Raw genomic sequence first — 110,995 nt, 5'->3', positions numbered from 1 at the left:
CTGGCGCGGCCCGGTGATCGACATCACCGCGGCCTTGGCACGGTCGGCGAACGACTTCGGCTTTGCCTCGGGCGCCGGCACGATCTCGGCCGGGTCCGCCGAGGCGAGTTGCATCTGGCCATCGGGCGCAGCACGCTTGGCCTTGTCCGCAGTCTTGTCGGTAGTCTTGTCAGTGTTCTTGGCTGCCGGCTTCAGCGCTTCCGCGACCTTCGCGATCACGCTCTGCTTCGGGGCCTCTTTGGCTGCCGCAACCTGGGGCGCGGGCACGGCGCTCGCCGCATTCGACGGCACGCCCTGCGTCGCGGCGGCGGCAAAGCGCTCGTTGAACATCTCGCGCGAGATCGGGGCTGCGACCTGGAGCCGGTCGGGCAGCAGGGCAAAGGCCTCGTTGATGGCCTCGCTGGCCTCGCGCAGCACCACCCTGGGCGCACGCTTGGTCACGGGCTCGTCGTAGCCAATGCTGCCGACGGTCGGGTAGACGCTCGCGCCGAAGACGTTGCTGTAGATGGTCCAGCCGGCGCCCATCACGACGCAGCCGATCGCCGCGGCGCCAAGCCAATTGGTCGTGGTCATTTTCCGGGAAGGCTTCCGAAGAGAATTCTTGCCAGGATTTTTGGACTTCCGTGCCGCGTTACTCTGCGCAGCGATACTCGTACTCATTCGCCTTGCGTCCAGGACGGTGTCACTCAGTCCCCCTTCGAAGCGCCGCTGGTCACGATCCGGGAACAGCATCTCGCAGAGGGTCGGAGCGTCATTAAGGCGACTTTTAGTTAAATGCGGATTAAGTTCGGGCAGATGTGGGGCAGCTCGTTAACGCTGTCTCATTCTGAGAAAAAAGCCCGCAGAACTACGGACTTAGTCGCGTTTGTTAACCATAATTCTCGTCTGGATCGGGCGATCAGCGAACGTCTTACGGCCGCCTCTCTAAACGCACCAACCAAGTCATTTTCGTGGTCCTCAATATCCGGACGATAGCGGGGAAGGATTGCGCGAGGCTGGTGCGCGCCATCTCCCATTCGCGCCTCTCCCCCGCTTGCGATGAGAGGGCGAGGCTTGGCGCTCACGCGGCACGGCGCCCTGACTGAAAGTTGATCGCGCCAGAACTGGAAAATGCCGCAGCGAGAAAATAGCTGCGAGAAGCGGCACTATTCAGCAGCCTCTGCGTGTGATACGGTACCGTATCAGCATCGCCTTGAACTGTGCCGAGCACGCAAACGGAGGCTGGCATGAAAAGGATCGCACGCGCCGGAGTCATTGCTCTGGCGTGGTCGTTGTTGTTGATGGAATACGCGGCCGCGCAGCCGGCCCACGCGGGTTGCACGCCCTCGCCATCCGCGGCCGGAACGCAACTCTGGCGCTGCGACAACGGGATCACGATTGTCGCGGAGAATGGCGCCAGATTTGAACTAAAGGACGCCAACCGCGACGGACATATTGACTCCGTGGAGTTGAGCAGCAAAGCGCTGCTGGTCGATGTGCCCAAAAAGCCCGGCGGCAATCCCTTCAAGGTGCTGACGCCACGGGCCATCGCCGCCGTGCGCGGCACCAAATGGGCCGTCGATGTCGCAGAGGCCAAGACCGCGGTCTTCGTCGCCAACGGCCGCGTCGGCGTCTCCCGCAGGAGCGGCGGACGCGGCGTCGTGCTCGGACCGGGCGAAGGCGTCGATGTCGAGGCGACCGGTCCATTGACCGTCAAGACATGGGGCCAGCCGCGCGTCGACGCGCTGATGGCAAGACTAGGCCAATAAGACTGGGTCAATAAGGCTCCGAGAATTGAGGCCCGCGCAGCAAGGCCCGGGCGACAAAGAGATTGCATGACGTAATGACGAGACGCGTTCAGATTCTGGTGGCCCTCGTCCTCACCGCGCTGTGGGGTGCCGGCATCTATGCAGCTCACGCCAACGGTCATCTTCGCTTTCTCGATCGCCTCGAGGCGACGCTGACGGATTGGCGGACGCAGGTCCGCGGCGTGCAGGCCCCGCCCGATCTCGTCACCATCGTCGCGATCGACGACACCGTGGTGAAACGCGGCGGCAGCTATCCGCTGCCGCGCGCCGATCTCGCCCGCGTCGTCGACACCATCGTGCAGTTCAAGCCCAAGGTCGTTGCCATTGACCTCTTGCTGGTCGACCGCAGCGCCGCGATCGGAGATGCCACGCTCGCCAGTACGCTCGCCACCGGTCCGATGGTGCTCGCCGCCGCGGCGATCTTCCCGTCCGCGAGCGAGACCGTGGCGCCCGGCAGCCAGGGGCCCCTCGCCGTCCTGCCGCAAGCCGAGCGCTTCCTGCTGCCGCTGCCGGCATTTGCCGACCATGCCGAGGTCGGCGTCGTCAACGTCGCCACGGGGCAATCCGGCTCGCCGCTTTCGGTGCCGATGCTGTTCCGGACCCATGACAAGGTCGAGCTCTCATTCCCCTTGCGCGTCGCGACCCGCGCGCTCGACAAGCCGCTGACGATCGCGCCGGACCATCTCATGCTGGGCGATCGCGCCGTGGCGACCGACAGCGACTTTGCGCTGCCGATCACTTATTACGGCCCACGCCGCACCATCCGCACCGTCAGCGCGCAGAGCATCTTCGACGGCACGCTCAATCGCGCGGCGATCGAGAACCGGATCGTGGTGATCGGGGCCTCGGTCGCCGGCGGCGGCGACTTCTATCCGACGCCGTTCGATTCCCTCATGCCCGGCGTCGAAGTGATCTCCACCGCGATCACCCATCTCGTCGCCGGCGACGGCATCATGCGCGACCGCAAGGTTCATATCGCCGATGCGCTCATCGCGATCCTGTTGCCGGTGCTGCTGGTCGGCCTGCTCGCCTGGCGGCGCAGCGCGCTCGGGCTTGTCGCCGCCGCCGTGGTGATGATCGCCTGGGCCGGGCTCAACCTGTTCGCCTTCACGCACGGCGTCTGGCTGAACGCCGCGACCACGCTCGCAGCGACGGTCCCGCCGGTTGCGGTCTTTGCCGGCGTGCAGCTGTGGGCGGGAAGCCGCAAGGCCCAATATCTCACCGCCAAGAGCAGGTCGCTGGCGCAGTTCCAGGCGCCGGCGGTGCAGGAATGGCTGGCGCGCGATCCCGATTTCCTGGCGAAGCCGGTCCGGCAGAATGCGGCCGTCGTCTTCATCGATCTCTCGGGCTTCACCGCGCTCAGCGAACGGACCGATCCCGATGCGTTGCGGGATATCCTGAATGCGTTTCACGCGCGGATCGACCAGGCGGCGACGGCGTGCGGCGGCATCGTCACCGGCTTCCTCGGCGATGGCGCCATGATCCTGTTCGGCCTGCCCGGCGCGATGCCCGATGATGCGGCGCGCGCGCTCAAATGCGCCATCGAGCTGCATCGCAGCGTCGATCGCTGGATCGCTTCACTGCCGCCCGCAATCGGGGATCAGCTCGGCTTCAAGATCGGCGCGCATTGCGGCCCGATCGTCGCCTCGCGCCTTGGCGGCAGCCACCAGCACATCACCGCGACGGGCGACACCGTCAATGTCGCGAACCGGCTGATGGAGGTCGCGGCCCAGAACGGCGCGCAGCTCGCGCTCAGCGATACGCTGCTGGATGCGGCCGACTTCCTCGGCGACCCCGACAGCTCGTTGAGAGGCCCGCTGCGCACGCAGGTCCGCGGCCGCTCCGGCACGGTTGCGGTCTGGTTCTGGCGCGACGAGAGCAAGCCGGGCGCGGCGGCGACCGGGGCAGAGATGATTGACTGAATAGCCACTCTGCTCGCCAAATACTCCGCCGTCGTCCCGGCCTGGTGCGCAATTGCGCACGAGGGGCCGGGACGACAACGAAGGTCTACCGCGCTTCCGGCGGCGGCGAGCGGTCGAGCACGTCGCCCTTGGCGCCTTCCAGGAGATCGATGCCGTAGGTCTCGACCACGAGCGGGCCGCGCTTGCGCTGCAATTGCGCGATTTGCGTCACCTGCGCAAAGAGGTCGTGGACAGCAGGATGGCCGCCTGCGCGCAGCTCGTCGACATAGAGCAGCTTGCCGGCGAGCAGCTTGGGATCGGGCTCGGGCATGTTGACCCAGCGGATGCGCTGGTTCTGCTGCACCACGCAGCTGCCGCGCGGCAGGTAGAAGGCGAGCCAGCCCGTGGTGCCGTAATCCGGCGCAAGCACGCAGGTCGCGCCAACGCGCGCGCGCTCGGCTTCGATTTGCGCGGCGAGCTCGCGCCAGCCGACACCGACGCTGCGCACGGTCGCGTCGCGGCGATAGCCCGACAGCCAGCCGGTGTTGGCCTGCACGATCAGCGCTGCGAACATCACGATGCCCACGGGCGCGGCCCAGCGCAGGCAGAAATCCGCCAGGCGGCGCGCTCGCGGCTTCCACTGCACGAGGTTGGCGGCGGCCGCGGCCGCGATCACGAAGGGCGGATAGACCGGCGCGAACCAGTTGGCCTCGACGCGGGCATGCAGCGAATGCCAGACGAAATAGGCGACGATGGTCCAGAACATCGCCTCGATCAGCACGCGCGAGGCCTGCGCGCCGGCCCGATACCAGGTCAGCGCGTGCAGCCCCATCGCACCGAGGATGAAGACCAGCGGGGTCGCGAACGCGATCTGGGTCGGGATCAGCTCGGCGATGAAGACCGGACGGAAGTCCTCGATCTTGGCGCGCCCGAGCTGCTTTGCGAACGAGACCCATTGATGATCGGCGTTCCAGAGGATCACCGGCGAGAACAGCGCCAGCGCAACGAGGCCGCCGAGATAGGGCCAGGGCGAGAGAAACCACCGCCTGAGCTTCGGCACGGAAACGAGCCAGATCAGGATGGCCGCGCCAAAGAACATCGCGGTGTATTTCGACAGCAGCGCCGCGCCGACCGCGGCGCCGACCGCGAGCCACCAGATGCCGCGGCCGGTCTCCAGCACCTTGGCGAGGAAGAACAGCACGAAGCTGGAGGCGACCAGCAGCGGCGCATCGGGCGTCACGATCAGCGTGCCGACCGAGGCCAGCAGCGTCACGTTGAGCAGGATGGCGCTGGTCGCAGCGACACGGGCGCCGCCGAACAGGATCGCGGCGGAGCGGTAGATCGCATAGCTCATCGGCAGCGCGAGCAGGATCGAGACCAGGCGGACGCCGAGCTCGGTGTCGCCGGCGATCATGGTGCCGGCGCGGATGACGTGGGCGACCATCGGCGGGTGGTCGTAGTAGCCACCGGCCAGGTTCTTCGACCACATCCAGTAATAGGCTTCGTCGAAGGTGATCGGCGTGAACGCGGCCGCGACCAGCCGCAGGGCCACCAGCGCGAGAATCACCAGCGCGGTGTTGCGGACGATCCGCGCGTCAGCTCCGCCCATTGCGAGCTATTTCTTGCGCCAGACGAACAGTCCGGACATCGCGTAGTTCCACACCACGCCCATCAGCGCGCCGGCCATGCCGGCCAGCCACCAGATCGGCTCCTGGTCGTAGACCGAGAAAGCGACGCCGACATTGGCGAGCAGGCCGACGCTGCACACGATGTAAAAGGCGATCAGGCCGCGCAGCAGCGCAAAGCCCTTCAGCCGCTGGTCGCGATAGGTGAGGAAGTTGTTGAGGATGAAATTGCTGGTCATGGCGACGATGGCGCCGGCAGCCTGCGCCTCCGCGAACGGCGCCTTGAACAGCTGGAGGGCGATGAACAGCGTGGTGAGATGCACCACGAGGCCGATGCCGCCGACCATCGCGAACAGGATGAAGCGCAGCGAGACGATGTCGTTGGTCAGCTTGGCCAGCACCAGGCCGAGGAAATCGAGCGCGACCATGGAATCGAGCTTGCTCTCGCCGTGCTGGCGGGCGCCGAAGGTGTAGGGAATCTCGACGGCGCGCAAGCCGCCATGGGCGGTTGCGACGACGTCGAGCAGGATCTTGAAGCCGTGCACCGACAGCTTTGGCGCGAGCTGCTCGAAACGGTCGCGGCGGATCATGAAGAAGCCGCTCATGGGATCGGCGATCTCGACCCGCAGCATCTTCCTGGCGACCTCGGTCGCCAGCGCGCTGGCGCCGGCGCGCTGCTTGTTGAAGCCTTCGCTCTTGTAGCCCTCGATATAGCGGCTGCCGACCACGAGCTCGGCCTGGTCGCTCGCGAGCAGCAGCAGCATCTTCGGCAGTTGCGTCTCGTCGTGCTGGAGGTCGGCGTCGATCACGGCCACATAGGGCGCGCTGGAGGCCAGGATGCCCTCGATGCAGGCGCCCGACAGGCCGCGGCGGCCGATGCGGCGGACGCAGCGCACGCGGCTGTCGCGCTGCGCCAGCGCGCGCACGACGTCCCAGGTGCCGTCGGGCGAATTGTCGTCGACGAACACGACTTCCCAGGCGACGTTGACGAGCGTCGCCTCCAGGCGCCGGTACAGCACCGTGACATTGTCGCGCTCGTTGAAGGTCGGGACGATGACCGACAGTTCCGGCCCCTCTTGAGCCTGCGGCGGATGGTCGGAGCCCGGTCTGATCGCTTCATTCATGACGGCAGCGTATATCCGCCGCGTCCTGCGCTGCCAAGCCGGGGTTTTAAGGGGGGACGGGCCAAAAGGGGCCCTAAAATGCCAACGACCCCGGAACGGCGGACCGCGCGTACATCCGGCGCAGGCCCAAGCTATTCCAAGGTCGTCCCAGCGCCGGAGTTTTTCGCTCAACGTCGCCGTTTGAAGCTAGATGGGGACGGCAAAACCGCTTTTCAAGGGGACAAAGGCCCCCTTTCGGGATTAGTTCGGGACTTCCTTGATCACCGGGCCTCGCGGCGCGGGCGCGGCAGGGGCTGCGGGTGCCGCCGCAGGGGCCGGCTCGACCTTGGCCGGCTTTGGCGGCTTGCCGTACTGGCCGATCGGCCCGAAGACGACGGCGACCGCAAGCACGACCGCCGCGACGATCGCGCCCAGAATGCCCCCCACCGACTCAGACGACATGGAAACCCATCCCTGTTCCAGATGCGGCGAGTGATACCACGGATGAACGCGCAGCCGGAAGGGCCCCAAGGACCAGACAATCAATGGAGCTATTTCTGCGGCGGCCTGTGCTTGACGAAGGCCGTCACGATATCCTTCTGCGCCGACTCGACCGCCCTGTTCGCGGTCGCGAGATGGGCGCCGGCATCGATGTTCGGATATTGCGTGGTGAGATAGTCCAGCAAGGCCACCCGGTAATATTGCCGCTCGGACGGACAGGCGCCCGCGACCGAGCGGCCGAAATCCTGCTCCGACAGGCCCTGATTGGAATCGCGCGAATATTCCCGCGCCAGGCAATGCCAGTAATCGTCGCGGCCCTGCATCGCGAGCTTCTGCGCGTTCTTGTCGTCGTCATCGTCCGCCCTAACAGCAGACATCATGGCAGCAGATGTCATCATGATGAGCGCCGCTCCCAGCATCAGCATCCGCATCTTGTTCTCCTTTTCGCAGATGATCTTCGCGACCTTAGACGGGACGCGGCAACTGGCCAATCACAACTGGTTTGATTAGGATGCCTCCCTCCCCTCCACGTCGATGCGAGATCCTTCCGTGGCCAAAGCAAAAACCGTGTCCAAAAAATCCGGCAACATCTTCATCGGCATCGGCGGCTGGACCTTCGAGCCCTGGCGCGGCGTGTTCTATCCTGAGAAGCTGACGCAGGCGAAGGAGCTGTCCTATGCGGCCTCGAAGCTGACCTCGATCGAGATCAACGGCACCTATTACGGCTCGCAGAAGCCGGAGAGCTTTCGCAAATGGGCGAGCGAGGTGCCCCAAGGCTTCGTGTTCTCGGTCAAGGGACCGCGCTTTGCCACCAACCGCCGCGTGCTGGCCGAGGCCGGTGATTCCATCAAACGGTTCTATGATTCCGGCGTGCTGGAACTCGGCGACCATCTCGGTCCGGTGCTGTGGCAGTTCGCGCCGACCAAGAAGTTCGACGGCGCCGATTTCGGCAAGTTTCTGGAGCTGCTCCCGCGCAAGCTCGACGGGCGCGCGCTGCGCCACGTGGTCGAGGTCCGCCACGACAGCTTCTGCACGCCGGACTTCGTTGCGCTGATCCGCGAATTCGAGACGCCCGTGGTGTTCGCCGAGCACGGCAAGTATCCCGCCATCGCCGACGTCGCCGGCGATTTCGTCTATGCCCGGCTGCAGAAGGGCAATGACGAAATCAAGACCTGCTATCCGCCGAAGCAGCTCGATGCCTGGGCCGAGCGCTTCAAGGACTGGGCTTCGGGCGGTGAACCGGACGACCTGCCGAAGGTTGACAAGGCAAAGCCGAAGAAGGAGCCGCGCGACGTGTTCGCCTATGTCATCCACGAGGGCAAGGTCCGCGCACCGCACGGCGCCATGGAGCTGATCGCGCGGGTGAGCTGAGGATGATTCATGGCAAAGGCGAAGAAGCTGTTCACCATCGGCTATGAGCAGACGCCGCCCAAGGCGGTGCTCGACGAGCTGGAAGAAGCCGGCGTCAAGCTCGTCGTCGACGTGCGCGCAGTGACGTCGTCGCGCCGGCCGGGCTTTTCCAAGAAGCAGCTGTCCGCAGGTCTCGACGAGCGCGGCATCGCCTATGTCCATCTCGCCGCGCTCGGCACGCCGAAGGAGGGCCGCCTCGCCGCCCGCAGCGGGCAATATGACGTGCTGGAGAAGATCTATTCAAAGCACCTGAAGACGCCGCAGGCCAAAGAAGAGATGGACGAGCTCTCGGCGCTGGTGAAGAAGGCCGGCCCGGTGTGCCTGCTCTGCTACGAGCGCGACCACACCCATTGCCACCGCCAGATGATCGCGGAGATCATCGAGGAGCGCGATGGCGTGACGGTGAAGAATTTGGCGGGACGACAGGTGTAGGTCTCGTCATTCCGGGGCGCGACGAAGTCGCGAGCTACGGTGCGCAATTGCGCACCTGAGAATCCATCAGGCGGCAGTACGCGTGGCGAGATGGATTCCGGGCTCGCGCTACGCGCGCCCCGGAATGACGGCTTACCCCTCCCCCGCGAGCCGGAACGTCCCCTCCATCATCTGCACGCAGCTGCCGCCGACATGGGCGGAGACGATCTTGCCGTCCTGCTTGCGCACGCGCGTCAGCAGCAGGCTCGGCCGCCCCATGTCAAAGCCTTGGCCGACCGTGAGCTTCAGCTCGCCGTCGCGCGTGGGATCGAGATCGGCGAACAGCGCGGCGGCGGCAACTGTGGCGCTGCCGGTGGCTGGGTCCTCGGCGAAGCCACCGGCGCCGCGCATGAACATCCGCGCCTGGATATCGCAAGGCGCCTCCGCCGCGGCCACGTCGCGCGTATAGAACCACACCGAGAAGGCACCGTCGCGCGGAAGCACCCTGCCGAAGGCGGCGGCATCGGGCCTCGCCCGCTTTAGCGCCTCGCGCGAATGCAGCTCCGCCACCACGAACGGCGTCCCGACGCCGACGACCTGTGGCGCATGGTGATCGGTCCTTATGTCATCAGCCGTCAGGGAGATGCAGGCCGCAACGTCAGCGGCGGAAACTTCCGCCAGTCGCGACAGCGGCTGCGGCGCGGTCAGCTCGGTGCTGATGACCCTTCCCTGCTCGCGAAAAATGTCGACCGGCACGAGACCCGCCTTCTCCTCGAACAGAAGGCGCGGCTTCGGCTCCTTCGCAAGACTCGCCAGCACGAAGGAGGTGCCGACATTGGGGTGACCGGCGAACGGCATCTCCCTCACCGGCGTGAAGATGCGCACCTCGGCATCATTGGCCTTGTCGCGCGGCGGCAGCACGAAGGTGGTCTCGGAATAGTTGAACTCGGTGGCGATCGCCTGCATCTGCTGCGTCGTGAGCCCGCCGGCGTCGAGCACCACGGCGAGCTGGTTGCCGCCGAAGGCGCGGTCGGTGAACACGTCGACGGTGATGTAGCGGCGCTGCATCTGCACTTCCCCATGCAAGTCGCGGCCACGAGCGGCCGCATCGCGCAGCACTCTACAAGCCGAAAACATCGCTCGTCATGCCCCAAAATTGAGTGCAATCGGAGCAATCGCATTGACGTGTTGGAAGCTAACGGGCCGCAGCAATTCGCGAAGCCGGGCTAGCGCATTTCGCCAGCCCGACATCGTCGGTCGTGATCGTTAGTAGGCGTACGAGTAGCCCGTGTTCGGCAGGCAGGGGGGCTGCGTGTAGGGCGCAGAGGCATACGAACCCTCTGCCGGAGCCCTGACGCAGGAGTCGGTCGCCGCCTGAGTCACAGCGGCGTGCGGCGGGGCAGCGTGGCGCACCGATGCGGCCTGAGCCTGGGTGGCGGCGGCGGCGATCAGGACGGCAGCAACAAGGGTCAATCGGGTCATTGGCTTTCTCCGGGTGACAAGTGAAAGCCGAGAAGTTTCGACTTCCACAGTGCAGGACCCGAAAGCTAGCAGGGAAATTTCATCACGCGGTTTCAACCCAGCGCGACCGCGCTTCAACGACGCGCGACTCACATGTGAAGGCGCGCTAACCCAGCTGAAACACCGCGACCTTCTGCTCGTAGCCGCGCACCTCGACCTCGCCGAGCGGGACGGCATCGCTGGCGTCTTCGCCGAGCGCTTCACGAACGGACTCGGAGATCAGGAGCTGCGAGCCGAACTCCTTGTTCAGCGCCTCCAGGCGCGAGGCGAAGTTCACGGTGTCGCCGATCACCGTGTACTCCTTGCGCCGGGGCGAGCCGATATTGCCGGCGACGACCTCGCCGAAATGGATGCCGATGCCGATCCGCAGCGGCCAGCTCGTCTCCGCGTTGATATGGTCCATCGCGCTCAGCATCTCGCGACCCGCGGCGACCGCACGGTGCGCGGCGTCGGATGCCTCCAGCGGCGCACCGAACAGCGCGAGAAAGCCGTCGCCCAGAAACTTGTTCACGATGCCGCCCTGGCGGTCGAGGATGTCGACCAGCACCGCGAAGGCGCCGTCGAGCCGATCCACCACCTCCTGCGGGGTGCGCGACTGCGCCCCGGCGGTGAAGCCGCGAAAATCGACGAACATCACCGCGACGCGGCGGACGTCGCCGCTTGCGCTGGTTCCTGTCGCCATCAGCCGCTCCACCACTTGCGGGGACACATGCTGGCCGAACAGGTTCGTCACGCGGTCGCGCGCGGTGGCGGCTGCGATGCTCGCGGCAAACTGGCGGCGGAGCTGCGCACCGACGGCGCCCGCAAGCACGCCGCAGATCAGGATGACAGTGCTACGCACGGCGTGGAAGTAGGCCAGGGGTTCGCCTGCGTCGTTCACCGAATTGTAATACAGCGCGACGGCGAGGAGTTGGGCCGCAGCCACGAATCCCGTGAAGGTGGACAGCCAGAAATCGAGCCGCAGCGTCGAAAGAATGACGAAAATGAAATAGACCAGCGGCAGCACGAAACCAAGCGCGGGCCCAGCGCCCATGCTGCGGATCTGCAGGATCAGGATGATCGTCGGCAGCGACGTTTCGATAAAGGCGCCGATATAGCGCCTGATCACCGGCAGGTCGCGATCGAGCTTGAGGTTTCGCCTGATCTGGCTGTGGACCCAGGCCTCGAACAGGATGAAGCCCCCCAACAGGATGTATTCGCGGACGAGGCCTTCCGTCCCGCGCCAGACCCGGTTGACGAGAGCAGGGTCGATCAGGAAGGTCGAGGTGAGGAACAGGATCATGACGCAGCCGGTGATGATCAGCGCCCGCACCCGCAACAGCTCGGTGCGCAACACCTCCCGCGTCAGCTCGCGCTCGACGTCCTCCGACAGAACGGCATGCTGCCGCGTCTTCCTGCTCGCAAACCTGGCCATCATCCCCCCTCGATTCAGGGGCCAGTTTGCCTCAATCCAGCGTGCGGCGGAAGCGCGTCACGGCGATGGTCATGGCGATCAGCATCAGGGCCGCCAGCGCCAACGCGTCGAAGCGCAGGTTCTGCATGGTCGCCCCCTTCAGCATGATGGCGCGGACGATGCGCAGGTAGTGGGTCAGCGGCAGGGCTTCGCCGACATATTGCGCCCAGGCCGGCATCCCCGCGAACGGGAACATGAAGCCGGAGAGCAGGATGCTCGGCAGGAAGAACATCATCGACATCTGCATGGCCTGGAGCTGGTTCTGCACCAATGTCGAGATGGTGTAGCCGATCGACAGATTGGTGGTGATGAACAGCGTCGAGAGCAGCGCCAGCAGGAACAGATTGCCGAGCACGGGCACGCCGAACAGGCCGACGCCGATGCCGATGATCAGGAAGGCCTGCACGAAGCCGACCAGCACGTAAGGGATGATCTTGCCGAACATCACCTCGACCGGCTTGATCGGCATCGACAACAGGCTCTCCATGGTGCCGCGCTCGACCTCGCGCGTGACCGAGAGCGCGGTGAAGATCAGCATGGTCATGGTGAGGATGGTGCCGACGAGGCCCGGCACGATGTTGAGGCTCGAAGCCGCGGCCGGATTGTAGCGGGCATGCGCGCGGATCTCGAACGGCATCTCCGGGGGATCGCCGATATAGAGATCGTGCTTGAGTGCGGTCTGCACGACCATGCCGAGCGAGCCGATCGCCGAGCTCGCCGCAACCGGATCGGTGGCGTCGGCCGCGACCAGCAGCGCCGGCTTGTCGCCGCGCCGGACCGCCCGCTCGAAGCCGCGCGGGATCTCGACGCCGAACAGCACCTTGCCGGATTTCAAGAGATTGTCGAAATCGTCGACGTCGTGCACCTCGTAGAGGAAACGGAAATAGGCGGTATTCTCCAACGCCTTCAGGATCGAGCGGGCGAGGTCGGAATCCTCCTGCAGCAGCACCGCGCTCGGCAGACGGTGCGGCGTGGTGTTGATGGCGTAGCCGAACAGCAGGAGCTGCATCACCGGCAGCATCACGATCATCGCAAACGAGACGCGGTCGCGCCTCAGCTGGATGAACTCCTTGATCAGCATCGCGTAGGAGCGCTTCCAGAAGCCGAAGCGTTCGCGGATCTCGTGCGTTGGGGCGGTTTGATCGGCTGCGCTCATTGGAAATTGTCCCTGGAGCGGCTCATCAGCTCGATGAAGACGTCCTCGAGCGACGGCGACGATTTATGCCAGTGCAGGCCGCTCTTGTCGCGCCACGGCGCGATGCTGGCCTCTAACGCGGCAACGTCGCGCCCGGAGACGTGCAGCGAGGTCCCGAACGGGGCCACCATGTCCACGCCCGGCTTGCCGGTGAGCGCGGCCGTGAGCCCGTTCAGGTCCTCGCCCGTGACGGTGTAGGTCGTGAGCGCCGACTTCGCGATCACCTCCTCCACCGTGCCGTGCGCCAGCAGATGGCCGTAGGCGATATACGCGATCTCGTGACATCGCTCGGCTTCGTCCATGTAGTGGGTCGAGACCAGCACGGTGAGGCCGTCGGCCGCGAGCGCATGGATCTCGTTCCAGAAATCGCGCCGCGCCTTGGGATCGACGCCCGCCGTCGGCTCGTCCAGCAGCAGCAGCTTTGGGCTCGGCAGCGTGCAGGCCCCGAGCGCCAGCCGCTGCTTCCAGCCGCCGGAGAGCTCACCCGCAAGCTGCTCCTCGCGCCCCGACAGCCCGAGCCGCTTGATCATGTCGCGTGCGGCGCCGCGGGCGTCGGTGAGGCCGTAGAGCCGTGCGACGAATTCGAGATTCTCGCGCACCGACAGGTCCTGGTACAGGCTGAAGCGCTGGGTCATGTAGCCGACCTGGCGCTTGATCTTCTCGGCATCGCGCCGGATGTCGTAGCCGAGGCAGGTGCCCTCGCCGCTGTCGGGCGTGAGCAGGCCGCAGAGGATACGGATGGTGGTGGTCTTGCCCGAGCCGTTCGGCCCGAGGAAGCCGTAGATCGAGCCGCGCTTCACCTGCATCGACAGATCGTGCACGACCTCGCGGCCGCCGAACGACTTGGACAGGCCCTTGACGTCGATCGCGATGCCGTTGCCGCCGTTCATCGCTTGTCCGCCATGGGTGTCTTGGGATTGAGGTAGACGTCGATCGGCTGCCCGACGCGAAGAGCGTCGGGACGCGAGGGCCGCGCCTGGATGAGATAGACGAGCTTGTTGCGCTCCTCGAGGCTGTAGATGACAGGCGGGGTGTATTCTGCCGAGGTCGCGATGAAGTAGATCTTCGCGGTGAGATCGGCCGCGCAATTGTCGCAGGCGATCCGCACCGTGTCGCCGATGGCAAGCTTCGGCAGCTCGGTCTCCGGCACGAAGAAGCGCAGCTTCATGTTGCCGGGCGGCATGATCGAGAGCACCGGCCGCTGCGCCGCCACCATCTCGCCCTCGCGGAAATAGATTTGCTGGATGGTGCCGGCCACCGGCGCAAAGCCCTTGCGCCGGGCCATCCGCGTCTCCGAGGTCGCCACTCGCGCTTCGGCCACGCGCAGGGCGGAGACGGCCGAGTCGAGATTGGCCTGGGTGCCGGAGCCGGTCTTGTTCAGCGAGGCCGCACGATCATAGGTCTGCTGCGCATTCGCCAGCGTGGCCTTGTTCTGGTTGAGATCGGCGAGCTGGAGATCATCGTCGACGGAATAGAGCTGATCGCCGACCTTGACCTCGTCGCCCTCGCGCACGCCAAGCTTCGTCACCCGGCCCGCTTCATCGGGGCTGACATAGATCATGTCGGCCTCGACCCAGCCCTGGAAACCGGGATCGCGCTTCTCCTTGCATCCGGCAAGGCCGGTTGCGAGCACGAGCGCCAATGCAAATGCAGAAAATACCCGCGACGACATCATGTCGTCCTCCGTTCGCCAAAAATCAAATCAAGATGAACGCGCAGCATGTCCTGCGCATCGAGCGGCGCATGCCGCGCAAACAGGCTCTGCCAGATCACCGCGATCATCGCGGGCGCGACCAGGATCTGCGGATAGCGCGCGAGATCCTTTTCGCGGATCTCGCCGCGGGCAATGCCGAGCTCGATCAGCGCGCGCATGGCGGCGATCCCGCGCGAGACCACCTCGCGGTAGTAGAAGTCGGCGACCGAGGGAAAACGCGGCCCCTCCGCCACGATCAGGCGCACGAGATCGCCGCGCTTCGTGCCGATCACCTCCTTCAGGAAGTTGCCGGCGAAGGCCTCGATCAGGTCGCGCACCGAGCCCGCCGGAGGCGGCAGTGTGGTCAGCCGCGCCACGACAGGCACGATGACGATGCGCACCAGCTCCTCGAACATCGATTCCTTGTCCTTGAAGTGCAGGTAGATCGTGCCTTTCGCCACGCCCGCACGCTTGGCGATGTCATCGAGCCTGGTCGCGGCAAAGCCGCGCGCGATGAATTCCTCCATCGCCGCCTCCACGATCGCCGCACGCCGCTCCGCCGCGCGCGTGGCGCGGTTCGAGGCGGGCGCCTCCACGCTGCCAGCAGGGCCCTTCGCGCTGGCGCGGGTTGCGGTCGGCAAGGCAGCTTGGGTCGGCTTCTTGGTCATTTGTAATATATGACTGACTGGTCAGTCATAGTCAAGACAGCGAAGCAGTCCTATTCGAGCCAAATGAATTAGCGTTGACTAATGCATTAGCCAATGCTAATTGAATTGCATGATTGAAGCCGCGCCAAACCCCGTCACCACCGTCATGCGCGCCCTCGCCGATCCGACCCGGCGTGCCGTGTTCGAGCGTGTGTTCGAGAGCAAGGAGATCAGCGTCGCCGAGCTGACGCGCGGCAGCGGCGTCACGCAAGGAGCCGTCTCGCAGCACCTGAAGTCGCTGAAGCAGGCCGGCCTCGTCGCCGAGCGTGCCGAAGGCCGCAACGTCTACTACCGCGCCGCACCGCAGGGACTCGAACCTCTGGTGACCTGGATGGATCATTACGGCGTCTTCTGGCGCGAGCGCTTCCAGAACCTACGTGACCTCTTGAAGGAGATCGACCCGTGAGTGCAGCCGCGTTGCAAGCCGAAACAAAAGACATCGTCATCGACGAGGTCTTCCCTCACACGGCCGAGACGATCTGGAAGGCGCTGACCAGCGCGCAGCTGATCGCGCGCTGGCTGATGCAGCCGACCGGCTTTGAAGCCGTCGAAGGCAACGCCTTCACGTTCCAGACCAAACCGGGCGGCAACTGGGACGGCGTCATTCATTGCCGGGTTCTCGAGGTCGTGGCTTTCAGGCGCCTCGTCTACGCCTGGAAGGGCGGCGATGCGCGCAACACCGGCTACGGCGCGCCGCTCGACACCGTGGTGACCTGGTCCCTCACCCCGGTCGAAGCCGGCACGCGGATCCGCCTGGTTCATGCGGGTTTCGTCCTGCCCAGGAACGAGTCGGCCTACACGGTGATGAGCGGCGGCTGGAAGAAGGTCGTCCGTCAGCTCGACGAGATCAGCGGCGAAGAGTGAGGAGATATCGCGATGGACAAGCCCTATACCGGCGGCTGCGCCTGCGGCGCGATCCGCTATTCGATTGTCGGTGAGCCGCTGTTCAGCAATCACTGCCAATGCCGGGACTGCCAGCGGGAAAGCGGCAGCGGCCACGGCTCTTACGCGACCTTCGCGCGCGCCGGCGTCACGCTGAGCGGCGAGGCGAAGCATTGGGACATGGTCGGCGACAGCGGCAACGTGAAGACGCGCGGCTTCTGTCCGCAGTGCGGCCTGCCGGTCTACATGACCTTCGCCGCCATGCCCGACATCTTCACCATCCGCGCCGCGAGCCTCGACGAGCCCGCGCGCTACAAGCCGCAGGCGGTGACCTACGGAGCGCGCGGGCATGGCTGGGATCAGCTCGATCCCAGCTTGCCGAAGTTCGAAGGCATGCCGCCGGCGTAAGGTCCCGGCGCTAGCCAAAATCCAGCACCATGCGGCCGTCGATCTTGCCGGCCTTCATCCGCTCGAAGACGTTGTTGATCTCGGTGAGCGGCACCTTCGTCACCTCGGCCTTGACCTTGCCGTCGGCGGCGAAGCCAATGGCTTCGTCGAGGTCGCGGCGGGTGCCGACGATGGATCCGCGCACAGTGATGCGCTTGAGCACGACGTCGAAGATCGGCGTCGGGAATTCGCCCGGCGGCAGGCCGACGAGGCTGACGGTGCCCTTCCGCCGGACCATCTTCAGCGCCTGCGCAAAAGCTGCGGTCGAGACCGCCGTTACCAGCACGCCATGCGCCCCTCCTCCGGTTGCTGCCAGCACCTTGTCCACCGCATCGGCCGCAAGCGCGTTGACCGCGAGATCGGCGCCGGTCTCGCGGGCGAGCGCGAGTTTGTCCTCGGCGATGTCGACCGCGGCGACTTTGAGTCCCATCGCCTTGGCGTACTGCACCGCGACATGGCCAAGCCCGCCGACGCCCGAGATCACGACCCACTCGCCGGGCTTCGCTTCGGTCTCCTTCAAGCCCTTGTAGGTGGTGACGCCCGCGCAGAGGATCGGCGCGACGCCGGCGAAATCGATCGTCGCCGGCAGCTTGGCGGCAAAGGCGGCGGAGGCGATGACATATTCGGCGAAGCCGCCGTTCACGCTGTAGCCGGTGTTGTGCTGGTGCTCGCACAGAGTCTCCCAGCCGGTCTCGCAATATTCGCACGACATGCAGGCATCGTGCAGCCAGGCGACGCCGACGGCATCGCCGACCTTCAGATTCTTCACACCGGGTCCGAGCGCCGCGACGACGCCGGCCGCTTCGTGGCCGGGGATGAAGGGCGGAACCGGCTTCACCGGCCAGTCGCCGGACGCCGCGTGCAGATCGGTGTGGCAGACACCACAAGCCTTCACCTTGACCAGGACCTCGCCGGGTCCGGGCTGCGGCACCGGTACGTCCTCGATCACCAGCGGCTTGCCGAATTGTCTGACGACTGCGGCTTTCATGGTCGGCATGGGTCTGCTCCGTTGCAACGTTTGGAGCAGACTAGCGATACCGCGCGGCGCGCCCTTGATTGGAGTCAAACGGCGCAAATTTATGCGCCACGGATATCATGATGACAGTGTCGTGACGGATAGCTGGACGCCGCGTCAGCTATGGAACTTCAAGCCATCGACGATCTTGTCGATCACCTTGCGCTCGGCGCGCATCGCGATGCCGACGAGATTGAGATCGGCACGCGCAACCGCCCTCACCGCCTCGCGGTTGGCGGCATCATGCGTGGTCCTGAACATGTCCTCGGTGTAGACGGCAGGCTTCACGTTGCGCGTCAGCGCGCGGTCGAGTGCGCGCGACAAGGCCGGGCCATCGGCGCCGTAGATCAGGATCGGCTGACCGATCAGCGCGTGATATGCCGTGCCCGAGGCGTCCTCATAGGGCTCGCCGATGCATTCGGGAAACGCAGCCGCAATGCCGCTGGTGAGAAAAGCCGCAACGTTGAGCTTCTGCCATGCCTGAAGATCGGTGCGGATCACGACGGCGATCTTGGTGTCGAACTGCATGTGTTTCCTCGATTGTCATTCCGGGGCGAGGCGCAGCATCGAACTAAGATGCGCAATTGCGCACCTGAGAATCTCGAGATTCCGGGTTCGCGCTTCCGCGCGCCCCGGAATGACAATACAAGAATCAGCCCTTGGCGTCGCAGGCCCAGGCGCGGATCACACATTCCTTGCCGCCATATTTGTAGCATTCGCGCGTGGCGGCGTTGAGCGAGGCGGAGATCTTCGGCTTGACGGCATAGCCATAGGCGCCGCATGGGTTTGTCATATCGACCGACATCGCAGCACAGGCGCGCTTCATCGTCACGGTGGTGCAATCGCCCTTGCACTGCTTTTGCGCGGCGGCGCGGGCTTCGTGCTCGGCGCCGTAGTCAAAGGCCTGGCCATAGGCACCGCATTTGCCGACTGCAATGGCGCCGGCGGCATGCGCATGCGTGATGTGGCGGGCGCCGGCAACACAGACCGAGAGCGCAAAGAAAAACATCGCGCAACGGCGCGCGACGACGTTCGAAGCCATGGAAAAACCCCTCACCCCCAAGGCAGGTGGCGGCAACTCTAAGCGGCGGTCGTTTCCAGATGGTGAACGGGTGGTTGAAATCGGCGGGTTTGGAAGGTGCCGTAGGGTGGATTAGCGAAGCGTAATCCACCAACTTGGCTGAGCAAGGGGAAGCATGGTGGGTTACGCCTTCGGCTAACCCACCCTACGCACCTTCATCCCCCTCGTGCCGCTTCCAGCGCCTGCGGCGTGTCGATGTCGAGGAAGGCGCTCTCGCCGTCGACCGGCACTTCGGCGACGGCCTCGGTGTGCTTGGCGATCAAGTGCCGCGCGCCGACGTCGCCGTCGAGCGTCATCAACTCCTTGAAGAAGCGGCGCGACCACAGCACGGGGTTGCCGCGGCGGCCTTCGCTGACGGGCACGACGATGAGATTGCCGCGGTCCGGAGCAAAACTGTCGATCAGGCGGTCGATCAGGCCGGCGTCGATCAGCGGCATGTCGCCGAGGCAAACCAGGGCGCCGTCGCAGGTCTCCGGTACGGCCGCGATCCCGGCCTTGACCGAGCTGGCAATGCCGCCGGCGAAATCCGGATTCCTGACGAACTTCACCTTCAGGCCTTGCAGCGCCTGCTCGACCAGCTCGGTCTGATGGCCGGTGACGACGATCACCTCGGATGCTTTCGAGGCGAGCGCCTGCTCGGCCGCGATCCGCACCAGCTTCTTGCCGTCGAGTTCGGCGAGCAGCTTGTTCGGCCCGCCCATGCGCGTGGAACGGCCGGCCGCGAGCACGATGGCTGCGACCTGGCTGTTGCCCTCGGTCTCCGGCTGGGCGCGCGGCTGCGGACGCGTCACGATCTCCATCAAGAGGCCACCGACGCCCATGCCCATCAGCTCGGACCGCGTCACCTTGATGCCGGCGAGGAGCCGCATCAGGACCCAGTCGAACCCGTTCTCGACCGGCGAGCGCGCGCAGCCCGGTGCGCCCAGCACCGGCACATTGCCGGCCCGGGCGATCAGCAGGAGATTGCCGGGATCGACCGGCATGCCGAAATGCTCGATCTCGCCGCCGATCCCGGTGACGGCCGCCGGGATCACGTCGCGGCGGTCGGCGATCGCGGACGCCCCGAACACGATGACGAGCTCGGCGCCGAGCGCGAGCAATTCCTTGATCGCGGCCGACAGTGCGCGCTCGTCGTGCTGGACCCGCCGCTCGGCGATGATGCTTGCGCCGGCTGGCGCAAGGCGCTCGGCGGTGACGCGCAGGGTCTTGTCGACCACCTTGGACGACAGGCCCGGCAGCAGCGTCGAGACCACGCCGACGCGTTTGATCACGTAAGGCGCGATCTTAAGGACGTCCTTGCCCGCGGCCTTCACCGCGGCATCGCGCAAGCTCCCCTCGACACCGAACGGGATGATCTTGACGGTGCCGACCATCTCGCCCTCGACCACCGGCTTGTAGGCGGTGAGCGTCGCAAAGGTAATGGCCTCGCCGATGTTGTTGATGCGGTCGACCGCGGCGCGATCGATCACCAGCACGCCGGGCTGTGCGGCGAACAGATTGGCGCGGCCGGTGAAGGCGCGCTCGACATGGATGCCCTCACCGCCGACGGCAAGCGCAATGCTGGCGGCCGCGACGTCCTCGGAGACGTCGCCCGCCTCCATGCGGACCACGACGATATCCTTGATGCCGGCGCGCTCGAGCGCCTCGACCTCGGCAGGTCCGATCGTCGTGCCCTTCTTCAGCACCAGCGGTCCCTGGCGCAGGGTGTGGACGGTCACCCCGCCGATCGCATCCTTGGGGCTCGCCGGGCCGAACTTCATGCCGCTTCTTCTTTTTCTTTGGGAGGCAGGCGGAGCACCGCCGTGATCTCGGCCATGATCGACACCGCGATCTCGGACGGCGAGACCGCGCCGATTGCAAGGCCGATCGGCGCGTGGATGCGCGCGATGTCGCTTTCCTTGGCGCCCTGCGCCCGCAGCCGGTCGCCGCGCTTGGCGTGCGTCTTCCGCGAGCCGAGCGCACCGATATAGAAGCAGTTGCGCTCGAAGGCGTGCAGCAGCGCGGGATCGTCGATCTTGGGATCGTGCGTCACCGCGACGAACGCCGTATAGGCGTCGACATTGAGCGGCGGCAGCGCCGTATCCGGCCATTCGGCAACAAGCGGAATGTCGGGGAAGCGCTCGGGGCTCGCAAACGCCGTGCGGGGATCGACGACGGTGACGTCATAGCCGAGCGAGCGCGCCAGCGGCGCCAGAGCCTGGCTGATATGGACCGCGCCGATGATGACGAGCTTTGCCGTCGGTGCGTAGACGTTGAGGAACAGCTTCTTGCCGCCGGCCTCGACATTGGCGCTCTTGCCCATGCGAAGCTGCTTTTCCAGCTCGGCCCGCAGCGGGTCCTTGGCGAAGTCCGCCGCCTTCACCAGGCGCTGCTCGCCGGTCTCGGTGTCGGTCACCAGGATCACGGGCCGGCGCGCGGCGCGCTCGGCGTTGAGTTCGTGCAGGATCGCGAGCTTCACGGCTAGCCGACCTTCTCGACGAAGACGCGGATGGTGCCGCCGCAGGACAGCCCGACATTCCAGGCGGTCTCGTCGGCGACGCCGAATTCCAGCATCTTGGGCTTGCCGCTCTCGATCACGTCCATGGCCTCGGTGACCACGGCGCCCTCGACGCAGCCGCCGGAGACGGAGCCCAGGAACGTCCCCTCGTCATTGATGACGAGGCTCGAGCCCGCCGGGCGCGGGGCCGAGCCCCAGGTCTCGACCACGGTGGCGAGCGCGACGCCACGGCCGGCCTTCTGCCAGTCCTCCGCCGCCTTCAGAATGTCCTCGTCGCGATCGAGCATGGCTGGCCTCTCAAGCTGCGGAGCGGATCAGGCTGCGGTGATGCGGCGGCAGCGGCTGGGAGAGCGTGGTGATCAGCTCCTGGATCGAACTCAAATTATGTACCGGGCGGAATTCGTCAACGTGCGGGAGCATCATTTTGATGCCCTGGGCCTTGGCCTCGAAGCCGCCGAACCGCAGCAGCGGGTTGAGCCAGATCAGCCGCCGGCAGGAGCGGTGCAGCCGGTCCATCTCGAAAGCGAGCCTGGAATCGGCCTCCCGCTCCAGCCCGTCGGAGATCAGGAGCACGATGGCGCCCTGGCTCAGCACCCGCCGCGCCCACAATTTGTTGAAGTTGTGCAGCGAGGCCGAGATCCGCGTGCCGCCGGCCCAGTCCTCGACCGAGGCCGAGCAGCTCGCCAGCGCCTCGTCGGGATCGCGCTGGCGGAGCGCGCGGGTAACGTTGGTGAGGCGCGTGCCGAACAGGAATACCGAGACGCGCTTGCGCGCATCCGTGATCGCATGCAGGAAATGCAGGAACAGGCGGGTGTACTCGCTCATCGAGCCCGAGATGTCGAGCAGCGCGACGATCGGCGCCGGCTTCTCGATCCGCCCGAGGCGATGGATGTCGATGATGTCGCCGCCTGTGCGCAAGGATGCGCGCAGCGTGCGGCGGAGGTCGAGGCGCAGGCCCCGCGGATCGGGCCGGTGCCGGCGCGTCAGGAGTTCGGCCTGCGGCAGATGCATCCGCTCGACGGCGCGGAGCGCCTCGCTGATCTCCGCCGCGCTCATCTGCGCAAAATCCTTCTTCTGAAGGATTTCCTTGTCGGACACCGACAGGCGCAGATCCTGCTCCTGATGCTGCGGCGTCTCGGTCATGCGCGGCTGCGACATCGCCTCCTGGACGCGGCGGGCGCCGGCCTGCGGCTTCTTCTTGGCCTGCTCCGGCAGCGGCACCGAATCCAGCATGTGCTTCCATTCCTCCGAGGCGCGGAAGAACAGATTGAAGGCCTGCTTGAAGATCAGCGCATGCTCATGGCGCTTGACGAAGATCGCCTCCAGCGTGGTGAAGACGTCGGAGCGGTTGCCGATGTCGATCACCTGCAGCGCGCTCATGGCATCGATGACGGCCCCTGGTCCCACCGGCATGCCGGCGGAGCGCAGCGCGCGGGCGAAGCCGACGATGTTGTCGGCGAACTGCTCGGTCTGCTCGGGGGCAAGGTGGTTGATGGCCATGGTCTATCCTCGCTCCGTCATTCCGGGGCGTCGCGAAGCGACGAACCCGGAATCCAGAGATTGTGGCGCGAGATTCTCAGGTGCGCAATTGCGCACCAGAGTTCGCGCTGACGCGCGCCCCGGAATGACAAGCTCAACTGACGCGCGTCAATTCTCGCTCGTCGCTTCCTTCAGCACCTTCTGCAAGGCATCGCCCTGCATGCGGGTGATGTCGTCCTGGTACTTGAGCAGCGCGCCCAGCGTGTCGCCGACCACTTGCGGCGTCAGCGAGCGGGCATCTAACTCCGACAGCGCGGTGGCCCAGTCGATGGTCTCGGCGACACCAGGCGACTTGTAGAAGTCCTGGTTGCGCAGCGCCTGCACGAAACGCACGACCTGCTGCGACAGCTTCGCGGAGATGCCGGGCACGCGCGTCTTGACGATGGCAAGCTCGCGCTCGGCGGCGGGATAATCGACCCAGTGATAGAGACAGCGCCGCTTCAGCGCGTCGTGGATCTCGCGGGTGCGGTTGGAGGTGATGATGACGATCGGCGGATGCGGCGCCTTCACGGTGCCGAATTCGGGGATGGTCACCTGGAAGTCACTGAGGATCTCGAGCAGGTAGGCCTCGAACGCCTCGTCGGCGCGGTCGAGCTCGTCGATCAGGAGCACCGGCGGGCCGGCAACGTCGGGCTCCAGCGCCTGCAGCAGCGGCCGCTTGATCATGTAGCGGTCGGCGAAGATGTCGCTCGAGAGTTGATCGCGATCGGTGTCGCCGGCGGCTTCCGCCATCCGGATCGCGATCATCTGCGCCGCGCTGTTCCACTCGTAGACCGCGGAGGAGACGTCGAGGCCCTCGTAGCACTGCAGGCGGATCAGCTTCCGCCCCAGCGCTGCCGACAGCACCTTCGCGATTTCGGTCTTGCCGACGCCGGCCTCGCCCTCCAGGAACAGCGGCCGGCCCATCCGCAGCGACAGATAGGTCACCGTCGCCAGCGACCGCTCGGCCAGGTAGCCGCGCGAGGTCAAGAGTTCGAGCATCGCATCGACCGATGCCGGCAATACAGCTGAAGTATTGGCACCGGAAGTATTGGCCGCTGAAGTCATGAAAGGCCAGTCTCGTTTCTGCCCTCACACGGGGCAAGTCTTGTGCCGGGGAGTGAGGTCACCTCACTCCTTGGCGTTGGCGGCATCGAGGGCACGGCGCGTCAGCACCCCGATCAGATGGGCGCGGTATTCGGCGCTGCCGTGGATGTCGCTGTTGAGGCCTTCCGCCGGCACCTCGATGCCCTCGATCGCCTTCGACGCGAAGCGCTTCTTCAGTGCCTCCTCGAACGCGGTGACACGGAACACGCCTTCGGACCCGGCGCCGGTGACGGCGACCCGCACGTCCGACGGACGGCGCGCCACGAACACGCCGACCAGCGCGTAGCGCGAGGCTTGGTTGCGAAACTTGATATAGGCGGCCTTCTTCGGCAGCGGGAACATCACCTTGGTGATGATCTCGTCGGCTTCCAGCGCGGTCGTGAACAGGCCCTGGAAATACTCCTCGGCCTTGAGGCGGCGCTTGTTGGTGACGATGGTGGCGCCCAGCGCGAGCACCGCAGCCGGATAGTCCGCGGTCGGATCGTTGTTGGCGAGCGAGCCGCCGATCGTGCCCCGGTGGCGCACGGCGGGATCGCCGATCCCGCCGGCAAGGCTTGCCAGCGCCGGGATCGCCTCACCGACGACCGCGGAGGTCGCGACCTCCGCGTGCTTGGCGGTGGCGCCGATCACCAGCGAACGGCCCTTCATGTCGATCGTGTTGAGCCCCTCGATGTGGGAGAGGTCGACCAGATGCGGCGGGCTTGCGAGGCGCTGCTTCATGACGGGAATCAGCGTGTGGCCGCCGGCGATCACCTTGGCGTCCTCGTTCTTCACCAGGAGGTTGGCCGCCTGGCGCACGGTGCCCGGGCGATGATATTTGAATTCGTACATCTGAATGTCCTGATCGCGGGATGCGCGTTACGCGAGATCGGATTTCGCCATCGCCTTGGCGCCGGCGGAGATCGAGGCGACGATGTTCTGGTAGCCGGTGCAGCGGCAGAGATTGCCTTCCAGCTCCTCGCGGATGGTGTGATCGTCGAGCTCGTTGCCCTTGCGGTGCACGATGTCGATCGCGGTCATGATCATGCCCGGCGTGCAGAAGCCGCACTGCAGGCCATGGTGCTCGCGGAAGGCTTCCTGCATCGGATGCAGCGGTGCGCCGTCGGCGGCCAGTCCCTCGATCGTCTTGACCTCGTGACCGTCGGCCATCACGGCAAGCGTGGTGCAGGACTTCACGGCCTTGCCGTCGAGATGCACGACGCAGGCGCCGCACTGCGAGGTGTCGCAGCCGACATGGGTGCCGGTCAGGCGCAGATTCTCGCGCAGGAACTGCACCAGAAGCGTGCGGGGATCGACGTTGGCCGTGACAGGATTGCCGTTCACGATGAGGGAGATTTTTGCCATAAGCACTCTCTATCAGCGCCCCGACGGGTCCCGTCGAAGCGGTTCTTATAATTATTCCAACCCATCATATGGGCCATTGTCCCCTGGGGCAACATCACCCCGGACGCAAGGCGCCATGCCGAAAGGCGATAGGTTTCAGCCCTGTACCGCTAGCCCTGTACAGCTTTGGCGAAGTTCGCGAAAAACTCGTCGGCCAGCTTCTTCGCGGTGCCGTTGATCAGGCGCTGTCCGAGCTGCGCCAACTTGCCGCCGATCTGCGCCTCGACATCGTAGGAGAGCAGCGTGCCGCCGTCCTTCTCCGCGAGCCTGACCGCCGCCCCGCCCTTGGCGAAGCCGGCCACCCCGCCCTCGCCTTCACCTGAGATCTTGTAGCCGTTCGGCGGGTCGAGATCCGAGAGCATCACCTTGCCCTTGAAGCGTGCCGACACCGGCCCGACCTTCATTTTTGCCGTCGCACGGAAGCCGCCGTCCTCGGTCTTCTCCAGCTCCTCGCAGCCGGGGATGCAGGCCTTCAGCACCTCGGGATCGTTGAGCTTGGCCCACACGGCCTCGCGCGGCGCTGCGAGCTGGACTTCGCCGTTCATCGTCATGGCCATGGGGTGCCTCCCGAGATCGCGTCAGAACAATATTGCTCAAGTAACGCACGGACGCCGCAAAGGAAAGAGCGGCTCCGGTCACGTGCAATGCATATTCGCAACTGCAAAAAGCTTGCGTGAGAGGATTTGGATTGGCAGAGCCGGCCCATGATGGTTAGGTCCCGCACGATATGAGCACATCCCTCTCCCCCCTGCTCGCGCCGATGCTGTCCAGCTCGGCCATGCGCGCCGTCTGCGACGACCAGTCGACCCTGCAGAACATGCTCGATTTCGAGGCAGCGCTGGCACGGGCCGAGGCCGCCACGGGTGTGATTCCACAGGCGGCGGTCGGCCCGATCGAAGCTGCCTGCAAGGCCTCCTCCTTCGACATCGCGGCCCTCGCCGACGCCGCGACGCGATCCGGCAATCTCGCGATTCCCCTGGTCAAGGTGCTGACCGCCAATGTCGCGAAAGCCGATGCGGAGGCCGCGCGCTACGTGCATTGGGGCGCGACCAGCCAGGACGTCATCGACACCGCGACCATGCTCACCCTTCGCGCCGGCATCGATGCACTCGATGCCGACCTCAGCCGCGCCATCAAGGGTTTTGCGGCGCTCGCCCGCGCCCATCGCAACACCGCCATGGTGGCGCGGACCTGGCTCCAGCACGCGCTGCCGATGCCGTTCGGGCTCAAGGCGGCGGAGTACGCGTCAAGCCTTGCCCGCGCCCGCTGTCGCCTCAGGCGGCTCCGTCGCGAGGGCCTGGCACTGCAATTCGGCGGCGCCGCCGGCACGCTCGCCGCCCTCGGTGACAACGGGCTCGTCGTTGCGGAACGATTGGCGCGGGAATTAAATCTGCCGCTGCCGGAAGCGCCCTGGCACACCCATCGCGACCGCATCGCGGAAGCTGCATCGGCTTTTGCGATTCTCGCTGGCAGCTGCGGCAAGATCGCGCGCGACGTCTCGCTGCTGATGCAGACCGATGTCGGCGAAGCCTTCGAGCCCGCCGGCGAAGGTCGCGGCGGCTCCTCGACCATGCCGCACAAGCGCAACCCGGTCGCCGCCGCAAGCGCGCTCGGCGCAGCCACCATGGCGCCGCAGCTCACTGCCACGATTTTGGCCGCGCAGGTGCAGGACCATGAGCGCAGCGCCGGACCCTGGCATGCGGAATGGCCGACGCTGCCGCAATTGATGCTGGTCGCCTCCGGCGCGCTCGCGGCGATCGTCGACATCGCCGAGGGCCTCGACGTCGATGCCGCGCGGATGCGCAGCAATCTCGATGCGACGCACGGGCTGATCATGGCCGAGGCCGTCACCTTCGCGTTGGCAGACAAGATCGGCAAGAGCGACGCGCACCACCTGATCGAGGCCGCGAGCAAGCGCGCGGTCGCAGAGAAGAAGCATCTGCGCGAGGTACTGTCAGCCGATTCGCAGGTCACCGCGCATCTCGCTCCGGAAAAAATTGCGGCATTGTTCGAGCCGATGGCCTATCAAGGGGCGTCGCAAGCTCTGATCGACCGGCTGCTCGACAGCCTCGATCGCGAATAAAACGGAGACGCCCGCATGCCCATGATCGATGCCGACGGTTGCCTGCTCAACGTCTCCGTCGAGGGCCGCGACGGCGGGCCGACCCTGATGCTCTCCAACTCGCTCGGCTGCACGCTGCAGATGTGGGAGCCGCAGATGAAGGCGCTGACGCAGGTGTTCCGCGTCATCCGCTATGACCGCCGCGGCCACGGCAAGTCCAATGTTCCGCCCGGCCCCTACACGATGGAGCGGTTCGGCCGCGACGTGCTCGCGATCCTCGACGACCTCAACATCGAGAAGGTGCATTGGTGCGGCCTGTCGATGGGCGGCATGGTCGGGCAATGGCTGGGCGCGAATGCGCCTGAAAGATTCGGCAAGCTCATCCTCGCCAACACCTCCTGCTATTACGCCGAGCCGACCAAATGGCTGGAGCGCATCGACGCGGTGAAGAAGGGCGGCATCGCAGCGGTCGCCGATGCCGTGCTCGCGGGATGGCTCACCCAGGATTTCCGCGAGCGCGAGCCCGAGATCACCGCGCGGATGAAATCGATGCTGGTTGCCTCCCCCGTCGAAGGCTATCTGGCCTGCTGCGAGGCGCTGTCGACGCTCGACCAGCGCGCGCTGCTGCCGAAGATCAAGAGCCCGACACTGGTGATCGCCGGCCGCCACGACATGGCAACGCCGATCTCGGCGGCCGAGCTCATCCGCGCGAACATTCCCGGCGCCAGCATGACCATCATCGACGCCGCGCACATTTCCAACGTCGAGCAGCCGCACGCGTTCACGGATGCGGTGGTGGGATTCTTGACGCAGCGTTGATTGCGCCTGTCGTCATTCCGGGGCGATGCGAAGCATCGAACCCGGAATCTCGATCGGCATTCGCAACCTCGAGATTCCGGGTTCGCCTCTTCGAGGCGCCCCGGAATGACTGATCCGGAGAAACACCATGGACGACCAGAAGCGCCGCGATGCCGGCATGAACGTCCGGCGAAAAGTGCTGGGCAATGCCTGGGTCGACAAGTCGATCACGAACCGCAACGCCTTCAACACCGATTTCCAGGACCTGATCACGCGCTACGCCTGGGGCGAGATCTGGACGCGGCCACATTTCGACGAGCGCACGCGGCGGGTGCTCGTCATCGGTACCATGGTCGCCCTCGGGCAATGGGACGAATTCCGCCTGCACGTGCGCGCGGCGCTCGCCGAGGGCGGCTTCACGCCCGATGACATCAAGGAAATCCTGCTCCAGCAGGCGATCTATTGCGGCGTGCCGGCGGCGAACCACGCCGTCAAGGAAGCCTCAGCGATTGTGCAGGAGCTCGGCCTGCTCAAGTCGTAGCGGCTCAAGACTTGGCGGCGCGGCAGCCTCGACGGCCTTGGGCGCCGCCTCCGGCCGCTCGATCACCAGCACGATCGCAGCCCCCAAGAGCAGCAGAAGCTCGGTGGCATGCAGGCGGAGGGCGGCCATCTCGCCGACCTTCGAGGCCATGACCATGCTCGCAAACGAGATCAGGCTGCCGATCACGAGCGCAATGGCGAGCGCCTCGTCACTGCCGCCGTTCTTGCGGGTCCGGGGAATGCAGAGCAGCGCGAGGTAGATCGCAAAGAACGCCACGACCGTCAGCCGTCCCAGCGCCAGCAGCCAGGCCGCGCGCACCGTATCCATCCCCGCCATCTGGAGATGATCGCTGAGGAACAGCGCCACCGCGACGCTCGGCCGCTCGTAGAGGCCGTGCACCGGTGCAACAAAGATGTTGAAGGTGACCAGCGCCCAGGCCGGAATGAAATAGGCCGCCAGCAGCGCGCCGTTGACCGAGCCGATCCGCCAATTCCTGAACATGCCGCTACCCGCTTCGCCTGCCATCCGCCTCCGAGGGGAAGGCTTTGCGGGGAGCTAACTCGCATCAGACTGCGGCGGCAATTTAAACCCTTCGTTTACCTTAACTGGCCCCCGCGCCTTCGTCATTCCGGGGCAATGCGCAGCATTGAACTATGGTGCGCAATTGCGCACCTGAGAATCTCGAGATTCCGGGTCTGGTTCTTCGGACCATCCCGGAATGACGGAGGAATACGCAAAGAAAAAGGCCCCGCCTTTCGGCGGGGCCCTCCTACTCCCGGGCTTCCAAACTATTCGTCCTGATTACGCTGGCCACCCTGCTGGCCGGGCCGATCGCCCTGGCGCATCGGGTCGTTCTGCTGCTGCTGTCCGGGTTTCTGACCGCCGCCCTGCTGCTGCCCTGGCTGACCTGGGCGCTGCTGGCCGGGGGTCTGACTCTGCTGGCCCGGATTCTGGTTCTGCTGCTTCGTCATTCGGGGAAACTCCCTTGTTGGACGTCAGAGGGGTCATAACGGCCGGCCTCCATTTTGGTTGCCCTGCGGAACCCGGTTCCTCGCACCTCGGAACCGCCGGGATGACATCCGTAACCGAAATGACCTCTGTACAAGACCTTCTGCCGAGGCGTGAGCTGTTGCGGCCGCCAGTTCCCTCCTGTTACAAAACCGGCAGAACGCTCAAGGGCTGCCGGGGCCCAAGAACTCTTCTCGAAGAGCTCCCTTTGAGCCGCGTCAGGTTTGGTAACGGCAGTCTTGGGTAACGGCAGTCCATGGATTATTTCGCCCAGCAGCTCATCAACGGCCTCGTCCTGGGCTCCATCTACGGCCTGATCGCGATCGGCTACACGATGGTCTACGGCGTCGTCGGCATGATCAATTTCGCCCATGGCGACGTCTTCATGATCGGCGGCTTCATCGCCCTGATCACCTTCCTGATCCTGGTTTCGCTCGGCCTCACTGCGATCCCCGTGATCCTGCTCGTGGTGCTGCTGGTGTCGATGGCGATCACCGCGCTCTACGGCTGGACCATCGAGCGCATCGCCTACCGCCCGCTGCGCCATTCCTTCCGCCTCGCCCCGATGCTGTCGGCGATCGGCATGTCCTTCGTGCTGACCAATTATTCGCAGGTGGCGCAAGGCGCCCGGGTCAAGCCGATCCCGCCCTTCATCACCGGCGGCTACACCTTGCATGAGAGCACGGACGGCTTCGTCATCCAGCTCTCCAACATCCAGATCATGGTGGTCGTCACCACCATCGTGCTGCTGGCGATCTTCACCTGGCTGGTGTCGCGCACGCGGCTCGGACGCGACATGCGCGCCTGCGAGCAGGACCAGACCATGGCGGCGCTTCTCGGCGTCGATGTCGACCGCACCATCTCCATGACGTTCGTGATCGGCGCGGCGCTCGCCGCGGTCGCCGGCCTGATGTACCTGCTCTATTACGGCCTGGTCGACTTCTTCATGGGCTTCGTCGCCGGCATCAAGGCGTTCACCGCGGCTGTGCTCGGCGGCATCGGCTCGCTGCCGGGTGCCATGCTCGGGGGTCTTGCGATCGGCCTGATCGAGACGTTCTGGTCGGCCTATTTCTCGGTCGAATACAAGGACGTCGCGGCGTTCTCGATCCTGATCGTCGTGCTGATCTTCATGCCGACCGGCCTGCTCGGCCGTCCCGAAGTCGAAAAAGTCTGACGGGCGCGCGCGTGACGGCTCCCTCGCTCAATACCGCCAAACCTGCAACGGGCATCCTTGCTCTCCTCAAGACCGCCTTCATCAACGCCCTCGTCGCGCTGGTGTTGTTCTCGCTGATGGTCGGCATCCGTACCGAGGCAGGCTCCGACGGCCAGCTCACCTATATGACGCGTTTCGGCGAGCTCGCCTCTCTCGTCGGCATCGTGTTCGGCGGCTCGATCGTGATCGAGCTATTGCGGCAATGGATCGGCCCGACCGGCACCGAGAAGCTGGTGCCGCCGGCGATACAAAGCGGAATGTCGTTCGTCGGCCGCTACCTCGCGCCGGCGCTTCTGATCTTCACGCTGCTGGTACCCGTCATTTTCTATAACCAGCGCTACATCCTCGATCTCGCGATCCTCGTACTCACCTATGTGATGCTGGGCTGGGGATTGAACGTGGTGGTCGGGCTCGCCGGCCTGCTCGATCTCGGCTATGTCGCATTCTATGCGGTGGGCGCCTATTCCTACGCGCTGCTCGCCACCAATTTCGGCTGGTCGTTCTGGGTCTGCCTGCCGCTCGCCGGCATCCTCGCCGCGTTCTGGGGCGTGCTGCTCGGCTTCCCCGTGCTGCGCCTGCGCGGCGACTACCTCGCCATCGTGACGCTGGCCTTCGGCGAGATCATCCGCCTCGTCATCATCAACTGGCAGAGTTTGACCGGTGGTCCCAACGGCGTCTCCGGCATTCCCCGTCCCACCTTCTTCGGCATTCCGCTCGACAACAGCGATGACGGGTTAGCAGCGAAACTCGGCATCGAGTACTCCTCGACCCACCGCATCGTCTTCCTGTTCTACCTGATCCTGGCGCTGGCGCTGCTCACCAACTGGGTGACGATCCGCCTGCGCCGCCTGCCGATCGGCCGCGCCTGGGAGGCCTTGCGCGAGGACGAGGTCGCCTGCCGCGCGCTCGGCATCAACACCACGACGACGAAGCTCACGGCATTTGCGACCGGCGCCATGTTCGGCGGCTTCGCCGGCGCGTTCTTCGCCACCCGGCAGGGCTTTATCAGCCCGGAATCCTTCACCTTCCAGGAATCGGCGCTGGTGCTGGCCATCGTCGTGCTCGGCGGCATGGGCTCGCAGCTCGGCGTTGCGCTCGCCGCGCTCGCCATGATCGGCGGCTTTGAGCTGTTCCGCGGCCTCGAGACCTACCGCATGCTGGTGTTCGGCATGGCCATGGTGCTGATCATGATCTGGCGGCCGCGCGGCCTGATCGGCCATCGTGCCCCGACCGTGTATCTGACCAAGGCGCAGGCGATCTCCTCCGACCTCGTCAAGGAAGGGCACGGATGAGCGGCGACGAGATGAGCGACAAGATTGGCGACAAGATTCTTGGCGTCGACCGGCTGACCATGCGCTTCGGCGGCATCGTCGCGGTGCAGGACCTCTCCTTCGCCGCCGAGCGGAAGAAGATCACCGCGCTGATCGGACCGAACGGCGCCGGCAAGACCACCGTCTTCAACTGTATCACCGGCTTCTACAAGCCGACCGGCGGCACCATCCGCCTCGCCCATGACGACGGCCGGGTCGTCGCGCTGGAACGGCTGAACGATTTCCGCATCGCCAAGCAGGCCAAGGTCGCGCGCACCTTCCAGAACATCCGCCTGTTTCCCGGCATGACCGCGCTGGAAAACCTGATGGTGGCGCAGCACAACGCCCTGATGCGCGCCTCCGGCTTCACCCTGCTCGGCCTCGTCGGCGCCCCCGTGTACCGGGACGCCGAGAAGCACGCGATCGATCTCGCCACCGACTGGCTGAGGCGCGTCAACCTGCTCGACCGCGCCGACGACGCCGCGGGCAACCTCGCCTATGGCGACCAGCGCCGGCTCGAGATCGCGCGCGCGATGTGCACCGAGCCCGCGCTTTTGTGCCTGGACGAGCCCGCCGCCGGCCTCAATGCGCGCGAGAGCGCCGCTCTCAGCGAGCTTTTACTCTCGATCCGCAACGATGGCACCTCGATCCTGCTGATCGAGCACGACATGTCGGTGGTGATGGAGATCTCCGACCACATCGTGGTGATGGATCACGGGGTGAAGATCGCACAAGGCACGCCGCGCGAGGTCCGCGACGATCCCAAGGTGATCGCCGCCTATCTCGGCACCGACGAGGAAGAGGCGGCGGCCGTGATGGAGGGCGGGACGTGACGGCGGCACCCACTCCCCTGCTCGCGATCCGGTCCCTGCGCGCCGCCTACGGCAAGATCGAGGCGCTGAAGGGCGTCGACGTCGAGATCAATGCCGGCGAGATCGTCGCCCTGATCGGCGCCAACGGCGCCGGCAAGTCGACGCTGATGATGACGATCTTCGGCAAGCCGCGGGCCCACGCCGGCCAGATCCTGTACGAAGGCCGCGACATCACCGACGTGCCGACCCATGAGATCGCGCATTTGCGCATCGCGCAATCGCCGGAGGGCCGCCGCATCTTCCCGCGCATGAGCGTGGCGGAAAACCTCCAGATGGGGGCCGATGCCACCGGGTGCACCGATGCGGAGCGCGAGGCGACGCTCCAGCGCGTCTTCACGCTGTTTCCCCGGCTGAAGGAACGCTACGCCCAGCGCGGCGGAACCCTGTCCGGCGGCGAGCAGCAGATGCTGGCGATCGGCCGCGCCTTGATGAGCCGACCCCGCCTGCTCCTGCTCGACGAGCCCTCGCTCGGGCTCGCGCCACTGATCGCCCGCCAGATTTTCGACGCGATCCGCACCCTAAACCGGCAGGACGGCCTGACCGTCCTGATCGTCGAGCAGAACGCCAACCATGCGCTCAAGCTCGCCCACCGTGGCTATGTCATGGTCAACGGCCTGATCACGCTGGCCGGGACCGGCGCCGAGTTGCTGCAGCGCCCTGAGATTCGCGCCGCCTATCTGGAAGGCGGCCGGCACGGCTGAGTGCGGCCATCTGCAGCGCAATGTGGCGAGATATCTCCGCCAATGCCCGTATTTTGCCGGTGACTTCTCCTCGAATTCATTCAAGAATGGCGCCGGTTTGGACCGGGCATGCCCGGCGACTTCCACAGGCGACCACCCGCGAGGTATCTCATGAAATCACTGAAGCTCATCGGTCTGGCATTCGGCGCGTCGATCGCGCTGTCGAGCGCGGCATTCGCGCAGGATGTCACCATCGCAGTCGCAGGCCCGATGACCGGCGGCGAGTCGGCCTTCGGCCGCCAGATGAAGAACGGCGCCGAAATGGCGGTGGCGGATATCAACGCCGCCGGCGGCGTCAACGGCAAGAAGCTTGCGCTCTCGGTCGAGGACGATGCCTGCGACCCGAAGCAGGCACGCTCGATCGCCGAGAAGATCGCCGGCGCCAAGATCCCCTTCGTCGCCGGGCACTATTGCTCGTCGTCGTCGATTCCCGCCTCCGAGGCCTATGCGGACGGCAACGTCCTTCAGATCACCCCGGCCTCGACCAACCCGCTCTTCACCGAGCGCAAGCTCTGGAACGTGGCGCGCGTCTGCGGCCGCGACGATCAGCAGGGCCTGATCGCGGCGCAGTACATCGCCAAGAACTTCAAGGGCAAGAACATCGCGATCCTCAACGACAAGACCACCTACGGCAAGGGTCTTGCGGACGAGACCAAGAAGGCGCTCAACAAGGCCGGCATCACCGAGAAGATGTACGAGTCCTATAACAAGGGCGACAAGGACTTCAACGCGATCGTCTCGCGCCTGAAGCGCGACAACATCGACCTCGTCTATGTCGGCGGCTACCATCAGGAGAGCGGCCTGATCCTGCGCCAGATGCGTGACCAGGGCCTCAAGACGGTGCTGATGGCCGGCGACGCGCTCGCCGACAAGGAGTACGCCTCCATCACCGGCCCCGCCGGCGAAGGCACCCTGTTCACCTTCGGCCCCGATCCGCGCAACAAGCCGACGGCCAAGAAGATCGTCGACGCCTTCAAGGCCAAGAACATCGACCCCGAAGGCTATACGCTCTACACCTACGCGGCGATGCAGGTGTGGTCGCAGGCGGCCAAGAAGGCCGGCACCACCGACGCCAAGAAGGTCATGGAGGCGATGAAGGCCGGCAAGTGGGACACCGTGATCGGCCCGATCGAGTATGACGCCAAGGGCGACATCAAGCAGATCGATTACGTCGTCTACAAATGGGACGCCAAGGGCGGCTACACCGAGATCAAGGGCAGCGGCACCTAACGCGCTTGCCGGGCCTCAGGCTGCCATCCAACCCTCACAACGCCCCGGCTTGCCCGGGGCGTTTCTTCTTGCGCCAAAGTCAGACGGCTGCGGGCAGCTCTCCGCCCGCCGCGGCCTGGGCCTTCCGCAGTGCCTGCAGGAGGTCGTTCGGCCGAAACGGCTTTTGCAGGCAGACCACATTGGCGAGGTGAGGCGCTTGGTCCAGGAAATCCAGCGTCGTCATCCCGGACACCGCAATGATGGGGAGTCCCGGCGCACGCTCGCGCAGGCTCGCGATGACGTCGACGCCGCTGGTGTCACCAAGGAAGATATCGACGATTACCGCGTCACACGGGCTTTCCGCGAAGGCTTTCAGCCCGGCCGCACCGCTTTCGGCCTCCACGACCTCGAAGCGATTGACCCGTAGAACGATCGCGACCATCGCGCGGACGTCCTTCTGGTCGTCGATGATGAGAACGCGGGGCATAGGGAACAACTCCCGGATATTGAGATCAAATCGAATGATTCAAACCTGGAACCCATCACGGCGGAAGGGCATTATGGCACCGTCCAGTAAAGCGCATCTTACCCGTCCCCTATACCGCGTCCCCACCAAAATTAAGTAAACTGTAACCTTCGGTTGAGTCGCCGCCGCAACGGTACAGGATACGAGCCTATAACCCGCTACCATAGAGCCGGCCCACGGCAACCCGAATGACGTCGACGATGATGGCGAAGACCGGTCTGCGAGAGGTGGACGTGCCCGCAACGATCGACCGAAGCACATTCCTTTCGACCCTGCCGGCCGCCTCGACCGACCGCACCGCCGCATTGGCGATCGTCGGCGTGTCCGCGATCCTGTTCGCGCTGGCCGTCCCCTTCGCAGGTATCCCGCTCCTGCCCGTTCCCGCCTTTGTCGCGAGTTATCAGTCCGCCCTTGCCGTCAGCGACACCGTCACCGCGGTGCTGCTGCTGTCGCAGTTTTCGGTTTTGCGGACCCGCGCGTTGCTGTGGCTCGCGACCGGCTATCTGTTCACCGCCGCCGCCGCCGTGGTCCATGCCCTCACCTTCCCCGGCCTGTTCACGCCAACCGGGCTTCTTGGCGCCGGCCGGCAGACCACGGTCTGGCTCTACATGATCTGGCACGCCGGCTTTCCGATCTGCGTGCTGGGCTATGCCTGGTTGAAGGAGGCCGATGGCGGCGCCAGGATTCGCGGCACGACGACCGGCGCGATCTGCGGCATCGTGTTCGGCGTCATCGCCGCCATGGCCGTCTTCGCCTGGATCGTCACGGCCCAGCACGAGTTGCTCCCGGTCCTGCTGCGCGACGGCCGCTACACGCCGACCATGATCGGCGTCGTGTCCTTCGTGTGGTCGCTGAGCTTTGCCGCGCTCGTCTCGCTGTGGTTTCGCAAGCCGCATTCGGTGATCGACATCTGGCTCATGGTCGTGATGTGCGCCTGGCTGTTCGACATCGCGCTCTCGGCGATCGTGAACGTCGCGCGCTTCGATCTCGGCTTCTACGCCGGCCGCCTCTATGGCCTCTGCTCGGCGACCTTCGTGCTCGCGGTGCTCCTGGTCGAGAACGTCCGCCTCCAGGCCCAGACCGCGGGCATGGTCGGCGCATTGAAACGCCGATCGGACGCCGAGCGCGACTATCACGCCGAGCGCGAGCGGCTTTTCACCGCGGTCGTCGAATCCTCCAACGACGCCATCATCACCAAGTCGCTCGACGGCACGATCACGACCTGGAACCACGCGGCCGAGCGCGTCTTCGGCTACTCCGCCAGCGAGGCGGTCGGCCGCTCCATCGACATCATCATGCCGGACGACCAGCTTGAAGACATCGCCGAGAACCTGGCGCGCACGCGCAATGGCGAGGTCATCGACCAGCAGGAGGCGGTGCGGCTGCACAAGAACGGTCAACCGATCGACGTGGTGCTGAGCCAGGTGCCGCTGCGATCAACCGACGGCAAGATCATCGGCGCCTCCAAGGTGGCCCGCGACGTGACGGAGCGGAAGCGAGCCGAGATGGCTCTCAATCGGGAGATCGAGGAGCGCCAGCGCATCTTCGAGACCTCTCAGGACCTGATCCTGGTCACCGATGGTTTTGGCAATTTCATCCAGGTCAGCCCCAGCGTGAAGACCATCCTCGGCTTCAGCCCGGAGGACATGGTCGGGCACAGTGCAATCGAGTTCATCCACCCCGACGACCTCGAGAAGACGCGCGGTGAGATGCGCGCGGCGCGGCGCGGGGCGGTCAAGCGCAGCTTCGAGGCGCGCTACTACCATCACGACGGTCACGAGGTCACGCTGAACTGGATGGGCACCTGGTCCGCGCCCGTGAAACGCCATTTCTTCATCGGCCGTGACCTCACCGAGAAACAGGCTGCCGAGGCCCAACTCAGGCAGGTCCAGAAGATGGACTCCATCGGCCAGCTCACCGGCGGCGTCGCCCACGACTTCAACAACGTGCTGACCGTCATCACCGGCACGATCGGCATCCTGGCGGATGCCGTCGCCGACCGGCCGGAGCTTGCCGCCATCACCAAGCTGATCGACGATGCCGCCGAGCGCGGCGCGCAACTGACCAAGCATCTGCTTGCCTTCGCCCGCAAGCAGCCGCTCCAGCCGCGCGAGATCGACGTCAATGCGCTGGCGCTCGAGGCCGCCAAGCTCCTGCATCCGACGCTGGGCGAGCAGATCACCATCATGCCGCAGCTCACCGAGGATGCCTGGCCGACGCTGGTCGATCCCGGCCAGCTCTCCACCGCGATCCTCAATCTGGCGCTGAACGCGCGCGATGCCATGCCCGACGGCGGCACCCTGGTGCTGGAGACCCGCAACGTCTTCCTCGACGACGGCTATGCCAGCATGAACCCCGACGTCACCGCCGGCAATTACGTGATGATCGCGGTCAGCGACACCGGCAGCGGCATTCCGGCCGATTTGATCGATCGGGTGTTCGACCCGTTCTTCACGACCAAGGAGGTCGGCAAGGGCACCGGCCTCGGGCTCAGCATGGTGTTCGGCTTCGTCAAGCAGTCCGGCGGACACATCAAGATCTACAGCGAGGAAGGCCACGGCACGAGCGTGAAGATCTACCTGCCGCGCTCGACCGGCGTGCAGGAGACCGAGTTCGAGGCGCTCCAGAACGCCCCCATCGCCGGCGGCGACGAGAAGATCCTGATCGTCGAGGACGACGCACTGGTGCGGCAATATGTGGTGACCCAGGTCAAGAGCCTCGGCTATGCGGCGCTGGAGGCCGCCAACGCGGCCGAAGCCCTCACCATCATCGATGCCGACAAGAACATCGACCTGCTCTTCACCGACATCATCATGCCGGGCGCCATGAACGGCCGCCAGCTCGCCGACGAGGCCGCCCGCCGCCGCCCCGACCTGAAGACGCTGTTCACCTCGGGCTACACCGAGAATGCCATCGTCCATCACGGCAGGCTCGATTCCGGCGTGCTGCTGCTGGCCAAGCCCTACCGCAAGTCCGAGCTTGCCAAGATGCTCAGGACCGCGCTGGCGAGTTGAGCCGAAGGTAGCGGTGCGCTATCGCTGATGTCCGCAGCGCACGGAGTGCCGACCTTGAAAAACCTTCTCACCGATATCGCCGGCGTCCGCGTCGGCCATGCCGTGGATGCCAAAATCGCCACCGGCGCGACCGCGATCATCTTCGACCAGCCCGCGGTCGCGGCGATCGACGTGCGCGGCGGCGGCCCCGGAACGCGCGAGGACGCACTGCTCGATCTCGCCAACACCGTCGAGCGCGTCGACGCGATCGCGCTGTCGGGCGGTTCCGCCTTCGGCCTCGATACCGGCGGCGGCGTGCAGGCCTGGCTCGCCGAGCAGGGCCGCGGCCATCGGGTTCGCGAAGCGCTGATCCCGATCGTGCCGGGCGCGATCCTGTTCGACCTCCTCAATGGCGGTGACAAGGCCTGGGGACGCTTCTCGCCCTATCGCGACCTCGGCTACGCCGCGGCCGTCGCGGCCGGCACGGACTTCGCGCTCGGCAGCGTCGGCGCGGGCTTCGGGGCCACCACGGCAACGTTCAAGGGCGGGCTCGGCTCGGCCTCGGCGGTGACGCCTGACGGCGTGAAGGTCGCGGCGATCGTCGCCGTCAACGCGGTCGGCAGTGTCACCGTCGGCGACGGGCCGTGGTTCTGGGCGGCGCCGTTCGAGCTGGGCGGCGAGTTCGGCGGACGCGGCCTGCCCGAGAAGTTCACCGAAGACATGCTGCGCATGCGCATCAAGGGCGGTCCCGCGGCAACCGCGCGCGAAAACACCACCATCGGCGCCGTCGTCACCGACGCGGTGCTGACCAAACCCCAGGCCAAGCGTCTGGCGATGATCGCGCACACCGGTTTTGCCCGCGCGATCTATCCGGTGCATGCACCGACCGACGGCGACGTGCTGTTTGCGGCTGCGACCGGCGAGAAGCCGATCGAGCCGCTGGCCGGCCTCACCGAGCTCGGCACGGTCGCAGCCAATGTGGTCGCGCGCGCGATCGCCCGCGGCGTCTACAGCGCGACGGCATTGCCCTTCCCCGGCGCGCAGCCGGCGTGGAGGGATCGGTTCGGCGGGTAGTTAAGCGCCCGTCACACATCAGGTGTCATCGCCCGGCGGAGACCGGGCGATCCAGTATTCCAGAGACAGGAGTGATTTAACCGAGACGCCGCGGCGTACTGGATGCCCCGCTTTCGCGGGGCATGACAGCGTAATTTGCCGAGAGAGCGCTCTTAGCTCACACGCTCATCGACATGGACGAGCCGGCAGTCGCTGAGGCGCCTTGGCCCTGTCCGCCTTGCCGCTGCATCAACTGCGCGAACAGATCGTAGGCCGAATTGGCGGAGGAGCTGGAGGCGCCCGGCACCGTGGTCGACATCTTGAAGCCGTCGGCATAGGTGACGGTGGTGGTGGTCGAGCCGTCGGCATTGGTCGTCGTGGTCGAGGTCGATCCGCCGCTCGACGACGACGAGGAATCCGAGCCGCTGCCGGAGGCATCGCCCGCGCCGCTCGCGCCATGGGCATGGTGACCGCGGTGACCGCTCGTCAGCGCCTTCGACATCTCGTCCAGGCTGACGCTGCCGTCGGAATTCGAATCCATCTTGGAGAACACGTCATCGGCCTGCGCCAGATTAGTGCCGCCGGCCCCGAGCGCACTCTCGAACTCGGACTGGGTGATGTTGCCGTCACCGTCGGCATCGATCTGCGAGAACAGATCCTTCAGCGCCGCGTCCCGGCTCGTCGGTGTCGAGGAGGTCGAGCTCGACGAAGTCGAACTGGACGCGCTGCTCGCGCCGTCGCTCGACCGGCTCTGCGCGGCGATCAGCGCGCTCATGGTCTCCGACGAAATCTGCGCGCAATTGCCTGAATTGACCGACGAGGTCGCCCCACTGGTCGTGCTGCTGCCGCTGTCGATCGCGAACGGATTGGTCGGCGCGCTCTGCGCGGATCCCGTCTTCTGCGTCGACGACGACGATTTCGAGTTCGTCAGCGACTGGATCGCGTCGAGCGCACTCGAGACGGCGCCAAGGGCGAACAACATTGCACAACTCCAACCGATGCGCGGCATGCCGCGGCCAATGTTCTGCAGGTGAAGTCAGCAAGCGTCGTGCCAGCGCGAAAAGCTCAATGAAATCCGCATTTGCCGCGCTGCGCAGGTCGCGGGAACACCGGCAATTCATGCCGCCGACGGCAGAAATTTCCGCCCACAGGAAGCGCGCCCCTGCTGCATTGCCCGCCACGGAGGCCCATGTTAGGCGAGGCCCATTCGTCGTCCGGCCGCCACGGGAAACAGCGCCATGACCCAAGCTTTCGCCCCCCGCCCCCTGGCCATCGCGCCCTCGATCCTGGCCTCGGATTTCTCCAGGCTCGGCGAGGAGGTGCGCGCGGTGGACGCCGCCGGCGCCGACTGGATCCATCTCGACGTGATGGACGGGCATTTCGTTCCCAACATCTCGTACGGCCCCGACGTCATCAAGGCGATGCGCCCGCACACCAGGAAGATCTTCGACGCGCATCTGATGATCTCGCCCTGCGATCCCTATCTCGAGGCCTTCGCGAAGGCCGGCTGCGACCACATCACGGTGCATGCGGAGGCCGGTCCCCACCTGCACCGCTCGCTCCAGGCCATCCGCGCGCTCGGCAAGAAGGCCGGCGTCTCGCTCAACCCGGGCACGCCGATCAGCGCGCTCGAATACGTCCTCGACCTCGTCGACCTCGTGCTGGTGATGTCGGTCAATCCGGGCTTCGGCGGCCAGGCCTTCATCCCTTCCGCGATCGGCAAGATCCGCGACATCCGCGCGATGACGGCGGGCCGTCCGATCGACATCGAGGTCGACGGCGGCGTCGGCCCCGACGTCGCAGGCCCGCTGGCAGCCGCCGGCGCCAACGCCTTCGTCGCCGGCACCTCCGTGTTCAAGGGCGGCACGCAGGAGGCCTACAAGACCAACATCGCCGCGATCCGCAACGCGGCGCTCGGCGCACGCGGCGAGGCGATCTGACGGCCATCGCGGTCCGAACCGGCCGTGCGGCCGCCGCGACCAACGGGAATGGACGAAATCCGCGCCACTCCGTTTTCCGCAGGCCTGCGGCGCCTGCGCGCCGAGACCCTGCAGGACGGCGAGCAGGTGATCTGGCAGGGCCAGCCCGACGGCGTCGCCCGCATGATGATGTGGCGATTCCTCTGGTGGATCGGCTTCCCCTGGTTGCTGCTGACCATCGTCGCCATCAGGGCCGATTGGATCGACCAGGCGGCCCGACCTCTCGTGATGCTCGGGATTGCCATGGTTGCGGCCCCGCTGGTGATGCTGCTGCAAGACCTTCAGACGCTCTATCTGATCACCGATCGCCGCGCGCTGATCCTGCGCACGGCCTGGGGCCGACGGACGGTCAGCCAGACGCCGTTCGGGGCCATGGACGCCGTCTTCGAAGTCCTCGACATCGGCCGCAGTGCCGGCCACCTCAACTTCGCATCAGGGCGATCGACCCGTTCGCCCGATACCGACTACACCGGCCGTTATGGGTTTCGCTGTGTTCGCGACGCTCCGCGCCTGCGTGACATTCTCGAGGCTGCGCGCGCAGGCGGGCTACGGCGGTCGCACCCACAAAAGGCTGCGGCCCATACGAGCGCCGCGGCGCGCAATGCCTAAAATTGCAACTTCGACCCGTACTCATCCGGGCTTCACTGATTCGCGCAAATCACTGCAAGTGATTCCCGCCGGCTTTTGACGGGAGCACATCATGACGACGACCCTGGTTTGGACTGGCGTGGCGTTGTGGATTGGTTTCAGCGCGTTTGTCGTGTTCGGCCCCTCGGCCGGACCGGTCGAGGCCCCGGCACGTTCGGCCCGCAACATCCGCCGCGACCGCTATCGGGCCTGACGCCCATGCAGATCGCCCTCGTGAAGCGCCAGCCGAAACGCAGGTGCCGGATTCCGCGGCGTCCGCATCCGAACCTCGATTATTTCTTCGGTCGGTTCGAACGCACTGACGGCGCGCCGGACGACGATGCCCGGCTCGATTCGGACCTGGACCATCCGTCTCAGCGCCACCACTGACGATCTCCTTTTCGGAACGACCCCATGAAACCGCACTGCCCGAACTGCCTGAAGGAAATGACCAAGGCATCCGCGTCGCGTAACCTCTTCAATTGCGAGCCCTGCCGCGAGATCATCCAGTACTTTGGCGGCAGCGCGGATCACGGCGAGCCGGGGCCGCAATTCTCCTGGCCGATCCGCCGCAAGCGCTCCGGCCACACCGCCCACGCGGCGTGATCTTTCCTAGCCCCACACCACGCCGGCATCTGGCTTCGCCGCAGCCATCCGCGGCGGCCGCACCACGGTGACGGTGCAGGCCGCTTCCGCGGCCACCTTGGCCGAGACGCTGCCGAGCCAAGTACGCCTGAACGAATTTTGCCGCGCCCCGATGATGAGATGGTCGACCGAGTTCATCTCGGCGAATTCCAGCAGCGCCGTGGCGGAATCGACCGCCTCCAGCACATGAACCGACAGCCGGCTCTCGTCGAGCTTCAGCGGGGTGGCCCAATGCCGGAGCGCCACCAGGCGGTCGATGTGCTTGTTGGAGCCCTGCTCGTCCAGCGTCTTGTCGATGGCGATGCGGTTGAGCTTGAGCACATTGACGCAGGCAAGCCGCGCCGAAGGTAACGTCGCCAGAATGCGCTCGGTGGTGATGCGCAGCGCCTCGTTCAGCTCCGGCGCGCCTTCGGCGGTATCGAGCGCGACCGCAACGATCGGGCTCGACGCGATCTGAACTGCGACATCCGATTTCGCGCGCGGGGCCATGACGCCCTGGTTGAAGCGGCGGCGCCAGGCGACGCTGAGCGGATCGCGCTTCAGCCGCTCCGAGCGGGTCGTGAGCTTGACCTGGTCGGGATGAGCGAGATCGAAGGCAAGCTGGGACGCGGTCGGATAGCGCCACACCGGCTCGATCTCGAGGCAGCGCAGCACCACCTCCTGCAGCCAGGGCGGATAGTCGGCGCGAAGCGCGCGCGGCGGATACGGATCGCGCCAGAGTCTCCGCCGCATCGCGCGCAGCGTCTCGCCCTCGCCGAACGGACGCTCGCCGGTGGTGAAGAAGTAGAGCAGCACGCCGAGCGAAAACAGATCGCTGCGCGGATCGTCGCGCACGCCCAGCAGCCGTTCCGGCGCCATGTAGGGCGCGGTGCCGTAAGGCAGGCGGAACTCCTCCTGCAAGAGATCGGGCAGATGGTCATGGTGCGACAGGCCATAATCGATCAACACCGCCTCGCCGCTCTCGCGGAACATGATGCTGCTCGGCTTGATGTCGTGATGGATCACGTTCTGCCGGTGCAGGTCCGCGAGCGCGGTCGCGACCTTGGCGACGAGCTGCCGCGCCTCGTCATACGGCAGCGGCAGGTCGGGCAGCCGCTTGTAGAGCGTGGTCCCGGAGATGCGCTCGATCACGGCATAGGCCTGGTGCGCGAAATCGCCGGTGCCGAAGCACGTGGGCACGTGCGGCCCCGCAAGCCGCGGCAGGATCATCATCTCCATCTCGAAGGAGACGATCGCGGCGGGGTCCTCGCCCTCCGACACCCGCGGGATCTTCATCAGCAGCGGCACGTCGATGCCGGGATGGGTGACCGTCCACAGCGTCGCCATGCCGCCGGCATGAACGCATTCGCCGATGGTGTAGCCGTCGATCACCGCGCCTGATCTGACCAGGGGTTTCGGCATCGGCCTCTAGCGCCCCTGCGACAGGCGGTCGGCGAGCCAGTGCGGCAGGCCGTTCGCGCGGATCCGGCTCGCGGCCGTCTCGATATCATAGGGCGCGCGGCAATAGGTGATCAGGCACGACACCGTGTCGAACAGTACGAAGGCCGCGGAGGGATCGCCGTCGCGGGGCTGGCCGACCGAGCCGAGCACCGCAAGCCATTGCCGTCCGCGCAGCAGCGGCACCGGGACGTCGGTCTTGGGCACGAGGCTCGTCATCTTCGCCGTCACCGACATCGAATAAAGCGCCGGACGATGGATGTGGCCGCAGAAGGTGACATGGGCGGGTGTCGATATCAGGCTCCTGGCGGCATCCGCCGTCGAGCGGACGTAATGCCAGCGCTGCGGGCTGGAGGCCTCCGAATGCACGAACAGGCGGTCGCTATCCTCCACCACCATCGGCAGTTCGGCCAGGAATCGCCGCTGCGCGGCGTCGAGCCGGCCGCGAGTCCATTCGATCGCGATCTGCGCCTCGGCGTTCATGGTCTCGGCCGAGGAATTGACCGCCTGGTCGTGATTGCCGCGCACGGCGACGGCCCCCTGCGCCACCAGCTCCATCGCGGTATCCACCACCCATTCCGGATCGGCGCCATAGCCGACGAAGTCGCCGAGCAGGATGAACCGCTCCGCCCCCTTGGCACGGGCAACCTTCAGGCAGGCCTCGAACGCCTGCCGGTTACCGTGGATATCCGAGAAGACAGCGAGAAGCACGCACCCTCCACCCTCAAATTCTTATTGGAGGCCGATAAGGCCAAATTGAGGGAGGTCAAGAGGATGCGCCAGCGCTGCGCCGTTTACCAGTGCAGCGCTGCGGTGATGGTGAAAGGCCTATTGCTCGTCCTTCGGCGGCATCCGGGGCGGCGGAATCGGGGTGAACACCGCGCCTTGGGCACCAGCGGGCGGGGCATTGAATTCGCCGGTCGAGGAGTCGCCGCCGCTCGTCTCCAGGATCGTCTTCGGCGTCACATATTCCCGGACCATGTCGATCAGACTGCCGTCGCCGCCGCCGAAATCGGCCGCGCGTCCCCCTTGCGGATGTCCCAGCGCGATCTCGTTCTCCGCGGCATGGGTCTTGTCGGCCAGCCGGTCATTGTAGGGCACACGAAAGGCGCGCGGGATGCCGCTCGGGCGATTGTCCTCGTCCAGCGCCTCGACCCAGAGATAGATCGAGCCGGGATCGCCCTCCAGCGAATGCGGCTCGACGATGCGGGCCTTCAGCAGCTTGAAGGTCGCAGGCAGCCGGTCCGTGCTGGCCCAGCCGAGCAGGCCGCGCATCTCGGTGAAGCTGACGACATAGAAGGCGCTGGTCACAACCACCGCGACCGCCTTCAGCGACCAGTGCAGCCGCGCATAGACCAGCACGACCAGCAGCAACGCGCCGATGACGGCGTAGGCGACCGACAATGTGAGGATAACCGTCTGCAGGTTACTCACGGCGCACCCTCACAGCGTTCTTGCTCACACCGGTCTTCGGATCGACATCGGCGCCGTTGCGCCAGCTGCTGCGGAAGGTCTCCAGCAGCGATTTCGGCCGCTGATCGACATTGACGACCTTGCCTTCCGCATCGATGCGGAATCGCACCGCGGTCTTCTCGTCGCCGGTGTGGTCGAGCGTGAACTTGTTGTCGAAGATCACCTGCGCGGTCGGATTGAGCTTCTGCACCTTCACATTGGCCGTCACAGGCTCGCCGGTCGTGGCGACGAAATGCGAGACATTCACCGTGTATTCGCCGGCGAGAATGCCGCGCACCGTGACGATCTCCTCACGGATGGGGGAAGCGATCTTCTTGCCGGCGACGATGATGAAGTCGTTGGCCCCGCCGCGGTCGTCGCGGTCGAGCGTGAGGAAGCCGGCCTCGCGGTGCCGATACCAGGCGATGTTGCCGGCGGGATCCTGCACGAACAGGTCGAGATCGTCGGGGTGGTTGTCCGGCCAGTCAAGCGTGATGATGAACTCGGCCTTGGAGTCGATCTTGCCGTCCTTCGCATCGGGCGAGACCGCGAGCAGCGCGAGGAAGAACAGGAACGCGATCACCTGGAGTGCCTTGAACAGCATCACGCCCAGGGGATCGAACGGCTCCTCGCGTGGATAGAGACCGAAATCATCCATCATGACGGCGTTCCGGCGCCTTTAATTCCAGCGCCTTGGCGCTCCAGCACCGGCGTCACATAGGTCTCGGTCAGCACCACCGCATCCGAGAACACGCGCTGGGTCGCGGCATCCAGCATGTAGTACTGGATGCGGACCAGGATCGAGCCGACGAGGCCGGCCAGCGTCGTGTACATCGCGACCGCCATGCCGTCGCTCATCAGTCCCATCGAAGAGCGCATCGCGACCTTGTCGGCGGCATCCAGCCCCGCGATCGGCGCCAGCATGATGATGAAGCCGATGATGGTGCCGAGCAGGCCGAGCTTCATCAGCGTGTCCGAGACGAAGGCGCCGAACCCGTTGGAGCCGCGCAGTCGGTCAGCCAGCGTTCGCAGCAGCAGCGTCTGGTCCACCGGGCGGTAGTCCTGCGCCGCCGCCTTCGTCACCAGGCTCTCGATGTGATCGCGCACCAGCCCGCGCGGCAGCGACGTCCCGCGCGCATCGAGCACCTTGCCGCCGTCAGGCGCCGCGAGCGCCGCCCGGCAACGCCGCGCCGCCGCCCCCTCCCGCGCGATCGCCCGCGTGCGCAGGAAGCAATGGCCGCAAGTGATGATGTAGAGCACCGCGATGACGCTGGAAATGTAGGTGCGGTCCGAGGTCAGCATCAGGTGGATCAGGCCGAAGCGCCAGAGCAGCACGACGGCGAAGATCGACAGCCCGGTGAAGATCATCCAGAACAGCAGCGCGCTGCGCTCGGATGGATCGGCAGCCTGGCCCATGATCGGTCCAATCGTCATCGAACTCATGCTGCACCGCTCCTCGCCCGCAACGATGGGCCTATGAAGATTCCATCCCGATTAGATCAAAGCCGCCGCGCCCGGTCCAAAGACCCAAGCCCAATCCGGCTTGGGAAATTTGCCCGAGCTGCAATCCTGCCATACCCCGCAATTGGCAAGGCGCGGCGGCGTTGTTAGGCTGATCCTACCAAACGTCGGGGGTGATCGCATGCGCCTCGTGCTTCAGCTTGTTGCCCGCCTTCTGCTCATCGTGGCGCTGTGCCTCGGAGCCGCGGCCGTATGGGCCACGTTCGACGCCTATCGCAGCATTGACCGGGCGACCGCGGCCTCGGCGCAGCGGGTCGCGCAGGCGCTCCAGGCGCTGTACTGGCATGAATTGTTGCTGCGCAGCAGCAGAGCGCGCGAGCACCTGCTGCCGGTTCCGGAATGGCGCACGCTGGAGACGATGAAGCTGATCTCGCCCGGCGTCTGCGTCGAGTTCCAGCCGGCGACCGCATTCGAGAAGCCGCTCTGCGGCCAGAGCGAGGGTCTGGGCAAGACCCCGCCGCGCTGGTTCGCATCCATCGTACCGACCTTCCTCGGCAGCCATGCCGAGGTGGTGCGGCCGGTCAGTCCCCGCGCCGCTGCCGCCGGTACGGTGGTCGCGACACCTGATGCGACTGCTGCGATATCGCTCGCCTGGGAATACATCCTCAACGTCATCGACGTCGCGCTGCTGATGGCGGCGGCGATCGCCCTGCTCGCCTCGCTCGCCATCGCGCACGCACTGGCGCCGGCGCGCGCGATCGTCACCGCGCTCCAGCGCATGGCGCGCGGCCAATACCGCACCAAGCTGCCGCGGTTCCGCTCGATGGAGCTGGCAATGATCGGGGGCGCCGTCGGCGAGCTCGGCACCCGGCTGGAGGAAGCGACCGAACAGCGCGCGGCGCTGACGCGGCGCCTGATCGAAATCCGCGACGACGAACGCCGCGCGCTCGCCCGCGAGCTGCACGACGAGTTCGGGCAGAATCTCTCCGCCATCCTCGCCTTTGCCAACACCATCGAGACGGCGAGCGCGAAGCAGAACAAGGACGATGGCATCGCGCAAGACGCACGCATGATCTCGCAGGCCACGCATCATCTGATGGCCTCGCTGCGCGATGCCTTGAAGCGGCTGCGCAATCCGCTGCCGGAGGAGCTCGGGCTCGAGGCAAGCCTCGTCAATCTCGTCGACAGCTGGCGCTCGCACAGTACGGCGCGGCCGACGATCCAGCTCGACCTCAGGGGCGACCTCACCGACATCAGTGGCCCGGCCGCCACCACCGCCTATCGCGTCGCACAGGAATGCCTGACCAACGCGCTGCGTCACAGCGCGGCGCGCGAGATCTCGTTGCGCGTCGAGCGGCGCACGGGCGAGGACGATGCGCTCTTGATCCGTGTCGAGGACGACGGCGGCGGCGATGCGGAGCGGGTCGCGCAGTCGGCCGGCTTCGGCCTCACCGGCATCCGCGAGCGCGTCGCGGCGGCCGGCGGATCGCTGTCGATCCTGCCTGCAACCCGCGGCCTCAGCGTCGCCGCCACCATCCCGCTCGCCGCGTGAGGCCGACATGAACGAGGTCGCGGCAACAGGCATCTCCGTGCTGCTGGTCGACGACCACCCGATCGTCCGCCAGGGCTACCGGCGCGTGCTGGAAAGCCAGGGCGATCTCCACGTCGTTGCGGAGGCCGACAATGCCGCGGATGCCTACGGCGCGTTCAAGGCGCACGACCCCGACGTCGTCGTGCTTGACATCTCGATGCCCGGCGCCAGCGGGTTGGAGGCGATCCGCAACATCCGCGCCCGCAGCCCGCGGGCACGCATTCTCGTCTTCACCATGCACAACGAGGCCGTGCTGGTGAAAGCGGCCTTCGGCGCCGGCGCCTCCGGCTTCGTCACCAAGAGCAGCGAGCCGTCCGCGGTCGTGAACGCAATCCGCAGCGTCGCCCGCGGCGAGCGCGCCATGAGCGACGACATCGCGCACATCCTCGCCGAAGACAGCCTGTCGCCGACCGGTTCGGTGCTGGACCAGCTCGGCGAGCGCGAGATCGAGATCCTGCGCCAGTTCGCCGGCGGAGCTACCACCGAAGAGATCGCGACACATCTCAATCTCAGTGTGAAGACGGTGCAGAACTATCACTATCTGATCAAGACCAAGACCGGCGCGCGTACGGACGCGCAGCTGGTGCGGCTCGCCGCGACGTGCGGGCTGACGAAGATCTAGCAGCGGGGCTGCCGGATTCCTCGAGCGAGGTAGCGCTCGTGAATCTACTGAGGGGATGGAACAGAGGCCATCCAGCCCCGGTTAGGAGTGGAGTGGAGGAGGAATCGCCATGAGTAAGGCTCATCACAAGGCAATCGACCATCCCCCGATCATTACCGTAGGCGAGCTCATCGACGAACTTTGCCGCCTGCCCGATACGGCCGTCGTCCACTTCCGCTGCCCCATGCTCGAGCAGGAGCTGACATTCTACCGCCTTCGAAAGCGGTCAAAGGATGTCGTCGAAATCGCGGTCAACACATATCCGGAGAGTCCGCCGGTCGTCCCGTCGGCCAACGGCGGATTGCACCCGCGCAGACACGCGACCGCCTCGCCCTCCCTTGGGGAGAGCGCGCTTCTTCACAAGGCAAGAGGGTAAGTCAGGCGTCTAGGCCGCCTTCAAGCCGCGCAGCACCAGCGCGAGCGTCGCATCGACACGCGCCGGCAGATCGGCATCCTTCCACTCGTCGGCATGGGCCGGATGATGGAAGCGGCAGGTCGCATCGAAGATCGCGCGCGCGGTCGCCTTGACGTCGTCCACGGCGAACACGCCCTGGCTGACGCCATCGGTCAGGATCGCCGCGATCTGGTCGATCATGGTGTCCTTGTGGCACTTGACGGCCGCACAGGCCTCGCGCGCCAGCGTCAGATAGGTTTCGAACATCTCGGGATCGTCGAGCACGCGCGAACGTTTGGCTGCAAACAGCGTGCGCAGCCAGCGGTCGAGCCTGTCGGGCGCCGGGCCCTGCTCCTTGGTGATCGCCAGGAGCGGCGCGTCGATGCGGTCGAGCCAGCGTTTGGCAACGGCCTCGCGCAGCGAGGCCTTGCTCGGGAAATGGCGATAGACGCTGCCGTGGCTCACATCGAGCGCACGGGCAACGTCAACCACGGTGGCCTTGGCAAGTCCGTAGCGCCGAAGGACGTCCTCGGTGACTTCGAGGATCCGCTCCGGCGTCAGGATAACGGCTTCATTCATGCCAGCACCTTGTTCCCGTTCAGGGTTCACCCGGCGACGGCGCTGATTCCGAAGCGCCCCTTGCCGGTCGTTCGGAAAGCTCTCGCCTTAATGAGGCAGTTTTGCAGCCTGCGCCGCGATCTGGCGCGCCACCAGCAAATTGAGCCAATGCCCAATCGTGCCGGTGAAGTTGATGATTTCGGTCGTCATTGTCTTAAGTCTCCATTCGTCCGCGGTCCCCATCCCTTCATTACGTCCCTCGATCCGCTGGTATTTCGGACCTCGGGCTCCCTGGAAGGATGACCACGGGACGCCCAATCGGAGCGTCCGAGAACGGATATACACGTCTCGCTGACAGATTTCAATATCTGTCAGTCAATGATCCGTGATTGACAGTTAATATTTGCGGCCCGGCGCCGCCAGCCCCTGCTGGCCGGTCCGGTGGATAGCTCGGCGATCCCCCTCTCCCGGGGCCCAGAGCGTTTGTTTCGCCCTGCCCGCTCTGTTAAATCACGGCGTAAAAAGCATTTTGGCCGGCGCCGCCCCTTGTGGTCGCCCGCCCACCTTCCTGGAGCCGTCAGATGATCCCCCGCTATACCCGTCCCGAAATGGCCTCGATCTGGGAGCCCCAGACCCGGTTCAAGATCTGGTTCGAGATCGAGGCGCATGCGGCGGACGCCCTGGCCGAGCTCGGGACCATCCCCAAGGAGGCCGCCAAAACGGTCTGGGCCAAGGCCAAGGACGCCACCTTCGACGTCGCCCGCATCGACGAGATCGAGCGCGAGACCAAGCACGACGTCATCGCCTTCCTCACCCACCTCGCCGAGATCGTCGGCCCCGAGGCGCGCTTCGTGCACCAGGGCATGACCTCCTCCGACGTGCTCGACACCTGCCTCAACGTCCAGCTCACCCGCGCCGCCGACCTACTGCTCGCCGACCTCGACAAGGTGCTGGCTGCGCTGAAGAAGCGCGCCTTCGAGCACAAGATGACGCCGACCATCGGCCGCAGCCACGGCATCCATGCCGAGCCCGTCACCTTCGGCCTCAAGCTCGCCTACGCCTATGCGGAGTTTTCGCGCGCCAAGGAACGCCTGATCGCGGCGCGCAAGGAAGTCGCGACCTGCGCCATCTCCGGCGCCGTCGGCACCTTCGCGCAGATCGATCCGCGCGTCGAAGAGCACGTCGCCAAGGCGATGGGCCTCGTGCCGGAGCCGATCTCGACCCAGGTGATCCCGCGCGACCGCCACGCCATGTATTTCTCGACGCTCGGCGTGATCGCCTCCTCGATCGAGCGCATCGCGGTGGAGATCCGTCACATGCAGCGCACCGAGGTGCTCGAGGCCGAAGAGTTCTTCTCCGAAGGGCAGAAGGGTTCCTCCGCGATGCCGCACAAGCGCAACCCGGTTCTGTCGGAGAACCTCACCGGCCTCTCCCGCATGGTGCGCGCTTATGTGACGCCGGCGCTGGAGAACGTCGTGCTCTGGCACGAGCGTGACATCTCGCACTCCTCGGCCGAGCGCATGATGGGCCCGGACGCGACCGTCACGCTCGACTTCGCGCTGGTGCGCCTCGCTGGCCTGATCGACAAGCTCTTGGTCTATCCCGCCAACATGCAGAAGAACCTCGACCGCCTCGGCGGCCTCGTGCATTCGCAGCGCGTGCTGCTGGCGTTGACGCAAAAGGGCGCGAGCCGCGAGGACGCCTACAAGCTGGTGCAGCGCAACGCCATGCCGGTCTGGCGCGGCGAAGGCGACTTCCTCCAACTCCTGAAGAAGGACGCGGAGGTGAAGAAGTATCTCACCGACGCCGAGATCGAGGAGCAGTTCGACCTCGGCTACCACCTCAAGCACGTCGATACGATCTTCAAGCGCGTGTTCGGGGAGAGCTGAACTTCCCGTCGTTCCGGGACACGCGAAGCGTGAACCCGGAATCTCGCGCTACAATCTCGAGATCCCGGGTTCGATGCTCCGCATCGCCCCGGAATGACGACAAAGCCCACAAAAAACGGATCCCCCCATGCCCATCGTCAACCGCATCGCCGCCCTCTCCGACGAAATGGCCGCCTGGCGCCATGACTTCCACGAGAACCCGGAGCTGCTCTACGAAGTCCACCGCACCGCCGGCATCGTCGCCGACAAGCTCAAGGAGTTCGGTTGCGACGAGGTGGTGACGGGCATCGGCCGCACCGGCGTCGTCGGCGTGATCCGCGGCCGCAAGTCGGCCTCCGGCAAGACCATTGGCCTCCGCGCCGACATGGACGCGCTGCCGATCATGGAAACCTCGGGCGTGCCCTACGCATCAAGAGTGCCTGGCAAGATGCACGCCTGCGGCCATGACGGCCACACCGCCATGCTGCTCGGCGCCGCCAAATATCTCGCCGAGACGCGCAATTTCGACGGCACCGCGATCATGATCTTCCAGCCCGCCGAGGAAGGCGGCGGCGGCGGCAAGGCCATGGTCGAGGACGGCCTGATGACGCGCTGGAACATCCAGGAGGTCTACGGCATGCACAACATGCCGGGCCTGCCCGAAGGCCATTTCGCCACCACGCCCGGCGCGATGCTGGCCTCCTCCGACAACATCCAGATCACGGTCCACGGCAAGGGCGGCCACGCCGGCGCGGGTCCGCACAAATCGGTCGACAGCGTGCTGATCGGCTCGCAGATCGTCAATGCGCTGCAATCGATCGTTGCGCGCAACGTCGATCCGCTGAAGTCCGCGGTCATCTCGATCACCCAATTCCACTCCGGCACCGCCTTCAACATCATCCCTGAAGTCGCCGAGCTCGCCGGCACCGTGCGCACGCTCGATCCCGAGGTGCGCGATCTCGTCGAGCGCCGCATCGGCGAGGTCGCCGAGAGCGTCGCCCGCGCCTATGGCGGCTCGGCCGAGACGAAGTACACGCGGATGTATCCGGTGACGATGAACCATGCGCGCGAGGCCGGTCTTGCCGCCGACGTCGCCCGCGACATCGTCGGCACCGAGCGCGTCAACGACAAGTTCATCCCGATGATGGGCGCCGAGGACTTCTCCTTCATGCTGGAAGCGCGTCCCGGCGCGATGGTGCTGGTGGGCATGGGCGACGGCAACGAGTGCCACCACCCGGCCTATGTCTTCAACGACAACATCCTCGGCCACGGCGCCTCGTTCTGGGTGCGCATGATCGAGACGCGGATGCCGGCGTAGCTGACGCAGCATTCGCAAATCTGTAGCCCGGGTGAGCGAAGCGACACCCGGGACAACTCTCGACAAATTGCAATGCGGCCCCGGATGTCGCTGCGCTCATCCGGGCTACGATGCTAATTGCATATCTCGGTGGTGGCCGTGACCCCGTTATTGAGCTTCGTCGTTCCGAGACGGCACCCCTTTGCGACGGGCCGGCATCCCGCGCCGCCACAGACCATCTGTCCTGACGCTTGCGACTTCGGCGCTGCGGATTCGGCCTCTCTGCGATCCTGGTCTCTCTTTCGGGGCTCGCTACGAGCGGCAGGAGACGGCTTCCTCTCTGGAATCTTTTCGCATTCGTTGTCTTCGCTGACCTGATACCCGGCGCGGCACGTGATCTTCGTGCATTGATCGCCGTCGGCCCTAAAGCCGAAATTGCACACGAGCGGGCAGACCCGTCCGGGCTTCGCTTTCAGCCCGTTGAGTGCGTCGTAGCTCGCGAACTTCACATCGAACTGGGTACCGGCATATTTGTTGAAGAGCGCCAGCGAGCGCTGCGCCGCCGACGTCCACTCGCCCTCCGCAGCCGACGTGAGGCAGCCGACGCGGCGCAATTCGCTCTGAACGGACTTTGTCAAATCAGTTGCGGACAACGTCGATGTGGGCGCAGGCGAGAGTGCGGCGACTTTCTGGTTTTCGACTTCGGGCAACTGCCGGTCGGCCGCCGGCTTTGCAGCCTGCTCGGCCCTCTCCGCCGCCTGCTTTGCGGCAAGCTCGGCCTTGGCCTTCTCCGCCGCCTGCTTCTCGGCCAGCGCCTTCGCAGCCGCCGCTTCTGCCACCTTGCGCTCGCGTTCGGCCGCTTCAGCCTTCGCCTGCTCGATCTGCTTCTGTTTCTCCGCCGCGATGCGCACCTCTTCGGCCGCCTTGGCGGCAGCGGCCGCCTTCTCCTGCTCGGCCTTCTGGGCGCGCTCGGCAATCAGCCTCGCCTTTTCCTGCTCGGCCGCCTTGGCTTTTTGTTCGGCCGCCGAGCGCGTCTCTTCGGCAGCGATCTTGTTCAGCTGCCCCTTGGCGAGGTTGGCATAGAAGCCGTCGGGATACTGCGCCAGAAACGCTTCCCAGCCGTCGCGCGTCGCAAGCTGGAGCGCGAGCTCGTAGTCTCGCCTGAGTTCCGACTGCGGATTTGCCTGCGGACCCGTTGCGACCGGCCTGGCAGGAACCAGCGGCATGTCATCGCCGCCCAGCGAGCCGTACACGAAGGGTTCCTGCTTGTTCGCGGTGCTCCTCAGCACATCATCGCGGACGAACCCGAAGGCCTTGCGCAGGTCGAGCCCGGGTTTCGGCAAATGGTCGCTCAACGCCACCGCGAACGGGCTGTTGCGAAAATCGCCGTCGGACGCGGTCGAGCCGGCCTTGGCCGCGAACGCGATCATGGTGTTCGGGCTGGTCGGCTCGACCTTGGCGAGCCCGCGCCCGACCGCGCGCGAGGCCACGGTGCGCTTCATCGTCTTGGCGAAGGGATTGTCGCGGCAAGCGTCGAGGATGACGAGCCGAAGCTGCTTGGCGGGCTCGATGCTCACCAGCACGCGATCGATCGGCAACGCTTCGTCGTAAACGTCGGTGTCGGTCTCGAGCGCCGCATCGGTCGGGATCAGATAATTGGTGCCGTCCACTTCGAGACCGTGGCCTGCGTAGTAGATCACGGCGACATCCGCATCGCGCGTGCGCGCGCCGAACTCGCGCAGCGCCTTGCGCATTTCGGGCGCGCTCAGGTCCTGCCGGACGTCAACCGTGTCGAAGCCGGCTTTCCTCAACATGCCGCCGATCAAGCCGGCGTCGTTCGCCGGATTGGCAAGCTTCGGCACGCTCTTGTAAGCGGAATTGCCGATGACGAGCGCGACACGCTTGTCGGCAAGACAAGGGCTGCCGCCGAGGCAGATTCCAAGAACAAGAAACAGTGCTCTGAGCACAAAGGAGGAAGTCCGAACGGTATGCGTCATATCAGTTGCATATTTCGGTGGTCGGCGACGCACCGTACATGTTCTTCACCGTTCCGAGACGGCATCCCTTGCCAACCGGCCGGCAACCCGCGCTGTTGCAAATCATCTGTCCGGATGCTTGCGATTTCGGTGCGGCGGACTCCGCGTCTTTCCGCTCCTGGTCCCGCCGCCTCGGCTCTTCACGGGCCGCGGGCTTTCTCTCCGGAATCTTCTCGCACTCGTTGTCGTCGCCGACGCGATAGCCGGCGCGGCAGGTGATCTTCGCGCATTGATCGCCGTCGGCCTTGAAGCCGAAATTGCACACCAGCGGGCACACCCGTCCCGGCTTCGCCTTCAGCGCATCGAGCACATCGACGCTGGCGAGCTTCGCATCGAACTGGGTGCCGGCATATTTGTTGAAAAGCGTCAGCGAACGCTGCGCGGCCGAACTCCACTCGCCTTCCGCAGCCGACGTGAGGCAGCCGACACGGCGCAACTCGCTCTGCACGGATTTCGCGAGGTCAGCCGCGGATAATGGCGATGTCGGCCCGGGTGACAGCGCCGCGACTTTTTGCCCGGCCTCGGGCAACTGGCGATCCGCCGCCGGCTTTGCAGCCTGCTCGACCCTCTCGGCCGCCTGCTTGGCGGCGAGCTCGGCCCTGGCCTTCTCGGCCGCCTGCTTCTCGGCCAGCGCCTTTGCAGCCGCCGCTTCCGCCGCCTTGCGCTCGCGTTCGGCCGCTTCAGCCTTCGCCTGCTCGATCTGCTTCTGTTTCTCCGCCGCGATGCGCGCCTCTTCGGCCGCCTTGGCAGCCGCGGCCGCCTTCTCCTGCTCGGCCTTCTGGGCGCGCTCGGCAATGAGCCTTGCCTTTTCCTGCTCGGCCGCCCGGGCCTTCTGTTCGGCCGTAGCACGCGTCTCTTCCGCACCGATCTTGTTCAGCTGGCCCTTGGCGAGATTGGCATAGAAGCCGTCGGGATATTGCGCCAGAAACGCTTCCCAGCCGTCGCGCGTCGCAAGCTGGAGCGCGAGCTCGTAATCCCTGCGAATGGCTTCCTGCGGGTTTGCCTGGGGACCGGCCGGGGTTTGCTTCACGACCAGGGGCACGTCGTCGCCGCCGAGCGAGCCGTAGACATAGGGCTCCTGCTTGTAGCCGGTCGCCTTGAGCACGTCGTCGCGCACGAAGCCGAAGGCCTTGCGCAGATCGAGGCCGGGCTTCGGCAGGTACTCGACCAGCGCGGCGGCGAACGGACTGTTTCTGGCATCGCCGTCCGATGCGGTCGATCCCGCCTTGGCCGCGAACGCAATCATGGTGTTGGGGCTGGTCGGCTCCACCTTGGCGAGGCCGCGTCCGATCGCGCGCGAGGCCAGCGTGCGCTTCATCGTCTTCGCGAACGGGTTGTCGCGGCAGGCGTCCAGGATGATCAGGCGCAGCTGCTTGGCCGGCTCGACCGCGAACAGCGCACGCTCGACCGGAATGGTCTCGTCGAGAACGTCGCCGTCCGTCTCCAGCGAGGCGTCGATCGGAATGAGATAGTTGTTGCCGTCGAGCTCGATGCCGTGGCCAGCGTAATAGATCACCGCCATCTCCGCATCGCGCGACCTGCCGGCAAACTCACGCAACATGCGCCGCATCTCGCTGGCGCTGAGATCCAGCCTGACATCGACGGAATCAAAGCCGGCTTTCTTGAACATGCCGCCGACCAGCGTGGCATCGTTCACGGGATTGCCGAGCTTGGGCGCACTCTTGTAGGCGGAATTGCCGATGATGAGCGCGACCCGCCGGTCGGCATGCGCCGATCCGCAGGCAAGGCCCATCGCAACAATCACCAAAGCAAATAGCCGAAACGGAATCACTTGCGTCCCCCCGGATGCAATTCCATGAGACTATTCGGAGCATGGCAGAATGCCAATTCCTCCCTATGTGATCATGGTCACACAAACTGTCCGGACAACTTATTGATCGTGCGGCGAAGCGCCGCTCTCCAGTCCGGCCAGGCCGAGCCCTGATGCCGCCGCACCTCCTGCGGTTGCACGGCGGCCCGGATGACGAAAGGCGCGTGCTGCGCAGCCCCCGTCAGCGGGCCACAGAGCGCAGGCCCGTTGGCTCGTCCGCCTCCAACAGGCGCGATGTGGCCTCGTCTGAGGCGAGAGGCAGGGTGAACTGAAAGACGGCGCCCCGAGGCTCGTTTGCGCCGGCCCACATCCGTCCGCCATGCGCCTCGATGATCGAGTGGCAGATGGCTAGGCCCATCCCCATGCCTGTCGGCTTGGTGGTGTAGAAGGCCTCGAACAGGCAGTCGACATTCTTCGGGTCCAGTCCCGGACCGGAATCCCGCAAGGTGACGTGCACACCGTTCGAGACGTCCCGATCGGTGCTGATCAGCAGCTCGCGTTCGTGCTCGCCAACCGCGGCCATCGCCTCGATCGCGTTGACGATCAGGTTGAGCAGCACTTGCTGAAGCTGAACCCGATCTGCCGGAATGGTCGGCAGGCCGTCGGCAAGTTGCGTTCGTACCGAGACGCCGTTCTTGAACGCTTCGCTGCGGGTCAGCGCGATGACATCGAGCACCGCCTGGTTGATCTCCATATCCTCCTTTTGCGGCGCCGCCTTCCTTATCAGCGCCCGGATCCGGCCGATGATGTCGCCAGCTCGCATGCCATCGCTGGTGATCCAGTCGAATGTCTGTCGAACCCGCTCCAGATTTGGCGGTTGAGCCTCCAGCCAGTTCAACCCGGCCTCGGCGTTCGCCACGATCGCGGCGATCGGCTGGTTGACCTCGTGGGCGATCGAAGCCGTGAGCTGCCCCATCGTGGTGACGCGATTTGCGTGCGCGAGCTCCATGAGGGCTTCGCGGTAGAGCCGCTCATGCTCGCGAGCTTCGGCCTCTGCCCGCTTGAGAGGCGTCAGATCGAGGACAAAGCCGACCCCTTGATCTGCACCTGATGCAAACATCGTCCCGCCAATCAGCACGGAGACACGGCTTCCATCCTTCCGCACATATTCCTTCTCGAACGGCTGGGCCGTCCCGATCCGCTTTAACTCCGCCACGGTCTTCACGTCGCGGTCGCGCCATTCCGGCGGCGTGAGGTCGTATCGATGCAGGCGCCCTGAGGCGAGATCGTCCCGGTCGTATCCGACGATGCGCAGGAACGCGTCATTGGCCTCGAGAATGCGCCCCTCGACTTCCCAGATGATGATACCGATGATGTTGGCGTCGAACAGGCGCCGGATCTTGATATCTCGCGCCGCAAGATCGCTCTGCAGTTGAATGTTCTCCTCGGTCGCCTGTCTCCGCCGTTTCGCTTCGAGCCGCGCGAGCGCCAGCGCCGCTCCCGCCAGCGCGACGATGAGGACAACGGCGCCGGCAATCAGCCAGGTCCAGCGCTGCTCGAATGCTTCGGCATGGGTCTCCCGGTCGGCGAGCCGAAAGCGCTCGTGATCCACCATCTGATCGATTTGCGAGCGGATCTCATCCATGCTGCGGATCATCGCCAGCGCCGCCTGCCCGGACGTGCCGGCGGACTTCACCATCTCGTCGATCTCGCGCAGCTTTGCCGAAACGGTCAGCGCCAGATGTTGCGCGCGCAGACTCTGCAACGGATCGTCCGCGACCAGCACCAGCAGCGCCTGCGCCTCGCGGCGCACACCTTCGTCGGAGACGCCGTAGGCTTTGAGATAGGTGGGGTCGAGGGTCATTAGATACCCGCGCCGCTCGGTCTCCAGCTCGGCGGTGATCGCACGCAACCGATCGAGCGTTTCGAGCACCTGGCGGCTATGCCCAAGCAGGTCATGGGCCGCCTGCCGCTCCTGCCGATATTGCAGGCCGAGAAACCCGGTCGCAGCGAAAAGCGTCAGAAGCGCCACGACCGCCACGACCAGCGGACGAGCCAGCCATCGCAAAGACGGGACCAGAGCAGGGACTGACATCGGCCTTGGATCTTCGATGCTCGTGTGACAGCGCGTCTTCTGGTGTCGACGCCAGAGCATGATAGAATAATAGCATGGTTAGGGCGAGAACCCGACATTCTCGCCCGGAAGGTTAGACCGGTTTGGCCGTCAGTCGTCGCGCGAGGGCCGCACATCACCGGTATGGCTCGTGTTGCGAATGATTGCCGTCGCAGGGAGAGCCAACATGACGCATGCACAGAGCGGTCGAAGTCCGACCAGCCGTCGCAGCTTCGTCAGCGGACTGGGGGCGGCGGGCGCAGTCTTGCCGGCGCTGGCCGCGCTGCCACGCTGGAGCTTCGCCGAGGATCGCGCTGCGACATACGCCAGCGCGAACATCGATTGGAAGCAGTTTGCGGGACAGACGATCTCTCTTTCGGGCGCGATCCATCCCTGGTCGAATGCGATCACGCCGCTGCTGCCGGAGTTCACCCGGCTCACCGGCATCAACGTCACCATCGATTTCCAGCTCGAAACCACATATCTCGGCGCCTTGCCGATCAGGCTCGCCCGCGGCAGCACGACGCCCGACGTCTTCATGTTCACGACCTATGGTCAGGGCATCTCGGGAGGATGGCTCGAGCCGCTGAACGGCTATTATTCCAACAGGTCGCTGACCGATCTCGGCTGGTATGACGAGAGCGACCTGCTCAAAACGGCTCGGGCCTTCCCGCTGTGGTCCGACGGCGAACGGTACGCCATACCGATCACCTCCGAAGCGATGACCATGTTCATCAACGGGGACGCGCTGGCAGCCAAGAACCTGCCGGTTCCGCAGACGTTCGAAGAGCTGCTCGTGACCGCCAAGGCGCTCAAGTCCGGCGAGATGTCGGGGATCGCGATGCGGGCCCAGGCCGGCGGCAATTCCTCCCCGCCGGCGATGGGCTTTGTGTTCTCTTACGGCGGCGCCATGGTCAAGGACAACAAGGCCGTTTTCGCAAGCCCCGAAGCCATCGCGGCCGTCGAGATGTACGGACGCCTGCTCAGCCAGGCCGGGCCTGGCGGCGTCGGCAGCTATGAATGGTACCACGTGCTGGACGACTTCCTGCAGGGACGCACTGCAGTCGCGATCGACAGCAGCAATTTCGCGACCGACATCTCCAATCCGGCCAGGAGTCGCGTCGCGAAGCAGGCCGAATTTGCGGTCTTTCCGCATGTCCCTGGTCGCGCCCCCGTGCCCTTCATGTCGCACTGGCAGGCCTGCATCAATTCAAAATCACGAAACAAGCGGGCAGCTTTCCTGTTCCTGCTCTGGGCGACAAGCAAGCCGACATCGCTGCAGACTGCCGCAGCAGGGCTGGCGACGACACGCGTGTCGGCGTGGTCCAGCGAGGGCTTCAAGAAGGCATTCGGCTCGCAAGCCGCCGAGGCCGCGCTGACCAATTTGCAAAATGCCGATGTCGACCGCGCCAAGGCGATTCTCTTCCATCCGCAATCGAGGCCGATCCTGGATGCGTTCATGATCGGCGTCAATGAAGTGGTCAACGGCCAGAAACCGGCAAAGGATGCCATGACTGGTGCAGCCGCGCAGGCCAATGCGGCGATCCGCGGGTAGCGGCGAAGCGTCACCCAATCGGAAGAGGTGGTCGGCGGACAAGTCGCCAACTCAGCCTTGTGCGTCGCTCACCCCTGATATTGCAGCACGTGCATGCCGGCGTTCCAGTCGGAGACGAACATCAGCCCGTCGGGCCGGACATAGGCGTCGCAGGTCTTGGCTGCGAGCCCGATATTCGGACGGGGATCGACCAGCTTTTTCGGCACCGGCGGCACCCAGTAGGCGATCTCCTTCGGTGCGAAGGCATCCCTGACGTCGAACACTCTCACGCCGGCATTGTTGTAGGTCGCGAAGATCGTCTCCTCGCTCTGGAACGAGCCCGGCCGGTTCTCGTGCAGATTATGCGGGCCGAAGGTGCCGTTCGTGCAGAAATCACGCTCGCGCGGGGTCGGCAGCGTTGCGATCGGCACCGGGTTCTCAGGCGCACGCACGTCGAGCACGAAGGTGTGGAACAAGCCCTTGGCGCATTTCTCCGCGTTGGCTTCGTCCGCGACGATCGCGAGCTGTCGCTTCGGCAATGGCAGCGGCGTATGCGTGCCGCCGGCGAAGGGCGGCGACCAGTTGATGTGGGACAGCAGCTTTGGATTTGCGGGATCGCTGATGTCGTGGATGGTGAAGCCGCCATCGCGCCAGGCCGCATAGCCGCGATCGCCCGCCGTGATCATGTGATGGAGCGCAAAGCGCTTGCCCTTGGGCGTCGCCGGCTCGCCGGCCGCGCGGTTCATGCCCGGCAGCCACCACTTTGAGACGATCTCCGGCTTGGTGATGGTCTTGAGATCGACCACGCACAGGATGTGGTCGGTGAAGCCGTCGAAATGCGCCGACACATAGGCGTAGCGGCCGCCCGGCCACCACAGCCGATTGATGCCGAATCCGGGCATTTCGAGGAACGCGATCTCGCGCATCTCGCCCGGTTTCGAGATGTCGTGGATCGACAGGCCGGAGCGGAATTTCTTGGTCTTGGTGATGCTGTCGACCAGCGTGTTCTCGAAATAGCCGCGCATGTTGTCGTAGGACTGCATCGCGACGATGTTGGCGCCGTTCGCCACCAGCAGCAGGTCCTCCGCCGCCTGCAAATGGTGGGTGCGGGTGTTCTGCCCCGCGGTGAAGAAATTGACCGGCTTCAGTGCGCGCGGATCGGAGGCGTCCAGGATCGTCACGCCATCGCTGAACATGTGTCCGACATAGACGTGCTGCCGGTTGAACATCACCTGCACGCTGTCGGGGCGGCCGCCGATGTCGCTGTAGGAGATGTGCTGGATGCCCTTGCCGATGCCCTCCGGCGGAATGTCCGCCTCCGAAGCCGAGGCCGACCTCGACCACGCCGACAGCGCGGCGGCTCCGAACACACCCGACAATTGTTGAAGGTGGCGGCGGCGAGAGACTTGAGGCATCGATTTCCCCCCATTTTTTTGGAGGGATGATGCTCGCTTGCAGCGAGGCATGCAAGCCTCTCGCGCTCTCACCTAAAGCATGATCCGGAAAAGTGCGCAGCGGTTTTCCGAAAAGATCATGCTCAAACAACAACCTAAAGCGCGATGACGATTCATCCAAATCTCGTCGCGCTTTAGACCTGCACCACCTCGTGCCGCATCACGAACGGCGCCAGCAGCGTATGCACCTCGCCGGCGACAACCTCACGCTGATCCGGCGGCAGGCCGGTGAGCGTCACGGTGGCGATCGAGCCGTGGCTGCCATGCGCACCGACCTTCACCCTGCAGTCGATGCCACGCTCGGCGAGCGGTGCCAGCACCTTGGTGAACACGCGCTGCGCGGCGTCCCAGCGCAGCTGCGGCTTGAACACCTTGCCGACACCCGTCACCGGCATTGGATCGATCGGGATGACCTGCACCGGTACGGCGGCGCGCTCCGGCGTGCGCTCGCGCACCCACGTCTCCAATTCGCCCGGCTCAACGCTGGCGCCCGGCTTCAGTTGCACGTAGCCCACGGGCAGCTCACCCGCGTAAGCGTCGGGCTGGCCGACCACCGCGGCGAAGCCGACCGCGGGATGGCGGAACATGATCTCCTCGATCGGCGCCGGATCGATGTTGTGGCCGCCGCGGATCACGAGATCCTTGGCACGGCCGGTGATCCGGAGATAGCCGTCGGCGTCGAGGCGGCCGAGATCGCCGGAATTGACCCAGACCTCGTCGACGAAGGCGCCCCTGTTGTGCTCGTCGTTGAGATAGCCGCCGAACACGCCGGGCCCGGCCATGATGACGACGCCGATCTCATCCGGCTTGCAGTCGCGGATCAGGCGGCCGTCGGCGTCGAGTTGCACGATGCGCACGCGCGCGTAAGGCATGGGAAGGCCGACCGAACCGAGCCGGATCGGCCGCCCCGGATAGGCCAGCGTGTGCACGCTCGAGGTCTCGGTCATGCCGTAGACCTCGACCACCGGCAGCTTCAGCTTGTCCTGGATCGCAGAGCCCACGGCGACGGGAATCGCCGAACCGCCGCCGGCGGCATATTTCAGGCTGGAGATGTCGGCATTGCCGGGCGGCACGGCAAGCGTCGCAGCCAACACCGTCGGCACGCTCGACAACGCCTCGGGTTTGAAGCGCTCGACCAGTCCCCAGATGTTCTTCACCGAGTTCGGATTGCGCCAGCCGCTCGGCGACAGCACGACCAGCGAGCCGCCGCACGACAGGGTCAGCAGCACTTGCGTCAGCGATCCCCCGACATGAAACAGCGGCATGCCGAACAGCAAATTGGAGCCCGGCTTCGACTTCAGCAGCAGGCTGAGCGCCCAGGCCTGATAGACCTGGTTGGCATGGGTGTGCCGCACCAGCTTTGGCGTGCCGGTGGTGCCGCCGGTGTGGAAATAGGCGGCGATATCGGCACCCGAAATCTTGCGCCCGCTGATAAGCCGGTCCGCCGGCTGCTGCTTGATCAGGTCGTTGAACGCAAAGACGCCCTTATCCGGATCGCCGCCGCCGAACACCTGCACAACCGCCTTGAGGTGCTTCAACTGCGGGCGGATCTGCTCGACCTTCTGCCAGATATCGGTGCCGGGCATCGGCCCGAGCGCCACCAGGATCTTCGTATTCGCAGCTTCCAGGATCTCCGCGATCTGGTGCGGCTCCAGCAGCGGATTGACAGGATTGGCGATACCGGCGGCTTCCGCAGCGAACAGCGTCACGAAGGCATCGGGCACCAGCGGCAGCATGAAACTGATGACGTCGCCCTTCTCCGCGCCGAGCGCGTGAAACATGTTGGCGGCCTGCGTCACGCGCGCAATGAAGTCGCGATAAGTGACCACGACCGGCGTGTCGGACGGATCGGCATTTTGCAGGAACTGGATCGCCGCGCCGTCGGGGTTGCGTGCAGCCCCAAGCTTGATGGCGTCATAAGTGCTCTCGGCCGCGACGCGGTCCGCGTAAGGGACCCGCTCGAAGGCACGGACCTCATCGTCGGTCAAAAGGTCCGGATAGTCATTGCCGATCAGCCGATCGAGCGCATGGATGCCCGCCATGGAATTTCGTCCTCCCTCAGATGTCCCCGCCCCCTGTCTTTTGACATTTTGGTTTGGCGGGACCCGGCCGATGGCCGGCCGAGCGGGAACACAATGAGGGATGATTTGGCGTTCGTCCATTGCCTGGCGGCTGCGGCGACACGGGCCGGGTCGAACGGAATTTGAACCTCCGCACCCGATCCGGGGACCAAGAACTGGCATCAGATTCGCCTGCCAGCGTCCTGCCGCAAGACTTAAGGTGATCATGACCACGCCCCTGCGGAATTGCATTGCACCGCTCATCCTCGCGCTTGCGATGGCCTCGGCGGTCCCCCTGCCCCGCGCCGCGCTCGCCGCGGACAGCCAGCTCGAGAAGATGCGCGCCAAGATCGCGGCCTTCATCGGCGACAAGATGGAGAAACTCGGCGGCTCGCGGATCGTCTACAAGGTCGATACCGACGGCTTGCGCGAGAGCGCCCTCACGGATTTGCGTGACGACGTCTACAAGACCCTGCGCGAGGGCAAGATCGCCTTCTCGGGTCTTGCGATCCGCGACGGTGCGGTCGAGGTGAAGATTGCCGACGCCAAGGGCCGCGAACAACTCGCGCGCAAGCTCGCATCGGCCGCTGAAGGATTGCCATCACATGCGCTCACCGTGACCGACGGCGGCGACGGGCTGGTCAGGCTCAAGCCGACTGACGCCGCATCCGCCGCAGGGCTGCACGACCTCGTCGAGGATTCCATCGCCATGATCGAGCAGCGCCTCAAGGATGCCGGCATCAAGCTCGCCAGCGCCCAGCCTGATGGCACCGACCGCATCCGCATCTTCGTCCCGGGGATGATGGAGCCCGAGCGCGTCAGCGCGATCTTTGCCACGAAGGTCAAGGTCAGCTTCCGCATGATCGACATCTCGATGCCGGCGGAACAGGCCGAACTCGGCACGCCTCCAGCGGGCTCCGAAGTCCTGTTCGGCTTCAAGGAGAAGCGCGCCTATCTCGTTGCAAAGGACAGCGCGATCGAGGGCGACGACATCAGCTATGCCGGCCCGGGATTGGCGAGCGGCACGAACGAGCCGATCGCCTCGTTCCGCTTCAATGGCCGCGGCACGCGGCGCTTCGCCCACATCACGGAAGAGAATATCGGAAAGCCCTTTGCCATCGTGCTCGACGGCAAGGTGCTCTCCGCCCCGGTGATCCGCGAGCCCATCACCGGCGGCTCGGGCCAGATCTCCGGGAATTTCACCCTGGAAGAGGCCAATAGCGTTGCCATGATGTTGCGCGCCGGCGCGCTGCCGGGACACCTGACCCTCGTCGACCAACAGGTCGTGCAGCCCGCCGCCAAGCCCTGAGGCGGAACACCACCCGCATGTCCCTCCTCGTCCGGGGCCTCGGAGCTGCCGGCAAAGCCGTCCCCTGATCACGAATCACGGGGACGCCGCGGCCATACGCATAACCAACGGGCAATTGCCGAAACGCCCGATCAGGCTAAAATTTGCCTCTTGCGGCATGACGGCCGAAGGCTTCATTTCAAGCGGTCGTCATTCGATTTCCGCTATACGAGTACCCAAGGACTGAAGGCCTTACGCGGGGTTAGTACCATGCCGTCCGGCAGCGCAGACATTTCGTCGATCCTCGACCGCATTCTCGATGCGGCAACGGACAATCTCAGGATCGCAAAGATCCTGGTCCAGATGGGCCTCGATCCCAATAACGTCACCTGGGACGCGATCTTCAACCGGATGCTGGAGATCTTCGTCCACAACATCACGCTGGCGAACCTGTTCGCCGCGGTCGGCGCCGGCTTCTTCGTCGCCACGCTCCTGATGCGGACCATGGTGCCGCTGCGCGTCGCCAACATGGTCGGCTGTGCGTTCTTCGCCATGTTCGGCGCGCTCTCGGCCAACGTGGCGACGTTCCTGCTCTATCTCCTGCTGCTTCCGATCAACGCTCTTCGCCTGCGGCAGATGCTCAAGCTGGTCAAGAAGGCCCGCCATGCGGCCGAAGGCGACATGTCGATCGAGTGGCTCAAGCCGTTCATGACCGAGCGCAAATATCGCCGCGGCGACACGCTGTTCAAGCTGGGCGATCCGGCCAAGGAGATGCTCCTCACGGTAACCGGCAAGTTCCTGGTCAAGGAGATCAACGTCGAGATCCTGCCGGGCGCGCTGATGGGCGAGCTCGGCTTCCTCACGCCGGACAACCGGCGCACCGGAACGATCGAATGCATCGAGGACGGACAGGTGCTGACGATCACCTATGACCGGCTGCTCGAGATCTACTTCCAGGATCCGCAGTTCGGCTATTATTTCCTGGTGCTGACCAGCCAGCGCCTCCTGCAGAACATCGATCGCCTGCAGAAGCAACTCAACGCGGCGCGGGCGCCGACCACCAACAGGATCGCGTGATCCCCGCTCAGCTCAGCAGCAGCGCCATGCCGGGATCGCCCTTCTCCATCGCCCGCCGGTAGGCGGGACGCGCACCGATGCGGCCGAGATATTTGACCACGTTCGGACAGCGCTGGAGATCATAGGGCTGGAAGTAGCGCATCGTGGTGAGCGAGAAGCCCATCATGATGTCGGCGGTGGTGAAGGTCTTGCCCGCCAGATATTCGGCATCGCGAACGCGCGCATCGACCAGATCGAAGGCGCGGTCGACACGCCCTTTGGTCGCGACCAGCATCGGATTGTCCTCGGCAAGCTTGAGCCGGTTCAGGATCATCAGCCGGCCCATGCCGGCCTGCAGTGTGCCGTTGGCGAAGTGAAACCAGTACAGGAACTGCGCGAAATCGGGATCGTCAGGACGAAGCACGAGACGGCCGCTGCCGTACTTCGCCATGATGTAGTCGACGATGGCACCGGATTCGGCGAGCACGAGATCGCCATCGGTGATGACGGGCGCCGCCCCGATCGGGTGCAGCGCCTTGTAGTCGGGCGGCGCCAGCATGGTGACGGGATCGCGCGTGTAGCACTTCAGCGCGTAGGGAATTTCGAGCTCTTCGCACAGCCAGACGATGCGCTCGGACTGCGACTTGCCGAGATGGTGGACGGTGAGCATGGCGCCTCCTGCGCAGACGACGCGGGCGAAGGCGTCGTGTCGGTCGTGACGTTGCATCATACTCCGTCATTGCGAGCGCAGCGAAGCAATCCAGACCGCCACCGCGGAAAGATACTGGATTGCTTCGCTGCGCTCGCAATGACGACGTGGAGAGTGTGCCCCCACACTTTCCTCTCGTGCCCCGGACGCAGCGCAGCGTCACTTCGACGGTGCGCTGCAGAGCCGGGGCCCATGCGGCCGAGAGCAACCCCCGCAACCTGGGTCCCGGCTCTGCGCAGCAACGCTAAGTGGCGTTGCAGCGCGTCCGGGACACGAGACCGTCACCCTACCCAGCCTCGTCCGTCACCATCCACGTCACCACGCGGTCGCGGCGGATGAAGTGGTGCCAGACGGCGGCCACCACATGAACCGCGATCAGGGCGAGCAGCACATAGGCAAAGAGGATGTGGCGATCCTCATAGGCGCGCGCGGCTTCGCGGTCGGGAGAGGTGAATTGCGGCACGTGAAACAAGCCGAAGAAATCCGAATAATCCGGCGTATGCGCGCCGGAATGGGCCCAGCCCAGCAGGATCACGACGATGACGGCGAGGTAGAGCGCACCATGGCTGATGCGGGCGGCAAGCCTCTGCCAGGGCTGGCTGTCGGGCGGCAAAGCCGGCGTCGGATTGGCAACGCGCCAGACCAGGCGCAGCAGCGTGAGCAGCAGGATCGCATAGCCGATGTCGGCATGGATCGAGCGGTAAAAGAAGCGGTCGGGGCGCGCCGGAATGTGGTTCATCCACCAGCCGAAGCCGATCATGCCGATGATGGCCAAGGCCAAAATCCAGTGCAGCCAGCGGGAAATGCTGCCCCAGCCGTGACTGGTGTTTCTGATCATGTCGGGTCTCCGGAATTTGCGGGCATGTCCCCACCCGCAGTGCAATATCGCTGCCTGATAGCGGGACAATGCGGGAATCACGAAATTGAATCGTTCCAAATTGGTGGCCACGCGGCTCCGCCGCAAAACCGCCCCAAAAACCGAATGGTAACCATGAGCCCTTAAGGTAACGACGTGACCAATTTCCCGACGATCCTGGTATTCGATTCCGGCCTTGGCGGGCTCACGGTGCTCCGCGAGGTCGTGGCCGCGCGCCCGGACGCGCACTATGTTTACGTCGCCGACGACGCCTTCTTCCCCTACGGCCACCACAGCGAGGACGAGATCATCGCCCGCGTCGTGCCGCTGATGGGTGAACTGATCGGCACCCATGATCCCGACCTCGTCGTCATTGCCTGCAACACGGCCTCCACCCTGGTCCTGTCGCACCTGCGCGCCGTTTATTCCCTGCCCTTCGTCGGCACGGTGCCGGCGATCAAGCCGGCCTGCGCGCAGTCGAAGTCCCGCCGCGTCTCGGTGCTCGGCACCAAGGGCACGGTGAAGCGCGAATACACCAAGGCGCTGATCCGCGATTTCGCGCAAGGATGCGAGGTGACGCTGGTCGGCTCGCCCGAGCTTGCCTCGCTGGCCGAAGCCGAGCTGAGTGGCGCTTCCGTCAGCGACGAGGCCATCCGCGCCGAGCTTGTCCCCTGTTTCGTCGGCGAGGAGGCGGGCGCGCGCACCGACACGGTGGTGCTGGCCTGCACGCATTATCCCCTGCTGCTCGACCGCTTGAAGAAGCTTGCACCCTGGCCGGTCGACTGGATCGACCCCGCGCCCGCAATCGCCCGCCGCGTCGCGGACCTGCTCGGTGCGCGCACAGGCGGCCTCACGCAGTCCGGCGCCGAGATGATCTTTACGTCGAACCGCGTGCATGGCCTCAGCGCCATGCTGACGCCGTTCTTCGGCGGTCGCGCGGTGGCCTGACTTTCCGCATTGACGGCGCGCTGCTAGGCTCCGCCATCGTCATCTCTGCGCAGGTCATCACATGTCGGTCCCCGCAAAGCCGCTCAATCGCCTCCGCCAATTGTGGAGCGAGGGCCGCCCCGCGTTCGGTGCGATCGCGACTATCCCGAGCGTGCAGCTGGTGCAGATCATGGCGCGCTCGCTCGACTGGATCATCGTCGATCTCGAGCACGGACCGATCGGCCTCACCGAAGCACATGCGATGATCGCCGCGACGACGGGCACGCCGTGCACGCCCCTGGTGCGGATCGCCGCGAACGAGCCGTGGCTTGCGAAGGCGCCGATGGATATCGGCGCCTTCGGCATCAATTTTCCGATGATCAGCAATCGCGACGAGGCCGAGAAGGCGGTGCGCAGCGTGCGCTATCCGCCGCGCGGCGATCGGCTCTGGGGTCCCTTTCACGCCCCGTTCCGCTGGGGCCAGTCGATGCCGGACTACATGGCTGGCGCCGACGACGAGATGATCTGCATGGTCACCATCGAGCATGTCGAGGCCGTCAACCGCATCGACGAGATCATGGCCACGCCCGGCATCGACGTCGCCGTCATCGGTCCCGGCGATCTCGCGACGTCCATCAACAAGCGCGGCCAGATGGACGATCCGGAGCTGTTGGAGCTGGTTGCGCGCGCCGAAGCCGGCATCCTCAAAAGCGGCGTGCCGATCGGCGGCGTGGCGCGCACCGCCGAGCAGGCCAACGCCCTGATCGACCGCGGCTACCGCGCGATCGCGCTCGGCTTCGACTGGTCGCTGTTCCAGCGCGGCATCATGGCGGCTTTCGACGGGATCAGGCGCTGAACAAGCCGACGACTACCTTGCCGGGAACTGCCGCGCAGTTAGGGTCGGCGGCTCCAGGGAGGAAAAACAACCATGCTCAAGAAGACTTTGCTCGCTCTGTCCTTCGCAGGCCTTGCCTTTACGGCCTTCGCCCAGCAGCCCGGCATCAAGCGCACCCCGCTCCAGAAGGTCGAATTCCCCGACGGCTACGCCACCGTCACCGCGATCGCGGAAGTCCCCGCGGGCGGTTCGGCCGGACGCCATACCCATCCCGGGGTCGAAACGGGCTACGTGCTGGAAGGCGAGCTCAATCTCCTGATCGACGGGCAGCCGGAAAAGACCCTGAAAGCCGGTGATTCCTACCAGATCCCGGCAGGCGTCGTGCACGACGCCAAGGCCCATGGCGATAAGGCTATGAAAGTGCTTGGAGTTTACGTCGTCGACAAGACCAAGCCGCTGGCCTCGCCGGCGCCCTGATGCGGCGAACCGACCGGCCCCAAGCGGGTTGGTTCGTGCTAGAGCAAGCGGCGAGCGGGAACCCCGCTCGCTGCACATATTTTAATCCGCGGGAACCGAAAGAGCGATGCGCGGGACACCCAAGACCATTTCGCTGCCGCGCCGCCTGATTTGCGACCTCATGCGCGCCTCGATGGACGTGCCGTTCGTCTCGCTCTCCCGTTCACTCGATGTTCGCCCCCTGCTGGAGGCCCGCGCAGGCGCGATGGCGCCGGCCGGCTGGGCTGCGATGTTCGTCAAAGCCTTTGCCATCGTCGCCAAGGATGAGCCGGTCCTGCGCACGGTCTACGCCAAATGGCCCTGGCCGACGCTCTATGAGCTGCCCAAGAGCGTGGCGTCGGTGGCGATCGCCCGGGTGGAGGGCGGCGAGGAATGCGTAATGCCGCAGCGGATCGCGGCTCCCGAGACCATGACATTGGCTGCGGTCGATGCCGAGATCCGGCGCGCCAAGACGGCTCCGGTCGAGGAGGTTCCCATGTTCCGCAAGGTCATGCGGGCCACCCGCCTGCCGCTGCCGTTGCGGCGGCTCTGCTGGGCGGTCGGGCTCAATTTCGGCCGCCAGCGCGGCAACTGGTTCGGCAGCTTCGCGGTGAGCTCGGTGGCCGCCTATGGCGGCGGTGAGCTCCATCCCATCACGCCGGGCCCGTTCATTGTCAGCTACGGTGTGGTCGAGGGCGACCAGTCCATCCATGTCGTGATTCGCTGGGACCATCGGGTCACGGACGCGGCCCCCATCGCCCGGGTCCTGACCCGGCTGGAACAGGTCCTGAACACTGAAATCGCTGCCGAATTGCGGGCAGCCGGGCCAAAGCCCATTCGGGCGGTTGGGACCTGATTTTGCGGCCATTCGCATTGACAGAACGGCCCACATTCACCTAAAAGCCGCCTGCTCGCGGGCCGATTTCGGCCCGCGAAGCGTTTCGCGACCCGTGGTCCTCTCCCTCTAGCTTTGGGGATCGGACCTGTCGGTGCCGGGCCTGGCCCGTCACACAGGAGGGCGCGTTTCCTCAAACCATGCAACCGAAGAGGACGCGATGACTAAGCGCAGTGAGGCGAAGTACAAGATCGATCGCCGTATGGGCCAGAACATCTGGGGCCGCCCGAAGAGCCCCGTGAACCGCCGCGAGTACGGCCCCGGCCAGCACGGCCAGCGCCGCAAGGGCAAGCTCTCCGACTTCGGCGTGCAGCTGCGCGCCAAGCAGAAGCTCAAGGGCTACTACGCCAATATTTCCGAGCGCCAGTTCCACGGCATCTATGTCGAGGCGAGCCGCCTCAAGGGTGACACCGGCGAGAACCTGATCGGCCTCCTCGAGCGTCGTCTCGACGCGGTCGTGTACCGCGCCAAGTTCGTCTCCACGATCTTCGCCGCCCGCCAGTTCATCAACCACGGCCACATCAAGGTGAACGGCCGCAAGGTCAACATCTCGAGCTACCAGCTCAAGGTCGGCGACGTGATCGAGGTCAAGGAAGCCTCCAAGCAGCTCGCCCACGTGCTCGAAGCCAGCCAGCTTCCCGAGCGCGAGGTCCCCGACTATCTCGAAGTCGACCACGGCAAGATGACCGCGAAGTACACGCGCATCCCCGGCCTCTCTGACGTGCCGTTCCCGGTGCAGATGGAGCCGCATCTGGTCGTCGAATTCTATTCGCGCTAAGATCTGAATATCGAAAGGCCCCGGTTCGCCGGGGCCTTTTTGCTTAAGAGCCACACTTCAGTGGCCGCAATGCTTTTAGGAGCCGTCTCATGCTCTACACCCCTCCTCCCGTTGATCCCAAAGCGCCGCCGGTGCGCATCAATCTGTTGTCGGACACGCAGACCAGGCCGACGGCCGGGATGCGCGAGGCGATGGCGCGGGCCGAGGTCGGTGACGAGCAGGTCGGCGACGATCCGACCGTGAACGCGCTGTGCGAGCGCGTTGCGGATCTGCTCGGCAAGGAAGCTGCGGTCTACATGCCCTCGGGCACGATGTGCAACGTCACCGCGACGTTGGTGCATTGCCGCCCCGGCGACGAGATCCTGGCACATGAGACCGCGCATATCATCGCCCGCGAAGGCGGCGCGCATGCCGCGATCGGCGGCTTCCAGGTTACGCAGCTCAAGGGGCCTGACGGCCAGTTCACGCCGGAGACGTTCCGGAAAGCGCTGCATCCGCGCACGCGCTACCAGCCGCCGCAGACCGTCGTCAGCGTCGAGCAGACCGCCAATATCGGCGGCGGCACGATCTGGAAGAAGGTAGCCCTCGACGAGATCGTCGCGATCGCCAAGCAGCACGGCCTCGTCACCCACATGGACGGCGCGCGCCTGCTCAACGCCACCGTCGCCAGCGGCATCTCTCCGCGCGACATGACCGCGGGCTGGGACTCGGCCTGGATCGATTTCTCCAAGGGCCTGGGCGCGCCGATCGGCGGCGTGCTCGCGGGCTCGCGCGCCTTCATCGATGCGGTCTGGCAATGGAAGCAGCGCCTCGGCGGCTCGATGCGGCAGGCCGGCATCTGCGCCGCCGCCTGCATCTATGCGCTCGACCATCACGTCGAGCGGCTCGCCGACGACCACGCCAATGCGCGCGCGCTCGCCCGCGGCCTGTCGCAGATCGCGGGCATCGAGGTGCAGGAGCCGGAGACCAATCTGGTGTTCTTCAAGCCCGACGGCGCCGGCATTCCCGGCGACAAGATGGTCGCAGCGCTCCGCCAGCGCGGCGTGACGCTGGCGATGATGGACGGCCGCATCCGTGCTTGCACCCATCTCGACGTGAATGCGGCCCAGATCGAGGAGACGATCGGATACGTGCGCGAGATCGTGCGCGGGGCATAATCAGAGCGTTTTCGAGCGAAGTGGATACCGGTTCGCGTAAAGAAAACGCGTCAAAACAAGAGTCTACCGCCCCATGGCCTGATAGATCAGCGTCTTCAGCGCCAATTGAATCCGGCCGCGCTGCGACGGCGTCTGCACCATGAAGATCCCGAACAAATCGTCCTCGGGATCGATGAAGAAGAAGGTGCCGCCGACGCCGTCCCAGCGATACTCGCCGAGCGGCCAGGACGTGCCCTCCGGCACCGAGGTTCGCACGGCGAAGCCGAGGCCGAAGCCGGAGCTGCCGCCCGGATAATAGTTCTGGTCGCGTGCGATCTTCGTTTCCGGCCCGATATGGTCCCTGGCCATCGACGCAATCGTCTCTGACTTGAGATAGCGCCGGCCTTCAAACGTGCCGCCATTCAGCAGCATCTGCGAAAAGCGCGCGTAGTCGCCAATCGTCCCGACGAGGCCGCCACCGCCCGACTCCCATTTCAGCGGTTTGCGGGGATCGCGAACCTGCGTCATCGGGCTGATCGCGCGATCCCCAGGCATCGGCTCGGCGATGCGCGGCCACTTGGCGGGATCGGCGACATAATAAGCGGTATCAGTCATCCCGAGCGGATCGAGCAGCCGCTCCTTCTCGAACTGAAACAGCGATTTCCCCGAGATCACCTCGATGATGCGGCCGAGAACATCGGTGGAGAGGCCATAGTCCCAGATCGTGCCGGGCTGCTCGGCGAGCGGCAGCGTGGCGATCTTCGCGACGAGCTCGGCATTGGTCGAAGCCTTGTTGTCGAACAGACCGGCATCGGCATAGAGCTTGTTCACCAGGCCCCCGCCGTAATAGCCGTAAGGAAGCCCGGCGGTGTGGCGCATCAGATCCTTGATCGTCACGGGACGATGGAGCGGCTCGAGCGCGAGCGAGACCTTGCCATCCTCGGCCTTCGTCTCGACGCCGACCTTCATCTCGCCAAAGGCCGGGATGTATTTCGAAACGGGATCGTCGAGCGAGAGCTTGCCCTCCTCGACCAGCATCATGGCCATGACCGTCGTGATCGGCTTCGACATCGAGTAGAGGCGGAAGATGGTGTCCGCGCTCATCGAGAGCTCGGTCGCCGCGTCGCGGACGCCGAAATTCTCGTAATAGACCGGCTTGCCGTGCTGCTGCAGCAGCAGGATCGCGCCCGGAAACGTTCCGGCGACGATCTCCTTCTGGATGTAGTCGGAGACCTTTGCGAGGCCTTCAGGCGAGAAGCTGCGCGCGGCGCGCGTCTCCGAGCCCGCTTGCGCACCGGCCGCACTCAACAGCAGAACGAGCGCCGCGAACAGCGCACGGCGCCCGAACATGTCAATTCTCCATGGCTTCATAAACCAGCAGCTTCAGCGTCCGCTGCACGCGCTGGCGCTCGGTCGGGGTCTGCTCCAGAAGCACGAAGAACATGTCCTGCTTGGGATCGATCACGAAATAGCAGCCGGAGGCGCCGTCCCACTTCAATTCGCCGAGATCGCCGGGCGGCGGCGGCTTGGCGTTGCCGGGATCGGTGCGGACCGCCAGCCCGAGGCCGAAGCCGAAACCGTCGCCGGGGAAGTAGAAATAGTCGCGATCAACGCCCGATTTCGGACCGATCTGATCGGTCGCCATCAGCTTGAACGTCTCCGGCTTGAGGATGGTCTTGCCGTCGAGACTGCCGCCGTTGAGCAGCATCTGGGCGAAGCGCTTGTAGTCCGCCATGGTCGTCACCATGCCGCCGCTGGCGAACATGATCTTCTTGACGACCGTCGGATCGTTGATGCGGCCGACGCGGAAATCGGCGTCATTCGGCACCGGCTGCGCCAAGAGCTTCTGCTTCTCGGGGTCGGTGACGAAGAAGCCGGTATCGACCATGCCGAGCGGAGTGAGCAGCTTCTCCTGCATGATGTCGATCAGCGGCTTGCCCGCCGCGATCTCCATCACGCGCGCCAGGATGTCGGTGGAATGGCCGTACTGCCAGAGCGCGCCCGGCTGGTTGTGCAGCGGGAGTTTCGCGATGCGCTCGGCGAACTCGGCGAGGTCGAAATCGCCGGCATAGATGTTGGCGTCGCGATAGGCCTTGCGCACCAGGCTGTCGCCATAGAAACCATAGGTGACGCCGGAGGTGTGCGTCATCAAATCGTGCACCGTCATCGGCCGGTTCGGCGGCACCAGCTCGAGCGACTTGGTGCCGTCCTCGGCCTTCTTCTCGACGCCGACCTTCACATTGGCGAACGACGGAATGTATTTCGAGACGGGATCATCCAGCTTGATCTTGCCGTCCTCGATCAACTGCATCGCGACCACCGAAGTGATCGCCTTGGTCATCGAGAACAGGCGGAAGATGGTCTTGTCCGTGATCGGCGCCTTGCTGACCACGTCCTGCACGCCGAAGGCCTCGTGGTAGACCGGCTTGCCGCGTTGCTGGATCAGCACGGTTGCGCCGGCGATCTTGCCGGTCGCGACCTCGTTCTTGAAGAAGTCACTGACTTTGGCGAGCTTGTCCTGGTTGAAATGCGCGCCGGCCGGAATCTCGTAGGTGCCCTCCGCGCGCGCCAGCGACATCACGCCGAGCGACAACAATGCGCCATAGACAAATGGGCGCCGTCCAAAATGAAAAATCATATCCCCTCCCCGGAACATGGTCCGGCGGAGTGTACCGACCGCGTCATCAGGCACAAGAGCTGCCGTATCGCACCAAAACGTCCGTATGGAGTGCGGCACTTGTCTCCGAGAAACAGCAAAATATGACGTGGGCAACCAGCGGCGCAGCCGGCAGGGCTTCGATGGTCGCATGGACCGCGATCTTTGCGGCCTGGTCGGCCGGGAAACGATATACGCCGGTCGAGATCGCGGAGAAAGCCAGCGAGTTCAGCCCATTGGCCTGGGAGAGCTCCAGCGCACGGCGGTAACAGGAGCGAAGCGCCTCCGCCTCGCCGCGGGTGCCGCCGTACCAGACGGGACCAACCGCGTGGATCACATGGCGGGCGGGCAGACGATAGCCCTTGGTGATCTTGGCATCGCCGGTCGGGCATCCCCCGAGCATCCGGCATTCGGCGACAAGCTCGGGCCCGGCCGCACGATGGATCGCGCCATCCACGCCGCCCCCGCCAAGGAGCGACGTGTTCGCTGCGTTGACGATGGCGTCAACGCTCAGGGTCGTGATGTCGGCGACGATAACGTCGAGCTCCGCGCCGCCAATCCGGCGCGACAGCACGGTCACGCCCTTAGGCCGCGACGACGACGCCCTTCTCGGAGAAGAGCTGCTGCAATTCGCCGGCCTGGAACATCTCGCGGACGATGTCGCAGCCGCCGATGAACTCGCCCTTCACATAGAGCTGCGGGATGGTCGGCCAGTTCGAATATTCCTTGATGCCGTTGCGCAGCTCGGCGGATTCGAGGACGTTGAGGCCCTTATAGCCGACACCGATATGGTCGAGGATCTGGACGACCTGGCCGGAGAAACCGCACTGCGGAAATTGCGGCGTACCCTTCATGAACAGAACCACGTCGTTCGACTTCACTTCATTGTCGATGAATTCCGCGATGCTCATATCCGTGTCCTTCTGGGGCAGAGCCCTCACCAATTGCTTCGGGCCGGCTCAGCCGATTTAACCCGATACCTGCCTATATATGTAGCCCAAACCGTTGTGCATCCAAAGTAAAATGGCGGCGAACGGTCGCTGTCCCGGGCTTCTCCTCGCCTTCTCCTGGCCTTCTCCCGGCCTTGGGCGGCCGGCCCCGGCAGCGCCGGCCCATTGCATGATGACACGAATATCATCCCCGGAGAGGACTTTCATACCGTAACGGAGCCCCTATCTAGGACGAACCTTGGTTTTGGAACCGGGCAACGCCAACAACGTTCTCTTGTCCTGTCTGGAGAAAAACGTGACGAAACCAGCCTCCGCCACGGCCGCCCCCGCGCTTTCGTCACCGTCCTCCGAGGAGGGCAGCCTGGCCCAACGGCTGGAAGAGGCGTTTCTCGCGGTTCGCAACGAGAGCGAACGCCGGGCCGCGCCGCTGTCGCCCGAGGACCAGCAGATCCAGTCCATGCCGGATGCGAGCCCTGCGAAATGGCACCGGGCCCATACCACCTGGTTCTGGGAGCAGTTCTTGCTCGGCGAGCACGCCTCCGGCTACCGGCCCTTTCACCCCGATTTCGCATTCCTGTTCAATTCCTATTACGTCAGCGCCGGCCCGCGGCATGCCCGCAACCATCGCGGCGACATCACCCGTCCGAGCGCAGACGAGGTCGGCGCTTACCGCAAATATGTCGATGCTGCCGTCGTCAAATTCTTCCGCGAAGCAAGCAATGACACGCTTGTGGCCCTGGCGCCGCTGGTCGAGGTCGGGCGCAACCACGAGCAGCAGCATCAGGAATTGATGTTCACCGACATCCTGCACGCCTTCGCGCAGAATCCGGTCTATCCGGCCTACGACCCGGCCTGGCGCTTCCCGGCGGCGACGCGTACCGGCGACGACTGGCTGACGCTCAACGAAGGCATCCACACCGTCGGCCATTTCGATGACGGCTTCCATTTCGACAACGAGAAGCCTGCCCATCGCGCCCTCGTCGGCCCTGTCAAGGTCGCGCGCAATCTCGTCACCAATGCCGAATGGCTCGCCTTCATGCGCGACGGCGGCTACCGGACGGCAACGCTGTGGCTGATGGACGGCTTTGCCGCGGCCAGCAAGGAAGACTGGCAGGCCCCGGGATATTGGCGCGAGGTCGATGGCGCATGGCAGGTGATGACGCTCGCGGGCCTCAAGCCGGTCGATCCCGACGCGCCGGTCTGCCATGTCAGCTATTACGAGGCGGATGCGTTCGCGCGCTGGGCCGGCAAGCATCTCCCAACCGAGATGGAATGGGAGGTCGCAGCCCGCACCAGGCAGCTCAACGACGCCTTCGGCATCGTCTGGCAGTGGACCCGCAGCTCCTACTCGCCCTACCCCGGCTATCGCGCCGTCGAAGGCGCGCTCGGCGAGTACAACGGCAAGTTCATGGTCAACCAGCTCGTGCTGCGCGGCTCCTCGCTTGCAACTCCGGAGAACCACAGCCGTATCACTTATCGCAACTTCTTCTATCCGCACCACCGCTGGCAGTTCACGGGACTGCGGCTCGCCGAATACGTCTAGTCTTTAATCCGACGACAAATGCGCGCCGGACAGCGCGTTCAGGAGAGTATCATGAATGTGCACGCCAGCGCTTTGGCCGAAGCCCATCTCCCCGACGAGCAGACCACCGCTTTCGCCCGCGAGGCCATCGAGGACCTCTCGCAGCAGCCGAAGAAGCTGTCGCCGAAATATTTCTATGACGCGACCGGCTCGGAGCTGTTCGAGGCGATCACCAAGCTGCCGGAATATTATCCGACCCGCACCGAGCTCTCGATCCTGAAGGAGCGCGGCAGCGAGATCGCGAAGATCATCCCGGAGCATGCAGCGCTGGTCGAGTTCGGCGCCGGTGCGACCACGAAGGTCCGCCTGCTGCTGAGCCACTGCAAGTTCGCGGCCTATGTCCCCGTCGACATCTCCGGCGATTTCCTCAACGCGCAGGCGAACGGCCTGAAGCGGGATTTCCCCTCGCTCGGCATCTATCCGGTCGCGGCCGACTTCACCACGCCGTTCGAGCTGCCGAAGGCGGTGGCATCGATGCCCAAGGTCGGCTTCTTCCCGGGCTCGACCATCGGCAATTTCGAGCCGCATGAAGCGCAGGCCTTCCTGAAGAGCGCGCGCGCAATTCTGGGCCGGGGCGCGCAGATGATCATCGGCGCCGACCTCGAAAAGGACGAGCGCGTGCTGCACGATGCCTACAACGATGCAGCCGGCGTCACCGCCCGCTTCAACCTCAATGTCCTGGTGCGCATCAACCGCGAGCTCGGCGGCAATTTCGACCTGTCCGCCTTCACCCATCGCGCGATCTACAACCGCGAGCGGCACCGCATCGAGATGCACCTGATCAGCAGGAAGAGCCAGACCGTGCGCCTGCTCGGCACCAGCTTCTCGTTCAAGCCGGGCGAGAGCATTCATACCGAGAACAGCTACAAATACAGCCTCGAGCGTTTTGCCGCGCTGGCGCAGGGCGCCGGCTGGCGCGTGCGCGAGAGCTGGACGGACGCGGCAAAGATGTTCTCGGTGCACGCACTGGAGGTCGCGGAGTAAGAGCGCCGGGAGCTCAATGCTCCCCGGCCTCCTCCACCTTCGATCCCAGCGACACCGACTCCCACACCGCGACCACGATCATGATCACGGTCGTTGCGACAGACAGCCAGAGCGGCGACAGGTCGGCCGCGAACCACCACAGCACCAGCAGCAGGATGATGCCGATGCCGTGCGAGAGCTGGAGGAAGCCGCGGATCGAATGCTTGAACAGGATGGTGCCGATCAGGAACACCAGGGGTCCGCCGATCGTGCTCACGATCGTCCTGAGATCGGAATGGCCGGTCGGATGCTTCAGCACCAGCTCGTCCGAGACCGCGGTGAGGATGATGCCGGCGACGATCGGCATGTGCAGATAGGTGTAGGCGAGCCGCGCCAGCCGGCCGGATTCGGTGGATTTCGAGATCCGCTCGGAGCCGGCCTCGGCGCCCTTGTGGAAATAGACCCACCACATCGCGATGCTGCCGACCAGCGCCGAGACGAAGGCGAGGATGTTGTCGGCGGTCCACTCCAGCTCCGCAAAGGTCGCGCCATTGACGACGATGGCCTCGCCGAGCGCGATGATGATGAAGCCGGCGCAACGCTCGGCCATGTGGTTGCCTTCGACCGCCCAGGCCTCGACCGACGAGAAGCCCAGCTTCGGGACCCAGAACCGGACCGCGGGCGAGACATACTCCCAGGTGACCGCCGCGATCCACAGCCATAGCCGGGTCTCTCCCTCGGAAAGACCGCCCGCGATCCACAACACCGCCGAGATCGAGAGCCACGTCAGGATGCGGATCGCGTTGTGCCGCACCGCCGTGCGATGGCGCGGGGTCGCGAACAGCCAGAACCCGGTGCGCCCGACTTGCATGGTCGCATAGGCGATCGCGAACCACAGGCCGCGCCCCTCGAAGGCGGTCGGAATGGTCGTCGACAGCACGAGGCCGCCAAGCATCATCAGGAAGATCAGGATGCGGACCGGCGTCAGATCCGGATTGAGCCAGTTGGTGACCCAGGCGGTGTAGACCCACACCCACCACACCGCGAGAAACAGCACCGTGACGTGCACCGCGCCGAGCGGGGTGAAATGGTGCAGCAGCGTGTGCGACACCTGCGTGACGGCGAAGACGAAGACGAGGTCGAAGAACAGCTCGGCATTGGTGACGCGGCTGGGCTGGTTCGGCGTGATGACGCGAAACATCGCGCCGCGCGAATGCTCAGCAGCCATCGTCGTCTCCCGTCGCGCTGGTCAGCTCAGGTGCCCGGCACCCCGGTTTGCAGCGCCAGCGCATGCAGGACGCCGCCCATCTGGCCGCGCAGGGACTGATAGACGATCTGGTGCTGCTGGACGCGGGACTTGCCGCGGAAGGATTCCGAGATCACGGTCGCGGCATAGTGATCGCCGTCGCCGGCGAGGTCGCGGATGGTCACCTCGGCATCGGGGATCGCTGCCTTGATCATCGCCTCGATATCGTGGGCGTCCATGGGCATTCGGGTCTAGCTCCTTATCTCGGCTGCAAAGCAGCCTCGTCATCGAATCGCTCGCCGGGGTCCCCGGGGCCGGCGGGCCAAACTTAGCGTGAACGGCCTTCTACGTCACGCTTTCCGGCACTATATCCCTGATCGCATCGGGACAAAGGCACGACAAAGTGCCGCGCGCGGCAGATTGATCGAAAGGGCGTGAAATCATGAAGCTTCCAGGGCCGGACCACCCCATCACCATCACCCCGAACCCGCGGCGCGTCCGTATCACGGCGGGCGACATCGTGATCGCCGAGACCAGCAAGGCGCTGACCCTGAAGGAGGCCAAATATCCGGCGGTGCAATATGTGCCGCGGGAGGACGCCAACATGGCCCTCCTGGAGCGCACCGACCGCGTCACCCATTGCCCCTACAAGGGGGATGCGAGCTATTACAGCGTCAAGGCCGACGGCAAGACGCTCGACAACGCGATCTGGACCTACGAGACGCCCTTCCCCGCCATGACCGAGATTACCGGCCATCTCGCCTTTTATCCGGACAAGGTGAAGATCGAGGAAGTGGGCTAGGTCCAGGGCGCTCTGACGCCGAGGGAGATCATGGATCACTCCCTCTCAGTCGATGCTGCTATCAATGCCGCGCAAGGCCGGAAGACTGATTGCAATCTCGTTGCTCGGGGCAGCCGGCGTCGCCATTGCGGTGACCGCTGCCGGGCTCGGGTTTCGCGCCTATCGCCAGCATCTTGCTGCGGAAACTCTCGCCATCCGCTCTCCCAACGGGGTGCAGGAGGGACGGTTCGTCGATATCGGCGGCATCAGGCAATGGATTGAAATCCGCGGCGAGGATCGGGATAACCCGGTTCTTCTGTTCGTCCATGGCGGGCCCGGAGGCACTACCTTGCCCGTCTCGTCGGGCTGGCGCTCCTGGGAAAAGCATTTCACTGTTGTGCAATGGGACCAGCGCGGTACCAGCCGCACTTATGGTGCGGCTGGGGAAGATACGCTCGCTCCAACTATGACCTTGGAGCGAATGACGCAGGACGGCGTCGAGCTGGCCGAATATCTGCGGGCGCATTTGCACAAGGACAGGATTGTCCTGGTCGGACACTCCTGGGGCTCGTTCCTGGGCATTCACATGGCGAAGCAACGCCCCGATCTGTTCTCGGCCTATGTCGGCACAGGCCAGGTTGTTGGCAGGACGACCTTCGAGAAGGCTTTCGAGCTCAAGATTGCGCGCCTGCAAGCGCTGGCGGCGTCGACCGGCAACAACGAGGCGCTGGCGGAGTTGGCACCGATCGCTGCGCGGCCGATCATGAGCGAGGAGAACCGCCTGATCGCCGAAAAGTGGAGCCGCGCGCTGGCCCTTCCCGTCGATCGCATCCAGCTTGCTGGCCAGATCCCGCCCCGCTTCATGCCGGATTTCTCGCTGCTCGATTGGTACAATTGGCGCAAGGGCGTCGCCTTCTCCACCAAATATCTGACCGGACCGGATGGTCCGATGGTCCAGCACGACACGGCCTCAATGGGGCTCGAATTCTCAATCCCCATGTTCTTCATCGAGGGCGATGCGGATGGCGTGACGCCCGGCGGTCCTGCCGAGCAATATTTCAGTCAGATCATCGCCCCGCATAAGGAATTTGTCTGGATTCGCGGCGGCGATCATTTTCTCCCGTTCAACCGTCCCGATGAGTTTCTGGCGGAGTTGCTTGCTCGCGTAAGGGCGTTCGCTCGTAATTGAGGACCTGCGCCTTACGAGCCGGCCCGGTCGAGCGGCTTCCCCGCTACGCCCTGAAGATGGTCAGCCCCAATATCAGCAGCGCCAGGAAGATCACGACGAAGACGTAGAACAGGAAGCGGGCGACATCGGCTGAGGCGGCCGAGATGCCGGTGAAGCCGAACACGCCGGCGACGATCGAGACCAGCAAGAAGATCAGTGCCCATTTCAGGATCGTCATCACCAGCTCCGAAATTGGTGCCGCCCGTTGCGGTCCTCGACTTTTCGCAGATGCTAACCTCGTTCCGCGGAACTGGTTCCTGACGGTGCCCACGGGTGGCGTGGCCCAAACTTCCCTTGCTGAATCGAGTTCCCGGCGGCACAGTCTGGCCGGACAGGAGCGACCGGGGCGGCCATGATGACGATGTCACAGTCAGCGACGATCGGCGCAGAGGTGCATGCCGCGCCGAAGAGCAAGGTGCGCAATTTGGCGATTGATCGCGCCCGCACCTTCCTCACCCTGGTAGTGCTGCTGCATCACGCGGTGATCCCCTATACTTATTTCGGTCATACCGATCCGAAGTACTTCTTCGGCTTCGACATGATCGTGCTCGCCACCGACAGTTTCTTCATGGCGATGTTCTTTTTCCTGTCGGGACTGTTCGCTTGGTCTGGTATCGCCCGGAAGGGACCGCTGAACTATTTGCAGGATCGTCTGCTTCGGCTCGCGCTGCCATTCGTGATCTGCGCCTTCACGATCATTCCGCTCGCCTATTACGCCATCTCACTGCGGCACCATCCCGAGATCGGCTTTTCGGAATACTATTGGAATATGATCACGAAGGGCCCGTGGCCGAGCGGGCCGATCTGGTTTCTCTGGGTCTTGTTCGCCTTCGACCTGATTGCCTGCCTCCTGCACCGGCTGTCGCCCAATCTGCTCGATCCGATCAATCGCCTCTCGCTGTACGGCCGCCGCCGGCCCGAGGCGTTCTTCGCGGTCATGCTCGCCGTCACGGCAGCGTTCTATGTTCCCGGGCTGATGCGTTATGGACCAAGCAACTGGTTCGAGTTCGGGCCGTTCTCGGTGCAGCATGGGCGCGTGATGCTCTATGCGAGCTACTTCTTTTTCGGCGCCGGCATCGGCGTTGCGAATATGGATCGCGGATTGCTCGCGGCAGACGGCCGGATGGCGAAGGTCAGCTGGGACTGGATGGTCCTGGCGATCGTCCCGTATTGCCTGTTGTGGGTGCTGATCTTCATCAAGCGCGAAATACTGGGAAATCCCTCGCCGTTGCCGAACTGGTATGAGGGGCTCTATGCCATCTGCTTCGCTGTCTTCAGCGTCGCCATCATGTTTCTGATCCTGGCCTTTTTCCAGCGGTTCAAGCAATCAGGTTCAGCCAAGCTGCTCGATCCAATGCAGAGCGACGCGTACGGCATGTTCCTGGTGCACTATCCGATCGCACTGTGGCTGCAATACTGGCTGTTCGACTATGACCTGCCGGCGATCGTCAAGGCCACGATCGGGTTTGTACTGACAGTCGCGGCGAGCTGGGCGCTGACGCGAGCGCTGCGGCAGATCCCGGGCGCGACACGCGTGTTGTGAGGCACGGCCTCTCGTCACGGCGAGGTCCGTAGCCCGGATGAGCGAAGCGATATCCGGGGTCGTGCTTCAAGCAACAGTGGTCCCGGATGACGCTTCGCTCATCCGGGCTACGGCACTGAGTTCGCGGCGGCGCCTTACGCCGCCTTGCCGCCCATATACTCCGGCAGCCAGCGCTCGAACGACTTGCGCAGCGTGTCGATCGTAACAGGCGCCTCGCCGGCGATCGCAATGGCATCGCCGCCGGTGGTGCCGATGCGCACGCAGGGCACCTCGCAGCCGCGCATCTTGGCGAGCACGCGGCCGGCTTCGGTTTCCGGCACGGTGACGAGATAGCGCGCCTGGTCCTCACCGAACCAATAAGCCTGCGAGACAAGCGACGTCGGCGCCGCCAGCAGCTTTGCACCGATGCCGCCGGCCATCGCCATCTCGGCGAGCGCGATCAGCAGGCCCCCGTCGGAGAGGTCATGCACTGCGGTCGCGGTGCCCGCATGGATCATGCCGCGCACGCAGTCGCCGTTGCGCTTCTCGGCAGCGAGATCAACCGGCGGCGGTGCGCCCTCCTCGCGACCACAGATGTCGCGCAGATAGACGGACTGGCCGAGCCAGCCATGGGTCTCGCCGATCAAGAGGATCGCCTCGCCCTCGGCCTTGAAAGCCAGTGACGCGGACTTGGTGAAATCGTCGAGCAGGCCGACACCGCCGATCGAGGGCGTCGGCAGGATCGCGCGGCCGTTGGTCTCGTTGTAGAGCGAGACGTTGCCGGAGACGACCGGGAAGTCCAGCGTGCGGCAGGCTTCCGAGATGCCCTTCAGGCAGCCGACGAACTGGCCCATGATCTCGGGACGCTCGGGGTTGCCGAAATTGAGATTGTCGGTGATCGCGAGCGGCTTGCCGCCGACCGCGGTGATGTTGCGCCAGGCTTCGGCGACGGCCTGCATACCGCCTTGATAAGGATCCGCCTCGCAATAGCGCGGCGTGACGTCGACGGTGAGCGCGAGGCCCTTCGGCCCGTCCTGTACGCGCACCACGGCGGCATCGCCGCCGGGACGCTGCATGGTGTTGCCGAGGATGACGTGATCGTACTGCTCCCACACCCAGCGCTTGCTGCACATGTCGGGCGTGCCGATCAGCTTCTCCAGCGCGGCACCGAGACCCATCGGCGCGACCACGTCGCGCGCGTGCACGACCGGCAGCGCGGCAGACGGGACATGCGGGCGGTCATAGACCGGCGCCTCGTCGCCGAGCTCCTTGATCGGCAAATCGGCCATGACGTCGCCGCCATGCTTGACCACGAAGCGCTTGCTCGGCGTGGTGTAGCCGACAATCGCAAAATCGAGCCCCCACTTCGTGAAGATCTCCTCGGCTTCCTTTTCCTTCTCGGGCTTGAGCACCATGAGCATGCGCTCCTGGCTCTCCGAGAGCATCATCTCATAGGCGCTCATGCCGGTCTCGCGGGTCGGCACCGCGTCGAGATCGAGGTCGACCCCGAGATCGCCCTTGGCGCCCATCTCGACAGCCGAGCAGGTCAGGCCCGCCGCGCCCATGTCCTGGATCGCGATGACGCAGCCCTTCTCCATGATCTCGAGGCAGGCTTCCAGCAGCAGCTTCTCGGCGAAGGGATCGCCGACCTGCACGGTCGGTCGCTTCTCCTCGGACTTGTCGTCGAACTCGGCCGAGGCCATCGAGGCGCCATGGATGCCGTCGCGCCCGGTCTTGGAGCCCAAATAGACGATCGGCATGTTCACGCCGGAGGCGGCCGCATAGAAGATCTTGTCGGCATCGGCGAGGCCGACGGCCATCGCGTTGACGAGGATGTTGCCGTCATAGCGGGTGTGGAAGCGCACCTGGCCGCCGACCGTCGGCACGCCGAAGGAATTGCCGTAGCCACCGACGCCGGCGACGACGCCGGAGACGAGATGCCGCGTCTTGGCATGCTCGGGCGCACCGAAGCTCAGCGCGTTCAGGCAGGCGATCGGGCGCGCGCCCATGGTGAAGACGTCGCGCAAGATGCCGCCGACGCCCGTGGTCGCGCCCTGGTAGGGCTCGATGTAGCTCGGGTGGTTGTGGCTCTCCATCTTGAAGACCACGGCCTGGCCGTCGCCGATGTCGATCACGCCGGCATTCTCGCCGGGCCCCTGGATCACCCAGGGGGCCTTGGTCGGCAGGCCGCGCAGATGGATGCGCGAGGACTTGTACGAGCAATGCTCGTTCCACATCGCCGAGAAGATGCCGAGCTCGGTGAAGGTCGGCTCCCGCCCGATCAGCTTCAGGATGCGCTCATATTCGTCGGGCTTGAGCCCGTGGGCGGCAACCAGTTCGGGGGTAATCTTGGGTTCATTCTTCATGGATTCGGGGCTTTCGGCGGCGTTTGGCCGTTCTTAGGAACATCGGGGGCCTTGGAAAAGCCCTTTATGGCCCATTTTCCCGCTGTCCCACGTTTTGCAGGCGGGGTCGGCGGGAACGGGAATTGCACGGCGCGGACGGATCGGATTTAAGGGCAAAACACTCGTAATTGAAGGCCCATTTCCTTGCACGAATTGACCAAAATGGCCGCTTCGCCCCGCCCCGAGCTGCATGTCGCGACCGAGGGGGAATTTGCGGGCTGGCAGACCTGGATTCGCGACAGCTTTGAGAACCATATCGGCCCCTTCTGGCACCGCCTGGAGGCGGACGGCAGCGTCCGTTGCGCCTTCCGGGTCGAAAAGAAGCACCTGAACGGCTCCGGGAACGTCCATGGCGGCTGCTTCATGGCCTTCGCCGATTACAGCCTGTTCGCGATCGGCCGCCACGCGCTGAACGGCAAAGGCGTAACCGTCAATTTCGCCTGCGAATTCCTCGATGCGGGACATGAGGGCGAACTGATCGAGTGCACCGGCGAGGTCACCCGCGCCGGCAAGTCGCTGATCTTCCTGCGCGGGCAGATGACCGCCGGCGAGCGCCTTCTGTTCACCTTCTCCGGGACGATCAAGCGGGCGAAGTGGAAGTCGCTCCCTCAGCCAAACGCATAGCTCGGCGCCTTCCCTTTTGCCGCCCCCTCGCCCAGACTTGGGCTGAGCGCGTTCGCGCCGGGGAGCAGAAACAAGGTGCCGCAGAGCACGTCGCCGAGGGGTCGCGCAGCGGCTTCCGCATCAATGCCGTTGCCGTCCATGGCCGCCACCGGCGCCCGCAACTGGCGCGACTACGCGCTGCTGTTCGCGCTGGCCTGCTGCTGGAGCTCGACCTATCCGCTCGCAAAACTCGCGCTGGACACGATCCCGCCCGTCACCTTCATCTCGGCGCGCTCGCTGATCGCCGCTGCCTTCCTGTTCGCGATCCTGTGGATGCGCGGCACCAAAATTCCCACCGACGCAAAAGCCTGGAAGCTGTTCGCGACCCAGCAGTTGATCAACTCCACCTTCCCGTTCCTGATCATCACCTGGTCGCAGCAATATGTGCCGGCCTCGAACACGGTGGTGCTGGCCTCGACCACGCCGATCTTCGCCTTCCTGATCACCTCGCTGATCACGCGGCACGAGCCGGCGACGCTGCTGAAGCTCGCCGGCGCGATCCTGGGCCTCGCCGGCACCGTCGCCATCGTCGGCCTCGACGCGCTGCGCGGCTTCGGGAGCGAGATCGTGGCGGAGATCGCGATCCTGCTCGCCACCATCTCCTTTGCCTGCGCGACCATCTTCGGCCTCAGGCTGTCCGAGTATGACCCGATGGTGGTGGCAGCCGGCTCGCTGCTGTTCGGCGGCCTAGTGCTGTTGCCGCCTTCGCTGATCATCGACCAGCCCTGGACCTTGCATCCGACACCGACGGCGATCGTCGCCACCATCGTCATGGGCATCGTCTCCAGCGCATTGGGCCTGATGCTGTTCTATGTCTGCCTCGGCCGGCTCGGCACGCTGACCACCAACGCGCAAGGCTATCTACGCATCCCGATCGGCGTCGGCCTGTCGGTGCTGCTGCTCGGCGAGAGTGTGCCGTCGAACCTGGCGCTGGGGCTGCTGCTGGTCATGGCCGGCGTCGCCGCGATGACGGTGCCGGCCGAACGACTGAAGCTGCGCTAAAGCATGATCCGGACCCGGAGGGCCGCGTTGGCGCAAAGTGCGAAGCAGTTTTCCGGAAAGATCATGCTTAAACAACAACCTAAAGCGCGATGACGATTCATCCAAATCTCATCGCGCTTTAGCGTGCGCCGATCAAGCAGCCATGTTTGGCTGCCGGAAGGCTGCTTCCATCTCGCGGCGCACCCGCACGGCGAGATTGTTGGGATCGTACTCCACGTCCTCCCATCTCAGGCGCTGACCTGGCTCGATATCGGTCTTGAGCTTGACTTGATGGGCGAGGCCGAGCGGCAGGTAGCCCTGCTTCAGTGAAGCATCGGCCGGGGTTTGCTTGCCCCAGACGCAGAAGCCGCCCTCGCCGTCGAGCATCTCGCCGGCCTTCAGCTTGCGCTTGGCGGTCGCGACCACGTCGGAGTTGAACACGATCGGCGCGCCGGTCGGCTCCCTGCGCAGCGCCGCGGAGGCGACGGAAATACCGAGCTCGAGCCCGATCATATGGATCGGCCGGTACAGCGAGGCATATTTGCCGGTCTTGTCCGGCAGCATGCTGTATTCGCGGAAACATTCCTCGGAATAGGCGCTGTCGGTCTCGAACACGACATAGGTCCCCATCACGAGGCTCTGCGGGACGTCGGTGCCGTCACGATAGACCGAGGACGTGACCTCCGTGACGCCCGACTTCTCCAGCATGCCGCCGTCGGATTTCGGCTTGCAGATCTCGGCGTGCTCGAACCGCGTCGCCGGCGGAAACGACAGGCCCTCGCTCTGCGCATGCAGGCCGGTCGCATTGCACACCGCCGTCATCTCGATGCCCGATTTGGTGCCGTCAACGAAGGAGTTGAACATCTTCGGATTGATCGAGTTGCGATCCTTGATCTTCATGTATTTGTCGAGGATGTCCCAGACCGTATCCGGCGTCGACTGGTGATAGGTCGGGTGGTAGCGGGTGCCCTTGCCGGCGGCGACGACCTTGAAGCCGGCCGCGCGCGCCCAGTCGACGTGATCGGCAATCAGCGCCGGCTGGTCGCCCCAGGCGAGCGAATAAACGACCCCGGCCTGCTTCGCCTTGCGCGCCAGGATCGGACCCGCAACCGCATCCGCTTCGACATTGACCATCACGATGTGCTTGCCGTTCTCGATCGCCTTCATCGCGAAGCGGATGCCGGCGCCGGGATCGCCGGTCGCCTCGATGATGACCTCGATGGCGGGATGGGTGATCAGCGCGTCGGCATTGTCGGTTACGACGGTGCGGCCATGCTTGAGCGCGTCGTCGATGGAGGTTGCCGCGTATTGCTCTTCCGGCCAGCAACCGAGCTTGAGCTGCGCGCGGGCGCGGGCGGTATTCAGGTCGGCAACGCCGACCAGATGCATGCCGTCGGTCTGGCGCACTTGCGACAGGAACATCAGGCCGAATTTACCGGCTCCGATCAGGCCAATGGTGACAGGCTTGCCGGCCGCCTTGCGCTCCAGCAGCATGCGATGGAGATTCATCTGGATTTCCTTGAAATGTTTCCTCGGGTGACGGCGTTGTTGCAGCCGTGACGTCCGGCCGCGCTCGCCTTGTACGGAAACGTTAGGCAGCGGCGAATCCGAGGGCAATTCAGATTATCTGCCGCGACGATGTAGGCGCGCTAAACAATCGACACAGCCTGCTGCGCGCTCCAGGCGTCGCGTTCCCCGCGCAGCCAGTCGAGGAAGGTGCGGGTCTTGCGGTGGCGCAGATGGCCGTGCGGGCAGACGATCCACTGCGTGGTCAGCGCGACCTCCGGCGGGTTCTTCACGGGGCAAACCAGGCGGCCGTCGCGGAGTTCGCGCCAGGCCAGCAGCTCGCTTTCCAGCCCGATGCCGAGGCCGTCGACGGCGGCGTCGATCGCCATGTGGCTGCGGTCGAACAGCACGCGCTTCCAGCGCTCCGCGGGCTCTATGCCGGCCTCGGTGAACCAGCGCGGCCATTGCATCTGCGATTTCACCGAATGGATCAGCCGGTGCTCGAGCAGATCCTGGGCTGCGAGGCTGCCCGCCGCAAAGGACGAGGGCGCGCACAGCGGAAAGAATCGCTCCCTGCCGAGGCTCTCGACGAACAGGCCGGGCCAGCCGCCTTCGCCGTGGCGGATCTCCAGATCGACATTCTCTTTGCGGAAATCGGTCGGCTCATTGGTGCCGTCGAGCCGCAATTCGATGTCCGGATTGGCATCGACGAAGCTCGCAAGCCGCGGCAGCAGCCATTTGCTCGATACGCTCGGTGCCGCGCGCACCGTCAATGTGGTGGCCGAGCGGATACCGCGGACATGCCGCGTCACATCGGTGACGTGCTCGATCTCGCGGCTGATCATCTCGAAATAACGCTCGCCGGCCTCGGTCAACGTGATGTTGCGCCCGACCCGCGAGGTCAGCGACGTGCCGAGATGCAGCTCCAGCGCCTGGATCTGCTGGCTGACGGCCGACGGCGTCACCCGCAATTCATCCGCTGCACGGGAAATGCTGCCTGCGCGCGCCACCGCGTGGAAAACGATGATGGCGCGGAACGGTATCTGCATCGGGAAACCTTTTAGGCCAGCTAAAGTGACGGCGAATATAATTCAATTGTCGTGCATGACCAGCGATCTAGGCTTCAGGCTCAAGGCCATCCGCGACAGACGGGTGCCGACGAGGAAACAGACGGCGCAAAGCGCCGGTCCGCCCGGGGGAAGGAACGCAAGGCTTACGCCCTTTCACCAGACAAGCGATTTTGACGACACCGGCGCAGCAAAGCCTGCGCGCGGCAACGAGCACGTGCGCCGAAGAAGGCGCGGCACGGGATCATCAGGGGAGGACGAGCGATGTCGGGCAAGAGCCACAGGATTTCACGCCGCAACTTCATGGTGGCGGCGGCCGCCGTTCCACTGGTCGCGATCCGCGCGCGGCCGGCCCAGGCGGCGGAGTTCGAGTACAAGCTCGCCACCGGCCAGTCGCTGACGCAGCCGATCAACACACGCCTCGATCAGGCCGTGAAGCGGATCAAGGAAGCGAGCGGCGGCCGGCTGGAGATCAAGTTCTTTCCGGCCTCGCAGCTCGGCTCGGACACCGATCTGTTGACCCAGATCCGCAGCGGCGGCGTCGATTTCCTCAACATCGCCGGCTCCGTGCTGTCGACGGTGGCCCCGGTCGCCGGCATCGCCAATGTCGGCTTCGCCTTCTCCGACTACAGCCAAGTCTGGAATGCGATGGACGGCGACCTCGGCAAGCTGATCGCGACGCAGATCGAGAAGACCGGCGCGCTGGTGATGGCCAAGCCCGCCGACAACACGTTCCGGCAGATCTCGTCATTCACAAGACCGATCAAGACGCCGGCCGATCTCGCCGGCTACCGCATCCGCGTGCCGGTGTCGCCGATCTTCACCTCGCTGTTCAAGTCGCTCGGCGCCAACCCGACCTCGATCAACTTCAACGAATTGTACACGGCGCTGCAGACCCATCTCGTCGACGGCCAGGAGAACGGCCTCGTCACCATCGAGGCCGGCAAGATCTACGAGGTGCAGAAATACATCTCCGAGACCAACCATATCTGGGACCCGTTCTTCATTCTCGGCAACCGTCGCTCGGTGAAGGCGCTGCCCGACGATTTGCAGGCGCTGGTCCGCAAAGAATTCGACCAGGCCGCCATTGAGCAGCGCGCCGATACCGCAAAGCTCAATCTGACGCTGAAGGACCAGCTGACCGCCAAGGGCATCACCTTCGAGGCCTCGGACAAGGAAGCCTTCCGCAAGGAGCTGTCGGCCGCCGGCTTCTACAAGGAATGGCGCGGCAAGTTCGGCGAGGACAATTGGAAGATTCTGGAGGCCGCGGCCGGAGCACTGGCATGAGCGCGGTCGTCGGCATGCCCGATGCGGTGACGCTCGGCGAAACGCAGGCGTTGCGCGGACGCTGGCTGGAGAAGGCGCTGCGCTGGCTGGTGGAGATTCCGGCGGCAATCGCGGTAGTCGCCGAGGTGATCATCCTGTTCGCCGGCATCATCGCACGCGGCGTGTTCCACCGGCCGATCATCTGGTCGGACGAGCTCGCCTCGATCCTGTTCCTGTGGCTGGCGATGCTCGGCAGCGCGATCGCCGTGCAGCGCTCGGCGCATATGCGCCTGACCTTCTTCACGTCGTATCTGTCGCCGCGGGCCGAGGCCTTGGCCTCGACGCTCGCGGCCGGCGGGGTCGCGCTGTTCCTCGCGATCATCCTGCATCCGGCGCTGGATTATGTGGAGGACCAGGCCTTCGTGGAGACGCCGGCGCTCGGCTGGTCCGGCATGGTTCGCGCCGCGGCTATCCCGGTCGGCTGCATCATCGCGCTCGCCAGTATCTGCCTCACCCTCGTCAAGCGGTCGGCGAAGGACCTGCTTGCCGTGGCTGTGCTGTTTGCGGCGGTTGCCGGCGTGCTCTATCTCGCAGGTCCCTCGCTGAAATCGCTCGGCAACTGGAACCTGCTGATCTTTTTCGTCGGCCTGCTCGGCTGCGCCGTGATGGCGGGCGTGCCGATCGCATTTTCATTTTGTCTGGCGACTGTCGCCTTCCTGCTGACCACGACCCGCACGCCGCTGCTGGTCGTGGTCGGGCGGATCGACGAGGGCATGAGCTCGCTGATCCTGCTCGCGGTGCCGCTGTTCGTGTTGCTCGGACAGCTGGTCGAGCAAACCGGCATGGCGCGCGTCATGGTCGCGTTCCTCGCCTCCATGCTCGGCCATATCAGGGGCGGGCTGTCCTATGTGATGCTGGGCGCGATGCTGCTGGTTTCGGGCATCTCCGGCTCCAAGACCGCCGACATGGCGGCGATCGCACCGGTGCTGTTTCCCGAGATGCGCAAGCGCGGCATGAAGGATGGCGAGCTGGTGTCGCTGCTGGCGGCCTCAGGCGCGATGAGCGAGACCATTCCACCGTCGATCGTGCTGATCGCGATCGCCTCCGTCACCGGCGTGTCGATCGCGGCGCTGTTCACCGCCGGCATCCTGCCGGGAATCGTGCTGGCCATCGTGCTTGCCTTCGTCGCGCGCTACCGGGCGGGCACCGAGGAGAACGCAGCGCTCAAGGTCGCGCGTGCGCCGATGTCGGTGGTGGCAAGGACGTTCTGGGCCGCGCTTCCGGCCCTGGCCTTGCCGTTCCTGATCCGCAGCGCGGTGGTCGAGGGCTTTGCGACCGCGACCGAAGTCTCGACCATCGGCATCGCCTATTGCCTCGTGCTCGGCCTGATCATCTATCGCGGCAGCCTCGCCTGGAAGAACGTGCTGCCGATGCTAGTGCAGACCGCCTCGCTGTCCGGCTCGATCCTGTTCATCGTGGGGGCTGCGAGCGCGATGGCCTGGGCGCTGGCGCAATCCGGCTTCTCGCATGATCTGGCGGCGCGCATGGCCGGAGTGCCCGGCGGGGCTTACGGCTTCCTGCTGATCTCGGTGGTCGCCTTCATCGTGCTCGGCAGCGTGCTGGAGGGCATCCCGGCCATCGTGCTGTTCGGCCCGCTGCTGTTCCCGGTGGCCGCAACGTTCGGTATCAACGAGGTGCACTACGCGATGGTGGTGATCCTCGCCATGGGGCTCGGCCTGTTCGCCCCGCCCTTCGGCCTCTGCTACTATGCCGCCTGCAGCATCGGCGGCGTGTCGCCGGATGCCGGCATGCGCAGGATCTGGATCTATCTCGCCTGGCTGTTCCTGGGCCTGCTGCTGATCACCTTCGTGCCCTGGATATCGCTGGTGTTTCTGTGAGGCTTCCAAGCTGACGCCATTCCGCCTGGCCCCCTTCAGGTCGAAAGCTGCTTCTCCGCGATCGACAGCCATTCGGCCTGCGCCTTGCGCAGATATTTTGGCGCGCGGCGCATCTGGATCAGGAGCTCGTTGAAGACCATGCGCGCTTCCGCGGTACGGCCGACCATCTGCAGCAGCATGCCGTAGCGCACCCGCGCTTCGGCGCCGGGGAAATAGCCGGCGAGAGCGTGATATTCCTCCAGGGCCTCGTCGAGCCGGCCGACCTCGGCGAGCGCGCGGGCATAGAGCAGATGCGCATCGGCGGAATCGAAGTCGGGCCATTGCTTCTGGAGATCGTCCAGCGTCGCCAGCGCGTCGGCCGGACGCTTGGCGGCAAACTCGGCCTGCGCCTTGCGAAACGCATAGGCGGGATCGTGGCCCATCGGCAGCTTCAGGATGTGATCATAGTGCGCTTCCGCTTCGCCGAACCGGCCGATACTTGCGCACTCTTCCGCCAGCGCCGCGCGGTTGGCGATGGTGTCGGCGTCAGCCAGCCGGTCCGACAGCTCGCGATAGCGTTTCTCCGGATCGAGGCGGTTGGCGACCCGTTGGCGCGCCTGCCGGGCACCGGGGCTGGAAAACCATTCGGGAATGAGCTCGACCGCGATATAGGCGAGCGCGCCCATCATCGGCACCAGCAGGATGATGAAGGCCCAGGGCCGCAGCCGCCCGGTCCGCGAGGCGTGGTAGATCAGCGTAAGATCGAGCAGCAGAACGACCAGGGCAACGGGCATGTGACATCCACGGGGCACAACGACAGCGCACGCTTCCTGATATCGCAACCGGCGCGGTTGAACAACCTGGAGTTGCCAGTCTTCGCAGAAATCCGCAGCACAGGACGCGCGCGCCGAGAGGGCGACGAGGAGTCAGTCGTTTCGAACCCAAGACAGGTTCACGGGATCGCAGCCAAAAGCGCTTACTGCTTGGCGTCGTCCGCCAGCATCTTCCGGTACTTCTCGACGTCGCGCGTCACCAGCTGCTGCAGCAGCTCCGGTGTATGCTCGTTGTCGTCAGGGGCGACGGTCGAGAGGTCGGCAAAACGCTTCTTCACCGCGTCGGTCTCGACCGCGGTGCGCGCCGCTGCGTTCAGCTTGGCGATCACGGCCGGCGGCGTGCCCTTCGGTGCGAACAGGCCGTTCCAGCCCTGCGCCTCGAACTCCGGCAGGCCGGCTTCAGCCGATGTCGGCAGCTCCGGCAGCGTCGCAAGCCGCACGGTCGAGCCGACCACGAGCCCCTTCACCAGCTTCTCGTTGATCGACTGCGAGACCGAGGCCGCGGCATCGCAGACGCCGTCGATCTGGCTGCCGACCGCATCGGTGAGCGCGGGGGCTGCACCGCGATAGCCGACCAGCGTCGCATCGATCCCGGCGGCGGTGACGAAGCTCTTGCAGATCAGATAGTTTGACGAGCCGACGCCGGCATGGCCGAGATTGATCTTGCCCGGATTGGCCTTGGCATAGGCGATGAACTCTTTCAGATCCTTGGCCGGAAAGTCCTTGCGCAGCGCGATGATGCCGAACGTCTTCGCCACCATCGCGATCGGCACGAAGGACTCCGGCGTAAACGGCAGCTTTGGATAGATCGTGTAGGTCGCCGCATTGGTGCCGGCATTGCCGATCGCAATGGTGTAGCCATCGGGCTCGGCGCGGGAGGCGCGCGCCAGCGCGGTCGAGCCGCCGGCGCCCGCAACGTTCTCGATCACGATGGTCTGGCCGAGCGCGATGCCCATCTGCTCGGCGACGGTGCGCGCGATCACGTCCGAGGTGCCGCCGGCCGCGAACGGCACGATCATGGTGATCGGACGCTTGGGATAGTCCTGCGCGAATGCGCAAGTTGCGAGCGAAAATGTTGCGAATGCCAGCGCCGCGACCGCGGCGAGAGCACGCTTCACCACGAACGGGATCACGCGGCCTTGTCCAGATGCTGGGCGAGGCCGGCGAACAGGCCGCGGCCGTCGGTGCAGCCCATGATGTCTTCGACGTGGTTCTCGGGATGCGGCATCATGCCGAGCACGTTGCCCTTGTCGTTGACGATGCCGGCGATCGAATGCGCCGCGCCGTTGATGTTGGCCGCCTCGTCGACCACGCCGTCGGCGGAGCAGTAGCGATAGAGCACCCGCCCCTCGCCTTCGAGACGCTTGATGGTTTCTTCGTCCGCCTCGTAATTGCCCTCGCCATGGGCGACCGGCACGCGGATCACCTGGCCGGCATTGTAACCGCGCGTGAACGGGGTATCGGAGCGCTCGACGCGCAGATGCACGTCGCGGCAGATGAATTTCAGCCGCGCATTGCGCATCAACACGCCCGGCAGGAGGCCGGATTCGCAGAGGATCTGAAAGCCGTTGCAGACGCCGAGCACGAGGCCGCCCTTGGCCGCGTAGTCGCGCACCGCATCCATCACCGGCGCACGCGCGGCGATTGCGCCGCAGCGCAGGTAATCGCCATAGGAGAAGCCGCCGGGCACGACCACGAGATCGGTGCCTGACGGCAGCGAGGTCTCGGCGTGCCAGACCATCGCCGCCTCGCTGCCGGAGATCAGCCTCAATGCGCGCGCCATGTCGCGCTCACGGTTGATTCCGGGAAAGACGAGGATGGCGGCTTTCATGGCAGAGGTTCCGACGGTGCTGGGAATCGGGCTGGCCAAAGGGCCAATTCGTCAGGAGACATAGCCATTTGACGGGGAATTTACCAGTGCTAGCCTCGCCGGGCGGCCTTGTACACAGGCCATAGCCACGGCACTTTCGCTGACGATTTTGCCCGGGATTGAAGCCATGAACGTCCCGTCGCTGCCCGCATCCCCCTCCGAGCCGGTGTCCGCCGAGGGCGTCGTCGCCGCCGGCGCCTATGTCGACGGCAGGCGCGTCGCCAATATCGCCATCAGCGAGGCCTCGAGCTGGCGGGCCAAGCCCGGCCACGTGGTCTGGATCGGCCTGCACGAGCCCGACATGGCGCTGCTCGGCGCGGTGCAGAAGCAGTTCGACCTGCACGAGCTCGCGATCGAGGACGCCAACCACGCCCATCAGCGGCCCAAGATCGAGCAATATGGCGAGGCCCTGTTCATCGTGGCGCGCACCGCGCAACTGGTCGAGGGCCGGATCGCCTTCGGCGAGACCCACATCTTCGTCGGCGACGGCTATCTGGTCTCGGTGCGCCACGGCGCCTCGACGTCCTACACCCCGGTGCGCGAACGCTGCGAAAGCTGCCCGCGGGCGCTCGCCCGCGGCGAGGACTACATCCTCTATGCGATCCTCGATTTCATCGTCGACAATTACTCGCCCGTGCTGGAGAGCATTCACGAAGAGGTCGAGGGCATCGAGGACGACGTGCTCGCCCACGCGATCACCAGGGCGCAGATCGAGAGGCTCTACATGCTGCGCCGTGACCTGTTACGGCTCCGCAACGCGATCGGACCGCTGGTGGAGGTCTGCCGCCGGCTCGAGCACGACGAGCTGTCGATGGTGCGCGCGACGATGCAGCCCCTGTTCCGCGACGTTACCGACCACGTCAGGAACATCCAGGAGCGCATCGATTCCATGCGCGAGGTGCTGGCCTTCGCCTTCGAGGCGAGTCTGCTGGTCGGTCAGGCGCAGGAGACGGCGGTCTCAAAGAAACTCGCCTCGTGGCTCGCGATCATCGCCATCCCGACCGCGCTCGCCGGCATCTACGGCATGAACTTCAAGCACATGCCGGAGCTGGAGTGGGAGTACGGCTACTACATGCTGCTCGGCGTGATGCTGGCGGCCTGCGGCGCGCTCTATTGGCGCTTCCGGCGGGTGGGATGGCTGTGAGGCGAAAGCATTCAACAGCTTCGTAGCCCGGATGGAGCGCCACAACCGGTCTCGCTCCTCATCCTGAGGAGCGCGCCCTTCGCGCGCGTCTCGAAGGATGAAGGCCGAGGTGCGAGAGCCGGGCCTGCATGGTTCGAGACGGCGCTTGCGCGCCTCCTCACCATGAGGGTTTGCAAACCGGGCTTAAACGATCTCGACCCGATAATTCTCGATCACGGTGTTCGCCAGCAGCTTGTCGGCGGCTTCCTTCAGCGCGGCTTCCGCCTTGGCCTTGTCGGCGCCGGCGAGCTCGATGTCGAACACCTTGCCCTGGCGGACGCTGGCGACGCCGTCGACGCCGAGCGACTTCAGCGCGCCTTCGATGGCCTTGCCCTGCGGATCGAGGATACCCGTCTTCAGGGTAACGGTAACACGTGCCTTCACGTCAAAATCCTCTTCAGCTCTTCACCAACACCGGGCCCGTGCCCTGCGGACGCTCGTTCTCCATGAGGATGCCGAGGCGCTTTGCGACTTCCGTATAGGCCTCGAGCAGGCCACCGAGGTCGCGGCGGAAGCGGTCCTTGTCGAGCTTCTCGTTCGACTTGATGTCCCACAGACGGCAGCTATCCGGCGATATCTCGTCGGCGACGATGATCCGCATCATCTCGTTCTCGAACAGGCGGCCGCACTCCATCTTGAAATCGACGAGGCGGATGCCGATGCCGAGGAAGAGGCCGGTGAGGAAATCGTTGACGCGGATGGCGAGCGCCATGATGTCGTCGATCTCCTGGGGCGTGGCCCAGCCGAAGGCCGTGATGTGCTCTTCCGACACCATGGGGTCGTTGAGCTGGTCGTTCTTGTAATAGAATTCGATGATCGAGCGCGGCAGCTGCGTGCCCTCCTCGATGCCGAGGCGCTGCGACAGCGAGCCGGCGGCAACGTTCCGCACCACCACCTCCAGCGGCACGATCTCGACCTCGCGAATCAACTGCTCGCGCATGTTGAGGCGGCGGATGAAATGGGTCGGCACCCCGATGTCGTTGAGGTGCTGAAACAGGTACTCCGAGATCCGGTTGTTGAGGACACCCTTGCCCTCGATCACCTGATGCTTTTTCGCATTGAACGCGGTGGCGTCGTCCTTGAAGTGCTGGATCAGGGTGCCGGGCTCCGGGCCTTCGTAGAGAACCTTTGCCTTGCCTTCATAAATGCGACGCCGACGGCTCATGGGGATGTACCGTGTTTTGTTGAAATCCATGAATTTGGTGTGCTCCGGTTGACTAGGATTACGACCCACAGCGGAGCTGCCGTGAACAGCCCGGAACCCATCCATAACCCAAGGAAACACCATGGAAACAGAACGGGAACCAAGCCTGCAGGCAACCTATCCGATTGGCTGTCCGAGCACAATCGATCCGGCCGTCCGGCACCAACTTATACCGTCTTGCCTGCGGCTTAACGGCTCGTTGTTTTGCCGATTCGTGCTCCTTATCTAGGCATGCGCCGGGGCCCCCGCAACGAGGGTCGCCGGGTCCAGTCAGCAGGGAATTGGAAGACGCATGAGCGAAATCAACAAGCGCCAGGAAGGCTTCGAGAAGAAATTTGCCCTCGACGAGGAGCAGAAATTCAAGGCGGAGGCCCGCCGCAACCGGCTGCTCGGGCTGTGGGCGGCCGAAAAGCTCGGCATATCGGGCGACGCCGCCACCGCCTACGCCAAGGAGGTCGTCGCGGCCGACTTCGAGGAGGCCGGCGATGCTGACGTCCTGCGCAAGGTCATGGCCGATTTCGCCGCCAGGAACGTCGCCGTTACCGAACAGGCGATTCGCACGAAGATGAGCGAGTTGCTCGCGGTCGCGGCCGCCGAGGTGAAGACCGGGAAATAATCCGTGAAATAATACGTTCAGGTCCGACGCCTGCGCGCAATGACCTTGCGCGCCGGCGGTCTCTTTCGGGCGTCCCGGCTGGTCGGAACATCGCGCCTGGCGTAGTCGCGGCGGATGGTTTCCAGCAGGCGCTGAGCGGCCGCGCTCAGGAAGCCGCCGCGACGCGTCACCAGCACGATATGCTGGTCCGCGGCGAGATCACCGACGGTGATCGTCGAGATCGCTCCCGCATGCAGCTCCTCCGCTACGTGGCTCTGCGCCAGTAGTGCAAGGCCAAAGCCCGCCTCCACGAGCCGCTTCTGCGCGGTGAGGCTGTCCACCGCCGTCCACTCCACGTCCCCGAGGCCTTGCGTCAGGAACAGCGCGAACACGTGAGCCGCTGCGATCTCGCGGCGGCCGCGCGTTTCCGGGAACGCGATCCAGCGTTCCCCACGAAGCTCGGCAAGCCGCTTCACGCGTTTGCCGGCAAGCGGATGATCGGATGCGCAGACCACCTGCAACGCCTCGCTCAGCACCAGCTCGCAGGCGAGATCGGCGGCGCGATCGGGGTTGTAACGCAGGCCGATCGTAGCCTCGCCGCGCCGGATGAGATCGCTGACCTCCGCGCTGGTCGCGGTGCGCAAGGCGAGCGCGACGGCGGGATTTTCCGCGGCAAATCGCTTCATGATGCCCGACAGCCGGCTGTCGGCGAGCGTGCCGGTCACGGCCAGCGAAACCGGCCCCGAATTCTGCTTGGTCAGCGCGCGTATCGCCTGTTCGGCGTCCTGCGCCGCCGCGACGGCGCGCTCGGCATAGGGGATCAGCACGCGTCCGGCATCGCTGAGCCGCGTGCGGCCCGCGATCCTCTCGAACAGGGGCACGCCGAGCTCCTGCTCCAGCAGCGCAATACGGCGCGAAATCGCCGGCTGCGAGCGATGCAGGAATTTCGCGGCGTTCGAGACCCCGCCCCTGCGATGAACGGTCAGGAAGGTGTTGAGGGCATCGCTGTCCATGGCGGACACCTCATGCAAAAAACTGATGGTACTGAGAGAAATAACAAATTTGGCGGATGGTGAGAATACTCCTAATGCTTGCCCCGCAGACAAGGTCAAGCGGAGACGAACCATGACGAGCCAACTGGACAAAGCGAAAGCGTTTCGCGCCCTGCACGAGCGGCCCGGCGCGTTCATCATTCCCAACCCCTGGGATGCCGGCACCGCAAGACTGCTCGCCGCCGCCGGCTTCGAGGCGCTTGCTACCACGAGCCTCGGCCTTGCCAACATGCACGGAAGCTCGACCGTTAGTCTCGATGCAATCCTCGAGAATTGCCGCGTGATCGCGCAGGCCACCGATCTTCCGGTCAGCGTCGATCTGGAAAACTGCGGCGCGCACGATCCGAGGCGCGCGGCGGAAGCGATCCGGCGCACCGCCGAGGCCGGTGCGGTCGGCGGCTCGATCGAGGACTTCACCGGAGACCGCGAGCAGCCGATCTACGACTTCTCGCTCGCGGTCGAGCGCGTGCAGGCGGCCGTCGAGACGGCGCGCTCGCTATCGATTCCGTTCACGCTGACGGCGCGCGCGGAAAACCTCCTGCACGGCCGCAACGATCTCGACGACACCATCCGGCGGCTTCAGGCGTTCGAGGCCGCGGGCGCGGATGTCCTCTACGCACCTGGAGTTTACGACCTTGCCACGATCAAGACGGTCGTCGGCTCGGTCGGAAAGCCGTTCAACCTCGTGATGGGTTTTGCCGATCCGACGCTGACGCTCGCGCAATTGTCGGCGGCCGGCGTCAAGCGCATCAGCGTCGGCGGTGCCATGTCGCGCTATGCGCTGGCCGCGTTCCTGAAGAGCGCGCGCGAGATGAAGGAGAACGGCTCCTTCACCTTTGTTCGCGAGATGGCACCGATCAAGGAACTGCGCGACGCCTTCGCGTCGGTCAGCCCTCCCTAATGCCGTATTCCGGCACGTTGCCGCTGGCGCCGTAATATTTGTACGGCAGGAATTTGCCCGACATCGTTATCTTGACGCGGTCGCCCTTCGGATTGGCGACGCGCTCGATGCCCATGTCGAAGTCGATCGCCGACATGATGCCGTCGCCGAATTCTTCCTCGATCAGCGCCTTCCAGGCCGGACCGTTCACCATCACCATCTCGTAGAAGCGGTAGATCAGGGGATCGGTCGGCGGCATCGGCGTGCCGGTGCCGCGCATCGGCACCTCGTTGAGCATGGCGGTCTCGGCCTTGGAGAGGCCGAACAGCTCGCCGGCGTTCGCGGCCTGCGGCTTCGTCAGCTTCATCTGGCCCATGATCGCGCCGACGATCAGCACCTCGGAATAGCCGCCGATCTTCTCGCAGATGTGTTTCCAGCTCCAGCCCTTCTCGCGCTTGATGTCGAGCAGTTTTTCGGTGAGGTCTTCGCGTTTCATGTTGGCGTCTCCTTGTTAAGCACTCAATCCGGGACTGGTCCCCGGCATCCAGGTCTGTCGTGGCTCTTCGCCATTTGATGCGATCGAGAGGCCGGGCTTGCCGATATGTATGACGGGCACGTTGCGCGGATCGTGATCGGGCTTTTCGGCCGTGAAGGTCTTGCTGCGCGTCACAAGGAAATCGATGATGTGATTGCGCAGCGCGTAGTAGAGCGGATGGCGGTGCAAATCGGTGCGGCCGCGATCCCTCGGCAACGGATTCTCGACGACCTCGGCCAGCACGGCGCCGGGACCGTTGGTCATCAGGAAAATCTTGTCGGCGAGGTAGATCGCCTCGTCGACGTCGTGGGTGATCATGAACGCGGTCTGCCCGGTCTCCAGGCAAATGCGCCGCACCTCGTCCTGGAGCGTGCCGCGCGTCAGCGCGTCCAGCGCCGAGAACGGCTCGTCCATCAGCATCATCTTCGGCGTGATCGACAGCGCCCGCGCGATGCCGACACGCTGCTTCATGCCGCCGGACAGTTCCGACGGTCGCTTGTGCTCGGAGCCGGTGAGCCCGACGAGATCGATGAATGTCTGCGCGTGCGCCTTCACCTTGGCGCGGTCCCAGCTGCGCCATTTCGAGCTCACGGCATAGGCGACGTTGCCGAGCACGGTGCGCCAGGGCAAGAGCGCATGGCTCTGGAAGATCACGGCGCGGTCGAGGCTGGTGCCGGAGATCGCCTGCCCGTCAACGATGACGGCGCCCTCGCTCGGCGCATCGAGGCCGGCGAGGATGTTCAGCACCGTGGTCTTGCCGCAGCCGGAATGGCCGATCACGCAACAAAACTCGCCGCGCGCCATGGAGAGCCAGAGGTTCTCGAACACGGTCGTCGTCGCGCCGCCGGCGCCGGGATAGCGCTTGGCGATGCCTTCGATGGAGATGAACTTGTCGGTCACAGCCCCTACTCCGGAAAGGTGACCATGCGCGTGAAGCGCGCGAGGATCTGGTCGAGCAGCATGCCGACGATCCCGATCAGGAGGATCGCGATGATCACGTTGGTGATCGAGAGGTTGTTCCACTCGTTCCAGACGAAATAGCCGATGCCGGTGCCGCCGACGAGCATCTCGGCGGCGACGATCACCAGCCAGGCAATGCCGATCGAGATGCGCATGCCGGTCAAAATCGTCGGCGCGGCCGCAGGGAGGATCACGGTGAAGGCGCGCCTGATGGTGCCGACCTCGAGCGTGCGCGCGACGTTGATCCACTCCTTGCGCACACTGGCCACGCCAAACACGGTGTTGAGCAGCATCGGCCAGATCGAGCAGATGAAGATCACGAAGATCGCGGAGACCGAGGAATCCTTGATGGTGTAGAGCGCCAGCGGCATCCAGGCCAGCGGCGAAATCGGCTTCAAGACCTGGATGAACGGATCGAGCGCCTTGCTCAGCAGCGGCGACATGCCGATCAGGAACCCGAGCGGAATGGCGACGAGCACCGCCAGCAGATAGCCGGTCCCGACGCGCGCAATGGAATACGCGAGCTGGATGCCGAGGCCCTTGTCGTTCGGCCCGTTGTCATAGAACGGCCGCTTCAGATGCTCCCACAGCTTAGCACCGACATCGAGCGGCCCGGGCATGGCGGATTTGCCCTGCGTTGCCGTGAGGCCCATCAGCTTGGCGTATTCCGGGCTCATCGTGGCGACAGGTGCCGTCGAGCGTGTGGCGAGATGCCAGATGCCGAGGAACGCGGCGAGCAGCGCGATCGAGACGAGGCCGGCGCGGAGACGGAGGGACGAGTTCATCGCGAAAACCCTCTCCCCACGTCGTCCCGGCGAAGGCCGGGACCCATAACCACAGGGAGGAGTTTGGCTAAGACTCGTTCGGTACTGCTACCTTTCGCGATCGATCGATCACGCGGTATGGGTCCCGGCCTTCGCCGGGACGACAGGGAAAGAGCGCCGCCCATCACGACTGCTTCCTGATCTTGAAGCTCGCCACATAATCCTCGGGCTTCGCCGGATCGAACGTCTTGCCCATCACCGCGAACGACTTGTAGCTGCTCGCCGGCGGCGACAGGCCCATCTCGGTCATCAGCTTCTTCGTATCGGTCGCCAGATAGACCTGCTCGGCGACCGCCTTGTAGTCGACGTCGCCCTTGATCTGGCCCCAGCGCTTCATCTGCGTCAGCATCCAGACCGCAAAGGACTGCCAGGGGAACGGATCGAAATCGACGCGCTTGGCATCGGTCTTCACCCCGCCGAGGCCGTCTGCATAGGTGCCGGTCAAGACCTGCTCCAGCACCGTCACCGGCGCGTTGATGTAGTTGGCCGGCGCGATCGCTTCCGCGATCTGCTTGCGGTTCTCCGCCTTCGAGGCATAGGCGGTGGCATCGACGATGGCGCGGGTCAGCGCGGCAAAGCTGTTCGGCGCCGTGGTGATGAACTCGCGGCTGGCGGCGAAGCTGCAGCAGGGATGGCCGTCCCAGATCTCCTTGGAGAGCAGATGCATGAAGCCGACGCCGTCATAGATCGCGCGCTGGCAGATGTTATCGGGCGCGAGGAAGCCGTCGATGTTGTCGGCGCGCAAATTCGCGACCATCTCCGGCGGCGGCACCGAGCGCAGTTGCACGTCGGTGTCAGGGTCGAGGCCGTGCTCGGCAAGATAATAGCGCAGCAAATAGTTGTGCATGGAATAGTCGAAGGGGATCGCGAATTTCAGGCCCTTCCAGTCCTTCGGATCGCGCTTGTCCTTGTGCTTGGTCGCGAGCACGATGCCCTGCCCGTTGATGTTCTCGATCGCGGGCACCGCGAAGGGAATCGCATTGGCGCCTAAGCCCAGCGAGATCGCGATCGGCATCGGCGCCAGCATGTGGGCGGCGTCGTATTCCTTGTTGATGGTCTTGTCGCGGATCACGGCCCAGCCGGCGGTCTTGACCACCTCGACGTTGAGGCCGTGCTTGGCATAGAAGCCCATCGGCGCCGCCATGATGATCGGCGTCGCGCAGGTGATCGGGATGAAGCCGACCTTGAGGTCCTTCTTCTCTGGCGCGCCAGCCTGCGCAAAAACCTCGGTCGCGGTCTTGAGCGGGAAGAACTGCGCGAGCGCCGCCAGCGCCGTGGACGCACCGACCGATTTCAGGAACGCGCGCCGCGCTACATCCTGCGGAAACATCGCGCGCATCACCGCGGAGGCGACGACGCCCTCGTAGCGCTTCTCCTCGCTCTCGACGGGATCGCAGCGGAGCGCTGAAGCCGCCGCCTGCTCGTGCTCTGCCGCGGAACGATGCTGGCCGCAGGCACAGCCGGCTCGAAGGTTGCGATCGGGATCAAACGGATTGTCGAACGTGGACATCGGCCCTCCTGCGCGTCATTGCGAGGAGGAATTACGCAAGGAGTGTGCCACCCCCTCAGGAGCGGCCAGTGCCTTGATGACGCAGCACTTTCGGTCACGCTTGGCCACTACGAAAACTCGTGATAAACGAGATTTCGTAGTTCAATTACGAGATTTCGCAATGGCAACGACGCCAATACCCGTCCACGACGACGTGGCCCTCGCCATCGACCCGCGCATCGCGGCGTTCGAATCCTCGGTCGAGGCGACACTGCTGGTCGATCCCTTCAGCGACCAGATCGTCGACGCCAATCCCGCCGCCTGTGCCCTGCTCGGCTACGACCGCGCGCTGCTGCGGCAGACCCGGGCCAGCACGCTCCATGCCGGCGAGCTGCCAGCCCTCACCGTCTTCACCCAGGCCGTGCTGCACAAGGGCGCCTACTGGACCACGGCGCTCAATCCCCGCCATGCGACGGGGCAAAATCTCCAGCTCGAATATTCCGGCTGCCTGCTGCCGCATGACGGCCGCTCGCTGCTGCTGCTCACGCTGACCGATCTCGAAGCGCGCCGCCGCCGCAATGTGGATGCCGCCGCCGAAGACCACATGCGCGGGGGCATTTCGACCTGGCAGCGGGTCGAGCGCGTGTTCCAGGACATCGAGCGCGAGAACCAGCTGATCCTGCGCGCTGCCGGCGAAGGCATCTATGGCGTGAACGCGGAAGGCAAGACCACCTTCGTCAACCCCGCGGCCGAGCGCATGCTCGGCTGGACCGCGGAAGAGCTGGTCGGCAAGGAGATCCACCCGATCGTGCACCACACTCATCACGACGGCCGCCACTATCACAACCACGACTGTCCGATCTATGCGGCGTTCCGCGACGGCGCCGTGCACCAGGTCGACGGCGAGGTGTTCTGGCGCAAGGACGGCTCGCCCGCCTGGGTCGAATACACCTCCACGCCCATTCGCGATCGCGGCGTGGTGGTCGGCGCGGTCGTGGTATTCCGCGACGTCAGCCAGCGCCGCGAGGCCGACGAGAAGCTCCATGCGGCCCTTGCCGAGGTCGATCGCCTGCGCGAGCGGCTAGAATTGGAAAATGCCTATCTCCAGGAAGAAATCCGCATCGAGACCAATCCGCGCGGCATCATCGGCCAGAGCGAAGCGATCCAGAAGACGCTGCGCCAGGTCAAGCTGGTGGCGCCGACCACCGCGGCGGTGATGATCACCGGCGAGTCCGGCACCGGCAAGGAGCTGATCGCGCGCGCCATCCACGAGGATTCCACCCGCAGCGACCGGCCGCTGATCCGCGTCAACTGCGCCGCGATCCCGCGCGAATTGTTCGAGAGCGAATTCTTCGGCCATGTCCGCGGCGCCTTCACCGGCGCGACACGCGACCGCATCGGCCGCTTCGAGCTCGCCGACGGCGGCACGCTGTTCCTCGACGAGGTCGGCGAGATCCCGCTCGAATTGCAGGGCAAGCTGTTGCGCGTGCTGCAGGAGGGACATTTCGAGCGCGTCGGCCAGGAGCGCACCCGCGCCGTCGACGTCCGCGTCATCGCCGCGACCAATCGCGACCTCAAGCAGGAGGTGCAGCGCGGCCGTTTTCGCGAAGACCTCTATTTCCGCCTCAACGTGTTCCCGATCGAGACCGTCCCCTTGCGCGAACGGCGCGAGGACATTCCCCTGCTCGCCCAGCATTTTTTGACGCGCGAGGGCAAGGCATTGAAGTCGAACCTGCGCCTATCCGAGGGCGATGCGCGGCGGCTCGCCCGCTACGACTGGCCCGGCAATGTGCGCGAATTGCAGAACGTGATCGAGCGCGCCGCGATCCTGTCGCAGAACGGCCGCCTGCGCATCGATCTGCCCGACACCTCCGGCGCGCAAGCGCCAAGCGGCGCCACGCGCCAGAAGGCCGACGCGCGCCCGGTGGTGATGACGTCAACCGAGATGCGCGACCACGAGCGCGCCAACATCCTGGCCGCGCTCGAGGCCTGCGCCGGAAAAGTCTTCGGCCCCGGCGGCGCTGCCGAGATGCTCGATATCAAGCCGACCACGCTGGCCTCGCGGATCAAGGCGCTGGGGATCGCGCCTCGTCCGCAAGCGGCCCATCCTTCGAGACGCCCGCTTTAGGCGGGCTCCTCAGGATGAGGGCGGAGTGTGCGGCAACAGTATCAACGGGCACTGCTGCCGCTTAGCCTCATCCTGAGGAGACCGCGAAGCGGTCGTCTCGAAGGACGAGGCGCGCGCTCAGGCCGCCTTGGTCGTCACACCAGATGCAATCGGCAATCCCTGCTCGATCGGCAGCGACGGATCGCGCGACCATTCGTTCCAGGAGCCGAAATACATCCGCACGTCCTTCACGCCCGCGTTCTTCAGCGCGAGGAATGTGTTCGAGGCCCGCGCGCCCTTGAAGCAGTAGAGATAGACCGGCGTCGTCTGCGAGATGCCGACGGTGGCGCATTCGGCCAAAATCTCGTCCTTGGACTTGAAGCGCGGGCCCTCCGCGGTCGGCTTCATCATGCGATACCATTCCAGCCACACCGCGCCGGGGATGCGGCCCTTGCGCGGACAGAAATCCTTCCCATACGGAGAAGAGCTGTCGCCGATCCACTCGTCGACGTCGCGCACGTCGAGGATGGCGATGCCGGGCTTGCCGACGGCACCCAGCATCGTCTTGGCATCGATCAGGATCTCACCCGCTTCCGGCACGATTGCGAACGAAGCCTTCGCCGGCGTCGGCACGTCCTTGGTCACCGGGAAGCCCGCGGCGGACCAGGCGTCGAAGCCGCCATGCAGCACCTTCACCTTGGGATAGCCGAGCATGGTCAGCAGGTAATAGCCGCGGCAGGATTGGCCGAAGCCCGAGTTCATCGACTGCTCGTAGATCACGGCTGTCTCTTTGCCGGAGAGACCGGCGCCGCCGAACGCATCAGCGAACTTGGTCTTCAGCTCGGCCATGCCCTCCGGCGTCGAGGTCGCGAGGAACGTAAAAATCTCATGCACGTTGACGGCGCCCGGCAAATGCCCGGCGGCATAGGCGTCGGGATTGCGGGTGTCGATGACGACACACGGCTCTAGCTTCAAGAGATCGGCGAGTTCGACGGCAGTGATCAGGACGTCAGTCATGGCAGCCTCTCCGTTGAGGTTGGGGGTCTCTGGGGTCGTCGTCTTAGGGTGGCGTCTTAGGTCTTCTTGGGGTGGACTCGTGGAACTCAGGACTCGGCGAGCATCTTGCGCAGTTGCTTGGTGGCCGGCGTGACGATCGCGACGAAATAGGCCTCGCGCAGGCGGCGCTGCGCGCGGTGGCTCTTGAGGTAGCCGCGGGCGCCACAATGCAGCATCGCCGCATGCGCCGCCGCGACGCTGGCCTCGCCCGCACGTAGGCGCAGCGCGATCACCTTGCGCCAGTAGGTCTCCTCCTCGTTGTAGGGATCGCGCGCCAGCGCCATGGTCTCCGCTTCGAGCTCGGCGGCGAGCTCGCGGAAATGCACCGGCTGCTGCGGCAGATAGCGGTTGATGTGGCCGAGCGGGTTATCCACCTCGTCCATGATGTTGATGCAGTCCCTGATGACGCCGAGCGCCATGCCGGCCTGGAGCAGGATGAAGCCGGCGCGGATCTTCTTGACGAAGGGCGCGGCGGGATCGGCGAGGATCAGCTCGTCCGGCACGAAGACGTCGCGGAACTGCACGCCGTAGGTGCCGGTGCCGTCCATCGCGAGGAACGGCTTGCACGGCGTCAGCGTGATCGCGGGGTCGGAGCAATCGGCCAGGAACATGACAGTGCCGGGCTCGCCACTTGCGATGCCCTGCTCGTCCTCGCGCTCGAAGATCGTGCCAAAGAAATGATCGGGGCCGAGATTGGAGACCCAGGGCAACGCGCCGCGCACGATGTAGCCGCCCTCGACCTTCTTCCCTTTCAGCTTGAGCTTCTCGATGCCGAAAAAGCTCTTCATCGGATTGGACAGCCCGGTGCCGCCGAGCACGCGCCCGGTCGAGAAGGCATCGCCGAAACGCCTGGCCAGCTTCAGATTGGTCGAATTGGCGGCGTACCAGACCAGCGTGTTCTGGCACCAGGCCATGAAGGCGGTGGCGCCGCAAACCTCGCCGATCGCCGCCATCGACTCGATCGCGCAGCGCAGATCCGCGGGACCTTCCAGGGGCATGTGACTGCCCCAGGCGCCGACCGCGCCGAACGCGCGCAGCACCTCGGCCGGATAGATCGAGCCGTCGTCGATGCCGGCGGCGAGCGGCGCGAGCTGCTCCCGCGCGATCCGCGCCACCTCCCCTGCAATGGACGGTGCGGGCTGATCCAAAACTTCGGCCCGCGATAAAGCCAGTGAACCCATGATCGTCTCCCGCACCTTGTCCGGATTGCTGTCTGCTAGATGCCGACCTCGAGATTGACCGGGCGGGTGAAGGTGTTGGCGACCGGCGACCATTTCTTCACATGGGCGACCAGCGCGTTGATCTCGTCAGGCGAGATGCCCTCGCACTCCATGTCGACCTTCACGCGCACGTCTGTAAAACCAACGGGCTTGTCCGACATGTCGCCGGTGCCCCAGACCGCGGTGATGTTGAGGTCGCCCTCGAGCTCGAGCTCGAGCTTGTTGACGATCCAGCCGCGATGCACAGCGTTGGCGTGCAGGCCGACCGCAAGGCAGGAGCCGAGCGCGGCGAGCGAGGCCTCCGACGGATTGGGCGCGGTATCGTCGCCCAGGAGTCCCGGCGGCTCGTCGACGATATAGGGCGGCAGGTTGCGGATGTAGTTGGCGTGGCGGAATTTGCCTTCCGCCACCGTCTTGCACTTCAAGGTCTTGATGACCTTCGGATTCGCCTTGCCATTGGCGATCAGTTGCTCGAGGCCATTCTTGTCGATGGGTGCGAGGCAACCCGTCAGCACTGTCTTCTGAACGACGGCAGTCATCAATCTTCTCCCTGGCAGAAGTGGAAATCGGCAGGATACCGAACGGTCTGTTTCCTTGCATGGAGCGTGCCAGAGCCGGCCAAAATCAAAACGCGAAGCTTTGGAGCGGTTTACCGATCCCTGCCTGCGGATTGATCAGCGGCGGCTTGCTCAAAGGCGATGCAGATGGTCTGCCCCTTGCGAATCTTTTCAGCGCGGAACAGATGCGGCTTGCTGATGCGGCGCGGCTGCGGGTAAGTTTGGACTCATGGCCAAGCCCTTACTGAACAAGACGTCATCGAAGAAGACTTCGCCCCACGCCGCCGCTGGCGAAGATGAATCCGCGCGCGGGCGCCTCCTGAGCGCCGCGACGCATCTGTTCTGCAAGAACGGCATCAACGCCACCGGCATCGACGCGATCATCGAGGAAGCCGGCACGGCGAAGACCACGCTCTACAAATTGTTCGGCTCCAAGACCAACCTCGTCAACGCGGTGCTGGA

The 110,995-nt window shown here is 65.1% G+C and carries 113 protein-coding genes (2 of these 113 only partly in view); 50 read left to right on the top strand and 63 right to left on the bottom strand.

Features of this window, described 5'->3' with window-relative positions; translation table 11 throughout:
• On the bottom strand, positions 1-573 hold the 5' portion of the coding sequence (locus XH79_RS33630) for a DUF2778 domain-containing protein (protein ID WP_271584459.1). Its footprint begins 519 nt before the window's first position; only the first 573 of its 1,092 coding nucleotides appear in the window; the start codon lies at positions 571-573; its stop codon lies off the left edge, out of view.
• A 653-nt stretch (positions 574-1,226) separates the two neighbouring features.
• Here XH79_RS33630 and XH79_RS33625 point away from each other — a divergent pair.
• Both XH79_RS33625 and XH79_RS33620 read left to right on the top strand, forming a co-directional pair.
• Positions 1,227-1,748, top strand: coding sequence for a FecR domain-containing protein (locus tag XH79_RS33625; RefSeq protein ID WP_271584458.1), 522 nt, complete (start codon positions 1,227-1,229; stop codon positions 1,746-1,748).
• Between the two features lie 74 nt (positions 1,749-1,822).
• On the top strand, positions 1,823-3,709 hold the full coding sequence (locus XH79_RS33620) for a CHASE2 domain-containing protein (protein WP_271584457.1): 1,887 nt from the start codon (positions 1,823-1,825) through the stop codon (positions 3,707-3,709).
• Between the two features lie 85 nt (positions 3,710-3,794).
• Here XH79_RS33620 and XH79_RS33615 read toward each other — a convergent pair whose 3' ends face one another.
• From XH79_RS33615 to XH79_RS33600, 4 genes are all read right to left on the bottom strand, one after another.
• Positions 3,795-5,297 carry a glycosyltransferase family 39 protein gene (locus XH79_RS33615; RefSeq protein WP_271584456.1) on the bottom strand — a complete coding sequence of 501 codons (1,503 nt, stop codon included), beginning with the start codon at positions 5,295-5,297 and terminating at the stop codon, positions 3,795-3,797.
• Positions 5,298-5,303: 6 nt separating this feature from the next.
• Positions 5,304-6,437, bottom strand: coding sequence for a glycosyltransferase family 2 protein (locus XH79_RS33610; protein WP_212343230.1), 1,134 nt, complete (start codon positions 6,435-6,437; stop codon positions 5,304-5,306).
• A 240-nt stretch (positions 6,438-6,677) separates the two neighbouring features.
• Complete coding sequence (locus XH79_RS33605; RefSeq protein WP_211408936.1) at positions 6,678-6,878, bottom strand: hypothetical protein; 201 nt, start codon at positions 6,876-6,878, stop codon at positions 6,678-6,680.
• Between the two features lie 89 nt (positions 6,879-6,967).
• A complete protein-coding gene (locus XH79_RS33600) occupies positions 6,968-7,348 on the bottom strand; it encodes a hypothetical protein (protein WP_212343228.1) in 381 nt (126 codons plus the stop codon).
• A gap of 103 nt (positions 7,349-7,451) precedes the next feature.
• Here XH79_RS33600 and XH79_RS33595 point away from each other — a divergent pair, with 103 nt between their 5' ends.
• On the top strand, positions 7,452-8,288 hold the full coding sequence (locus XH79_RS33595) for a DUF72 domain-containing protein (protein WP_271584455.1): 837 nt from the start codon (positions 7,452-7,454) through the stop codon (positions 8,286-8,288).
• Positions 8,289-8,297: 9 nt separating this feature from the next.
• Positions 8,298-8,759, top strand: a complete 462-nt coding sequence (locus tag XH79_RS33590) for a DUF488 domain-containing protein (protein WP_211408933.1) — start codon at positions 8,298-8,300, stop codon at positions 8,757-8,759.
• 132 nt (positions 8,760-8,891) lie between these two features.
• Here XH79_RS33590 and XH79_RS33585 read toward each other — a convergent pair whose 3' ends face one another.
• The 6 genes from XH79_RS33585 to XH79_RS33560 all read right to left on the bottom strand — a co-directional run bounded on the left by XH79_RS33585 (position 8,892) and on the right by XH79_RS33560 (position 15,268).
• On the bottom strand, positions 8,892-9,806 hold the full coding sequence (locus tag XH79_RS33585; protein ID WP_271584454.1) for a PhzF family phenazine biosynthesis protein: 915 nt from the start codon (positions 9,804-9,806) through the stop codon (positions 8,892-8,894).
• A gap of 559 nt (positions 9,807-10,365) precedes the next feature.
• Positions 10,366-11,673: an adenylate/guanylate cyclase domain-containing protein gene (locus XH79_RS33580; RefSeq protein WP_271584751.1), complete on the bottom strand. Its 1,308-nt coding sequence runs from the start codon at positions 11,671-11,673 to the stop codon at positions 10,366-10,368.
• Positions 11,674-11,704: 31 nt separating this feature from the next.
• The gene (locus XH79_RS33575; protein ID WP_212343225.1) at positions 11,705-12,868 is read right to left on the bottom strand and encodes an ABC transporter permease; all 1,164 of its coding nucleotides are present in this window, start codon (positions 12,866-12,868) and stop codon (positions 11,705-11,707) included.
• A complete protein-coding gene (locus XH79_RS33570) occupies positions 12,865-13,797 on the bottom strand; it encodes an ABC transporter ATP-binding protein (protein ID WP_212343224.1) in 933 nt (310 codons plus the stop codon). Before XH79_RS33570 ends, XH79_RS33575 begins: the two co-directional genes overlap by 4 nt.
• Positions 13,794-14,582, bottom strand: a complete 789-nt coding sequence (locus XH79_RS33565; protein ID WP_212343223.1) for an HlyD family secretion protein — start codon at positions 14,580-14,582, stop codon at positions 13,794-13,796. The genes XH79_RS33570 and XH79_RS33565 overlap by 4 nt, the downstream gene beginning before the upstream one ends.
• The gene (locus XH79_RS33560; protein ID WP_212343222.1) at positions 14,579-15,268 is read right to left on the bottom strand and encodes a TetR/AcrR family transcriptional regulator; all 690 of its coding nucleotides are present in this window, start codon (positions 15,266-15,268) and stop codon (positions 14,579-14,581) included. Before XH79_RS33560 ends, XH79_RS33565 begins: the two co-directional genes overlap by 4 nt.
• A gap of 109 nt (positions 15,269-15,377) precedes the next feature.
• Between XH79_RS33560 and XH79_RS33555 the strand changes: the two genes are divergently transcribed.
• Genes XH79_RS33555 through XH79_RS33545 form a run of 3 tightly spaced genes read left to right on the top strand, consistent with a single transcriptional unit; the run spans position 15,378 to position 16,597 of the window.
• Entirely contained in the window at positions 15,378-15,713 is a 336-nt protein-coding gene (locus XH79_RS33555; protein ID WP_212343221.1) for an ArsR/SmtB family transcription factor, read from the top strand.
• Entirely contained in the window at positions 15,710-16,171 is a 462-nt protein-coding gene (locus XH79_RS33550; protein ID WP_271584453.1) for an SRPBCC family protein, read from the top strand. The genes XH79_RS33555 and XH79_RS33550 overlap by 4 nt, the downstream gene beginning before the upstream one ends.
• Before the next feature lie 12 nt (positions 16,172-16,183).
• On the top strand, positions 16,184-16,597 hold the full coding sequence (locus XH79_RS33545) for a GFA family protein (RefSeq protein WP_271584452.1): 414 nt from the start codon (positions 16,184-16,186) through the stop codon (positions 16,595-16,597).
• Positions 16,598-16,607: 10 nt separating this feature from the next.
• Here XH79_RS33545 and adhP read toward each other — a convergent pair whose 3' ends face one another.
• The 11 genes from adhP to XH79_RS33490 all read right to left on the bottom strand — a co-directional run bounded on the left by adhP (position 16,608) and on the right by XH79_RS33490 (position 25,794).
• A complete protein-coding gene (adhP, locus tag XH79_RS33540; protein WP_271584451.1) occupies positions 16,608-17,633 on the bottom strand; it encodes an alcohol dehydrogenase AdhP in 1,026 nt (341 codons plus the stop codon).
• 135 nt (positions 17,634-17,768) lie between these two features.
• Positions 17,769-18,179 (bottom strand): DUF2000 family protein, encoded by a 411-nt coding sequence (locus XH79_RS33535; RefSeq protein ID WP_212343217.1) that lies wholly within the window; start codon positions 18,177-18,179, stop codon positions 17,769-17,771.
• A gap of 124 nt (positions 18,180-18,303) precedes the next feature.
• A complete protein-coding gene (locus XH79_RS33530; RefSeq protein WP_212343216.1) occupies positions 18,304-18,693 on the bottom strand; it encodes a DUF4189 domain-containing protein in 390 nt (129 codons plus the stop codon).
• A gap of 194 nt (positions 18,694-18,887) precedes the next feature.
• Entirely contained in the window at positions 18,888-20,492 is a 1,605-nt protein-coding gene (locus XH79_RS33525) for a molybdopterin-binding/glycosyltransferase family 2 protein (RefSeq protein ID WP_271584450.1), read from the bottom strand.
• Entirely contained in the window at positions 20,489-21,190 is a 702-nt protein-coding gene (locus XH79_RS33520) for an XdhC family protein (protein WP_271584449.1), read from the bottom strand. Before XH79_RS33520 ends, XH79_RS33525 begins: the two co-directional genes overlap by 4 nt.
• Before the next feature lie 2 nt (positions 21,191-21,192).
• Positions 21,193-21,516: an XdhC family protein gene (locus XH79_RS33515; protein ID WP_008564652.1), complete on the bottom strand. Its 324-nt coding sequence runs from the start codon at positions 21,514-21,516 to the stop codon at positions 21,193-21,195.
• 10 nt (positions 21,517-21,526) lie between these two features.
• The gene (locus XH79_RS33510) at positions 21,527-22,729 is read right to left on the bottom strand and encodes a vWA domain-containing protein (RefSeq protein ID WP_271584448.1); all 1,203 of its coding nucleotides are present in this window, start codon (positions 22,727-22,729) and stop codon (positions 21,527-21,529) included.
• Between the two features lie 147 nt (positions 22,730-22,876).
• Positions 22,877-23,815: an AAA family ATPase gene (locus tag XH79_RS33505; protein WP_212343212.1), complete on the bottom strand. Its 939-nt coding sequence runs from the start codon at positions 23,813-23,815 to the stop codon at positions 22,877-22,879.
• A gap of 63 nt (positions 23,816-23,878) precedes the next feature.
• Positions 23,879-24,685 carry an FAD binding domain-containing protein gene (locus tag XH79_RS33500; RefSeq protein WP_271584447.1) on the bottom strand — a complete coding sequence of 269 codons (807 nt, stop codon included), beginning with the start codon at positions 24,683-24,685 and terminating at the stop codon, positions 23,879-23,881.
• Positions 24,686-24,712: 27 nt separating this feature from the next.
• Positions 24,713-25,198, bottom strand: a complete 486-nt coding sequence (locus tag XH79_RS33495; RefSeq protein ID WP_008137528.1) for a (2Fe-2S)-binding protein — start codon at positions 25,196-25,198, stop codon at positions 24,713-24,715.
• Positions 25,199-25,347: 149 nt separating this feature from the next.
• Entirely contained in the window at positions 25,348-25,794 is a 447-nt protein-coding gene (locus tag XH79_RS33490) for an SRPBCC family protein (protein WP_271584446.1), read from the bottom strand.
• A 170-nt stretch (positions 25,795-25,964) separates the two neighbouring features.
• On the opposite strand from XH79_RS33490, the gene XH79_RS33485 reads away from it, so the two are divergent.
• The 3 genes from XH79_RS33485 to XH79_RS33475 all read left to right on the top strand — a co-directional run bounded on the left by XH79_RS33485 (position 25,965) and on the right by XH79_RS33475 (position 28,638).
• Positions 25,965-27,320 carry a 3-carboxy-cis,cis-muconate cycloisomerase gene (locus XH79_RS33485; RefSeq protein WP_271584445.1) on the top strand — a complete coding sequence of 452 codons (1,356 nt, stop codon included), beginning with the start codon at positions 25,965-25,967 and terminating at the stop codon, positions 27,318-27,320.
• A 15-nt stretch (positions 27,321-27,335) separates the two neighbouring features.
• The gene (gene pcaD / locus XH79_RS33480; protein ID WP_271584444.1) at positions 27,336-28,118 is read left to right on the top strand and encodes a 3-oxoadipate enol-lactonase; all 783 of its coding nucleotides are present in this window, start codon (positions 27,336-27,338) and stop codon (positions 28,116-28,118) included.
• 127 nt (positions 28,119-28,245) lie between these two features.
• Positions 28,246-28,638, top strand: coding sequence for a carboxymuconolactone decarboxylase family protein (locus tag XH79_RS33475; RefSeq protein ID WP_130369245.1), 393 nt, complete (start codon positions 28,246-28,248; stop codon positions 28,636-28,638).
• Here the strand turns inward: XH79_RS33475 and XH79_RS33470 are convergent.
• Positions 28,600-29,139, bottom strand: coding sequence for a hypothetical protein (locus XH79_RS33470; RefSeq protein ID WP_212343306.1), 540 nt, complete (start codon positions 29,137-29,139; stop codon positions 28,600-28,602). The genes XH79_RS33475 and XH79_RS33470 overlap by 39 nt on opposite strands.
• Positions 29,140-29,426: 287 nt before the next feature.
• On the bottom strand, positions 29,427-29,609 hold the full coding sequence (locus XH79_RS33465; protein ID WP_212343207.1) for a hypothetical protein: 183 nt from the start codon (positions 29,607-29,609) through the stop codon (positions 29,427-29,429).
• Positions 29,610-29,902: 293 nt separating this feature from the next.
• On the opposite strand from XH79_RS33465, the gene XH79_RS33460 reads away from it, so the two are divergent.
• The 5 genes from XH79_RS33460 (at position 29,903) to XH79_RS33440 (ending at position 35,011) form a co-directional block, all read left to right on the top strand.
• Positions 29,903-30,820 (top strand): ABC transporter permease subunit, encoded by a 918-nt coding sequence (locus XH79_RS33460; RefSeq protein WP_271584443.1) that lies wholly within the window; start codon positions 29,903-29,905, stop codon positions 30,818-30,820.
• An 11-nt stretch (positions 30,821-30,831) separates the two neighbouring features.
• The gene (gene livM / locus XH79_RS33455) at positions 30,832-32,151 is read left to right on the top strand and encodes a high-affinity branched-chain amino acid ABC transporter permease LivM (RefSeq protein ID WP_212343206.1); all 1,320 of its coding nucleotides are present in this window, start codon (positions 30,832-30,834) and stop codon (positions 32,149-32,151) included.
• Positions 32,148-33,002 carry an ABC transporter ATP-binding protein gene (locus XH79_RS33450; RefSeq protein ID WP_271584442.1) on the top strand — a complete coding sequence of 285 codons (855 nt, stop codon included), beginning with the start codon at positions 32,148-32,150 and terminating at the stop codon, positions 33,000-33,002. The genes livM and XH79_RS33450 overlap by 4 nt, the downstream gene beginning before the upstream one ends.
• Positions 32,999-33,742 (top strand): ABC transporter ATP-binding protein, encoded by a 744-nt coding sequence (locus XH79_RS33445; RefSeq protein ID WP_271584441.1) that lies wholly within the window; start codon positions 32,999-33,001, stop codon positions 33,740-33,742. Before XH79_RS33450 ends, XH79_RS33445 begins: the two co-directional genes overlap by 4 nt.
• Before the next feature lie 150 nt (positions 33,743-33,892).
• On the top strand, positions 33,893-35,011 hold the full coding sequence (locus XH79_RS33440) for a branched-chain amino acid ABC transporter substrate-binding protein (RefSeq protein WP_212343199.1): 1,119 nt from the start codon (positions 33,893-33,895) through the stop codon (positions 35,009-35,011).
• Positions 35,012-35,090: 79 nt separating this feature from the next.
• Here the strand turns inward: XH79_RS33440 and XH79_RS33435 are convergent, their stop codons facing one another.
• Positions 35,091-35,477: a response regulator gene (locus XH79_RS33435; RefSeq protein WP_212343197.1), complete on the bottom strand. Its 387-nt coding sequence runs from the start codon at positions 35,475-35,477 to the stop codon at positions 35,091-35,093.
• Between the two features lie 227 nt (positions 35,478-35,704).
• Here XH79_RS33435 and XH79_RS33430 point away from each other — a divergent pair, with 227 nt between their 5' ends.
• Together XH79_RS33430 and XH79_RS33425 are read left to right on the top strand one after the other, a co-directional pair.
• Positions 35,705-38,530: a PAS domain S-box protein gene (locus XH79_RS33430; protein ID WP_212343195.1), complete on the top strand. Its 2,826-nt coding sequence runs from the start codon at positions 35,705-35,707 to the stop codon at positions 38,528-38,530.
• A gap of 54 nt (positions 38,531-38,584) precedes the next feature.
• A complete protein-coding gene (locus tag XH79_RS33425; RefSeq protein WP_271584440.1) occupies positions 38,585-39,583 on the top strand; it encodes a P1 family peptidase in 999 nt (332 codons plus the stop codon).
• Between the two features lie 157 nt (positions 39,584-39,740).
• Here the strand turns inward: XH79_RS33425 and XH79_RS33420 are convergent, their stop codons facing one another.
• Positions 39,741-40,544 carry an EF-hand domain-containing protein gene (locus XH79_RS33420; protein WP_271584439.1) on the bottom strand — a complete coding sequence of 268 codons (804 nt, stop codon included), beginning with the start codon at positions 40,542-40,544 and terminating at the stop codon, positions 39,741-39,743.
• 256 nt (positions 40,545-40,800) lie between these two features.
• On the opposite strand from XH79_RS33420, the gene rpe reads away from it, so the two are divergent.
• From rpe to XH79_RS33395, 5 genes are all read left to right on the top strand, one after another.
• Positions 40,801-41,502, top strand: coding sequence for a ribulose-phosphate 3-epimerase (gene rpe / locus XH79_RS33415; RefSeq protein WP_271584438.1), 702 nt, complete (start codon positions 40,801-40,803; stop codon positions 41,500-41,502).
• A gap of 48 nt (positions 41,503-41,550) precedes the next feature.
• A complete protein-coding gene (locus XH79_RS33410) occupies positions 41,551-42,150 on the top strand; it encodes a hypothetical protein (RefSeq protein ID WP_271584437.1) in 600 nt (199 codons plus the stop codon).
• A gap of 91 nt (positions 42,151-42,241) precedes the next feature.
• Positions 42,242-42,382: a hypothetical protein gene (locus tag XH79_RS33405; RefSeq protein WP_212343183.1), complete on the top strand. Its 141-nt coding sequence runs from the start codon at positions 42,242-42,244 to the stop codon at positions 42,380-42,382.
• Between the two features lie 5 nt (positions 42,383-42,387).
• The gene (locus XH79_RS33400; protein ID WP_212343182.1) at positions 42,388-42,558 is read left to right on the top strand and encodes a hypothetical protein; all 171 of its coding nucleotides are present in this window, start codon (positions 42,388-42,390) and stop codon (positions 42,556-42,558) included.
• Positions 42,559-42,582: 24 nt separating this feature from the next.
• Complete coding sequence (locus tag XH79_RS33395; RefSeq protein WP_183240773.1) at positions 42,583-42,774, top strand: hypothetical protein; 192 nt, start codon at positions 42,583-42,585, stop codon at positions 42,772-42,774.
• Positions 42,775-42,780: 6 nt separating this feature from the next.
• On the opposite strand, the gene XH79_RS33390 is transcribed toward XH79_RS33395, so the two are convergent.
• The 5 genes from XH79_RS33390 to XH79_RS33370 all read right to left on the bottom strand — a co-directional run bounded on the left by XH79_RS33390 (position 42,781) and on the right by XH79_RS33370 (position 47,145).
• Complete coding sequence (locus XH79_RS33390; RefSeq protein WP_271584436.1) at positions 42,781-44,214, bottom strand: bifunctional serine/threonine-protein kinase/universal stress protein; 1,434 nt, start codon at positions 44,212-44,214, stop codon at positions 42,781-42,783.
• A 6-nt stretch (positions 44,215-44,220) separates the two neighbouring features.
• Positions 44,221-44,961, bottom strand: coding sequence for a metallophosphoesterase family protein (locus XH79_RS33385; protein WP_271584435.1), 741 nt, complete (start codon positions 44,959-44,961; stop codon positions 44,221-44,223).
• Positions 44,962-45,078: 117 nt separating this feature from the next.
• The gene (locus tag XH79_RS33380) at positions 45,079-45,684 is read right to left on the bottom strand and encodes a hypothetical protein (protein WP_271584434.1); all 606 of its coding nucleotides are present in this window, start codon (positions 45,682-45,684) and stop codon (positions 45,079-45,081) included.
• Positions 45,677-46,363 (bottom strand): hypothetical protein, encoded by a 687-nt coding sequence (locus XH79_RS33375; protein WP_271584433.1) that lies wholly within the window; start codon positions 46,361-46,363, stop codon positions 45,677-45,679. Before XH79_RS33375 ends, XH79_RS33380 begins: the two co-directional genes overlap by 8 nt.
• A complete protein-coding gene (locus tag XH79_RS33370) occupies positions 46,360-47,145 on the bottom strand; it encodes a MotA/TolQ/ExbB proton channel family protein (RefSeq protein WP_212343169.1) in 786 nt (261 codons plus the stop codon). The genes XH79_RS33375 and XH79_RS33370 overlap by 4 nt, the downstream gene beginning before the upstream one ends.
• Before the next feature lie 199 nt (positions 47,146-47,344).
• Here XH79_RS33370 and XH79_RS33365 point away from each other — a divergent pair, with 199 nt between their 5' ends.
• The 3 genes from XH79_RS33365 (at position 47,345) to XH79_RS33355 (ending at position 49,791) form a co-directional block, all read left to right on the top strand.
• Entirely contained in the window at positions 47,345-48,715 is a 1,371-nt protein-coding gene (locus XH79_RS33365; protein ID WP_271584432.1) for a sensor histidine kinase, read from the top strand.
• A 7-nt stretch (positions 48,716-48,722) separates the two neighbouring features.
• Complete coding sequence (locus XH79_RS33360; protein WP_271584431.1) at positions 48,723-49,376, top strand: response regulator; 654 nt, start codon at positions 48,723-48,725, stop codon at positions 49,374-49,376.
• 109 nt (positions 49,377-49,485) lie between these two features.
• Positions 49,486-49,791 carry a hypothetical protein gene (locus tag XH79_RS33355; protein WP_212343166.1) on the top strand — a complete coding sequence of 102 codons (306 nt, stop codon included), beginning with the start codon at positions 49,486-49,488 and terminating at the stop codon, positions 49,789-49,791.
• Between the two features lie 9 nt (positions 49,792-49,800).
• Here the strand turns inward: XH79_RS33355 and XH79_RS33350 are convergent, their stop codons facing one another.
• Positions 49,801-50,388, bottom strand: coding sequence for a TetR family transcriptional regulator (locus XH79_RS33350; RefSeq protein WP_271584430.1), 588 nt, complete (start codon positions 50,386-50,388; stop codon positions 49,801-49,803).
• A gap of 560 nt (positions 50,389-50,948) precedes the next feature.
• Between XH79_RS33350 and purB the strand changes: the two genes are divergently transcribed.
• Together purB and XH79_RS33340 are read left to right on the top strand one after the other, a co-directional pair.
• The gene (gene purB / locus XH79_RS33345; protein ID WP_271584429.1) at positions 50,949-52,256 is read left to right on the top strand and encodes an adenylosuccinate lyase; all 1,308 of its coding nucleotides are present in this window, start codon (positions 50,949-50,951) and stop codon (positions 52,254-52,256) included.
• 127 nt (positions 52,257-52,383) lie between these two features.
• Positions 52,384-53,553 (top strand): M20 aminoacylase family protein, encoded by a 1,170-nt coding sequence (locus XH79_RS33340; protein ID WP_271584428.1) that lies wholly within the window; start codon positions 52,384-52,386, stop codon positions 53,551-53,553.
• A gap of 113 nt (positions 53,554-53,666) precedes the next feature.
• On the opposite strand, the gene XH79_RS33335 is transcribed toward XH79_RS33340, so the two are convergent.
• The 3 genes from XH79_RS33335 to XH79_RS33325 form a co-directional block, all read right to left on the bottom strand.
• The gene (locus tag XH79_RS33335; RefSeq protein WP_271584427.1) at positions 53,667-55,529 is read right to left on the bottom strand and encodes a caspase family protein; all 1,863 of its coding nucleotides are present in this window, start codon (positions 55,527-55,529) and stop codon (positions 53,667-53,669) included.
• 1 nt (position 55,530) lies between these two features.
• On the bottom strand, positions 55,531-57,321 hold the full coding sequence (locus XH79_RS33330) for a caspase family protein (protein WP_271584426.1): 1,791 nt from the start codon (positions 57,319-57,321) through the stop codon (positions 55,531-55,533).
• A gap of 259 nt (positions 57,322-57,580) precedes the next feature.
• A complete protein-coding gene (locus XH79_RS33325) occupies positions 57,581-59,434 on the bottom strand; it encodes an ATP-binding protein (protein ID WP_442869991.1) in 1,854 nt (617 codons plus the stop codon).
• A 205-nt stretch (positions 59,435-59,639) separates the two neighbouring features.
• On the opposite strand from XH79_RS33325, the gene XH79_RS33315 reads away from it, so the two are divergent.
• Positions 59,640-61,007, top strand: coding sequence for an ABC transporter substrate-binding protein (locus XH79_RS33315; protein WP_212343156.1), 1,368 nt, complete (start codon positions 59,640-59,642; stop codon positions 61,005-61,007).
• A 68-nt stretch (positions 61,008-61,075) separates the two neighbouring features.
• On the opposite strand, the gene XH79_RS33310 is transcribed toward XH79_RS33315, so the two are convergent.
• Positions 61,076-62,401: an LVIVD repeat-containing protein gene (locus tag XH79_RS33310; protein ID WP_212343155.1), complete on the bottom strand. Its 1,326-nt coding sequence runs from the start codon at positions 62,399-62,401 to the stop codon at positions 61,076-61,078.
• Positions 62,402-62,574: 173 nt separating this feature from the next.
• A complete protein-coding gene (locus XH79_RS33305; protein ID WP_271584425.1) occupies positions 62,575-64,482 on the bottom strand; it encodes an acyl-CoA synthetase in 1,908 nt (635 codons plus the stop codon).
• A 244-nt stretch (positions 64,483-64,726) separates the two neighbouring features.
• On the opposite strand from XH79_RS33305, the gene XH79_RS33300 reads away from it, so the two are divergent.
• Positions 64,727-65,809: a SecDF P1 head subdomain-containing protein gene (locus XH79_RS33300; protein ID WP_212343153.1), complete on the top strand. Its 1,083-nt coding sequence runs from the start codon at positions 64,727-64,729 to the stop codon at positions 65,807-65,809.
• Positions 65,810-66,058: 249 nt separating this feature from the next.
• Complete coding sequence (locus XH79_RS33295) at positions 66,059-66,865, top strand: Crp/Fnr family transcriptional regulator (protein WP_212343152.1); 807 nt, start codon at positions 66,059-66,061, stop codon at positions 66,863-66,865.
• A 7-nt stretch (positions 66,866-66,872) separates the two neighbouring features.
• Here XH79_RS33295 and XH79_RS33290 read toward each other — a convergent pair whose 3' ends face one another.
• Entirely contained in the window at positions 66,873-67,514 is a 642-nt protein-coding gene (locus XH79_RS33290; RefSeq protein ID WP_271584424.1) for a glutathione S-transferase family protein, read from the bottom strand.
• Positions 67,515-67,839: 325 nt separating this feature from the next.
• Positions 67,840-68,391, bottom strand: coding sequence for a cytochrome b (locus tag XH79_RS33285; RefSeq protein ID WP_271584423.1), 552 nt, complete (start codon positions 68,389-68,391; stop codon positions 67,840-67,842).
• 174 nt (positions 68,392-68,565) lie between these two features.
• Here XH79_RS33285 and murI point away from each other — a divergent pair, with 174 nt between their 5' ends.
• The 6 genes from murI (at position 68,566) to XH79_RS33255 (ending at position 73,496) form a co-directional block, all read left to right on the top strand.
• Positions 68,566-69,357 carry a glutamate racemase gene (gene murI, locus XH79_RS33280; RefSeq protein ID WP_271584422.1) on the top strand — a complete coding sequence of 264 codons (792 nt, stop codon included), beginning with the start codon at positions 68,566-68,568 and terminating at the stop codon, positions 69,355-69,357.
• A gap of 61 nt (positions 69,358-69,418) precedes the next feature.
• A complete protein-coding gene (locus XH79_RS33275; protein ID WP_212343139.1) occupies positions 69,419-70,192 on the top strand; it encodes an HpcH/HpaI aldolase family protein in 774 nt (257 codons plus the stop codon).
• A 72-nt stretch (positions 70,193-70,264) separates the two neighbouring features.
• Positions 70,265-70,648, top strand: coding sequence for a cupin domain-containing protein (locus tag XH79_RS33270; protein ID WP_212343138.1), 384 nt, complete (start codon positions 70,265-70,267; stop codon positions 70,646-70,648).
• Between the two features lie 106 nt (positions 70,649-70,754).
• The gene (locus XH79_RS33265; protein WP_271584421.1) at positions 70,755-71,522 is read left to right on the top strand and encodes an acyltransferase; all 768 of its coding nucleotides are present in this window, start codon (positions 70,755-70,757) and stop codon (positions 71,520-71,522) included.
• 199 nt (positions 71,523-71,721) lie between these two features.
• Positions 71,722-72,339, top strand: coding sequence for a 30S ribosomal protein S4 (gene rpsD / locus XH79_RS33260; RefSeq protein ID WP_212343136.1), 618 nt, complete (start codon positions 71,722-71,724; stop codon positions 72,337-72,339).
• Positions 72,340-72,428: 89 nt separating this feature from the next.
• On the top strand, positions 72,429-73,496 hold the full coding sequence (locus XH79_RS33255; RefSeq protein WP_271584420.1) for a threonine aldolase family protein: 1,068 nt from the start codon (positions 72,429-72,431) through the stop codon (positions 73,494-73,496).
• A gap of 63 nt (positions 73,497-73,559) precedes the next feature.
• On the opposite strand, the gene XH79_RS33250 is transcribed toward XH79_RS33255, so the two are convergent.
• From XH79_RS33250 to grxD, 4 genes are read right to left on the bottom strand one after another with little or no spacing between them, the layout of a single operon-like run.
• Positions 73,560-74,825, bottom strand: a complete 1,266-nt coding sequence (locus XH79_RS33250; protein WP_271584419.1) for a serine hydrolase domain-containing protein — start codon at positions 74,823-74,825, stop codon at positions 73,560-73,562.
• Position 74,826: 1 nt separating this feature from the next.
• Entirely contained in the window at positions 74,827-76,113 is a 1,287-nt protein-coding gene (locus XH79_RS33245) for a serine hydrolase domain-containing protein (RefSeq protein ID WP_212343132.1), read from the bottom strand.
• Between the two features lie 46 nt (positions 76,114-76,159).
• Positions 76,160-76,711, bottom strand: a complete 552-nt coding sequence (locus tag XH79_RS33240) for an O-acetyl-ADP-ribose deacetylase (RefSeq protein WP_271584418.1) — start codon at positions 76,709-76,711, stop codon at positions 76,160-76,162.
• 4 nt (positions 76,712-76,715) lie between these two features.
• On the bottom strand, positions 76,716-77,042 hold the full coding sequence (grxD, locus tag XH79_RS33235; RefSeq protein ID WP_018647423.1) for a Grx4 family monothiol glutaredoxin: 327 nt from the start codon (positions 77,040-77,042) through the stop codon (positions 76,716-76,718).
• A gap of 283 nt (positions 77,043-77,325) precedes the next feature.
• Here grxD and egtB point away from each other — a divergent pair, with 283 nt between their 5' ends.
• Positions 77,326-78,624, top strand: a complete 1,299-nt coding sequence (gene egtB, locus XH79_RS33230) for an ergothioneine biosynthesis protein EgtB (protein WP_271584750.1) — start codon at positions 77,326-77,328, stop codon at positions 78,622-78,624.
• A 51-nt stretch (positions 78,625-78,675) separates the two neighbouring features.
• A complete protein-coding gene (egtD, locus tag XH79_RS33225) occupies positions 78,676-79,647 on the top strand; it encodes an L-histidine N(alpha)-methyltransferase (protein WP_271584417.1) in 972 nt (323 codons plus the stop codon).
• 13 nt (positions 79,648-79,660) lie between these two features.
• Here the strand turns inward: egtD and XH79_RS33220 are convergent, their stop codons facing one another.
• Both XH79_RS33220 and XH79_RS33215 read right to left on the bottom strand, forming a co-directional pair.
• The gene (locus tag XH79_RS33220) at positions 79,661-80,854 is read right to left on the bottom strand and encodes a low temperature requirement protein A (RefSeq protein WP_271584416.1); all 1,194 of its coding nucleotides are present in this window, start codon (positions 80,852-80,854) and stop codon (positions 79,661-79,663) included.
• A gap of 26 nt (positions 80,855-80,880) precedes the next feature.
• Complete coding sequence (locus XH79_RS33215) at positions 80,881-81,117, bottom strand: BolA family protein (protein WP_011088461.1); 237 nt, start codon at positions 81,115-81,117, stop codon at positions 80,881-80,883.
• A gap of 197 nt (positions 81,118-81,314) precedes the next feature.
• Here XH79_RS33215 and XH79_RS33210 point away from each other — a divergent pair, with 197 nt between their 5' ends.
• Both XH79_RS33210 and XH79_RS33205 read left to right on the top strand, forming a co-directional pair.
• The gene (locus XH79_RS33210; RefSeq protein ID WP_212343125.1) at positions 81,315-81,674 is read left to right on the top strand and encodes a DUF427 domain-containing protein; all 360 of its coding nucleotides are present in this window, start codon (positions 81,315-81,317) and stop codon (positions 81,672-81,674) included.
• Positions 81,675-81,738: 64 nt separating this feature from the next.
• The gene (locus XH79_RS33205) at positions 81,739-82,842 is read left to right on the top strand and encodes an alpha/beta fold hydrolase (RefSeq protein ID WP_271584415.1); all 1,104 of its coding nucleotides are present in this window, start codon (positions 81,739-81,741) and stop codon (positions 82,840-82,842) included.
• Positions 82,843-82,885: 43 nt separating this feature from the next.
• Here XH79_RS33205 and XH79_RS33200 read toward each other — a convergent pair whose 3' ends face one another.
• Positions 82,886-83,059, bottom strand: coding sequence for a DUF1328 domain-containing protein (locus XH79_RS33200; protein WP_018647430.1), 174 nt, complete (start codon positions 83,057-83,059; stop codon positions 82,886-82,888).
• 174 nt (positions 83,060-83,233) lie between these two features.
• On the opposite strand from XH79_RS33200, the gene XH79_RS33195 reads away from it, so the two are divergent.
• Positions 83,234-84,424, top strand: a complete 1,191-nt coding sequence (locus XH79_RS33195) for an acyltransferase family protein (RefSeq protein WP_271584414.1) — start codon at positions 83,234-83,236, stop codon at positions 84,422-84,424.
• A gap of 134 nt (positions 84,425-84,558) precedes the next feature.
• Here the strand turns inward: XH79_RS33195 and purL are convergent, their stop codons facing one another.
• On the bottom strand, positions 84,559-86,769 hold the full coding sequence (gene purL / locus XH79_RS33190; RefSeq protein ID WP_271584413.1) for a phosphoribosylformylglycinamidine synthase subunit PurL: 2,211 nt from the start codon (positions 86,767-86,769) through the stop codon (positions 84,559-84,561).
• 183 nt (positions 86,770-86,952) lie between these two features.
• On the opposite strand from purL, the gene XH79_RS33185 reads away from it, so the two are divergent.
• Entirely contained in the window at positions 86,953-87,432 is a 480-nt protein-coding gene (locus XH79_RS33185) for a PaaI family thioesterase (RefSeq protein ID WP_271584412.1), read from the top strand.
• Here the strand turns inward: XH79_RS33185 and XH79_RS33180 are convergent.
• Complete coding sequence (locus XH79_RS33180) at positions 87,417-87,572, bottom strand: hypothetical protein (RefSeq protein ID WP_212343311.1); 156 nt, start codon at positions 87,570-87,572, stop codon at positions 87,417-87,419. The genes XH79_RS33185 and XH79_RS33180 overlap by 16 nt on opposite strands.
• Here XH79_RS33180 and XH79_RS33175 point away from each other — a divergent pair.
• Positions 87,508-88,473, top strand: a complete 966-nt coding sequence (locus XH79_RS33175) for a DMT family transporter (RefSeq protein WP_271584411.1) — start codon at positions 87,508-87,510, stop codon at positions 88,471-88,473. The genes XH79_RS33180 and XH79_RS33175 overlap by 65 nt on opposite strands.
• 132 nt (positions 88,474-88,605) lie before the next feature.
• Here XH79_RS33175 and XH79_RS33170 read toward each other — a convergent pair whose 3' ends face one another.
• The gene (locus XH79_RS33170; RefSeq protein ID WP_271584410.1) at positions 88,606-89,961 is read right to left on the bottom strand and encodes an NAD(P)H-dependent oxidoreductase; all 1,356 of its coding nucleotides are present in this window, start codon (positions 89,959-89,961) and stop codon (positions 88,606-88,608) included.
• 140 nt (positions 89,962-90,101) lie between these two features.
• Positions 90,102-91,007: a LysR substrate-binding domain-containing protein gene (locus tag XH79_RS33165; RefSeq protein WP_271584409.1), complete on the bottom strand. Its 906-nt coding sequence runs from the start codon at positions 91,005-91,007 to the stop codon at positions 90,102-90,104.
• Between the two features lie 282 nt (positions 91,008-91,289).
• On the opposite strand from XH79_RS33165, the gene XH79_RS33160 reads away from it, so the two are divergent.
• Together XH79_RS33160 and XH79_RS33155 are read left to right on the top strand one after the other, a co-directional pair.
• On the top strand, positions 91,290-92,312 hold the full coding sequence (locus tag XH79_RS33160; RefSeq protein ID WP_271584408.1) for a TRAP transporter substrate-binding protein: 1,023 nt from the start codon (positions 91,290-91,292) through the stop codon (positions 92,310-92,312).
• Positions 92,309-94,189 (top strand): TRAP transporter large permease, encoded by a 1,881-nt coding sequence (locus tag XH79_RS33155; RefSeq protein WP_442869989.1) that lies wholly within the window; start codon positions 92,309-92,311, stop codon positions 94,187-94,189. The genes XH79_RS33160 and XH79_RS33155 overlap by 4 nt, the downstream gene beginning before the upstream one ends.
• Before the next feature lie 35 nt (positions 94,190-94,224).
• Here the strand turns inward: XH79_RS33155 and XH79_RS33150 are convergent, their stop codons facing one another.
• The 3 genes from XH79_RS33150 to purQ form a co-directional block, all read right to left on the bottom strand.
• Entirely contained in the window at positions 94,225-94,962 is a 738-nt protein-coding gene (locus XH79_RS33150) for a tetratricopeptide repeat protein (protein ID WP_271584407.1), read from the bottom strand.
• Positions 94,963-95,144: 182 nt separating this feature from the next.
• Positions 95,145-96,134, bottom strand: coding sequence for a tripartite tricarboxylate transporter substrate binding protein BugD (locus XH79_RS33145; protein ID WP_271584406.1), 990 nt, complete (start codon positions 96,132-96,134; stop codon positions 95,145-95,147).
• Positions 96,131-96,832 (bottom strand): phosphoribosylformylglycinamidine synthase subunit PurQ, encoded by a 702-nt coding sequence (gene purQ / locus XH79_RS33140; protein WP_271584405.1) that lies wholly within the window; start codon positions 96,830-96,832, stop codon positions 96,131-96,133. The genes XH79_RS33145 and purQ overlap by 4 nt, the downstream gene beginning before the upstream one ends.
• A gap of 166 nt (positions 96,833-96,998) precedes the next feature.
• Between purQ and XH79_RS33135 the strand changes: the two genes are divergently transcribed.
• Positions 96,999-98,015: a magnesium and cobalt transport protein CorA gene (locus XH79_RS33135; protein WP_271584404.1), complete on the top strand. Its 1,017-nt coding sequence runs from the start codon at positions 96,999-97,001 to the stop codon at positions 98,013-98,015.
• Between the two features lie 183 nt (positions 98,016-98,198).
• Here XH79_RS33135 and purS read toward each other — a convergent pair whose 3' ends face one another.
• Together purS and purC are read right to left on the bottom strand one after the other, a co-directional pair.
• Positions 98,199-98,438 (bottom strand): phosphoribosylformylglycinamidine synthase subunit PurS, encoded by a 240-nt coding sequence (gene purS / locus XH79_RS33130; protein ID WP_014494125.1) that lies wholly within the window; start codon positions 98,436-98,438, stop codon positions 98,199-98,201.
• A 13-nt stretch (positions 98,439-98,451) separates the two neighbouring features.
• The gene (gene purC / locus XH79_RS33125) at positions 98,452-99,219 is read right to left on the bottom strand and encodes a phosphoribosylaminoimidazolesuccinocarboxamide synthase (RefSeq protein WP_172782948.1); all 768 of its coding nucleotides are present in this window, start codon (positions 99,217-99,219) and stop codon (positions 98,452-98,454) included.
• 331 nt (positions 99,220-99,550) lie between these two features.
• Between purC and XH79_RS33120 the strand changes: the two genes are divergently transcribed.
• Positions 99,551-99,874: a DUF1476 domain-containing protein gene (locus tag XH79_RS33120; protein ID WP_271584403.1), complete on the top strand. Its 324-nt coding sequence runs from the start codon at positions 99,551-99,553 to the stop codon at positions 99,872-99,874.
• A gap of 17 nt (positions 99,875-99,891) precedes the next feature.
• On the opposite strand, the gene XH79_RS33115 is transcribed toward XH79_RS33120, so the two are convergent.
• The gene (locus tag XH79_RS33115) at positions 99,892-100,866 is read right to left on the bottom strand and encodes a LysR family transcriptional regulator (RefSeq protein ID WP_271584402.1); all 975 of its coding nucleotides are present in this window, start codon (positions 100,864-100,866) and stop codon (positions 99,892-99,894) included.
• 112 nt (positions 100,867-100,978) lie between these two features.
• On the opposite strand from XH79_RS33115, the gene XH79_RS33110 reads away from it, so the two are divergent.
• Positions 100,979-101,806 carry an isocitrate lyase/PEP mutase family protein gene (locus XH79_RS33110; RefSeq protein ID WP_271584401.1) on the top strand — a complete coding sequence of 276 codons (828 nt, stop codon included), beginning with the start codon at positions 100,979-100,981 and terminating at the stop codon, positions 101,804-101,806.
• Here XH79_RS33110 and cynS read toward each other — a convergent pair.
• From cynS to XH79_RS33090, 4 genes are all read right to left on the bottom strand, one after another.
• On the bottom strand, positions 101,793-102,281 hold the full coding sequence (cynS, locus tag XH79_RS33105; RefSeq protein ID WP_271584400.1) for a cyanase: 489 nt from the start codon (positions 102,279-102,281) through the stop codon (positions 101,793-101,795). The genes XH79_RS33110 and cynS overlap by 14 nt on opposite strands.
• Before the next feature lie 15 nt (positions 102,282-102,296).
• On the bottom strand, positions 102,297-103,220 hold the full coding sequence (locus XH79_RS33100; RefSeq protein WP_271584399.1) for an ABC transporter ATP-binding protein: 924 nt from the start codon (positions 103,218-103,220) through the stop codon (positions 102,297-102,299).
• Positions 103,221-103,225: 5 nt separating this feature from the next.
• Positions 103,226-104,065 (bottom strand): nitrate ABC transporter permease, encoded by an 840-nt coding sequence (ntrB, locus tag XH79_RS33095; RefSeq protein WP_212343098.1) that lies wholly within the window; start codon positions 104,063-104,065, stop codon positions 103,226-103,228.
• Positions 104,066-104,228: 163 nt separating this feature from the next.
• A complete protein-coding gene (locus XH79_RS33090) occupies positions 104,229-105,614 on the bottom strand; it encodes a CmpA/NrtA family ABC transporter substrate-binding protein (RefSeq protein WP_271584398.1) in 1,386 nt (461 codons plus the stop codon).
• A gap of 160 nt (positions 105,615-105,774) precedes the next feature.
• On the opposite strand from XH79_RS33090, the gene XH79_RS33085 reads away from it, so the two are divergent.
• A complete protein-coding gene (locus XH79_RS33085; RefSeq protein WP_271584397.1) occupies positions 105,775-107,721 on the top strand; it encodes a sigma 54-interacting transcriptional regulator in 1,947 nt (648 codons plus the stop codon).
• A 117-nt stretch (positions 107,722-107,838) separates the two neighbouring features.
• On the opposite strand, the gene XH79_RS33080 is transcribed toward XH79_RS33085, so the two are convergent.
• The 3 genes from XH79_RS33080 to XH79_RS33070 form a co-directional block, all read right to left on the bottom strand.
• Positions 107,839-108,717, bottom strand: a complete 879-nt coding sequence (locus XH79_RS33080) for a sulfurtransferase (protein ID WP_271584396.1) — start codon at positions 108,715-108,717, stop codon at positions 107,839-107,841.
• Between the two features lie 86 nt (positions 108,718-108,803).
• A complete protein-coding gene (locus XH79_RS33075; protein WP_271584395.1) occupies positions 108,804-109,937 on the bottom strand; it encodes an acyl-CoA dehydrogenase family protein in 1,134 nt (377 codons plus the stop codon).
• 35 nt (positions 109,938-109,972) lie between these two features.
• A complete protein-coding gene (locus XH79_RS33070) occupies positions 109,973-110,515 on the bottom strand; it encodes an OsmC family protein (RefSeq protein ID WP_063682428.1) in 543 nt (180 codons plus the stop codon).
• Positions 110,516-110,762: 247 nt separating this feature from the next.
• On the opposite strand from XH79_RS33070, the gene XH79_RS33065 reads away from it, so the two are divergent.
• Positions 110,763-110,995, top strand: the beginning of a protein-coding gene (locus XH79_RS33065; RefSeq protein WP_212343092.1) for a TetR/AcrR family transcriptional regulator. The gene runs 430 nt beyond the window's last position; only the first 233 of its 663 coding nucleotides appear in the window; the start codon lies at positions 110,763-110,765; its stop codon lies off the right edge, out of view.

The organism is Bradyrhizobium sp. CCBAU 45389, from assembly GCF_028128625.1.
In the GTDB taxonomy this organism is placed as follows: Bacteria; Pseudomonadota; Alphaproteobacteria; order Rhizobiales; family Xanthobacteraceae; genus Bradyrhizobium; species Bradyrhizobium liaoningense_B.
This window is presented reverse-complemented; position numbering and strand designations above follow the sequence as displayed.

What these genes read in the sequence shown, in the direction of transcription:
- XH79_RS33625 (WP_271584458.1), top strand. Translation starts at nt 1,227, where the DNA reads ATGAAAAGGATCGCACGCGCCGGAGTCATTGCTCTGGCGTGGTCGTTG.
- XH79_RS33620 (WP_271584457.1), top strand. Translation starts at nt 1,823, where the DNA reads ATGACGAGACGCGTTCAGATTCTGGTGGCCCTCGTCCTCACCGCGCTG.
- XH79_RS33615 (WP_271584456.1), bottom strand. Translation starts at nt 5,297, where the DNA reads ATGGGCGGAGCTGACGCGCGGATCGTCCGCAACACCGCGCTGGTGATT.
- XH79_RS33610 (WP_212343230.1), bottom strand. Translation starts at nt 6,437, where the DNA reads ATGAATGAAGCGATCAGACCGGGCTCCGACCATCCGCCGCAGGCTCAA.
- XH79_RS33605 (WP_211408936.1), bottom strand. Translation starts at nt 6,878, where the DNA reads ATGTCGTCTGAGTCGGTGGGGGGCATTCTGGGCGCGATCGTCGCGGCG.
- XH79_RS33600 (WP_212343228.1), bottom strand. Translation starts at nt 7,348, where the DNA reads ATGCGGATGCTGATGCTGGGAGCGGCGCTCATCATGATGACATCTGCT.
- XH79_RS33595 (WP_271584455.1), top strand. Translation starts at nt 7,452, where the DNA reads ATGCGAGATCCTTCCGTGGCCAAAGCAAAAACCGTGTCCAAAAAATCC.
- XH79_RS33590 (WP_211408933.1), top strand. Translation starts at nt 8,298, where the DNA reads ATGGCAAAGGCGAAGAAGCTGTTCACCATCGGCTATGAGCAGACGCCG.
- XH79_RS33585 (WP_271584454.1), bottom strand. Translation starts at nt 9,806, where the DNA reads ATGCAGCGCCGCTACATCACCGTCGACGTGTTCACCGACCGCGCCTTC.
- XH79_RS33580 (WP_271584751.1), bottom strand. Translation starts at nt 11,673, where the DNA reads ATGGCCAGGTTTGCGAGCAGGAAGACGCGGCAGCATGCCGTTCTGTCG.
- XH79_RS33575 (WP_212343225.1), bottom strand. Translation starts at nt 12,868, where the DNA reads ATGAGCGCAGCCGATCAAACCGCCCCAACGCACGAGATCCGCGAACGC.
- XH79_RS33570 (WP_212343224.1), bottom strand. Translation starts at nt 13,797, where the DNA reads ATGAACGGCGGCAACGGCATCGCGATCGACGTCAAGGGCCTGTCCAAG.
- XH79_RS33565 (WP_212343223.1), bottom strand. Translation starts at nt 14,582, where the DNA reads ATGATGTCGTCGCGGGTATTTTCTGCATTTGCATTGGCGCTCGTGCTC.
- XH79_RS33560 (WP_212343222.1), bottom strand. Translation starts at nt 15,268, where the DNA reads ATGACCAAGAAGCCGACCCAAGCTGCCTTGCCGACCGCAACCCGCGCC.
- XH79_RS33555 (WP_212343221.1), top strand. Translation starts at nt 15,378, where the DNA reads ATGATTGAAGCCGCGCCAAACCCCGTCACCACCGTCATGCGCGCCCTC.
- XH79_RS33545 (WP_271584452.1), top strand. Translation starts at nt 16,184, where the DNA reads ATGGACAAGCCCTATACCGGCGGCTGCGCCTGCGGCGCGATCCGCTAT.
- adhP (WP_271584451.1), bottom strand. Translation starts at nt 17,633, where the DNA reads ATGCCGACCATGAAAGCCGCAGTCGTCAGACAATTCGGCAAGCCGCTG.
- XH79_RS33535 (WP_212343217.1), bottom strand. Translation starts at nt 18,179, where the DNA reads ATGCAGTTCGACACCAAGATCGCCGTCGTGATCCGCACCGATCTTCAG.
- XH79_RS33530 (WP_212343216.1), bottom strand. Translation starts at nt 18,693, where the DNA reads ATGGCTTCGAACGTCGTCGCGCGCCGTTGCGCGATGTTTTTCTTTGCG.
- XH79_RS33525 (WP_271584450.1), bottom strand. Translation starts at nt 20,492, where the DNA reads ATGAAGTTCGGCCCGGCGAGCCCCAAGGATGCGATCGGCGGGGTGACC.
- XH79_RS33515 (WP_008564652.1), bottom strand. Translation starts at nt 21,516, where the DNA reads ATGCTCGATCGCGACGAGGACATTCTGAAGGCGGCGGAGGACTGGCAG.
- XH79_RS33510 (WP_271584448.1), bottom strand. Translation starts at nt 22,729, where the DNA reads ATGGCCATCAACCACCTTGCCCCCGAGCAGACCGAGCAGTTCGCCGAC.
- XH79_RS33505 (WP_212343212.1), bottom strand. Translation starts at nt 23,815, where the DNA reads ATGACTTCAGCGGCCAATACTTCCGGTGCCAATACTTCAGCTGTATTG.
- XH79_RS33500 (WP_271584447.1), bottom strand. Translation starts at nt 24,685, where the DNA reads ATGTACGAATTCAAATATCATCGCCCGGGCACCGTGCGCCAGGCGGCC.
- XH79_RS33495 (WP_008137528.1), bottom strand. Translation starts at nt 25,198, where the DNA reads ATGGCAAAAATCTCCCTCATCGTGAACGGCAATCCTGTCACGGCCAAC.
- XH79_RS33490 (WP_271584446.1), bottom strand. Translation starts at nt 25,794, where the DNA reads ATGGCCATGACGATGAACGGCGAAGTCCAGCTCGCAGCGCCGCGCGAG.
- XH79_RS33485 (WP_271584445.1), top strand. Translation starts at nt 25,965, where the DNA reads ATGAGCACATCCCTCTCCCCCCTGCTCGCGCCGATGCTGTCCAGCTCG.
- pcaD (WP_271584444.1), top strand. Translation starts at nt 27,336, where the DNA reads ATGCCCATGATCGATGCCGACGGTTGCCTGCTCAACGTCTCCGTCGAG.
- XH79_RS33475 (WP_130369245.1), top strand. Translation starts at nt 28,246, where the DNA reads ATGGACGACCAGAAGCGCCGCGATGCCGGCATGAACGTCCGGCGAAAA.
- XH79_RS33470 (WP_212343306.1), bottom strand. Translation starts at nt 29,139, where the DNA reads ATGTTCAGGAATTGGCGGATCGGCTCGGTCAACGGCGCGCTGCTGGCG.
- XH79_RS33465 (WP_212343207.1), bottom strand. Translation starts at nt 29,609, where the DNA reads ATGACGAAGCAGCAGAACCAGAATCCGGGCCAGCAGAGTCAGACCCCC.
- XH79_RS33460 (WP_271584443.1), top strand. Translation starts at nt 29,903, where the DNA reads ATGGATTATTTCGCCCAGCAGCTCATCAACGGCCTCGTCCTGGGCTCC.
- XH79_RS33450 (WP_271584442.1), top strand. Translation starts at nt 32,148, where the DNA reads ATGAGCGGCGACGAGATGAGCGACAAGATTGGCGACAAGATTCTTGGC.
- XH79_RS33440 (WP_212343199.1), top strand. Translation starts at nt 33,893, where the DNA reads ATGAAATCACTGAAGCTCATCGGTCTGGCATTCGGCGCGTCGATCGCG.
- XH79_RS33435 (WP_212343197.1), bottom strand. Translation starts at nt 35,477, where the DNA reads ATGCCCCGCGTTCTCATCATCGACGACCAGAAGGACGTCCGCGCGATG.
- XH79_RS33430 (WP_212343195.1), top strand. Translation starts at nt 35,705, where the DNA reads ATGACGTCGACGATGATGGCGAAGACCGGTCTGCGAGAGGTGGACGTG.
- XH79_RS33420 (WP_271584439.1), bottom strand. Translation starts at nt 40,544, where the DNA reads ATGTTGTTCGCCCTTGGCGCCGTCTCGAGTGCGCTCGACGCGATCCAG.
- rpe (WP_271584438.1), top strand. Translation starts at nt 40,801, where the DNA reads ATGACCCAAGCTTTCGCCCCCCGCCCCCTGGCCATCGCGCCCTCGATC.
- XH79_RS33410 (WP_271584437.1), top strand. Translation starts at nt 41,551, where the DNA reads ATGGACGAAATCCGCGCCACTCCGTTTTCCGCAGGCCTGCGGCGCCTG.
- XH79_RS33405 (WP_212343183.1), top strand. Translation starts at nt 42,242, where the DNA reads ATGACGACGACCCTGGTTTGGACTGGCGTGGCGTTGTGGATTGGTTTC.
- XH79_RS33400 (WP_212343182.1), top strand. Translation starts at nt 42,388, where the DNA reads ATGCAGATCGCCCTCGTGAAGCGCCAGCCGAAACGCAGGTGCCGGATT.
- XH79_RS33395 (WP_183240773.1), top strand. Translation starts at nt 42,583, where the DNA reads ATGAAACCGCACTGCCCGAACTGCCTGAAGGAAATGACCAAGGCATCC.
- XH79_RS33390 (WP_271584436.1), bottom strand. Translation starts at nt 44,214, where the DNA reads ATGCCGAAACCCCTGGTCAGATCAGGCGCGGTGATCGACGGCTACACC.
- XH79_RS33375 (WP_271584433.1), bottom strand. Translation starts at nt 46,363, where the DNA reads ATGATGGATGATTTCGGTCTCTATCCACGCGAGGAGCCGTTCGATCCC.
- XH79_RS33370 (WP_212343169.1), bottom strand. Translation starts at nt 47,145, where the DNA reads ATGAGTTCGATGACGATTGGACCGATCATGGGCCAGGCTGCCGATCCA.
- XH79_RS33365 (WP_271584432.1), top strand. Translation starts at nt 47,345, where the DNA reads ATGCGCCTCGTGCTTCAGCTTGTTGCCCGCCTTCTGCTCATCGTGGCG.
- XH79_RS33360 (WP_271584431.1), top strand. Translation starts at nt 48,723, where the DNA reads ATGAACGAGGTCGCGGCAACAGGCATCTCCGTGCTGCTGGTCGACGAC.
- XH79_RS33355 (WP_212343166.1), top strand. Translation starts at nt 49,486, where the DNA reads ATGAGTAAGGCTCATCACAAGGCAATCGACCATCCCCCGATCATTACC.
- XH79_RS33350 (WP_271584430.1), bottom strand. Translation starts at nt 50,388, where the DNA reads ATGAATGAAGCCGTTATCCTGACGCCGGAGCGGATCCTCGAAGTCACC.
- purB (WP_271584429.1), top strand. Translation starts at nt 50,949, where the DNA reads ATGATCCCCCGCTATACCCGTCCCGAAATGGCCTCGATCTGGGAGCCC.
- XH79_RS33340 (WP_271584428.1), top strand. Translation starts at nt 52,384, where the DNA reads ATGCCCATCGTCAACCGCATCGCCGCCCTCTCCGACGAAATGGCCGCC.
- XH79_RS33335 (WP_271584427.1), bottom strand. Translation starts at nt 55,529, where the DNA reads ATGACGCATACCGTTCGGACTTCCTCCTTTGTGCTCAGAGCACTGTTT.
- XH79_RS33330 (WP_271584426.1), bottom strand. Translation starts at nt 57,321, where the DNA reads ATGGGCCTTGCCTGCGGATCGGCGCATGCCGACCGGCGGGTCGCGCTC.
- XH79_RS33325 (WP_442869991.1), bottom strand. Translation starts at nt 59,434, where the DNA reads ATGTCAGTCCCTGCTCTGGTCCCGTCTTTGCGATGGCTGGCTCGTCCG.
- XH79_RS33315 (WP_212343156.1), top strand. Translation starts at nt 59,640, where the DNA reads ATGACGCATGCACAGAGCGGTCGAAGTCCGACCAGCCGTCGCAGCTTC.
- XH79_RS33310 (WP_212343155.1), bottom strand. Translation starts at nt 62,401, where the DNA reads ATGCCTCAAGTCTCTCGCCGCCGCCACCTTCAACAATTGTCGGGTGTG.
- XH79_RS33305 (WP_271584425.1), bottom strand. Translation starts at nt 64,482, where the DNA reads ATGGCGGGCATCCATGCGCTCGATCGGCTGATCGGCAATGACTATCCG.
- XH79_RS33300 (WP_212343153.1), top strand. Translation starts at nt 64,727, where the DNA reads ATGACCACGCCCCTGCGGAATTGCATTGCACCGCTCATCCTCGCGCTT.
- XH79_RS33295 (WP_212343152.1), top strand. Translation starts at nt 66,059, where the DNA reads ATGCCGTCCGGCAGCGCAGACATTTCGTCGATCCTCGACCGCATTCTC.
- XH79_RS33290 (WP_271584424.1), bottom strand. Translation starts at nt 67,514, where the DNA reads ATGCTCACCGTCCACCATCTCGGCAAGTCGCAGTCCGAGCGCATCGTC.
- XH79_RS33285 (WP_271584423.1), bottom strand. Translation starts at nt 68,391, where the DNA reads ATGATCAGAAACACCAGTCACGGCTGGGGCAGCATTTCCCGCTGGCTG.
- XH79_RS33275 (WP_212343139.1), top strand. Translation starts at nt 69,419, where the DNA reads ATGTCGGTCCCCGCAAAGCCGCTCAATCGCCTCCGCCAATTGTGGAGC.
- XH79_RS33270 (WP_212343138.1), top strand. Translation starts at nt 70,265, where the DNA reads ATGCTCAAGAAGACTTTGCTCGCTCTGTCCTTCGCAGGCCTTGCCTTT.
- XH79_RS33265 (WP_271584421.1), top strand. Translation starts at nt 70,755, where the DNA reads ATGCGCGGGACACCCAAGACCATTTCGCTGCCGCGCCGCCTGATTTGC.
- rpsD (WP_212343136.1), top strand. Translation starts at nt 71,722, where the DNA reads ATGACTAAGCGCAGTGAGGCGAAGTACAAGATCGATCGCCGTATGGGC.
- XH79_RS33255 (WP_271584420.1), top strand. Translation starts at nt 72,429, where the DNA reads ATGCTCTACACCCCTCCTCCCGTTGATCCCAAAGCGCCGCCGGTGCGC.
- XH79_RS33250 (WP_271584419.1), bottom strand. Translation starts at nt 74,825, where the DNA reads ATGTTCGGGCGCCGTGCGCTGTTCGCGGCGCTCGTTCTGCTGTTGAGT.
- XH79_RS33245 (WP_212343132.1), bottom strand. Translation starts at nt 76,113, where the DNA reads ATGATTTTTCATTTTGGACGGCGCCCATTTGTCTATGGCGCATTGTTG.
- grxD (WP_018647423.1), bottom strand. Translation starts at nt 77,042, where the DNA reads ATGAGCATCGCGGAATTCATCGACAATGAAGTGAAGTCGAACGACGTG.
- egtD (WP_271584417.1), top strand. Translation starts at nt 78,676, where the DNA reads ATGAATGTGCACGCCAGCGCTTTGGCCGAAGCCCATCTCCCCGACGAG.
- XH79_RS33220 (WP_271584416.1), bottom strand. Translation starts at nt 80,854, where the DNA reads ATGGCTGCTGAGCATTCGCGCGGCGCGATGTTTCGCGTCATCACGCCG.
- XH79_RS33215 (WP_011088461.1), bottom strand. Translation starts at nt 81,117, where the DNA reads ATGCCCATGGACGCCCACGATATCGAGGCGATGATCAAGGCAGCGATC.
- XH79_RS33210 (WP_212343125.1), top strand. Translation starts at nt 81,315, where the DNA reads ATGAAGCTTCCAGGGCCGGACCACCCCATCACCATCACCCCGAACCCG.
- XH79_RS33205 (WP_271584415.1), top strand. Translation starts at nt 81,739, where the DNA reads ATGCCGCGCAAGGCCGGAAGACTGATTGCAATCTCGTTGCTCGGGGCA.
- XH79_RS33200 (WP_018647430.1), bottom strand. Translation starts at nt 83,059, where the DNA reads ATGACGATCCTGAAATGGGCACTGATCTTCTTGCTGGTCTCGATCGTC.
- XH79_RS33195 (WP_271584414.1), top strand. Translation starts at nt 83,234, where the DNA reads ATGATGACGATGTCACAGTCAGCGACGATCGGCGCAGAGGTGCATGCC.
- purL (WP_271584413.1), bottom strand. Translation starts at nt 86,769, where the DNA reads ATGAAGAATGAACCCAAGATTACCCCCGAACTGGTTGCCGCCCACGGG.
- XH79_RS33180 (WP_212343311.1), bottom strand. Translation starts at nt 87,572, where the DNA reads ATGGACGGCAACGGCATTGATGCGGAAGCCGCTGCGCGACCCCTCGGC.
- XH79_RS33170 (WP_271584410.1), bottom strand. Translation starts at nt 89,961, where the DNA reads ATGAATCTCCATCGCATGCTGCTGGAGCGCAAGGCGGCCGGCAAGCCT.
- XH79_RS33165 (WP_271584409.1), bottom strand. Translation starts at nt 91,007, where the DNA reads ATGCAGATACCGTTCCGCGCCATCATCGTTTTCCACGCGGTGGCGCGC.
- XH79_RS33160 (WP_271584408.1), top strand. Translation starts at nt 91,290, where the DNA reads ATGTCGGGCAAGAGCCACAGGATTTCACGCCGCAACTTCATGGTGGCG.
- XH79_RS33155 (WP_442869989.1), top strand. Translation starts at nt 92,309, where the DNA reads ATGAGCGCGGTCGTCGGCATGCCCGATGCGGTGACGCTCGGCGAAACG.
- XH79_RS33150 (WP_271584407.1), bottom strand. Translation starts at nt 94,962, where the DNA reads ATGCCCGTTGCCCTGGTCGTTCTGCTGCTCGATCTTACGCTGATCTAC.
- purQ (WP_271584405.1), bottom strand. Translation starts at nt 96,832, where the DNA reads ATGAAAGCCGCCATCCTCGTCTTTCCCGGAATCAACCGTGAGCGCGAC.
- XH79_RS33135 (WP_271584404.1), top strand. Translation starts at nt 96,999, where the DNA reads ATGAACGTCCCGTCGCTGCCCGCATCCCCCTCCGAGCCGGTGTCCGCC.
- purC (WP_172782948.1), bottom strand. Translation starts at nt 99,219, where the DNA reads ATGAGCCGTCGGCGTCGCATTTATGAAGGCAAGGCAAAGGTTCTCTAC.
- XH79_RS33120 (WP_271584403.1), top strand. Translation starts at nt 99,551, where the DNA reads ATGAGCGAAATCAACAAGCGCCAGGAAGGCTTCGAGAAGAAATTTGCC.
- XH79_RS33115 (WP_271584402.1), bottom strand. Translation starts at nt 100,866, where the DNA reads ATGGACAGCGATGCCCTCAACACCTTCCTGACCGTTCATCGCAGGGGC.
- XH79_RS33110 (WP_271584401.1), top strand. Translation starts at nt 100,979, where the DNA reads ATGACGAGCCAACTGGACAAAGCGAAAGCGTTTCGCGCCCTGCACGAG.
- cynS (WP_271584400.1), bottom strand. Translation starts at nt 102,281, where the DNA reads ATGAAACGCGAAGACCTCACCGAAAAACTGCTCGACATCAAGCGCGAG.
- ntrB (WP_212343098.1), bottom strand. Translation starts at nt 104,065, where the DNA reads ATGAACTCGTCCCTCCGTCTCCGCGCCGGCCTCGTCTCGATCGCGCTG.
- XH79_RS33090 (WP_271584398.1), bottom strand. Translation starts at nt 105,614, where the DNA reads ATGTCCACGTTCGACAATCCGTTTGATCCCGATCGCAACCTTCGAGCC.
- XH79_RS33085 (WP_271584397.1), top strand. Translation starts at nt 105,775, where the DNA reads ATGGCAACGACGCCAATACCCGTCCACGACGACGTGGCCCTCGCCATC.
- XH79_RS33080 (WP_271584396.1), bottom strand. Translation starts at nt 108,717, where the DNA reads ATGACTGACGTCCTGATCACTGCCGTCGAACTCGCCGATCTCTTGAAG.
- XH79_RS33075 (WP_271584395.1), bottom strand. Translation starts at nt 109,937, where the DNA reads ATGGGTTCACTGGCTTTATCGCGGGCCGAAGTTTTGGATCAGCCCGCA.
- XH79_RS33070 (WP_063682428.1), bottom strand. Translation starts at nt 110,515, where the DNA reads ATGACTGCCGTCGTTCAGAAGACAGTGCTGACGGGTTGCCTCGCACCC.